We start from the raw sequence: 111,941 nt of genomic DNA, 5'->3' as shown, positions 1-111,941 counted from the left end.
GCCGGCATTTCGGACCGGGCATGTATTCGGCCCTTGCCGGCTTCATCGAGCCGGGCGAGACGATCGAAGCGGCGGTGCGCCGCGAAACGCTGGAGGAGGCTGGGATCCGGCTCGGCCGTGTCGTCTATCACGCCAGCCAGCCCTGGCCGTTTCCCTATTCGCTGATGATCGGCTGCTTCGGCGAGCCGCTCAACGACGACATCCAGGCCGACCTCAACGAGCTTGAAGACTGCCGCTGGTTTGCCCGCGACGAGGTGCGCTTGATGCTGACCAGGGAACATCCGGGTGATCTGGTCACGCCACCGAAAGGCGCCATTGCGCATCACCTCATCCGCGCCTGGGTGGACAGCGAATAATGGCAGCCAAATACCGAAAGACATTGCAGGAGCAGAAAATGATCCGTCACACCGTCGTCTTCACGCTGAAGCACCCGCCGCATTCGCTGGAGGAGAAGAGGTTCCTGGTCGACGCCAAGAAAGCCCTCTCGGCGATCAGGGGCGTTGCGCATTTCGAGCAATTGCGGCAGGTCAGCCCGAAGAACGATTACCGCTTCGGCTTCTCGATGGAGTTCGCCGACCAGGCCGCCTACAACAGATACAACGACCACCCCGACCACGTCGCCTTCGTGCGCGACCGCTGGATCCCGGAAGTCGAGACCTTCATGGAGATCGACTACGTGCCGCTGGGTGCGGTGATTTAGTCAGCCACCTTCCACTGCTCGCGTGACTCACTGGCCGGATAGACGCCCAGGATCCGCACTTCGCGGGAGAAGAAACGAAGCTCGTCCAGCGCCAGCTTGACCAGCGGATCGTCGGGATGGCCCTCAATGTCGGCGTAAAACAGCGTCGCGGTGAACGCCCCCAACTGGTAGCTCTCCAGCTTGGTCATGTTGATGCCGTTGGTGGCGAAACCGCCCATTGCCTTGTAGAGCGCGGCCGGCACGTTGCGGACGCGGAAGATGAATGTCGTCATCATCTTGGTGTCGGCTGACGGGCGTTCGGCCCATTGCTTGTTCTTGGTCAGAACGACAAAGCGGGTGACGTTGGAATCGGTGTCCTCGACATTCTCCTCAATGATGTCGAGCCCGTAGAGCTCTGCCGCGAGCGCCGGGGCGAGCGACGCCATGGTGCGGTCCTTGACCTCCGAAACCAGCTTCGCCGAACCCGCCGTATCGCCGGCGACCACCGGCTTCCAGCCATTCTTGCGGATGTATTTGCGGCACTGGCCAAGCGCGTGGATGTGGCTGTGCACGGTCTTGATCTCGTTGCGTTTGACGCCGGGCAGCACCATCAGCTGGAAATGGATTGGCAGGAAATATTCGCCGACGATGTGCAGCCTTGATTCCGGCAACAGATGGTGGATGTCGGCGACGCGCCCGGCGATGGTGTTCTCGATCGGGATCATGGCGAGGTCGGCCTTGCCCGTCTCGACCGCGTTGAACGCATCCTCGAAGGTTGGGCACGGCAACGGATCCATCGAGGGATAGACGTTGCGGCTGGCGGTGTCGGAATTGGCGCCCGGCTCGCCCTGGAAGGATATTCTGTTGGTCTTTTCAGGCATGCCCAAGTACTCGGTTCAAAGTGTCTCTGTTCGAAGGGATGGTTCAGTGTGAAAGGATGGTTCTGGCGCGTTCGAGGTCTTGCGGCGTGTCGACGCCAAGCGGCAATGAACGCACGATCTCGGCATCGATGCGCATACCGGCTTCCAGTGCCCGCAGCTGTTCCAGCCGTTCGCGCCGTTCGAGCGGCGACGGCTTCAGCGCCACGAAGCGCTCGAGTGCTGCGCGCCGATAGGCGTAGAGGCCGACATGGTGGTACAGCGCGCCCTCGCCCCATGGTGCGGTGGCGCGGGTGAAATAGAGCGCCCTCAGCCTGGTGCCGGAGAGCGGCGAGCCGACGATCTTGACGACGTTGGGATTGGTCTTTTCCTCGTCGCGGACGATCTCGACGCCGAGCGTGGCGATATCCACCGCCCTGTCCTCGAACGGCCTGAGCGACGCGGCGATGATTTCCGGATCGATTGTCGGCAAATCGCCTTGCACATTGACGATCGTTTCGACCTTGCGTTCGGGATCAAGCGCAACCAAGGCCTCGTGGATGCGATCGGAGCCGGATTCGTGATCCATGCGCGTCATCACGGCCTCGAAACCATGCGCGCGCACCGCTTCCGCCACGCTTTGCGTGTCGGTCGCCACCACGACCCGGCCGAGGCCGGCCTCGGCCGCGCGGCGGGCAACATGGACGATCATCGGCGCGCCGGCGATGTCGGCCAGCGGCTTGCCCGGCAGGCGGGTCGAGGCCATGCGGGCCGGGATCAGGATCAGCGTGGACATGCGCGTTGCACGGCGTCTCAAAAGGGGAAGGGAAAAGTGGCAAAAGGTCTCACTGGAAGCGCCCTTATAGGTGTTGCAACGCCGGAGCAAAAGACCTAGTTTCCGCCCGATTTGACCGCCTTAGCAGGGTGGGTCACGATACCGACGGACGGAGTGGACGGATCGGTCCGCCGGAAAAGGGAGCAAGGGGCGTATGGATTCCAACGAAGTCAACAAGCTGCTCGCCGGATTGCTCGGAACTGTTTTCGTGGTCTTCTCGGTTGGCCTTGTGTCCGATGCGCTGTTTGCCTCGCCGGCGCCGGAAAAGCCCGGCTTCGCCATCGAAGCCACCGAGCCCGCCGAAGGCGGCCCGGCCGCTCCGGCTGCCGAAGCCAAGCCGATTGCCGACCTTCTGGCGACCGCCAATGTCGAAGCGGGCGCTGCCGTGTTCAAGAAGTGCCAGGCCTGCCATTCCGGTGAAAAGGGCGGCCCCAACAAGGTCGGCCCCGATCTGTGGGATCTCATCGACCGTCCAGTTGGCGAGCATGAAGGCTTTGCCTATTCGGCCGGCATGAAGGAATTCTCCAAGGGCGGCACCGAGAAGTGGACCTATGACAACATCAACCACTTCATCACCTCGCCGAAGAAATTCGTGAAGGGCACGGCCATGGGCTTTGCCGGCCTGCCCAAGGACGAGGACCGCGCCAACGTCATCGCCTATCTGCGCACGCTGTCCGACAATCCCAAGCCGCTGCCGGCGCCAGGGGCCGCAGCCGACGCAACGGCACCCGCCAAGCCTGCCGAAGCAGCCGCCCCGGCCAAGCCGGCCGAGGGTGCTGCTCCCGCCAAGCCGGCGGCTCCGGCCGCGCCAGCCCCCGCCGCCCCGGCTCCAGCCGCTCCGGCACCGGCGCCTGCCCAATAAACAAATTGTAACCTCAACGATCTTGAAAAAGCCGGGTTCAGCCCGGCTTTTTTGTTAGCAAGATCGCATATGCAGCGACAAAGCCGCGCATTGCGGTTTTCACGAGCGGCAAATCAACTAGATTGCCTTTCTGGGATGGACACGCAGCGCGAAGAGGACAGTGCATGACGGTGGGCCGAACGCTTCTCAAATCGTTGCTGGCGGCAGCCCTGCTGGCGGCAGGATTGCAAGCGACACAAGCCGACGAATGGCGCACCACCTCCTCGCTGATCGGCGAGTCCAAATACGGCGACAATTTCCAGCACTACGACTACGTCAACCCGAACGCGCCCAAGGGAGGCACGCTGAATTCGGTGGTGCCCGGCACCTATGACAGCTTCAACCCCTATATCGTCCAGGGATCGCCGGCCGCCGGACTGGTCGGATTCGGCGGGGGCCTGCTCTATGACACTCTGATGGAGCAGGCGACCGACGAAGGCAGCACCAGCCATCCGCTGATCGCCGAAGCCTACAAATATCCGGCCGACTATTCCTCCGCGACCTACCGGCTCGACCCGCGCGCCAAATGGCATGACGGCCATCCGATCACCGTCGACGACGTGATCTGGTCGTTCCAGGTGCTGAAGGCGAACAGCCCGCAATACAGCCGCTATTTCGAAAACGTCACCGATGCGGTCGCCGTCTCCGACCGCGAGGTCGAGTTCCATTTCAACCAGAAGGGCAACCGGGAATTGCCGAAGATCATCGGCGATCTTGCCGTGCTGCCGAAACACTGGTGGGAAGGCACCGATGCCAACGGCAAGAAGCGCGACGTGACCAAGCCGACGCTGGAAATTCCGCTCGGTTCGGCCGCCTACAAGATCGCCAGTTTCAAGCCCGGCTCGGAAATCATCTGGCAGCGCGTGCCCGACTACTGGGCAGCCAAACTGCCGGTGAAGATCGGCCGCGAGAATTTCGACACGCGACGCTACACCTATATACTCGACGACAACGCCGCCTGGCTGGCCTTCACCAAGGGCGGGCTGGAAGACATCAACCGCGAATACAGCTCGCGCAAATGGGCAACGGCTTACAATTTTCCTGCATTCAAAGCCGGTGATGTCGTCAAGAAGGACTTCCAGACCCAGGCGCCACAGGCGATGCAGGGTTTCGTCCTCAACCAGCGGCGGCCGCTGTTCCAGGACCGGCTGGTGCGTGAAGCGCTGACAATCCCGTTCGATTTCGAGAGCATGAACCGCACGCTGTTCTTCGGCTTCAACACCCGCACATCGAGCTATTTCCAGGGTACCGAACTGGCATCGAGCGGATTGCCGCAAGGCAAGGAGCTGGAAATCCTGGAAAAATATCGCGACAAGCTGCCGCCCGAACTCTTCACCCAGGAATTCAAGCTGCCGGTCTACGATTCCCCGCAATCGGAACGAAAGTACCTGAAACAGGCGGTTGATCTGTTCGCCAAGGCCGGCTGGGTGATCAAGGGCGGCAAGATGGTCAATGCCAAGACCGGAGCGCCGTTCAAGTTCGAAATTCTCGGCTGGAACGACACCGACCAGGTGATCGCCAGCCCCTATATCGACAATCTGCGCAAGATCGGTGTCGACGCCACGCTGCGCATCATCGACCAGACGCAGTACATCAACCGCGTCAACAATTTCGATTTCGATGTCGTCACGGGGCTTCTCCAGCAGTCGGATTCGCCGGGCAACGAGCAACGCGACTTCTGGAGTTCGAAAGCCGCCGATGCGCCGGGGTCGCGCAATCTGATGGGCATCAAGGATCCGATCATCGACGCGCTGGTCGACCGCATCATCTTCGCCACCGATCGCGACGACCTTGTCGCCGCCACCCACGCGCTCGACCGTATCCTGTTGTGGAACTTCTACGTCGTACCGCAATATCACCGGTCCGCCGTCTGGCTGGCCTATTGGGACAAGTTCGGCTTTCCATACAAGCAGCCCGCCTATGTCGGCGCCGACATCGATTCGTGGTGGATCGACCTCGATAAGGAAAAGGCGCTGGCGGCCAAGTACAAGGGCGGCAATTGATGGCGGTCCTTGCCCGCCGCGATTTCCTGGCATTGGGCGGTGCCGCCACCGCCGCCGCCCTGCTGCCCGGCCGAGCCTTCGCCACCGTCCCGACTGGCGTAAAACTGCACGGCCTGTCGGCTTTCGGCGATCTCAAATACAAGCCGGACTTCCCGCATTTCGACTATGTCAATCCGGACGCGCCCAAGGGCGGCCAGATGAATTTCGCGCCACCGAACGCCACCTTGAATCAGAGCTTCCTGACTTTCAACACATTGAATTCCCTGGTGTTGAAAGGAGATTCACCGCCGCGAACGGAGCTTTGTTTCGATTCTCTGATGGCAAGCGCGCTCGATGAGCCGGATGCGGTCTATGGCCTGCTTGCCGAGTCCGTCACCTTGTCGCAAGACCGCAATGGCTTCCGTTTCAGCCTACGACCGCAAGCCCGCTTCAACGACGGTTCGCCGCTGACCGCTGAAGACGTTGCCTTCGCGTTGAAGCTTTACAAAGACCAAGGCCATCCAAACCTTTCCAAGGCGCTGCGGTACATGACGGAAGCGGTCGCGGTCGATCCCACCACTCTCGACCTGACCTTCAACGGCGAACAGTCGCCGCAGAACATCCTTGCGATCGTGGCAATGCCGATCGTGTCCAAGGCCTTTTATACGGCCAATCATTTCGATGCCTCGACGATGACACCGCCGCTAGGCTCGGGGCCTTACAAGATAGGGCGCGTAGTAGCCGGACAGACTGTCGAATATGACCGCGTCGCCGACTATTGGGGTCGCGATCTAGCCGTGAACCGTGGCCTCTACAATTTCGACCGCATCCGCATCGACTTCTATCTTGATCGGCAGGCGGCTTTTGAAGCCTTCAAGAAAGGCGACACGCATTTTCGCGAGGAATTCACCGCGCGGGTATGGGCGACCGGATACGACTTTCCGGCGCTGAAGGATGGCAAGATCGTCAAACGGGAATTTCCCGGTGAGAAGACGCCAGACATGCAGGGCGTGGCGTTGAATCAACGTCGTCCCCAATTTCGCGACGAGCGGGTACGGCGGGCGATCGCCAGATGCTTCGATTTCGAATGGATGAAGCGGGCCCTGTTTTACGGCTCCTACGAGCGCTCTCAATCGAACTTCGAACGGTCGGATTATAAGGCCGAAGGTCTGCCATCGCCTGGCGAATTGGCCCTGCTCGAGCCGTTCCGGGCCGAGTTGCCACCAGAGGTCTTTGGCGAAGCCGTGACGCAGCCTCTGTCCGACGGCTCGGGCCATGACCGCAAGCTCCTGGGCGAGGCTTCGAGATTGCTTGCGCAAGCCGGCTGGAAACGTGCGGGCAGTTTCGTCGTCAACGACAAGGGTGAGCGCCTGCAGGTTGAAATGCTGGCGGAGGATGACGGCATCGTTCGCATCTTCACCCCATGGTCCGAGAATATGAAGGCGATCGGGATCGACGCCTCGATCCGGCAAGTCGATTCGGCACAGTATGAACAGCGGCACAGTGATTTCGACTTCGATCTTACCGTGCTGCATTGGTCGATCGGAGCGACGCCGACTAACGACGGCCTGGAGATGCTCTATGATTCCCGAATGGCGAAAACGCCGGGGCAACGCAACTATCCGGGCACGGAAAGCAAGGCCATCGACGCGCTGATCGTCGCTGCCGGCAAGGCGCGAAGCCGAAACGAACTCGTCACCGCACTCAGGGCGCTCGACCGGGTCTTGCGTGCACGGCTAGACTGGATTCCAACATACTATCTGGCGAATCACCGCGTCGCCTATTGGGACATGTTCGACTTCGTCGAGCAAAAGCCCGATTTCGGCTTTCCGGTCGAGACGCTGTGGTGGTTCGATAAGGGCAAGGCGGCAAAAATTGGCAAAGGCTGAGATGTTCGCTCAAGCAGGGCAAAAGACCTGATGGGCGCTTATATCCTGCGCCGCATCCTGTTGATGATCCCGACCCTGTTCGGCATCATGGCGATATCCTTCGCCGTCATCCAGTTCGCGCCGGGCGGCCCGGTCGAGCAGGTCATCGCCCGGCTGACCAACCAGGGCGGCAGCGATCGCCTCGGCGGCGGCGGCGGTGACGCGGTCGGTGGTGCCAATGTCGATGTCGCCGGTGATGTCAGCTCGAAGTATCGCGGCGCCCAAGGCCTCGATCCGGAATTCATCAAAAAGCTGGAGAAGCAGTTCGGCTTCGACAAGCCGCCGCTCGAGCGCTTCGGCATGATGTTGTGGAATTATGCGCGCTTCGATTTCGGCGACAGCTATTTCCGCGATATTTCGGTGCTCAACCTGATCCTGGAAAAAATGCCGGTGTCGATCTCGATCGGGCTGTGGATCACGCTTCTGTCCTACCTGATCTCGATTCCGCTCGGCATCCGCAAGGCGGTCAAGGACGGCACGCCCTTCGACGTCTGGACCAGCGGCGTCGTCATCGTCGGCTATGCCATTCCAGGCTTCCTGTTCGGCATCATGCTGATGGTGCTGTTTGCCGGCGGGTCGTTCTGGGACTGGTTTCCGCTGCGCGGCCTCACCTCCGACAATTGGGACCAGCTATCCTGGTCCGGCAAGATCATCGACTATTTCTGGCACATGACCTTGCCGCTGACGGCGCTGGTGCTGTCGGCCTTCGCCACCACGACGCTGTTGACCAAGAATTCGTTCCTGGAAGAGATCCGCAAGCAGTATGTGGTGACGGCGCGCGCCAAGGGCCTGTCGGAGCGGCAGGTGCTCTACGGCCATGTCTTCCGCAACGCCATGCTGATCGTGATCGCCGGTTTTCCGGGCGCCTTCATCTCGGCCTTCTTCACCGGCTCACTGCTGATCGAGAACATCTTTTCCCTCGACGGTCTCGGCTTGCTCGGCTTCAGGTCGGTGGTCGAGCGCGACTATCCGGTGGTGTTCGCCAATCTCTACATCTTCTCGCTGCTCGGGCTGTTCGTCGGATTGCTGTCCGACCTGCTCTACACCTGGGTCGATCCGCGCATCGATTTCGAGCGGAGAGACGTCTGATGTCGGACACCACCGCGACCACGGAGGCCGCACCGGAGCGGATCGCGCGGCCGTTCCTGTCGCCGCTTAACAAGCGCCGCCTGCAGAACTTCAGAGCAAACCGGCGCGGCTACTGGTCGCTGTGGATATTCCTCGTTCTGTTCGTGCTGTCGCTGTTTGCCGAATTCATCGCCAACGACAAGCCGATCATCGCCTCCTACAAGGGCGAAATCCTGTTTCCGGTGCTGGTCGCCTACCCCGAGGAAAAGTTCGGCGGCTTCTACGCGGTCACCGACTATCGCGACCCGGTCATCCAGGACGAGATCAACGCCAATGGCTGGATGATCTGGCCTCCGGTGCGCTACTCCTACCAGACCGTCAACAACGCCATTCCGGAGGCAGCACCGGCCAAGCCGTCCTGGCAGTATGACGCCAAGGCGCGCTGCAGCCAGTATCCGCAAGGGGCGGCCGATCCGGCTTGCATCGTCGGCAACTGGAACTGGCTCGGTACCGACGACCAGGCGCGTGACGTGCTGGCGCGCGTCATCTACGGCTTCCGCATTTCGGTGCTGTTCGGCCTGATCCTGACCGCCGGCTCGGCCCTGATCGGCGTCGCGGCCGGCGCCGTGCAAGGTTATTTCGGCGGCTGGACCGATCTCCTGTTCCAGCGTTTCATCGAAATCTGGTCGGCGATCCCGGTGCTCTATCTCCTGCTCATCGTCGCCGCCATCCTGCCGCCGGGCTTCTTCATCCTGCTCGGCCTGATGCTGTTGTTCTCCTGGGTGGCGCTGGTCGGCGTGGTGCGGGCCGAGTTCCTGCGCGCCCGCAATTTCGAATATGTCAACGCGGCGCGCGCGCTCGGCGTACCTAACCGCACCATCATGTTCCGGCATTTGCTGCCCAACGCCATGGTGGCGACATTGACCTTCATGCCCTTCCTGCTCTCGGGCTCGATCTCGACGCTGACCTCGCTCGACTACCTCGGCTTCGGCCTGCCGCCGGGGTCCGCCTCGCTCGGTGAGTTGCTGAAGCAGGCGCAGCGCAACCTCAATGCGCCGTGGCTCGGCATTTCCGGCTTCGTCGTCATCTCGCTGATGCTGTCGCTGCTGGTGTTCGTCGGCGAGGCGACGCGCGACGCCTTCGATCCGCGCAAGACATTCCGATGAGCGAAGCGCCCCTGCTCAGCGTACAAGACCTCAGCGTCGCCTTTGCGCAAGGCGGACAGCAGTCGATGGCCGTCGACCACATCTCGTTCGACATCGCCAAGGGCGAGACAGTGGCGCTGGTCGGCGAATCCGGCTCCGGCAAATCGGTGTCGGCGCTGTCGGTGCTGAAGCTGTTGCCCTATCCCAGCGCCAGCCACCCCTCGGGAAAGATCCTGTTCCAGCGCGCCGACCTGCTTGCCATGAGCGAGAAGCAGTTGCGGCAGGTGCGCGGCAACAAGATCACCATGATCTTCCAGGAGCCGATGACTTCACTCAATCCGCTGCACACGATCGAGCAGCAGATCGTCGAAATCCTGAAGCTGCATCAGGGCATGGCCGACCGCCCGGCCAAAGCCCGCACGCTGGCCCTGCTCAACGAGGTCGGCATCCGCGATCCGCAAAAGCGCCTCGATGCCTATCCGCACCAGCTGTCCGGCGGCCAACGTCAGCGCGTGATGATCGCCATGGCGCTGGCCAACGAACCGGAACTGCTGATCGCCGACGAGCCGACGACGGCACTCGACGTCACCGTGCAGGCGCAGATCCTCGAGCTGCTGGCCGGGCTGAAAAGCCGCAAAGGCATGTCGATGCTGTTTATCACCCATGACCTCGGCATCGTGCGCAAGATTGCCGACCGGGTCTGCGTGATGACCAAGGGCAAGATCGTCGAGACCGGCCCGACCAAGGACATCTTCGCCAATCCGCAACACCCCTATACGCGCCATCTGCTGGCCGCCGAGCCGAAAGGCAAGCCGCCGGCGGCCAACGCCGCCGCCAAGCCCGTCATGACCGGCAAGGACATCAAGGTCTGGTTTCCGATCAGGCAGGGCTTCTTCCGGCGCACCGTCGACAATGTGAAGGCTGTCGACGGCATCGATGTCACCGTGCGTGCCGGGCAGACGCTCGGCGTGGTCGGCGAATCCGGCTCGGGCAAGACGACGCTTGGACTGGCGCTGGCACGGATGATCTCGTCGACCGGGAGCATCCAGTTCAACGGGCGCGACATCAACCAGCTCTCCTTCAACGCTATGAGGCCGCTGCGGCGCGAATTGCAGATCGTCTTCCAGGACCCGTTCGGCTCGCTCAGCCCGCGCATGTCGATCGCCGAGATCATCGAGGAAGGCCTGAAGATCCACGAACCGAAACTGTCGCCCGACCAGCGCGACGCACGCGTCGCCGACGTGCTGAAGGAAGTGGGGCTCGATCCCGCTACCCGCAACCGCTACCCGCACGAGTTTTCCGGCGGCCAGCGCCAGCGTGTCGCCATCGCGCGCGCCATGGTGCTCAACCCGCGCTTCGTCATGCTGGACGAGCCGACATCGGCGCTCGACATGAGCGTGCAGGCGCAGGTCGTCGACCTGTTGCGCAGCCTGCAGGCCAAGCACGACCTCGCCTATCTTTTCATCAGTCACGACCTCAAAGTCATCCGGGCGCTGGCCAACGACGTCATCGTCATGCGCAATGGCAGGATCGTCGAAGCCGGCCCTTCCGAACAGATTTTTGGAAATCCACAAACCGACTATACTCGGGCGCTGATCTCGGCCGCCTTCAAGATAGAGACGGCGCCGGTCGGCATCGTCAGCGAATAGCCTGGACAACGGGCACGCATAACAGGGAAACTCCATTGATGGAAAAAGGCCGCATCCTGCTTGCCGTCACCGGTTTTCATCCGCAGCGCTGGCGCGAGCTCTTGTCGGCCGAGCGCGAGGTGGTGCTGGAGCCGGACGGCGCCAGCGACCCGTCGATCACCTATGCGGTGGTGTGGAAGCAGAAGCCGAACATCCTGGCATCGCTGCCCAATCTGCGCGCCATCTTCTCGATCGGTGCCGGCGTCGACCATATCTTCGCCGACCCGGGCCTGCCGGATGTGCCGATCGTCAAGGTCGTCGCCGACAACCTCACCCAGTACATGACCGAATATGTCGTCTGGCGGGTGCTCGACCATCATCGCCACGGCCTGCTCTACCGGTCGCAGCAGCCAAAAAAGATCTGGCACGAGCCGCAGCAGCGGCCGGCCAACGACATTTCGGTCGGCATCATGGGCCTCGGCAATCTCGGCCGCGCCGCCGCCTCGGTGCTTTTGTCGCTCGGCTTTGCCGTCAATGGCTGGTCACGCAGCGAGCGGCCGATGGAAGGCGTAGCGACCTACTCCGGCGAGGCGGGACTGATCCCCTTCCTCAAGGCGACCGATATTCTGGTGGTGCTTTTGCCGCTGACCCCGGACACGCATGGCATCATCAATTACGGCGTGCTGAAGGAACTGAGGAAGCGCAACGGCCTCGGCGGCTCGGTGCTGATCAATGCCGGTCGCGGCCGCCTGCAGAAGGACGCCGACATCGTGCGGGCACTGGATGACGGCACGCTGAAGGAGGCGAGCCTCGATGTGTTCGAAGTCGAACCGCTGCCGAAGACCAGTCCGCTGTGGGGACATCCGAAAGTGTTCGTGACGCCGCACTCGGCGGCGACCTCCGACCCCGTCCACCTGGTGCCGATCATGCTGCGCCAGATGGACGCTTTCGAGCGCGGCGAAAAGCTCGACAATCTGGTGGACCGCAAAGCTGGGTATTAAGCAATTCCAGGAAATGCGTGAAACGGCTTTCCCGGGAAAAGCGGGTAGCGTTTTCCCTCAGGGAATTGCGTCAAAGCATAGAGAGCGGCGCCTGCCCGATCCTAGCCAGGCAGCAGTTTCTTCCGCTGGTCTGGCTTGCCGCAATCGCGACGATCGATCGACCGGTTCATGGCATCCATCTGGCCGGTCGCCTTGTCGGCGTCCTGCTTGGCCTTGGAGCGCACATCCGGCATGAACGGGCCGAAGCCCATCGCCGGATTGGAGAAGGTGGGCTTCGCCTTCGTCGACAAATTGTGTTGCTGTGCCAGCGCGTTGCGCTGCGCCAGCAGCTGGCCGCAGGGCACGCTGTCATATTGCAGGGAGGACTGGATGTCGGCGTCCTGCCTCTCAGCCATCGAACTGCCCGCACAGCCGGCGGTCACCAGGCAAGATGCCAAGACAATCATGTTCCAGCGCATCGACTCTGCTCCTCCTGATATCCCGCCTTGATCCGACCAGATCGCAAATATCAGACGCGCATGCAAATCAGACTTTTTCGCAGCACGGATTATCTGCGGCCGCGACCGCAGGGGATCGCAGCCTTGTCCCCCGGTAGCTTGCCTGCCACAACGACCAACCCGTTGACGGGTTCCCGGCGGTCCTGCCGGATCACGGTCGTCTCCAGCGACAGGATCGAAAACCCGTTGGCAGCCAGGATTTCACGCACATAATGTTCCGAATGCGCGTAGCGGCGCGATGGCAGCAACACAAAATCGCCATTGCCAATCAGGCTCTCGACGGAAAAGGCGAACAGGCCATCGCCGGCAAGCAAGCCGGCAACCGTCTTCACCACGCCGTCGAGCGCGCCGACATAGATGAAGACATCGGCCACCGCCACCAGATCGGCTTTCGGGCCGGCATAGGAAAAATCCAGCAGATCGGCCTTGGCGAGGAAATCGTAGATGCCCTTGGCCCGCGCCTGCTGCAGCATCCTGGCCGAAATGTCATACCCCTCCAGCCGATCGGCGATCGGCCGTAGCCTCTGCCCCATCAGCCCGGTGCCGCAGCCGAGATCGAGCGCCAGCGGGAAGCGGCCCGGCCTTGTCGACCGGATGGCCTGATCGAGCAATTCGGGCAGCCGGTACCCCAGCCTGTCGACCAGTGATTCCTCGAAGCTGTCGGCATAGTGGTCGAACAGCGTCTCGACGAAGGCGCTGGGCAGCGAGCCGGTCTCCGGCGCCTTGCCGATCAATTGCAGGTTCAGTGCGGCACCTTGACGATCCGTCGGATCGAGTTGCAGCGACATCGCCCAAGCCTGCGCGGCGAGGTCCGGCGCACCCGCAGCCTGCTGCATTTCGCCGAGGCGAAACCAGCCCATCGCCCATTGCGGCTTCAGTTCCAGGGCACCGAGAAGCAATTCCGCCGCCGCGGCATGATCGCCGTCCGCATGCAGCATCTCGGCATAATCGGCACGGCGATCGGCGTTCAAGTCGCCGGACGAGGCCTGAAGCGGTTTCATGGCAATGGGTCCTGGGCGATGGATCCTGTCGGCGGATGGAAGCCGGCGGTGCTGTATGCGGGAGTCAGCAGTCACATACAACAGGCTTCCCGCAGCGGAATTATATCCTATCTTGGGGATCATGCGCGCCTCAGACCTGCTCCATCCCCGGCCCGAGGGCCTGTATTGCCCACCAGGTGATTTCTTCATCGACCCGGTGCGGCCGGTGAACCGGGCGCTGATCACGCATGGCCATTCCGATCATGCGCGTTCCGGCCACCGCTCGGTGATGGCGACACAGCAGACGCTCGACATCATGGGCCTGCGCTATGGCGAGGATTTTGCCGACACAACGCAAGCAGCTCAGCTCGGCGAGACGATTGTCCTCGATGGTGTCAGCATCAGCTTCCATCCCGCCGGCCATGTGCTTGGCTCGGCGCAGATCGCCGTCGAGCACCAGGGCACGCGCATCGTCGCTTCCGGCGACTACAAGCGGCAGAAAGACGCGACCTGCGCGCCGTTCGAGCCGATCGCGTGCGATGTGTTCATCACCGAGGCGACTTTCGGCCTGCCGGTGTTTCGCCATCCACCCGACACGGAAGAGATCGCCCGCCTGCTGAAATCGGCGACGCAGTTTCCCGAACGCTCGCATCTGGTCGGTGCCTATGCGCTGGGAAAGGCGCAGCGGGTGATGCGGCTGTTGCGCGACGCCGGCTACGACAGGCCGATCTACATCCACGGCGCGCTGGCCAGGCTAAGCGAATATTATCAGAGCCAGGGCATCGAGCTCGGAACGCTAGAACCGGCTACCGTGGAGGGCGGCAAGCAAGATTTCGCGGGCGCCATCGTGGTCGGTCCGCCTTCGGCTTTCGCCGACCGCTGGGCGCGGCGCTTTCCCGATCCGATCTCGTGCTTCGCCTCGGGCTGGATGCGCATCCGCCAACGCGCCAAGCAAGGCGGCGTCGAACTGCCGCTGATCATATCGGACCACGCCGACTGGGACGAACTGACCGCCACCATCAAGGAGACCGGAGCCCAGGAAATCTGGGTGACGCATGGCCGCGAGGAAGCTCTGGTGCGCTGGTGCGAACTCGAGGGGATCGCCGCGCGACCGCTGCATCTGGTCGGCTACGAGGACGAGGGCGATTGAGGGCATGAACCGCTTCGCCGAACTTCTCGATCGCCTGGTGCTGACGCCGTCGCGCAACGGCAAGCTGACCTTGCTGACCGACTATTTCCGCAGTGTCGAGGATCCCGACCGTGGCCTGGCGCTGGCGGCCATCACCGGCGATCTCAACATCGCCGCGGTCAAGCCGGCGATGCTGCGCACCCTGGTCACCGAGCGCATGGACCCGGTGCTGTTCGGCTATTCCTACGACTATGTCGGCGACCTTGCCGAAACGGTGTCGCTGGTCTGGCCGCAAACGCCCGGAAACATCCCGAACCGCGAGCCGACGCTCGGCGAAGTCGTCGCCAGGCTGCAGGCGGCAAGCCGCTCCGACGGACCGAAGGTGCTGTCCGGACTGCTCGACAGCGCCGGCATCTCGGCGCGCTTTGCCATCATCAAGCTGGTCACTGGCGGCCTGCGCATCGGCGTGTCGGCGCGGCTGGCCAAACAGGCGCTGGCGGATTTCGGCAAGGTCGATGTCACCGAGATCGAGGAGCTTTGGCATGGGCTGTCGCCGCCTTACACGGCGCTGTTCGCCTGGCTGGAAGGCAAGGCCGAAAAGCCCAGGAATACGGCGATGGCCCTGTTTCGCCCGGTCATGCTGTCGAACCCGGTCGGCGACGGCGATCTCGAAAAGCTCGACCCCGCGGACTATGCGGCCGAATGGAAATGGGACGGCATCCGCGTCCAGGCGGTGGCCGAAGGCGGTATCCGCCGGCTCTATTCGCGCACCGGCGACGATGTCTCCGGCGCCTTTCCGGATCTCGCCGACGCCATGCATTTTTCGGCAACGCTGGACGGTGAACTGCTGGTCGGCGATCCCCGGCTGGCGACTGGCACCTTCTCGGACCTGCAGCAAAGGCTAAACCGCAAGACGGTGACGCCGAAGATGCAGCAGCAATATCCAGCCTTCATGCGCTGCTACGACGTGCTGCAGATCGGCGACGAGGATTTGCGCGCGCTGCCGTTTCGTGAGCGGCGCGGCCGACTGGAAACCTTTGTCGGCACGCTCGACCCGAGCCGTTTCGATCTTTCGCCATTTGTCGACTTCGCCGACTGGCAGGCGCTGGAGGAGCTGCGCCGGGCACCGCCGCATCCGATCATCGAGGGCGTCATGCTGAAGCGCTGGGACTCGCCCTATGTCGCCGGGCGGCCGAAAGGCCCGTGGTTCAAATGGAAGCGCGATCCGCACACGGTGGATGCCGTGCTGATGTATGCCCAACGCGGCCATGGCAAGCGCTCGAGCTTCTATTCGGACTACACGTTCGGCGTCTGGTCCGGCGGCGAAGGCGAAGAGGAACTGGTGCCTGTCGGCAAGGCCTACTTCGGCTTCACCGACGAAGAGTTGAAGCAGATCGACAAATATGTCCGCGACAACACGGTCGAGCGTTTCGGGCCTGTGCGCTCGGTGCGGGCCGACCGCGACAACGGCCTGGTGCTGGAAGTCGCCTTCGAGGGCCTCAACCGCTCGACCCGGCACAAATCCGGCGTCGCCATGCGCTTTCCCCGCATCTCGCGGCTGCGCTGGGACAAGCCGGCCAACGAGGCCGACCGCATCGAGACGCTGCAGGCGCTGCTCGATCGCTAAGTCGCTTGTCCTGCATGGATGCGCTTACGGCTCGACCGAGACCCGGATTTCGTAGATGTCCGCCGCCTTGCCCTGTTTGTCGAAGTCGGAATTGACGGCGATCGTGCCGGCCGAGCCTGGGTGCTTCTTGGGAAACTGCACGTCGAACAGGTATTCGTTCTGCTGCTGGCCGACCGCGTAGCGCTTGCGGCCGCAGTCGCCCAGTTCGCCGAAGTTGCAGTCGACGGAAATCTGCGTCTCCTTGCCTTCTTCGGAGCGTGCAATGATGTCGAACACGGCATGCTTGCCGGCGAGCTGTTCCAGCACGCCTTGCCCGACATCGAAGCTGATCGCCGAACCGGAGGCGCCGGAACGGATGCGCAGGAACGACCCGGTGTCGTCCTTCATCACTTCGGCCTTGGCATCCGACGGGGCGCTGACATGCGACGCGTCGGTTGGCGAAAACACGTTGATCCAGTCGCGCGACTGGTCCGCGGCACCGGGCTTTGCCGGGCCGGTGTCGCCATCGGCCGGTGTGAAGTCGTCGTCGTTGACGGTCGGCGGCGCTTCGGGCGGAGCGGTGTCGAGCTGCGCCTGCGTCTTGAACACGCCGGTCTGCATTGCAAAGAACAGGCCGATGCCGACAGCGGCAAGCAGCGTCACGGTCAGGAAGATGGCGGTCAGCGGCAGTCGACGCCCCCTTATGCGCCGTTCATCGCGATCGGGCGCCACTTCCGTCGCGGCCTCGGCCGAGGCGGGAGCAGACATGTCGATGGCTGGCGCGCCGGGAAGGCCGGCGTCCGGCATGATGTCGGGAACGACTGGCAGCACACGCGAGCGAGGCGCATCGGAGGCGGATTGCACGGGCTCGTCAACGACAACGACGGGTGATGCCGGTTGCCCGGTCTCAACCGCAGGAGCGGGGTCCGCAGCCACCTCGACCGCAGGAGCCGGGTCCCCACCAAGCTCGACCGCCGGCGCATCACCCTGTGGGCCGACATCCGGCACCGCCGGCAGATACTCGGATTCGATTTCGGTGATTTTCGCCTGTATCGCCTTGCGGCGCTTGATGGCGACTTCCACCGTCACGTCGGGATTGGCCTGGAGCGCACGGTCGAGCGCGGCAAAAGCCGATCTATAGACCCTTTCGCGGAACGCGCGGTCCTCGGCGTTGCCTTTCTCGAAGGCATTCCGGATCGCCTTTTCGATTGCGTCCAAGCGGATCCCTCTGCACGTTTGCCCAACCTTGCCATGATCGTTAGCCGCAGGCGACCAATCAATCAACGGGCGAGCGGCGCATTCTGCCTTGTCAGGGTGTGCAAAGTCCATTCCGACGCTGTTCCGGCAACGAAATCAGCGTGTTTCATCAATTTTCACCAGCAGGAGGGTGCGAACCGCGCGAGCCTGACTCGGCGACCGATTGGCGAGCAAACGCGACAGACGGCTTTCGACGGCCACATAGACCCTTGCATGAATTGCCAAGTCGCATCTTGAATTCGCCGCCGGTTGAGTCTATCACCCCCGCATCTTGGAGGCTCTGGCCTCCCGGGCCGCTTTAGCTCAGTTGGTAGAGCACATCATTCGTAATGATGGGGTCAGGTGTTCGAGTCACCTAAGCGGCACCATTCCTTCAAGCAGCAATCAATGGCGCCGTCACTGGGCCGAGCCTCGGCTCCGGCCGTTCGCTGCTTTTGTCGGACAGGTAAGTGAGGATGGAGGCCTCGCCTCGGGATCGAACCGAGGCTTCAGAGATTTGCAGTCTCCAGCGTAGCCGCTCCGCCACGAGGCCATCGCTGTCCAAGTAGCAGCCTAATATTTACGGAAAGGTTAAGGCCGAACCGCCGCTGGAGCAACGGCTTGCGGCGCCGGCGAGGCATATCGGCCATTGTCGAGGCCCCGGTTTGGTGTGAAACTCTAAGCCTCTGAATGGAGGTCGAAAATGCCCAACAATTTCAAGACCGGAGACGTCGTCAGGCTGAAGTCCGGAGGCCCGAAGATGACCATAAGCGACGGCGCGGCCTCGGGCATATTCATGTGCCATTGGTTCAACCGCGAGGGTGACGTGTGGACCCCGCAACATGCCGGCTTCAAGCCCGACCAGTTGGTCGCGGCCGACCAATCGGACTAGGTCCCTGCCGACACGGTTTTGCTTGAACCGGCGCCAAACCTGGCTCCGTTCACGTCCAGCGCTGGGGCGCCGGGTTTGGCACGTCACTGCGGCCGCCGACGGAGCCCTTGCATCCAAGAAATGCGTCAGAAACCGAGCCGCGCGACCGACGGATTTCCGTCGTCGCGGCGTTTAACGGTCGAAGCGTGACCCCGGCTCAAGCCGTGGCCACGCGCCAACCGGAGACGCCAACGCATGATACGCCGTTCGATACTTGCCGCTGCCTTGAGCCTGCTGACCGTAGCGGCTCTCGCCCAGACAGCGACGCAGCCGCCGGCCGCGACGCCGCCGGTTGCCGCACCGGCCACGCCAAAGGCCAGGTCCGACATCACGCTGGCCAAATTCCAGAAGCGGCGCGAAAAGGCGATCATGGCTGCCGACACGGATGGCGACGGCAAGATCAGCCTGCTGGAATGGGAAGCCTTTCAAGCCAAGCGTAACATCAAGGGCGACCCCGTCAAATCCTTCGCGCGTATCGATTCCAACCATGACGGCTTCATCGACCGCGCCGAACTCGATGCCTTCTTCGCCAAGCGCTTTGCCAGGCTGGACAAGAATGCCGACGGCGTCCTGACGGCCGACGAACTGCCGGGCCACAAAACCGCTCCCAAGCAGGAGCAATGACCAAGAGGCAATGACGTGCGATGAACATCGGGAGTGCGCCGGCTGATGAGCGCCGATCCGGACGAGGAGCTGGTTCGCCGCGTCGGCGCCGGCGATCCGGCAGCCGTGCAGACGCTCGTCGCGCGCAAACTGCCCCGCATCCTGGCGCTTGCCGTGCGCATGCTCGGCGATGCTGCGGAGGCCGAGGATGTCGCGCAGGAGACCTTCGTGCGGATCTGGCGCTATGCCTCGGGCTGGCGACGCGGCAATGCGCGCTTCGACAGCTGGATCCACCGGGTGACGCTGAACCTCTGTTACGACCGGCTGCGCCGCAAGCGCGAATGGGTGACCGACGACCTGCCGGAAATGGTCGACCCGGCCGCACTTCCCGATGCCCATCCGCAGGAAGACGCGCAGCGGGTCGAACGAGCGCTGCAAGGCATAGCGCCGCGCCAGCGCGAAGCGATCGTCCTGGTCTATTACCAGGAGATGTCCAACGTCGAGGCGGCAGCGACCCTGGAGATCAGCGTCGACGCCCTGGAGAGCCTGCTTTCGCGCGGCCGGCGGTCGCTGCAGACGATCCTGGCCAGGGATGGCGCCGATGAGTGAGAACCGGGCAAGCGGCACCGATGGGCAAGGGGAAGACCATGGCTGAAGGGTCCAGGAACGAACCGGCAATGGATGCCACGCGCTTTGCGGCCCTGGCAGAGGCCTATGGCAGTGACTTTCGGCGATGGCCGGAGGCTGAACGGGTGGCCGCCGCGATCTTTGCGCCGAGCGAGACTGGCCAGGCCATTTTGGAGCATGCCAGGAGACTTGACGCCCTGCTGGACGGCTACCGCGTCGGCGCGCCCGACAAGGCCCTGCACGGCAGCATCGTGCAGGCCGCCGGCCGGTACCTCGCCCAACGCCGGCGCCAGCGGTTCTGGTGGCTCGGACTGGGGCTTGCCGGCATTGGCCTGGCCGGCGCTGTCGCCGGATTGGCCCTGGTGAGCATCGTCACGCCCGAGGTCCAGCCGGACCACTATGTGCTGGACGCCAATGCGACGGCGTTCGGCGACGCCAGCCCGGACCGCGACGCGATCGAGGAAGACCTATGAGCATGAGCCGAAACCTTGTCACCCTGTCGGTGGTGCTCAACGTCTTCCTGGCCGGGGCGCTTGCCGGCGGGGCCGTCTGGATAAGAAGCGGCAAGTCAGGTCAGGGCTACTCATTGGAGACGGCCGGTGGCCGGCTTCCCGAGCAGGATCGCTCGGTGTTCCGCGAGGCGTTGCGCGACGTTCGCCGCGAATCCCGTCAGGTCATCCTCGACGGCCAGCAAGCCAGGCGCGAGGCGGCAGACCTGCTGCGACAGCCGGTTCTGGACGCGACGGCCCTGTCGGCGGCGCTGGAGCGGGCGCGCAATGCCGACGTCACCGTGCGCATGCGGCTTGAGCAGCGCATCGTCGAGTTCGCGGCGGCAAGTTCCGCCGAGGGCCGCCGCGTGCTGGCGGAAGGGCTCACCAGACGCGCTGGGTCGCAACTGTCGGCGGTGCCAAAAAAATCGCCGTGACGACCGACGGAAAACGCCGACGACGCCGTTTAACAGGAGAAGGGCAGGACCTGCCGGACCATGTGCGTGCAGGTTTTCAACCTCGGACACTTCGGAGTATGGCCATGAATTATTTGACAAAATACGTGCTCACCGCGGCTCTCGCCGTGACCGGAACGGTTGCGACGGCTGCGGCATCCTCGGCGATGCCAATGGCGCCGCTTGCCGCGCCGGCGCTGGTCGAGCATGCCGCCTGGGGCTGCGGCCCGGGCTGGCATCCCAATCCCTGGGGACGCTGCGTGCCCAATCGTGTGGTGGTCTACCCTCGTTACATCTATCGGCATGGTCCGGCCTTCTACGCCTGGCATCGGCACCATGTCTGGCACCGCCGGCATCACTGGTAGGATGCGCGTCGGGGGTCGGCCACTCCGTGCCGGCCTCCTCCCCCTGTTGACTATGCACGAAACGGCTCGAACGAGCCTCATGCGCCAGGCGCTTGAGGCTCAGGCGATGGAGAGCTGACTTGACTGTCCCGGCCTCCAATTCCCTGCCGCCAGATCCGGTACTCGTCGCATTCAACCGCTTCGGCCTTGGTGCAAGGCCCGGCGACCGCGAGACGCTGGCCGGCGATCCGCGCGGCTATCTCAGGGCGGAACTGCGGCAAGCCGACATCGCCATGATCTCGCTTGACGATCCGGCCTATACCGGCTTGCTGGGCAGCACGCCGGCCATCCAGGCCAGCATGGCGGCAAATTTCCAGCTCCAGCGCGAGCGCACGGCCGCCGCGGCAGCGCAGCCAGCGACGGCGAGCGCCCAAGCTGTGCCCGCACAGGCCCTGCCCGCCCAGATCACGCCAGCCCACCCCGCGCTTGCGCCTGCCCCCACCGACAAACCCGTCGTGCCGCAGGTCGAGGCGACGTTGTTCCGGGCGGAAGCACAGGCGCGCTTCGACAAGGCCGTTCGGGCGAAGGCCGGCTTCGTCGAACGGCTCGTCTGTTTCTGGTCGAACCATTTCTGTGTTTCGGTGGCGAAGGACATCCTCATTGAAGCCAGCGCCGGTGCCTTCGAGCGGGAGGCCATCCGCCCTTTCGTGCTCGGCCGCTTTGCCGACATGCTGCTGGCGGTGGAGCATCATCCGGCGATGCTGCTCAATCTCGACAACCAGCAGTCGATCGGGCCAGACTCTCGTGCGGGCAGCAACCGCAAACGCGGGCTCAATGAAAACCTCGCCCGTGAAATCCTGGAACTGCACACGCTCGGCGTCGGCAGCGGCTACAGCCAGGCCGACGTCACCAGTTTCGCACGCATCCTCACAGGCTGGACGATGGCCGGGCGCGACGGGCGGCTGGGCGAGCCCGGCAATTTTGTCTTCAACGCAAACGCACATGAGCCGGGGGATGCAGTGCTGCTCGGCAAGACCTATCCTGCCGGCGGCATGGGACAGGCGGAGGCCGCGCTCAACGATATCGCCCGCCACCCGGCAACGGCCCTGCATATCGCCACCAAGCTGGCCCGCCATTTCATCGCCGACACGCCGCCGCCGTCTGCAATCGCCCGCCTCGCCAAGGTCTTCGCCAAGACCGACGGCAATCTGCGGGCGCTGGCCGCCGCCCTCATCGCCATGCCGGAGGCGTGGTCGACGCCGTTGGCGAAGATGCGTTCGCCCTTCGACTATGTCGTCGCCATCCGAAGGGCGACCGGCCCCGGTCCGGCCAACGATCCCGGCCAGTCGCTCGGCTGGCTCAACGCGCTGGGCGAGCCGCTGTGGCAACCGCCGGGACCGAACGGCTTTCCCGACGGGGCCGACGGCTGGGCATCGGCGGAGGGCATGAAGATCCGCCTCGACATCGCCTGGCAGGCAGCGCGGCAGGCTAGGGATATCGGTAATCCCAACGACATGCTCGATGCGCTGATCGGCCCTGCCGCCTCACCGGAGACGAGGCAAGCGATCGCAAGGGCCGAATCCAAGCAGCAAGGGCTGGCGCTGTTGCTGATGGCTCCCGAATTCCAACGACGATAATTCCAGCGCAGATAGTTCCAGCGAAGATCGCTGCCGTGGAGACGAAATCATGAGCCTGCTGTGCGAAACACCGGATCCCTCCCGCCGCGCGATATTGATGACCGGCGGCGCATTGTTTGCCTGGGCCTACATGCCCAGCTTTGCCCGCGCCGCCGACAATCGCGATCCGCGCCTGATCGTCATCGTGCTGCGCGGCGCGCTGGACGGGCTCTCGGCGGTCGGTCCGGTCGGCGATCCCGACTATGCCGGCCTGCATGGCGACATCGCCCTGTCGCTAAGCGGTCCGCATGCGGCGCTGCCGCTCGACGGCTTCTTCGCGCTCAACCCGGCGATGCCGGTTTTTGCGCGGCTGTATGGGAATAACCAGGCGGCGGTCGTGCATGCGGCCGCGACCGGCTATCGCGAGCGCTCGCATTTCGATGGCCAGGATGTGCTGGAAAGCGGCTTTGCCGGTCCCGGACATGTCACGACCGGCTGGCTCAATCGGGCGCTGGAAAGCCTGCCAGCGGGCGACCGCGTGGCAACGCTTGGCGGTCTGGCCGTCGGGCCGTCGACACCACTGGTGATCCGTGGGGCGGCGCCGGTGCTTGGCTGGGCGCCGCTATCGCTGCCGACGCCCGGCGACGGGCTCGCGTCGCGCGTTCTCGATCTCTACCAGCACCGCGACCCGGTTCTCGCAGTGGCGCTGCAAAAGGGGCTCGACGCCGACCGGATGGCCGGGGACGACAAGATGGGCAAGACAATGAAGCCGAAGGGCGGCCTCGACAGCGCGGCGGGGATGCGGCAGGCGGCACAAGGCGCCGCCAGGCTGATCGTGGCCGATGACGGGCCGCGCGTTGCAGCCCTGGCTTTCGATGGCTGGGACACGCATGTCAATGAAGGCGGTGCGACCGGCCGGCTCGCCACCTTGCTCGGTGGCCTCGACGGCGTCTTCGAGGAATTCGAGAAAGGCTTGGGTGAGCGCTGGAAGGATACGGCGATCGTCACCATCACCGAATTTGGGCGCACGGCGCAGGTCAACGGCACCGTCGGCACCGATCACGGCACCGGCACCGTGGTGCTGCTGGCCGGCGGCGCGATCAAGGGCGGCCGCGTCATCGCCGACTGGCCGGGGTTGAGGCCGGCTCAGCTTTACGAACAACGCGATCTCGCGCCGACCAGTGATGTCAGGGGAGTGCTGAAAGGGTTGCTTGCCGATCAGTTCGGCCTTTCCGCCGCGGTCCTCGGCGACAAGGTGTTTCCCGATTCCGCCGCGGTGAAGCCGATGCGAGGGCTCGTCGCCTGAAGTAGCCTTGCTTCAGAGCGACGCCACGGTCTTCAGCGCGCCGTCGAGCATGTCGCCCTTCTCGTCCTTCAACGCTGCCTCGCGCAGGCGGCGGATCCAGTCGGCGGCGTCCGGGCGACCCTTGACCAGATCGAGCGCCGACAGCACCCGGTCGAATTTCGACTGGGCGCGGACGTGGGTATCGCTGTAGCCCTTGATCAGCCGGCGGCAGTTGAGGATTTCGACGGCCAGCGCGTAGTCCACCGGCACGTAGCCGAGTGCCAGCGCGTACCAGAGTTCGAGATGCCTGATCTCCACCTGGTGACGCAGCAGGCGGCGGCGCCAGCGGCGCAGGCCACCGATGAACCACAGCGCGGCAAAGCCGGCGAAACTGTCGGTGCGGATGCGGCGGCCATGGTTGATGCGGCGGTCGAGAAAGGCGGCGAGCTTAGGCCGGTTCTCGATGTAGCTGCCTAAGTTTGCCGGCAAAGTACCGCAGAACTCCTCGATGCGCGGATGGAAATATTCGGTCACCTGCAGGATCGAACCGTCCTTGACGCCGACCTCGCGGCGCACCCGCCGGTCGCGCGTCGAGCGCGTCTTGAGATCGGCGACACGGATCATGTCGTCGTAGCACATGGCGTTGGCCAGATGCTTCGCGGCAGCGACCGACAAGTCATATCCGCGATCCGGCCCGTCCAGCGCGATGGCCCTGTCCAGCCGGTCGAGATATTCGCGCCCGTAAGCGATGTCCTGATAGTCGACGACCTTTCTCAGGCCCCTGAGCGCCATGTCGCGCACCGCCACGGGCATCACATCGATGCGGGCGGCCAAGGCCTGCCAGCCTTGCAGCAGGCCTTGCGGCCCACTCACCTGCCCTGCGCTCAGGGCAGATCCGACAATCGCTGGCTCTGCCATCTTTGGCGCCGGGGCCGCCGTGCCGCGCGCGCGATCAAACGCGACACCGAAGGCGGCAAGGCTGGCCTTCGCACCGCGGCCGCCGGCACCGATCGCCTGCTCGTAGCTTTCGCGCGTGAATGGCAGCGCGTCGGACCCGGCCAGCGCGCCAAGCAGGCTGGCGGAGATCATCGAGCCTTTGTCGGCGGCGATCTTCTCCATGTCGAAAGCGATGAAGCGCTTCGAAGCGGCTTCCGCCGTCGCATGCACTTTCGAGGAGGACGCCCGGCCGTCGCCAGGCTCGATCTTTTCCGACACGGCGGCGATGCGGTGCGACGAGGCGATCAGCGTCGTGCGCTCGGGCGTGACGAAGCCGCGGATGATGGCGCGGCCGGCCTCCATCAGCTCCGCCGCGATCAGGATGTCGACGTCGCCTTGCGAGGGCGACAGCGCGAAGACCGGCAGCCGGCCGGTGTCGCGGGCCATCTCGACATAGTAGATGGTGGCGCCGGTGCGCTGGGCGACGCCGGCGACCGAGGTCGATTGCGCGATGTAGCCATTGCGCTCGGCAACGTCGGTGATCCAGTCGGCCAGCACGCCGCCACCCTGGCCGCCGACCGCCAGCACGGCGAGCTTGATGACGCGCTCGTCGTCGTGAGCGCCGGCTCGGGGGCGAAATGGCGGGACAGCGTCAAGCATCGGCGAAGGTCAGGCGCCGGCTTTCGCGGCGGCGCTGCAACAGGCTGATGGTGGCGCGGCGGGCGGCTTCGAGGAAGCGGTCCCAGCGGCCCGGATTGTGCACGACGTCGGCGCGGTAGAAGGAGGGGCACAGCACCGCCGCATCGGCGACCTCGCCACAATTGCCGCAGCCGACGCAGCTCTGGTCGATATGCGCCACCGGGTCGTCGCGCAGCGGATCGTCGAGCGACTTGACCGACAGCGAGGGGCAACCGGACAGCCGCATGCAGGCATGGTCGCCGGTGCAGATGTCCTCGTCGACGCCGAACTTCGGCTTCACCACGCGCTCGCCACCCTTGATCGCCTTGTCGACAAGGGGCTTTTCGCGGCGCTGCCGGTTGAGCATGCATTCGGATGAGGCGACGATGACCTTCGGTCCCTTCTCGTCGGTGGTCAGCGCCTCGCGCAGCGTGTCCTGCATTTTGGTGACGTCATAGGTGCGGTCGATGTGGCGCAACCATTTGACACCCATGCCTTTCACCGCCTCGGTGATCGGATGCTTGGTCGACTTGGTCTTGTTGCCCGCGCGTGACGACAGAATATCCTGCCCTCCAGTGGCGGCCGAGTAGAAATTGTCGACGATGACGATGACACCGTCATTCTTGTTGAACACCGCATTGCCGATCGAGGAGGTCAGGCCGTTGTGCCAGAAGCCGCCGTCGCCGACGAAGGAGATCGAGCGGCGCTTGGCGTCGGGCGAATTGAAGGCCGAGGCCGAGGCCGGCCCCAGCCCATAGCCCATGGTGGTGGCGCCGAGCTCGAATGGCGGCATGATTGAGAACAGGTGGCAGCCGATGTCGGAAGCGATGTGGTGCTTGCCGAGTTCCTGCTCGACCAGCTTGGTGGCGGCAAAGATCGGTCGTTCCGGGCAGCCGATGCAGAAGCCCGGCGGACGACCCGGTACGACGTTGATCAGGTCGGCGGTATCGACGCCGTCGCCGACCTTGTTGGGCGCGCGCACCTCGCCCGGCAACAGATGCGGCGCCTCGGCACGCAGGAAGGCGCCGATGCCGTCAAGCATGACCTGGCCGGTGTATTCTCCGGCCATCGGCAGATGCTCCTTGCCGACCAGCCTGGTACCGCGCCCGGCCTTGTGCAACATCGCCGCAAAGGCCTGCTCGATGTAGTTGGGCTGGCCTTCCTCGACGACCAGCACGGACTGCTTGCCCTCGCAGAAGGACAGGAACTCGTCGTCGATCAGCGGATAGACGGCATTGAGCACGTAGAGCGGCACATCGGTATCGCCATAGGTGTCGGCGAGGCCGAGACGCTGCAGCGCGCGGATGACCGAATTGTACATGCCGCCCTGCATGACGATGCCGACCGAGCCGTGGTCCGAGCCGAACATCTCGTTGATCTTGTTCTTGCGGATGAAATCCACCGCCGCCGGCCAGCGCTTCTGCACCTTCTCCTTCTCGTGCAGGAAGGAGGCGGGCGGCAGCACGATGCGGCCGGTGTCGCGGCGTGGCGCGTCGAGCGCATCGGCCACCGTCATCGGCGGTCGCTTGTTGTCCTTGGCGATGAAATGGCCGTGCACGTGGCAGCAGCGGATGCGGACCTGCAGCATGACCGGCGTGTTGGAAATCTCCGACAACTCGAAACCGTCCTCCACCGCCTTGACGATCGACGGCAAATTGGGGCGCGGGTCGAGCAGCCAGACCTGGCTCTTCATGGCGAAGGCATGGCTGCGCTCCTGCATGATCGAGGAGCCCTCGCCGTAGTCCTCGCCGACAATGATCAGCGCACCGCCGGTGACGCCGCCGGACGCCAGATTGGCGAGCGCATCGGAGGCGACATTGGTGCCGACGGTCGACTTGAAGGTCGCCGCCCCGCGGATCGGGTAATGCACCGATGCGGCCAGCATGGCGGTGGCGGTGGCTTCCGAAGCGCTAGCTTCGAAATGCACGCCGAGCTCGCCCAGAATGTCCTGCGCGTCGGCCAGCACGTCCATAAGATGGCTGATCGGCGCGCCCTGATAGCCGCCGACATAGCCGACGCCGCATTGCAGCAGCGCCTTGGTGATGGCGAGAATGCCTTCGCCGGCAAATTCCTCGCCGGCGCCGAGCCGCAGCTTTTCGACTTCCTTGGCAAAAGACCGTTCGGCCATTTCTTTCTCCCTTCCGTTACCGCCGGCGTCGGCGGCGCGTAGGTCTAGATGTCGTGCTTGCGAATGTTTTTGAGCATCTTCAAAAGTGTGGTGATGAGCGCTGAATATTCGGCGTCGTCGATATCGTCGAACATCGCCTCGAACGCGTCATGCATGGCCGGCCAGGCGCGGGTGAACTCGGCGCGGCCATCGTCGGTCAGGAAGACATGGCGGATGCGGCTGTCGGTGACCCCTTGCTCGCGCCGCACCAGGCCCTGGCCCTCCAGAGTGTCGAGCGTCCGGCTCAAGGTCGACTGCTCGATCACCGTATAGACCGAGAGGTCGTTGACGGTGATGCCGTCGGTGACCGACAGCACGGCCAGCGTGCGGACCTGCGGAATGGTCAGCCCCTGTTTGCGGAAATCGTCGCGCAAAGTGGCGTTGTAACGGCCCATGATGCGGTTCATCAAATAGGGCGCGAATTGCTGCAGGCCGATCTGCCCCAAGGTGGAAATGCGCTGGCGCTTTTCCGCGACCTTCTGTTCCATCATAGCCTCCCCGCCAGGAGAAAGCCGGAGCCGCCGCCGAGGCCGGCACCCGGATGGGTCGAGGCGCCGATATGGTGGAGGCCCTTGATGCCGGTCTGATGGTTGCGGCTGGTCTTGAACGGCCGCCACAGGAACGACTGGTCGATGGTCGACGAGCCGCCATAGGGATCGCCGCCAACCAGATTAATGTTCATTGTTTCGAGATCGGCTGGCGAATAGGCGCGGCGCGCGATGACGCTGTCCTTGAAGCCCTCGATATGGCTGGCGAGGATGGCCTCGACGCGGTCGGCATAGGCTTCGCGCAGCGTCTCGGTCCATTGGCCATCGGCCGGTGTACCCAGCTTGCCGGCGGCGTCGCCCTTGATGTGCCGCGGTGCCTCGGGCAGTTGCAGCCACAGGATCGCCTTCCCCGGTGGGCAGCGTGAGGGATCGAGCGCATGCGGCTGGCCGACGCAGATGGTCGGAACCTCCGGCAGCATGCCGCGCGCCGCCTCGTTGCAGGCTTTCGACACGCCATCCAGTCCCGGCGTCAGGTGCAGCAATGCGACCTTGTCCAGGCCTTCGCCGCGCCATGCCGGCGGCTTGTCCAGGGCGTAGTGGATCTGGAAATTGCCTTTGCCGTAGCGGTACTTCCGCGTCGCCTCGGCATCGTCCTTTGGGGCATCGGTGCCGAGCAGCCGGCCATAGAGTTGCGTCGGCGTGACCGAGCAGATGACGCTCTTCTTCGCATTGACCGTTTCGCCCGAGGCCAGCCGCACGCCGGTGGCGCGACCTCCAGTCAGGATGATGGAGGTAACGTCCGCTTCGGTGGAGATGACACCACCGCGCTCGGTGATGAGCGCCTCGAAGGCTGACAGCAGGTTCTTCGCGCCGCCCTTGACGATCGGCGCGCCGGCCGCCTCCAGCGCAAAGGCGATGACCTTGGCGATCTGGCCGGAGAAAGCATCTTCCGGTCCGAGCCCGGCATGCAGCACCCAGGGTGCCCACAGCGCGCGGATGGTTTCCGACTGGTAGGTGCTTTCGAGCCAGTTGCGCGCCGGCACCAGCGCTTCGCCGAGAAAGGCGGCAAGGCCACGCGGCCCGCGCCGCCAGCCGTCGCCAGCCAAAAGCTTCGCCGTTGGGTAGGACCACAGGCTGCCGCCGAGCAGGCCGAACAGCAGGCCGGCATTGCGTTCGATGCCACCGACATCGTCTGCATGCCGGTCGCCATCGCCCGCGGCGATGGCATTGAGCGCCGCGATGTTGGCGGCGCGGTCGGTGCTGAGCACGGCACGGCTGCCGTCCGGTCGCAGCACGCCGGTCGGCGTGCCGGTGTGGCAGAACTCCAGCCCGTGCCGGGCGAGGTCGGCGCCCAGCGCCGCAAAGGCCGGTGAGGTGATGAACAGCACGAAGGTCGTCGCCATCACATCATGGATGAAGCCGGGCGCGGTGATCTCCTCGGTGCGCATGCAGCCGCCAATGCGGTCGTTGCGCTCGAGGACGAGCACCTTCGCGCCCTTGCCGCCAAGCATCGCCGCGCAGACCAGCGCGTTGATGCCGCTGCCTACGATGATGTGATCCGGCTGGCTCACGTCAAAACGCTTTCGCTTAGCCCTTCGGAACAAGCGCCAGCGCGCGGATCGGGCTGCCGGTGCCATGTTCGATCTTGAGCGGCGCCGCGATCAGGATCGCACCCTTCGGCGGCAACTGGTCGAGGTTGCAGAGGCTGGCAAGCCCATAACGGTTGGCCTTGTGTATCAGCGTATGCGCCGGGAATGGTGGCTCCATGCCACCGGCCTTGCCGGCGTCGGTGCCGATCGTCTCGCTGCCCCAGCCCTTGATGTCCTTGCTGATCAGGAACTGGATGGTTTCCGCCGTCGGACCCGGCGTATGCGGGCCGGTCTCGTTGGCGTTGAGGAACTCGGCTTCGGAGCCATTGCGCTTGTACCAGTCGGTGCGCATCACCACCCATTCGCCGGCATTGATCGCGCCATGCTTGGCTTCCCATGCCTTGACGTGGTCGACAGTGAGCAGGAAATCGTGGTCGGCGGCGGCTTCCTTCGAGCAGTCGATGACATTGACCGGGCCGACGAAGTTCTGTGCCGGAATGGTGTCGGTGGCGCCGTCTGGATAATCCTTGCCGGTGATCCAATGCTGCGGCGCATCGAAATGCGTGCCCGAATGTTCGCCGAGCTTCAGCCAGTTCCACGCCCACCACGGGCCGTTCTTGTCATAGCGGGAGATGTTATGGATTTCGACCTTCGGTGTGTCGACGGCGAGTTCCGGCGGCAGCTTGATCAACGGCGTATCGGGCCCGAGCGGCGCCGACAGGTCGACCACCTTGATGGCGCCTGAAAGAAGCTGGCCGGCGACTTCGCCGAGGAGTTTTTGGGTGTCCATGGTCTCTGTTCCCTCTTTCGTGATGATGATCAAGGCTCGTCTCGGCCCTTAATATCCTACTAGACGAAAACATATGCATCTGCAATTATCTTTAAGCATAAAGGAAATGGGAACGGGGCGTGAGCGAGTTCGACGCCATCTTTGTCGGAGCCGGCCACAACAGTCTGGCATGCGCCGCGCATTTGGCGGTCAAAGGCTGGAAAACCGGGATTTTCGAGCGCAGTGCAACAATCGGCGGCGCCGTCCAGACCCGCGAATTCACCTTTCCCGGCTTCCGCCACGATTTCGGCGCGATGAATTTGAGCTTGTTTGCCGGCTCGGCCTTCCATCGAAAATATGCAAATGAATTGAACCGCCAAGGACTGGAGTTCGCGCCGGTCGCCGACTGTTTCGCCAGCGCCTTCCCTGACGGACGCTGGTTCGGCGTCAGTAACGACCTGGAAAAGACCGCGTCGTGCATGGCCGCCTTTTCAGCCGCGGATGCTGCAACATGGCGCAGGCTGGTCGCCGCCTTCCCGGCGGAGGCCGAGCATCTGTTCCGGCTGCTGGGATCGCCGATGAGCGCCCGCGCGCTTGCCGGCACGGCATGGAACCTGTGGCGCAAGAAGGGCATGTCCGGTGCGCTCGATACCGGCCGGCTGTTGCTGTCTTCACCTCGCGCGTGGCTGGAGGAAAATTTCGAGTCGCCTTATGTGCGGGCGACGCTCGCCACCTGGGGCATGCATCTCGACTTCGCGCCCGACATCGCCGGCGGTGCGGTGTTCCCCTATCTGGAATCGATGGCCAACCAGAGTTTCGGCATGGTGCTGGGCAAGGGCGGGGCAGATACCATCATCCGGGCATTGTCCGGCATGGTCACGTCTACCGGCGGCACAATCGTCACCGGTGCCGAGGTGGCGGAGATCACGGTTTCCGCGGGCAAGGCGACCGGCGTGCGGCTCGCGTCCGGCGAGACGCATACCGCGACCAAGGCAGTCATCGCCGGCGTGGCGCCAAGCGCGCTGACCGGCAAGCTGCTGCCCAACGGTTCGGGTGACGCCGGCTTCGACACGGCGATGAAAGAGTTTCGCCACGCACCCGGCACGATGATGATCCATCTGGCGCTCGACGACCTGCCGGACTGGCGCGCCGGCGCCGAGTTGCGGCAGTTTGCCTATGTGCATCTGTCTCCCTCGCTCGACGCCATGTCGCGCACCTATCAGCAGGCGATGGCAGGCATGCTGCCGGACGAACCTGTGCTGGTCGTCGGCCAGCCGACGGCGATCGACCCGACACGAGCGCCCGCGGGCAAACACGTGCTGTGGGTGCAGGTGCGCATGCTGCCCGCCGAAATCCTGGGAGATGCGGCCGGCAAGATCGCACCCGCGCATTGGGACAAGGTCAAGGACAACTACGCCGAGCGCGTTCTCGACATCATCGAGAGCTACGCGCCCGGCCTGCGCAACAAGATCCTTGGCCGGGCGGTGTTTTCACCCATCGACCTGGAGCGCGAGAACCCGAACCTCGTCGGCGGCGACCAGGTCTGCGGCAGCCACCATCTGGCGCAGAATTTCCTGTTCCGTCCGGCGCGCGGTTTTGCGGGCTGGAACACGCCAGTGGCGCATCTGCATCTCACGGGGGCCGCGACATGGCCAGGCGCAGGTACCGGTGCCGCCTCAGGCTACATGCTCGCGCAACAACTTGGCGGGAGGTAGGAGCCTAGGATTTTCTGGGTGAAGAAGGGCAAGGCGCTGCTGCCCAAGGAGCCTGAAACGATGAACTGAGATCGCCGCGCAAAGACAATAAACCAACAAGGGGAACGACCATGACAATCAACAGACGCGAATTGCTCGGATACAGTACCGCGGCACTCGGGGCGGCCGCTATCGGCCTGCCGCAGATCGCTAAGGCCGCTGCCGGCGACCTGACCATCGCCTATAACGTCAACCTGCCGTCCTGGGATCCGACGACCGGACCTTCGGCCGTCAACCCGACGATCCAGGGCCTCTACCAGTCGGTGTTCGACCAGTACATCCCGCAAAAGCCGGACCTTTCCTTTGCGCCGGGCCTGCTCACCGAATGGGGCTGGAACGACGACCGCACGAAGATCATGATGACGGTGCGCGAAGGCGTGACCTGGCATGACGGCTCGCCGTTCACGGCCGAGGACGTGGTCTGGTCGCTGCAGCGGGCGGGTGACGAAAAGACCGGCAACCCGATCCAGTTCGTCTGGAAGAACGTCAACAATTTCAAGATCGACGGCAACAAGATCACCGGCGATGTCGTGCAGTTCGACCCGGTGTATTTCAAATGGATGTCGTTCCTGACCGGCTACATCATGCCCAAGGCCTATTACGAGAAAGTGGGTGCGGAAGGTTTCGAGAAGGCGCCGATCGGCACCGGCCCCTACATGGTGGAAAAATTCGAGCGCAACGCCTTCCTGCGGCTGAAAGCCAATCCGAACTACTGGGGCGGCAAGCCGGCCTTCGAGAATGTGACGATCAAGTTCGTTGCCGATGCGGCAAGCCGGGTCGCCGAAGTCGAGTCCGGCTCCTCGCAGGTGACGCTCGAAATCCCTTATGAGGAATACGACCGGCTGATCGCCAAGGACGGGCTTGCCGGCTCGTGCAAGAACGTCTCCGACATCGGCATGATCTTCTTCAACGACATCGAAGCGATGCTGGACAAGAACGTCCGCCAGGCAGCTGTGATGTCGATCGACAAGAAGCTGCTGGTCGACCGCCTGCTGCGCGGCTACGGCCAGCCGATCGACACGCTGGAGACGCCGGAATACACGGCTTACGATGCGTCGATCAAGGTCGAGCACAATCCGGAAAAGGCCAAGGAACTGCTCGCTGCTTCCGGCTATTCGCCGGAAAAGCCGGTCAAGTTCACGATACAGACAACCAAGGGCTTCAAGCCCAAGGACTATGAGATGATCCAGGCGATCGTCGGCATGTGGCGCAAGGTCGGCATCGAGGCGACGATCGAGGTCTACGAGATCGCCAAGCACTACGAGCTGCGCGCCGCCGACAAGCTGGCGCCGGCCGCCTTCTACAATTGGGGCAATGCCATCGGCGATCCGACCACCTCGACCGGTTTTGCCATGTATGGCCCGAGCCCGCATTCGGTGTGGGACAGCCAGGACCTGATCGACATGATCAACCCGCTATGGGGCGAGAAGGACGAGGCCAAGCGTATTGCTGGCTGGAAGGCGGTCGACAAATACATCGCCGAGCAGGCCTATGTGCTGCCGCTGATGCAGTATGCGCAGCCGATCGTGCATGCCAAGGGCGTCAATGTCGTGCAGCACGTGTCCGGCGCGTTGCTGCCTGCCCTGATGACCCCAGCCTGATATCGGCCTGGGATTGCCGCGCGCCGTCCATCGAGACGGCGCGCATTTCCTATCCGGCATACGAGCCAGCGGGCTCCTGCAAAGATCTACATGCTTCTGCAAAGATTCCTGATCCGTGGTCTGACGATGCTGGTGACGCTGTTCGGCGTTGCCGTCGTCGTCTTTGTCGTGATCCGCGTTGCTCCGGGCGATCCGATCGCGATGATGCTGCCGCCCGGCGCCACGGACGCCGACATCGCCCGGCTGCGCGCACTCTACGGGCTCGACAAGACCATCGTGCAGCAGTTCTTCATCTGGCTGTCCGGCGTTGTCAGGGGCGATTTCGGCACCTCGATCTCGCTGCGGCAGGATGTTCTCAGTCTTGTCTTCAATCGGCTGCCGGCGACGCTGGAACTCGCCATCATTGCCCTTCTGATGGCGGTGACGATCGGAGGCACGACCGCGATCCTCGGTGCGCGCGAACGCGGCACGGCGGTCGAGGCCGGCATCGATATCGCCAGCGGTGCAGCGCTTTCCATTCCCGACTTCCTGTGGGGCTTGGTGCTGATCTTACTGTTCGGCGTGCTGGTGCCGATCTTCGACATTTCCGGCCGGGTGTCACCGCAGCTCGACCTGCCCTTCGTCACACAGTTTTATCTGGCCGAGAGCATCCTGAGACTCCGCTTCGATCTCACCTGGGACCTCCTCAAACACATGCTGATGCCGGCGGTTGCGCTGGCACTGCCGCTGGCGGCGATCATTTCGCAGCTGTTGAAACAGTCGCTGAAGGAAGTGCTCGACCTCGACTATGTCGTGCTGGCGCGGGTGAAAGGGTTTTCGGAAACGCAGGTCATCCTGCGCGAAGCGCTGAAGAACGCCGCGCTGCCGACACTGACGCTTGTCGGCGTGCAGTTCACCTTCCTGATCGGCGGCACGGTCATCGTCGAACGGCTGTTTTCCTATGAAGGCCTCGGCAACATGGCTATCGATGCTGTCATCAACCGCGACCTGCCGCTGATCCAAGGCATCGTGCTGGTGTTCGCGCTGCTGTTCGTATTGATCAACCTCACCGTCGACATGATGTATGCATTGCTCAATCCGAGGCTGCGCCATGGATGAGGGCCGCACTCCGAGGCGCGGCGTGTCACCCCGCTTGTGGCTGGCCGGCGGCTGGCTGCTGCTGGCGCTGCTGGCCGCGATCTTCGCGCCGCTGGTCGCGCCGCAGGATCCGCTGGCGCAGGATTTGATGCTGGAACGGCTGCCGCCGTTCTGGATGAGCGGCGCAGAGCCCGGCTATTGGCTCGGTACCGACAGCCTCGGCCGCGATCTGTTGTCCCGGCTGATCTTCGGCGGCCGTATCGCCTTCATCGTCGCCTTCGCCGCCGCCATCGCCACGTGCCTGGTCGGCTCGACGCTCGGGCTGATATCGGGCTATTTCGGCGGCTGGGCCGACCGCATCATCTCGCGCATCGTCGACGTCTGGATGGCCTTCCCGCCGGTGCTGTTCGCCATCCTGCTGGTCGCCGTGCTCGGCACCGGGCTCAGCTCCGTCATCATCGCCATCGCCGTCATCGACTGGACGCGTTTCTGCCGGGTGATCCGGGCCGAGACGATGGGCCAGTCGCGCATGGACTATGTCGAGAATGCCCGCATCGCCGGCTATGGCCGCATCGGCATCATGCTGCGCGAAGTGCTGCCAAATGTAGTGCCGTCGATCGTGGCGCTGCTCTCGCTGGAAATGGGTATCGCCGTCATCGTCGAGGCGATCCTCTCCTTCGTCAATCTGTCGATCTCGACCGACGATCCGACCTGGGGCGGTATCATCGCCGAGGGCCGGATTTCCATCCATCAGGCCTGGTGGGTGCTGGTGTTTCCGCTGATCACGCTGATCCTGACGGTGCTGTCGTTCAGCCAGTTCGGCGAGGCGTTGAAGACGCGTTTCGACCCGGTGTTGCGATGAGCGCTTGCCTCGACATCAGGGACTTGAGCGCCGTGCTGGCGAACGGCCAGCGCGTGCTGCGCTCGGTGTCGCTCTCCGTGCAACCGGGAGAGGTCCGCGCGCTGGTTGGCGAGAGCGGCGCCGGCAAGACGATGATCGGCAAGGCGGTGCTTGGCGTCTTGCCGTCGAGCGTGCGCATTGTCGAGGGCGACATGCTGCTTGAAGGCGAAGATCTCGGCAGGTTGGAGCCAAAGGCAAGGCGCACGCTGATCGGTGCACGCACGGCGCTGATCCCGCAGGACCCGCTGACCGCGCTCAACCCGTCACGCCGCATCGGTTCTCAGATGACCGACCGGCTGGTGCGCATCCTGGGCTGGAGCGGCGAGAGGGCCGATACCCGAATTCGCAAATTGCTCGACGAGGTGCAGATCCGCGACCCCGATCGCGTGCTGAAGAGCTACCCGCACGAGCTTTCCGGCGGGATGCGCCAGCGCGTGCTGATCGCCGCCGCCTTCGCTGCCGAACCACGGCTGATCGTCGCCGACGAGCCGACCACTGCACTCGACGTCACCGTGCAGAAGCAGATCCTGCGGCTGATCGCGCAGTTGCAGCGCGACCACGGCACGGCGATCCTGTTCGTCACCCATGATCTCGGCGTCGTCGCCAAGATCAGCCAGAAAGTGTCGGTGCTCTATGCCGGCAAGGTGGTCGAAGAGGCCGACACTGCTGCCCTCTTCGCCAGCCCGCAACACTCCTACACGCGGGCGCTGATGGCCGCGACACCGCGCTACACCGATCCGTTCGCCTCGCTGAAGCCGGTGGACGAGGCGGTCCTGGCCGGGCTTGCCGCCGAGATCACCGCCGCCGACCAGGCCTGGAGGCGGCCCCATGGCTGAGCCGCTGTTCAAGGTGCGCGGGCTGAAGGTCGCGCTGCCCGACATGACACGCAAGCCGCTGATCGGCCGTGCGCCGCTGGCCGAGATCTTGAAAGGCCTGGACTTCGACCTGCCCAGGGGCTCGGTGACCGGCATTGTCGGCGAATCCGGATCGGGCAAGTCGACCCTCGGCCGCGCCCTGGTGCGCCTGCTGGAACCCAGCGCCGGCAGCATCAACTTCGACGGCCGCGACATCACCCATCTACCGGAAGCGGAGCTCAGGCCATTGCGCCGCAACCTGCAGATGATCTTCCAGGATCCGATGTCGTCGCTCAACCCGCGCCGCACCATCGCCAGCATCATCGCCGCACCACTGAAGCAGAATGGGCTTGGCGACAATCTGAAGGCGCGCGTCGCCGAAGCCTTGCTGCGCGTCGGCCTGCCGCAAAGCTTCGCCAGCCGCTACCGCCACGAACTGTCGGGCGGCCAGCGCCAGCGCGTCGGCATTGCGCGCGCGCTGGCGCTGTCGCCGAAATTCGTGCTCGCCGACGAGATCGTCTCCGGCCTCGACGTCTCGACCCAGGCGCAGATCCTCACCCTTCTGGAAAAGCTTGCGGCCGAGATGGGCCTGACCGTCGCCTTCATCAGCCACGATCTGTCTGTCATTCGGCGGCTGTGCCGGCAAGTGATCGTCATGCGCGAAGGTGTCATCGTGGAAGCCAGCGCCACCGATGCCCTGTTCGAAAACCCCCGGCAAAGCTACACGCGCGACCTGATAGCAGCCATTCCGCTGCCCGAAATCGATGCCGGCTGGCTGGATATTTCTTCCGCCGCCAAGGCGACATGAACGCATACGCACGCCGAAAAGCGGGCCTCGGATGTGCGACGGGCAAATGACCAGGCCCCGCCAGGAGGAGGACTGACATGAAGACGATACTTCGAAACGCCGCGCTCACCGCCGCTATCCTTGGCAGCGCCGGCATTGCCACCGCCAGCTCGATCCCCGGCATGCGCGGCCATGATCACACCGGCATCACCGTTCCCGACATGAAGCAGGCGGTCGACTTCTTCACCGAAGTCGTCGGCTGCAAGAAGGCGATGTCGTTCGGTCCGTTCGCCGACGACAAGGGCACCTTCATGCAGGATGTGCTGGGCGTCGACAAGAAGGCGGTGATCGAGCAGATCACCATGGTTCGCTGCGGCAGCGGATCGAACATCGAACTGTTCAAATACACCGCGCCCGACCAGAAGGATCTGACACCGAAGAACAGCGACATAGGCGGCTTCCACATCGCCTTCTATGTCGATGACGTCGCCGCCGCCAAAGCCTATCTCGACGCCAAGGGCGTCAAGACGCGCATGGGGCCGATACCGGTTTCCGAAGGGCCGGCCGCCGGCCAGACCATTCTCTATTTCCAGGCGCCGTGGGGTCTGCAACTGGAAGCGATCAGCTACCCCTCGGGGATGGCTTACGAGAAAGGCGCCGAGACCGTGCTGTGGAGCCCGAAGAACCCGGAAAAATGATTGGAAGGCGCGCTTGCGCCACGTCACGCAAGCGCGCCTCCGTGATATCCAGATAATCATTTCGATATGAAACTTTAAGCTTGAAATAATTTGTCGCCGGCGCGATACTGGGGCCAGCAAGCGAAGAGGAGATCGCACAGATGAAGGTTGCGGCTCTCGGCGGCGGACCAGCCGGCCTCTACTTTGCCATCTCGATGAAGCTCAGGGACGCCACGCACGAGGTGACGGTGTTCGAGCGCAACCGCGCCGACGACACATTCGGGTGGGGCGTCGTGCTGTCGGCCGAGACGCTCGACAATTTGTCGAAGAACGATCCGGTCAGCGCCGTCTGGATCAAGAAGCATTTTGCCTACTGGGACGATATCGCCGTCATCCATGACGGTGTGCGCACGGTTTCGACCGGCCATGGATTCTGCGGCATCGGCCGCAAGCGGCTGCTGGTCCTGCTGCAGCGGCGTGCGCGCGAACTCGGCGTCAAGCTGATGTTCGAGACCGACATCGCCGATCCGCGGCCCTATATGGAGACGCACGATCTTGTCGTCGCCGCCGACGGCCTGAATTCCAAAGCGCGCAACACCTTCGTCGACGTCTTCAAGCCCGACATCGACACCCGCAAGTGCAAGTTCGTCTGGCTCGGCACCAACCAGAAATTCGACGACGCTTTCACCTTCATCTTCGAGAAAACCGAGCATGGCTGGGTGTGGGCGCACGCCTACCAGTTCGACAGCGACACCGCGACCTTCATCGTCGAGTGCAGCGAACAGACTTGGGCTGCTTTCGGCTTCGGCACGATGTCGCAGCAGGAATCGATCGCCGTCTGCGAGCGCATTTTTGCCAAGCATCTTGGCGGCCATGCACTAATGACCAATGCCAACCATATTCGTGGTTCGGCCTGGATCAATTTCCCGCGCGTGCTGTGCGAGCGCTGGTCCTACAAGAACCTGGCGCTGATGGGCGATGCTGCCGCATCGGCGCATTTCTCGATCGGCTCCGGCACCAAGCTGGCGCTGGAAAGTGCCGTTGCGCTGGCAGAGTATGTCGAGTCCGAGCCGGACCTCGACGCCGCGTTCCGCAAATATGAAGATGCCCGCCGCACCGAGGTGCTGAAGCTGCAATCGGCGGCACGCAATTCGCTCGAATGGTTCGAGGAGGTCGAGCGCTATCTCGGCCTCGACCCAGTGCAGTTCAACTATTCGCTTTTGACCCGCTCGCAACGCATCAGCCACGAGAATTTGCGGCTGCGCGATGCCGCATGGCTGGGCGGCGCGGAGGAATGGTTCCAGCGCCAGGCGGGTGCCGGCGGCAACAGCCTGCGCCGCGCGCCGATGTTCGCGCCGTTCAAGCTGCGCGACATGACACTGCAGAACCGCATCGTCGTCTCGCCAATGGCACAGTACAAGGCTGTCGACGGCTGTCCGACCGACTGGCATTTCACCCACTATGCCGAGCGCGCCAAGGGTGGCGCTGGCCTCATCTATATCGAGATGACCTGCGTCAGTCCCGAGGGCCGCATCACACCAGGCTGTCCCGGCTTCTATGCGCCCGAACATGAGGTGGCATGGAGGCGGCTGGTCGATTTCGTCCATACAGAGACAGAGGCGAAGATCTGTGCCCAGATCGGTCACTCAGGCGCCAAGGGTTCGACCCGGCTCGGCTGGGAAGGCACCGATGTGCCGCTGCCCTCAGGCAACTGGCCTGTGATGGCCGCATCGGCCGTTGCATGGTCGCCGCAGAACCAGGTGCCGAAGGCCATGGACCGCGCCGACATGGACAAAGTGCGCGACGAATTCGTGGCCTCGGCGGAGATGGCCGATCGATGCGGCTTCGACATGCTCGAGATCCATGCCGCGCACGGTTATCTGCTGTCGTCCTTCATCACGCCGGTCACCAACCGGCGCACGGACGCCTATGGCGGCTCACTCGAAAACCGCATGCGCTATCCCCTGGAGATCTTCCGCGCGGTGCGCGCCGCCTGGCCGGCACAGAAGCCGATCTCGATGCGCATTTCGGCCAATGACTGGGTCGGCATCGAGGGCGTGACCCCGGCCGACGCGGTCGAGATCGCGCGGCTGCTGCATGAGGCCGGTGTCGACATCTGCGACGTCTCGGCCGGCCAGACCTCGGCATTGGCAAAGCCGATTTATGGCCGCATGTTCCAGACGCCGTTTTCCGACCGCATCCGCAACGAGGTCGGCATGGCGACGATGGCGGTCGGCAACATCTACGAGCCGGACCATGTCAATTCGATCCTGATGGCCGGCCGCGCCGATCTGGTGGCACTGGCTCGGCCGCATCTCGCCGATCCCTACTGGACACTGCACGCGGCGGTGACGCTCGGCGACCGTGGCGTCAAATGGCCGGATCCGTATCTGCCCGGGCGCGACCAGCTCTACCGGCTGGCCGAGCGCGACGCCGCGGCGGGGCTGAAAGTATGAGCGCCGCTGCAACGATTGCCGGCAAGCATGCGCTGGTCACCGGCGGCGGCTCCGGCGTCGGCCGGGCCATCGCGCTGGCGCTGGCGGATGCAGGCATCGACGTGACCATTTGCGGCCGCCGCGACGCGGAGCTCGCCAAGGTCGCCAAGGAGAGCGACCGCATCTTCGGCATTGCCGCCGACGTCACCAATGAGGCGACAATGGCGTCGCTTTACGAGACTGCCGAAGCCGCGCGCGGCCCCTTCGACATCGTCGTCGCCAATGCCGGCATGGCCGGCAGCACACCGGCGCACAAGACCACCCTTGCCGACTGGCAGCGGACGCTGGATGTGAACCTGACCGGAGCCTTCCTGACAGTGAAGCCGGCGCTGGCCGGTATGGCGGTGCGAAAGACCGGCCGGATCGTGTTCGTTGCTTCGACGGCAGGCCTGAAAGGCTACGCCTACGTCGCGCCCTATGTCGCCGCCAAGCATGGCGTCGTCGGCCTGATGCGGGCGCTGGCGGCCGAGACCGCCAAATCCGGCGTCACCGTCAACGCGGTGTGTCCGGGTTTCGTCGAGACCGAGATGCTGGAGGAGTCCATCCAGCGTATCATCGAAAAGACCGGCCGTTCAGCCGAGCAGGCACGGTCGAGCCTTGCCTCGACCAACCCGCAAGGCCGCTTCATCCAGCCGCAAGAAGTTGCCGCCACCGTGCTGTGGCTGTGTGGCGATGCCGCGGCGTCGATCACCGGACAGGCGATTTCCATCTCAGGAGGCGAAACATGGTAGCCGGCCCCCTGCCCGCGCCGACCGGACCCGGCAAGGACCGGCTGCGTCTGTGGATACGGCTGCTGCGCGCCTCGCGTACGATCGAGGCCGAGCTGCGCGAGCGCCTGAAGAAGGACTTCAACACGACGCTGCCGCGCTTCGACGTGATGGCCGCCCTCCATCGCGCGCCGGAAGGCATGCTGATGAGCGACCTGTCGCGCTTTCTTTTGGTATCGAACGGCAATGTCACTGGCATCGTCGATCGGCTGGTGTCGGAAGGGCTGGTTGCCCGTGCCCGCCGCAATGGCGACCGTCGCACCTCGATGGTGCGGCTGACCGAGGAAGGCTCGAAGGCTTTCGGCATGATCGCCGCGGCGCATGAAGGCTGGATCGGGGAATTGCTGGGCAAGGTCAGCGAGGACGACGCGCGCCGGCTGACCGGCATGCTGACCTCGTTCCGCAGCAACTGGGAGGGACGCGAATGACCGGGATGGCCGGCCTCAAGCCGAAGCATTTCCTCTGGCAGGTCGAGGGCAGGATCGCGAAGGTCCGGCTCGACCGGCCTGACCGCAAAAACCCGCTGACCTTCGACAGCTATGCCGAGTTGCGCGACACATTCCGCGACCTCGTCTATGCGGACGACGTCGACGCCGTGGTGTTCCTGTCCAATGGCGGCAATTTCTGCTCCGGTGGCGATGTCCACGACATCATCGGGCCGCTGGTCAAGATGGACATGAAGCAGCTCTTGGCCTTCACCCGCATGACCGGCGATTTCGTCAAGGCGATGCTGAATTGCGGCAAGCCGATCATTGCGGCAGTCGACGGTGTCGCGGTCGGCGCCGGCGCCATCATCGCCATGAGTTCCGATATCCGCATTGCTACGCCAGAAGCCAAAACGGCGTTCCTGTTCACCCGCGTCGGCCTCGCCGGCTGCGACATGGGCGCTTGCGCGATCCTCCCGCGCATCATCGGCCAGGGCCGCGCCGCCGAATTGCTCTACACCGGCCGTACCATGACGGCAGCGGAAGGCGAGCGCTGGGGTTTCTACAACCGGCTGGTCGATGCCGCTTCACTGGAGGCCGACGCGCTCGACATGGCGGCGCGCATCGTCTCCGGCCCGACCTTCGCCCACGGCATCACCAAGACGCAACTCAACCAGGAATGGTCGATGGGTCTCGACCAGGCGATCGAGGCCGAAGCTCAGGCACAAGCGATCTGCATGCAGACACGCGATTTCGAGCGCGCCTACAAGGCGTTCGTGGCCAAAGAAAAGCCGGCGTTCGAGGGCAATTGATGGCTGACAAGAGTTTCCTCTCCTGGCCGTTCTTCGAAGACCGCCATCGCCAACTGGCCGAGCGGCTGGAGGCGTGGTGTTCGAAGAATCTGCCTGTGGATCATCACGACGTCGATGCCGCCTGCCGCGAGCTGGTGGGCAAGCTTGGCAGGGACGGCTGGCTGAAGCCGACGGCTGTAGACACGGACAATCCCGGCCCCCTCGACGTGCGCACGCTGTGCATCACGCGCGAGACGCTCGCCCGCCATGACGGGTTGGCCGATTTCGCCTTCGCCATGCAAGGGCTGGGCACCGGCGCACTCAGCCTGTTCGGCACGCCCGAGCAGCAACAATGGCTGGCAAAGACACGTGCCGGCAAGGCGATTTCCGCCTTCGCCCTGTCGGAACCGCGCTCCGGCTCAGACGTCGCCAACACCGAAATGACGGCGACCCGCGACGGCGACAGCTATGTTCTGGCCGGTGAAAAGACCTGGATCTCCAATGGCGGCATCGCCGATCTCTATGTCGTCTTTGCCCGCACCGGCGAAGCGCCGGGCGCCAAGGGGCTTTCCGCCTTTCTGGTGCCGGGCGACGCAAAAGGCCTTGGCATCGCCGAGCGCCTCGAAGTGATCGCGCCGCATCCGCTGGCCCGACTGTCGTTTGACCAGGTCCACCTGCCCGCCTCGGCGCTGATCGGCAGACCGGGCGACGGCTTCCGCATCGCCATGTCGGTGCTCGACGTGTTCCGTTCGACAGTGGGTGCGGCAGCGCTCGGCTTTGCCCGCCGCGCGCTGGATGAAAGCATCAAAAGGGTGGCCGAGCGCAAACTGTTCGGCGCGCCGATGGCCGAGTTGCAGATGGTGCAGGGCCATGTCGCCGACATGGCGCTCGACGTCGATGCGGCGGCGCTGCTGGTCTACCGCGCCGCCTGGACCAAGGACATGGGTGCCGCGCGCGTCACCCGCGAGGCGGCGATGGCCAAGCTGTTCGCCACCGACAAGGCGCAAGAGGTCATCGACAAGGCCGTACAGCTGCATGGCGGCGACGGTGTTCGCAAAGGCCATATCGTCGAAAGCCTGTATCGCGAGATCCGCGCGCTGCGCATCTACGAGGGTGCCTCGGACGTGCAGAAGGTGGTGATCGCGCGGCAGGTGATGGGCGCGGCCTGATAGCAGGAAATTTGACGGGCATTCGATTTTGAGACTTGGTTTTTGGACTACCGGGAGGTTTTGAATGCACGAGATTCTGCAGCCGGAAGGCTGGGCAAAACCTGTCGGCTACGCCAATGGCGTCGCGGCGCGCGGCAAGCTGGTCTTCGTCGGCGGACAGGTCGGCTGGAACGGGCAGTGCCAGTTCGAAACCGACGATTTCGTCGGCCAGGTGCGGCAGACGCTTGCGAACATCGTGGCGGTGCTGGCGGAAGCCGGTGCAGAGCCGCGGCACATCACATCGATGACCTGGTATTTCACCGACAAGGCCGAATACCGCGCCAACCTCCGGGGCATCGGCGAGGCCTATCGCGAGGTGATCGGCCGGCATTTTCCGGCGATGGCCGCCATGCAGGTGATGGCGCTGGTCGAGGACCGCGCCAAGGTCGAGATCCAGGCGACTGCCGTCATTCCGGAATGACCTTTGCTTATCCGCGAAGGCCAGCCTGCCTCAAAATCGGCAGCACGTGGTCGCAGAAATAGGGCAGTTCCTGCGTGTAGTTGACGAAGGACAGCGCGATCCCCTGGTAACCCTGCTCAGCAATGGCGACCATGTTGGCGGCGATCGTTTCCGGCGTTCCAATCAGGGGATAGGTGCCGGCGCCGCCGGCGAAACGCTGCCGGTAGCGGTCATAGGCATGCGGGTCGTGCGATTGCGAGAATTCCTTCTTGCCGGCCATGTGGGCATCGACCGCGTCGTGGTCGGCCATATCAACAGCATAGCGCGCGTAGTAGGCCTGCGCCTCTTCCATCGTCGGACGGCAAACCACATGCGCCACCGTGTAGACGCCGACATCACGGCCCACCTTGTCGGCACGTTCGCGTATGTCGGCGACGTGCTTGCCGGCGTCGCCCATCTCGGAAAAGGTCGTGAACAGATAGTCGCATCTGGCGGCGGCGAAATCGCGGCCCGGCCCGCCGAAAGCGGCGTTCATCGTCACCGGGCGCGGAACTTGCAGGCTGGCCGGACGGCTGACCGCTTCCTTGAGGCGATAGTAGGTGCCTTCATAGTCTAGAGGCTCGCTCGAGGCATAAAGCCGTTCGAGGATCTCGATCCATTCGGCCGCCTGGTCGTAGCCCTTTTCGACCAGCGGCGTGCCGAACATGCCGAATTCCTTCGGGTTCCAGCCGCAGACAATGTTGAGGCCGGCGCGGCCCTGGCTGATGTGGTCGACGGTCGCCAGCGCCTTGGCGGCGTAGAGCGGATGCACGAGCGGCACGTGCACGGTCATGAACAGGCCGATCTGTTCGGTGGCCATGGCGAGTGCCGCCGCCCAGGTGAAGGTCTCGAACGACCATTCGCGCACCTTGTTGCGGCCGCCGAAGCCGCGCCAGCGCGCGATCGGCAGCATGAATTCCAGCCCGGCGCGGTCGGCGATCTGAGCCGCCGTCAGATTGTCCTGCCAGCTTGCCGCCCAACGTTCCGGAACGTCGGTGATGGCAAGGCCGCCATCGGCATTGGTCGAAAAGACGCCGAGGTTGAGTTTGTTCGGGCCGTGCAGGGGATGCGCTTTGATCATGTCTGGAACTCGTGGCAGGAGAGCCCACGCTAGGCCCGCGCGAAAATATTTCAAGCCTGAAATAGCTTCGCCTGACGGTCGTTTGCCGATATGGATTCTGGCAGAACGAGAAAGGTGACGTGCATGAGCGAGTTCCGCCAGAAGTGTAGCGGCAAGACGAACCTCGTTGGTTCCTTTGCCGCCATTCCCCATCCCGTGGCGGTCGAAGTGATGGCGCAGTCCGGCCTTGATTTTCTCTGCATCGACTGGGAGCATGCCCAGATCTCGCGCGACATGATCGAGACCATGGTGCGAGCGGCCGACGTGCATCGCGTGCCGGCGATGGTGCGCGTTCCCGGCCATGCGCCGGAAGCCATCCAGGCGGCGCTGGACGGCGGCGCGCAAGGCGTGCTGATCCCACGCGTCTCGACCGCCGCCCAGGCGGCGATGGCCGTCAAAGCCTCGCGCTATCCGCCACAGGGCGAGCGTGGCGTCGGGCCCGGCCGGGCGGCAGGCTACGGCTATCGCATTCCCGAATATCTCGCCGGCGCCAATAACAGGATCGTCGTCGCGGTCCAGGTCGAGACATCGGAAGGGCTGGCCAACATCGAAGCGATCGCCGCCATTGACGGCGTCGACGTGATCTTCGTCGGCCCCGGCGATCTTTCGGTGTCGATCGATGCGATCGGACCGAAAGGCGCCGACAAGCTCACCGAGGCGATCCGGAGGATCATCGGCGTCACGGTTGCGCATGGCAGGACATCAGGAATCTTCTGCGCAAAGCCGCAGGACGTCGCCCAATGGGCCGCCATCGGCGCCAGCTTCTTCGTGCTGGCCAGCGACACGATGTTTCTCGGTGCGGGCGCTGCCGCCGGCGCCGCCGCCGCGCGTGCCGAGCTGGCTCGAGACGGCCGTAGCTAGCGCAAAAAGGCGTATTGGTCGGGCAACAGGCCGGTCAAACTTTTTAAGCTTAAAACTTTCGCCTTGAAAAGCGCCGCGCTTTGGATAAGCATTCCAAGATCGATGGCGACTGCGGTGCCGGACGGGCTTGCCGGGCAGTCCATCGTGGTGTTCCGGGTGGGAGGGGTTTCAGTCCTTGTCGTTCATGCTGCCCCAGTCGTCGTCCAGCGCGCGCTATGCCTTCGATGGCATTCGGGCGCAAATCCGTGACCTGCATACCGAGAACATCGCCAACCTTGCCGTTCGGGCGCGCGAACTCGGCGACGTCATCGCGCTCTGGTACGGCGAAGGCGACATGGTGACGCCCGCTTTCATCCGCGATGCGGCCAAGGCTGCCTTCGATGAAGGCCTAACCTTCTACGTTCCCAACATGCGCGGCCATGGCCCCCTGAATGAGGCGCTGTCGGAGTACCAGACGCGCATCCATGGCCGGTCGATCCCGGTCGCGCGCACCACTGTCACGCCGGGCGGCATGCAGGCGCTGTACCTTGCGCTGGAACTGCTGGTCGATACCGGCACCAACGTCGTCTATGTCGCGCCGCAATGGCCCAACATCCACAACGCCATCCACTTGATCGGCGGCGAGCCACGGCCGTTTTCGCTCGACTATAGGGGGGACTGGCATCTCGACCTCGACCGGCTGTTTGCGACCTGCGATGCCCGCACGCGCGCGATCTTCCTGTCGACGCCCTCCAACCCGACCGGCTGGACCGCCTCAGCCGAGGAAATGCACGCGCTGCTCGATTTCAGCCGGCGCACCGGCATCTGGATCATCTCCGACGAGGTCTACGGCCGGCTCTATTTCGATGGCGATGTTGCGCCCTCCATCCTGCAGATCGCCGAGGATGGCGACCGGGTGCTGTCGGTCAACAGCTTCTCGAAGGCCTGGGCGATGACCGGCTGGCGCATCGGCTGGCTGACGCATCCGTCCGGGGTGGCCGACCAACTCGGCGCGATGACGCAATATGTAAACAGCGGCACCGCCGCGCCGATCCAAGCCGGTGCGGTTGCAGCGATCCGCCAGGGCGAGCCGCTGGTCGAGGAGATCAGGCAGCGGATCAGGACTGGCCTTGACCTCGCCTATGACCGGCTGGCGCAGATTCCGGGCGTCATTCTGCCAACGAAACCGCGCGGCGGCATGTATGCCTTCTTTGCCATGGAAGGCGAGAGCGATGCACGGCGCGCCTGCACCAGGATTCTCGAGACGGCGCGCGTTGGGCTGGCACCCGGTCATCTGTTCGGAAGTTCGGCAACGGCCTTCCTGCGAATGTGCGTGTGCCGTGAACGCAAAGAGATAGCGACCGCGCTCGACCGCATGGTCGCGGCTATGAATTGACGCCCTGCCGACGGTGGGACGGCAAGAAACCGTGCGGGGCCAACCCCGCCCGATCAACAACCAGAGGGAACACCCCAGAGGGAACACCATGAATCTGAACCGTCGCAATATCATGCTTCTCGCCGCCGCCATCGGCATCGCCGCCGGCCCCGCCACCGCCTATGCCGCCGATGTCCTCAATGTCGGTGCCTACCCGACCAACCCGCCCTTCGAGTACAAGAACGAGAGCGGGACGTTCGAGGGCTTTGAAGTCGACATCGTCAACGAAGCAGCCAAGCGCATCGGCATGACCACGGATATCGCCGACCTCGGCTTCCAGGCGCTGTTCGCCGCCACGACATCGAAGCGCATCGATGTCGCCATCTCGTCGATCACCATCACGCCGGAGCGGCTGAAGTCGCAGTCGTTCACGCAGCCCTATTATGATTCCGACATGGGCATCGCCACCAAGACCGACAGCCCGATCAAGGCCGAAGCCGACCTCAAGGGCAAGATCGTTGGCGTGCTGTCCGGCTCGACGGGCGAAACCTGGGTCAAGGGGCATCAGGAAGCCGACGGCTTCGCCGACGTGAAGGGCTATGACACGCAGCAGAACCTGCTGCTCGATCTCAGCGCCGGACGTGTCGATGCGGCCGTCAGCGACATCCCTGGCATGCAGTACTCCTTCACCAAAATGAAGGACCTGACAGTCAAGGAGCGCATCAAGACCGGCGAGCAATACGGCCTGATGATGACCAAAGACCACCCGCTGCTCGGCAAGCTGAACGACGCGCTTACCGCGATGAAGAAGGACGGCACGCTGGCCGCGATCCACAAGAAGTGGTTCGGCAGCGACGCGCCCGCCGATTCTTCGACCGTCAAGGAAATGCCGCTGCCGAAGGCTTGAGCGGCGACTGACAGAACGCAGGCGTGCCGGCTCGAAAGGCCGGCACGTCCTGTTTTATTCATGCCCTTCCCGGAGCCGTGATTTGGTACGGCGCAGCCGATTTCGGTGTTCGGGTCTTGCTCTGGCGTCACTGGACGCAAAACGCTTCGGGAACGCTCCCATGTCGCTGATCGACACTTTCTTCAATCCCGATGTCATCATGTCCAGCTTGCCGGCGCTGCTGCGCGGCTTCCTGAACACACTGCTGCTCGGGCTGCTCAGCATCGGCATCGGCATCCCCATCGGCCTGGTGATCAGCCTGGTGCGACTTTATTCGCCGAAGCCGCTGCGGTGGCTTGCGGTCGGCTACACCGACATCTTCCGCGCCCTGCCGGTGCTGGTCGTGCTGATCCTGATCTACTACGCGCTGCCCTTCCTCGGCATCCGCCTGTCATCCTGGGCGTCCGCTGTGACGGCCTTCGCCATCATCATGTCGGCCTACTCGGCCGAAGTGTTCCGCTCCGGTATCGAAAGCATACCGCGCGGCCAGTTCGAGGCGTCGCAGGCGCTCGGCCTGCCGTTCCTTTTGACCTTGCGCAAGGTGGTGCTGCCGCAGGCGGTCCGCGTGGTCATCCCGCCGATGACCAGCAACTGCGTCTCGATGTTCAAGGACACTTCGCTCGCCTCGACCGTGGCGCTGCCGGAATTGTTGAAGGAAGCGACCAACGCGCAGTCGCTCTACGCCAACCCCTCGCCGCTGATCGGCGCAGCACTCGTCTATCTCATCTTCCTCTGGCCGATGGTCCGCCTCGTCAGCTTGCTTGAAGAACGCTTCAAGACCGAAAAGACGCGCTGACCTCGCAAATCAAACCACCCGCCAAGAACTTCGCAGGAGCCGACCTTGAACAAACATCAAACCGACAATGCGAGCGCCGCCGCGTTCCCCGTCGACACCATCCGCGCCATGTTTCCAGCCTTGCAGCGGGCCGGCGATTTCATCTTCATGGACAATGCCGCCGGCGCGCAGATCCCGCAAAGCGTGCTCGACGCGGTGACCAACCATCTGGTTGCGCACAACGTGCAGCGCGGTGGCCGCTATGGCCGCAGCGTCACCGTCGACCAGTCGGTCGCCGACGCCCGCGAGAGTGTCGCACTTCTTATAAACGCCGCCAGCCCGGCCGAAATCTGCTTCGGCATGAACGCCACCTCGTTCATCCGCCTGGTCAGCCTCGGCATCGGCCAGATGCTTCAAGAGCGCGACGAGATCGTCATCACCGACATGGACCACGACGCCAACATCGCCACATGGCTGGCGCTGGAGTCCGCCGGCGCCAAGTTCAAATGGTGGCGCATGCGCGAAGACGGCAATTTGCATGTCGACGATCTGCGCCCGCTGGTTTCCGATCGTACCCGGCTGGTCGCCTGCACGGTCACAGCGCATTCGATCGGCTCGATCGTCGACGTCGCTTCCGTTGCCAAGATCGCGCGCGCAGCCGGCGCCGAGGTGTTCCTGGACTGCGTGCACTATGGGCCGCATGGGCTGATTGACGTGCAGGCCTGGGATTGCGATTACCTCGTCTGTTCAGGCTACAAGAACTTCTCGCCGCATATGGGCTTCCTGTGGGGCCGCTTCGAGACGCTGAAGCGGCTGCCGACCTTCCGCGAGGATTTCATCCCCGACGAGCCGCCCTACAAGGTTGAGGCCGGCACCTTCATCTACGAGAACGTCTCGGGCATGGATGCGGCCGTGCAGTATCTCGAACTGATCGGCCGCAATCTCGCGCCATCCAACAACCGCTCGCGGCGCGAAAACATCGTCGCGGGCATGGGCGCCATCCGCGACTATGAGCTGGTGCTGGCGCGCGAGATGCTTGGCGTGCTCAAGGATTGCGGCGCGACGATCTACGGCGTCGCCGACGAAGCCCGCATAAACGAACGCGTACCGACCTTCTGCTTCAACATCGGCAGACTGTCACCGCAGCGGATCGTCGAGGAAATGGCCGAGATGCAGATCGGCATCCGCGACGGCCACATGTACGCGCCGCGGCTGATGAAGCGGCTCAACCTGTCGATGGACAGCGGCGCCATCCGCGCCTCGTTGGTCCACTACAACACGGTTGAGGAGATCAGGCGCTTTGGCGAGGCGCTGCGCACCATCATCGCCAAGCTGTCGTAAGCGGCTTGGCCTAGGGTGTGTCGAGATTCAGGTCAGGCGGCCTTCTTCTTTGCCAGCCTCGCCTTGATCGAGGCGACGTCGGCGCGCGGCGTCGCGGCGAACAGCGTCTTGGTGTAGCTGTGCTTGGGGTCGGCGAAGACCTCTTCGCGCGAGCCGTATTCGACCGCCTCGCCGAAATACATCACCATCACGTCGTCGGCGATGTAGCGCACCACCGACAGGTCGTGGCTGATGAAGACATAGGTCAGCTGGAACTCGTCCTGCAGGTCGGCGAGCAGGTTGAGCACCTGCGCCTGCACAGACAGATCGAGAGCCGAGACCGGCTCGTCCAACACCAAGAGGCTGGGGTTGAGCATCAGCGCTCGGGCAATGGCGATACGCTGCCGCTGGCCGCCGGAAAACATGTGCGGATAGCGATTGTAGTGCTCGGGTCCGAGACCGACCTTCTTCAGCATCTTCATGGCAAGGTCGCGCCGTTCCTCGGCCGGCTTGCCGGTGTTGATGAGCAGCGGTTCGCCCAACACGTCGCCGATTTTCTGGCGCGGGTTGAGAGACCCGTAAGGGTTCTGGAAAACGATCTGCACCTTGCGGCGCATCTCCTTGCTCAGCCCGTCCTTGGCGATGTCGACCTTGTTGCCGTCGATGAACAGCTCACCCGAAGTCGCAGGATCGATCAGGGTGATGATGCGGGCAAGCGTCGACTTACCGCAGCCACTTTCACCGACGATTGCGAGCGTCTTGCCCTTGTCGACGCTGAACGAGACGCCCTTGACCGCATGCACCGTACGCTGTGCGCGAAACAGGCCGCCCCCGACATGATAGTCGCGGACGATATTCTTGCCTTCGACGACCTTGATGCTCATGCGGCGGCTCCCGAAGGCGCCGGCTCGAACAGCATGTCGGAAACGGTCGGCAGCCGGTCGCCGACGGCATTCTCCGGCAGTGCCGACAAAAGCGCGCGCGTGTAGTTGCTCTTCGGCGATTCAAACAGCGACAGCACGTCGGCCTCTTCCATCTTGCGGCCCTTGTACTGGACGATGACGCGGTCGGCGGTCTCTGCCACGACGCCCATATTGTGGGTGATCATGATCAGCCCCATGCCGTATTTGGCCTGCAGCGAAACCAGGAGATCGAGGATCTGCTTCTGGATGGTGACGTCGAGCGCGGTGGTCGGCTCGTCGGCGATCAGCAGCTTCGGATTGCAGGCGATGGCGATGGCGATCATGACGCGCTGGCACTGGCCGCCCGACATCTGGTGCGGGAACAAGTTCAGCCGTTCCGCCGGCTCGGCAATACCGACCTGCGTCAGGAGTTCGATGGCGCGCTCCCGGCGCTGCGCAGCGTCCATACCCATATGGAAGCGCAGCACCTCTTCGATCTGGAAGCCGACGGTGAAGCAGGGATTGAGGCTGGCCATCGGCTCCTGGAAGATCATCGACATGTCCTTGCCGACGATCTTGCGCCGCTCGGCAGGGCTCAACTTCAGAAGATCGCGGCCATTGAAGCTCATGCGGTCGGCGGTGACCGTGGCCGTCCATGGCAAAAGGCCCATGACCGCCAGCATCGACACCGATTTGCCGGAACCGGATTCGCCGACGATCGCCAGCACTTCGCGCTCGTCGACATGAAGCGACACGCCGTCAACGGCGCGGAAAGAACCGGAAGCGGTCTGGAACTCGACGACGAGGTTCTGGATATCGAGCAGTGCCATCACGACCTCCTCAGTTTCGGATCGAGCGCGTCGCGCAGGCCGTCGCCGATCAGATTGATGGCAAGCACAGTGATGAGGATGGCAAGACCGGGGAAGGTCACGACCCACCAGGCGCGCAGGATGAATTCGCGCGCCGAAGCGAGCATCGTTCCCCATTCGGGCGTTGGCGGCTGGGCGCCGAGGCCAAGGAAGCCCAGAGCGGCCGCCTCGAGGATGGCGTTGGAAAACGACAGCGTGCCCTGGACGATCAGTGGTCCCAGGCAATTCGGCAGGATGGTGCGAAGCATCAGCCTGATATGGCCGGCGCCGGCGACCTTCGCCGCCACGACATATTCGCGGCTCTTCTCCGCCATCACGGCAGCGCGCACCAGCCGCGCGAAATGCGGCTGCAGGACAAGCGCGATGGCCAGCATCGCATTGAACAGGCCAGGGCCAAGGATGGTGACCAGAACGAGCGCCAGGAGCAGCGACGGGAACGCCAGGATAAGGTCCATCACGCGCATGATCGCCACGTCGACCCAGCCGCGGAAATAGCCGGCCAACAGACCGAGCGTAATGCCGCCAGTGAGCGCCAGCGTGACCACGACCGCGCCGATGAGCAGCGAAAAGCGCGCGCCATAGAGCAGGCGCGAAAGGATGTCGCGACCGACCGGATCGGTTCCAAGCAGAAATTGGGTGCTGCCGCCGGCCTGCCAGGCCGGCGGCCTCAGAAACGCGGTCTTGTCCTGAATGTCGGGCGCATAGGGCGCGAGCAGCGGCGCAAACAGCGCCGCCAGCACCAGCAGGATGAAGACGAACAGGCCGATCACGGCGCCGCGATTGACCGAGAAATAGTGCCAGAAGGTCCTGAAGCCGGTCAGGCGGTCAGGGTTGCCGGCGGCCATGGGGGCGATTTCGGTCGACTGGCTCATCACGACGCCCGTATGCGCGGGTTGATGACGGCATAGAGCACGTCGACGATGAGGTTCACGGCCATGACGATGAGGGCGATCAAAAGCAGACCTGACTGCACGACGACATAGTCGCGCTTGAAGATGGAATCGACCATCCACTTGCCGATGCCCGGCCAGGCGAAGATGGTTTCGGTGAGGATGGCGCCGGCAAGCAGCGTGCCGACCTGCAGGCCGATGGTGGTGACCACGGGGATGAGCGCATTGCGCAACGCATGCAGGCCGATCACCCGCGACGGCGACAAGCCCTTGGCCCGCGCCGTGCGGACATAATCCTCACCCAGAACTTCCAACATGGCCGAACGCGTCTGGCGGGCAATCACCGCCAGCGGAATGGTGCCGAGCACGATCGCCGGCAGGACCAGGTGGCTGAGCGCCGAGCGGAAGGCATCCCATTTGCCATAGAGCAGGGTGTCGATGGTCATGAAGCCGGTGATCGGCTTGAAGAAGAACTGCAGGCCGATGCGGCCCGAGACCGGCGTCCAGCCGAGGTAACCGGAGAAGAAGATGATCAGCAGCAGGCCCCACCAGAAGATCGGCATGGAATAGCCGACGAGCGCCGTGCCCATCAGCGACTGATCGAACCAGGAGCCGCGCTTGACGGCCGCGAATATGCCTGCCGGAATGCCGAGCGCCATGGCGAAAATCATGGCGAAGAACGACAGTTCCATCGTCGCCGGAAAGAGGATCTTGAACTCTTCCATCACCGGGCGCTTGGACGAGATGGAGACTCCGAAATCGCCGGTCACGACCTCGCCGACATAGCGCGCGTATTGCTGCCAGATCGGCAGATTATAGCCGAACTGTTCCTTGAGCTCCTCGTAACGCGCCGGCGCCACGCCGTGTTCGCCGGCCATGGCAAGGATGGGATCGCCAGGCAGCAGCCTGACGAAGGCGAAGGCACAGATAGTGATGCCGACAAGCGTCGGGATCAAAAGTGCAATTCTGTGAAGAATATATTTGAGCATGGCGAAGGGGGCAGCGCTTTACAGCGCCGCCCCACTCAATATCTTATTCGGCTTTGTCGACGCCGTCGAAGCGGTGAATGCCGAGCGGGTCCATCATGAAACCGCTGACATTCTTGCGCACGACTGCGTAGACTTGGCTGTGTGCCAGCAGGAAGGCCGGAGCCTGCTTCTGGAAGACGACCTGCGCCTGCTCATAGAGCTTGGTGCGCTCGGCCTGGTCGCTGGTCTTCTTGGCCTTCTGGATCAGGTCCTCGAAGTCCTTGTCGCACCAGCTCGAGTAGTTCGAGACGCCGATGGCGGAGCAGGCGAACAGGGTGGCGAAGAAGTTGTCCGGATCGCCATTGTCACCGGTCCAGCCAATCTGGAAGGCGCCTGGACGGTCCTTCTTCTTGCCCTCCGAGCGATACTTGGTCCACTCGTAGTTCACGATCTCGGCCTTGACGCCGACCTTGGCCCAGTCGGCCTGGATCAGTTCGGCGGCGCGCTGGAAGTTCGGGTTGTAAGGACGAACGCGATCGGAAGCCCAGAGCTGGATTTCCGTGAGCCCGGCAGCGGACAGAACCTTCTTGGCCGCATCCGGATCATAGGCGTCGGCCTTCACATCCTTGTCCCACGACCACATGGTCGGCGGGATCAGGTTTTCGGCCGGCGTGGCGCCGGCGTCCTGGAACAGCGACTTGATCAGCGCCTCCCGGTCGATGGCCTGGTTGAGCGCATGGCGCACCTCAGGCTTGTCGAGCGGCGGGATGGTGGTGTTGTAGCTCATGTAGCCGATGTTTAGGCCGGCCTGATCCATCAGGGTCACGTCCTGGTTGGCCTTGATCGTGCCGATGTCAGCAGGATTCGGATAGGGCGCGATGTCGCATTCGCCAGCGAGCACCTTCTGGATGCGGGCGGTCGCGTCAGGGGTGATGGCGAAGACGAGATCGTCGATCTTCTCCTTGCCCTTGAAATAATCCGGATGGGCCGCGTAGCGGATAACCGAATCCAGCTGATAGTCGACGAACTGGAACGGGCCGGTGCCGATCGGCTTGGTCGAGAAATCGGCCATCTTGCCGGACTTCTCCAGCTGCTCGGCATATTCCTTCGACACGATCGAGGCGAAGTCCATGCCGAGGTTGGCAAGCATGGGCGCGTTCGGCTCGGTCAGGGTCAGCTTGACGGTCAGATCGTCGACCTTCTCCCATTTGGCGACATATTTCGGCATGTCCATGCCGGTGTAGTAATCCCAAGTCAGGTTCGGCAGGTATTTATCGCCGTTCCACGGGTTCGCCTTGTTGAACTGACGGTCGAAGGAGAAGACGACGTCGTCGGCGTTGAGGTCGCGGGTCGGCTTGAAATAGTCGGTCGTCTGGAACTTCACACCTGGATGCAGATGGAAAGTATAGACCAGACCGTCGTCCGAGATTTCCCACTTGTCGGCAAGGCCGGGCTCGACCTCGGTGCCGCCATGCTTGAATTCGACCAGGCGCGAATAGACGGTACGCGACGAGGCATCGAAGTCGTTGCCGCCCGTCGTCGTACCCGGATCAAAATTGGCCGGCGATGCTTCCGAGCAATAGACGAGCGTCTTCGCATTGGCCATGCCGCTCAGGACGCTTGCGGCCAGCAACGCGGCCGCAAAAGCGAGTTTCTTTTTCATTGAGCACTCCCTGATGTTCTTCCAAGCCCCTCTATCAGGCTCGCGAAGCCCGCATATAAGCACCGTTTTTCCGGCTTTGGAACACCCCGTTTGCTTACCCCTCGGGAAGCAGGAAAAAAATCCGCCATTTTGCTAAATGGCAGAAAAAATTAGCAGTTTTTTCCATTCACGGGATTGTTAACGACCGCATTTTTTTATTGATCTCTGATCTGGCGATACAGGTCGTGCGCGGGCCTTGGCCCGGCCGAGGGTGCGGCAGGATAGCGGCTCGCAGTATCGGCGGCAGGGGAGATTCTTGGCGGCAAATCTTTCGCCGCCTTGCCGCAGGGGCAAGACTTGCACCGCCGCCGATAGAGGCAATACATAGAAGACATCCCAGGCCGCAGCCGGGGGACGTCTCTGTCAATTCGGGGGCGAGCGCGGCACGGACGAACAAGAATTATCCAGGGAGGAACGGGTGGCAAAAGCATCAAAGACGACGGCGTCGGTGAAAGCCAAGACGGCTGCCAAGGCAGCCGCCGGCGCAGTCAAGCCGAAAGCGCCCGTTGCCAAAGCCGCCGCGGCAAAGCCGAAGGCGGCCCCCGTGCCGGTGAAGGCAAGTGCAAAACCGACGGCCAAGGCCAAGCCTGCCGTCGGAAAGCCGGCGTTCGCGGCTAAGCCCGCCTCCGCCAAGCCCGCGACGGCCAAGCCGGCCGCGGCCTCGCGATTGCCGGAGGCACTGACGGCGCTGACTGCCGGGCTGCCGGAAAAGCCATGGCTCAAAAGCTATCCGAAAAGCGTACCAGCTGAAATCGGCGCCTTGCCCTACAGCTCGATCGGCGATTTCCTGGTCGCCGCCTGCAAGCAATTTTCCGCCCAGCCCGCCTTTACCTGCATGGACAAGTCCATCAGCTATGCCGATGTCGAACGGCTGTCGGCGGCCTTCGGCGCATACCTGCAATCGAAGGGACTGCAAAAGGGCGCACGCGTCGCCCTGATGATGCCCAACGTGCTGCAATATCCGGTGGCGATGATGGCCGTCTTGCGCGCCGGCTATGTCGTGGTGAACATCAATCCGCTCTACACGCCGCGCGAACTGGAGCACCAGCTCAAGGATTCCGGTGCACAAGCCATCGTCATCCTGGAGAACTTCGCCAGCACCTTGCAGGCGGTCATCTCCAGAACGGCGGTCAAGCATGTCGTGGTCGCCGCGATGGGAGACATGCTCGGCGGACTGAAGGGCACGATCGTCAATTTCGTCGTGCGCCGGGTGAAGAAGATGGTGCCGGCATGGTCGCTGCCCGGCCATGTCAAGTTCAACGCGGCCGTCAAGGCCGGTGGCGGCGTGGCCTTCAAGCCAGCCAAGGTGGCGGCCGACGATGTCGCCTTCCTGCAATATACGGGCGGCACCACGGGCGTCTCGAAGGGCGCAACGCTGCTCCACAGCAACGTGCTGGCCAATGTCGTGCAGAACGCGCAGTGGATGGAAGACGCCTATACGATCAAGCCGAAACCGGCGCATCCGAACTTTATCTGCGCCCTGCCGCTCTATCATATCTTCGCGCTGACGGTGAATGCGCTGATGGGCATGCAGCAAGGTGCGCGCAATGTGCTCATTCCCAACCCGCGCGACATTCCCGGCTTCGTCAAGGAACTGCAGAAATATCCGATCCACATCTTTCCGGGCTTGAACACGCTGTTCAACGCCCTGCTCAACAATGAGGACTTCCGCAAGCTCGACTTCAAGCCGCTGGTGCTGACGCTGGGCGGCGGCATGGCGGTGCAGAAGGGCGTCGCCGAACGCTGGAAGGCCCTGACCGGCTGTCCGGTGACCGAAGGCTACGGGCTGTCGGAAACCTCGCCGGTGGCCACCGCCAACAAGTTCAGCGCCAGCGACTTCACCGGCACCATCGGCCTGCCGCTGCCGTCGACGGAGATCGCCATCCGCGACGACGACGGCAACAATCTGCCACTCGGCGAGGTCGGCGAAATCTGCATCCGGGGGCCGCAAGTGATGGCGGGCTACTGGAACCGGCCGGATGAGACCGCCAAGGTGATGACCAAGGACGGCTATTTCAAATCCGGCGACATGGGCTTCATGGACGAGCGTGGCTACACCAAGATCGTCGACCGCAAGAAGGACATGATCCTGGTCTCGGGCTTCAACGTCTATCCCAACGAGCTCGAGGAAGTCGTGGCGATGCATCCGGGCGTGCTCGAAGTGGCGGCGATCGGCGTGCCGGACGAGCATTCGGGCGAAGTGCCGAAGCTGTTCGTGGTCAGGAAGGACCCGGCGCTGACCGCAGAGACGCTCACCGCCTATTGCCGCGAGAACCTGACCGGCTACAAGCGGCCAAAATACATCGAATTCAGGACCGAGCTGCCGAAGACGCCCGTCGGCAAGATCCTGCGGCGGGCGCTGCGCGAATGACGGCAGCCGACGGCCTGGGCGCCGTGGATGCACCTTGCCGTCCTGACCCGACCGAGTTCATCAGGGCGAACATGCGCATCGCCCCGGTGCCGTCGCTTCCCGAGATCCGAATTTATACCGCGCATCCGGGGAGTGGCCTGAGGCGGCTTATCGATCCGCGGCAAAGCTTCGACGATGATGACGACACGGCCGAGGCGGATGAGGATGGACCCGATCCGCAGCCGCCCTACTGGGCCTATGCCTGGGCCGGCGGCGCCGTGCTTGCACGCTATATACTCGACCATCCACAAACCGTGGCCGGTCGCCGCGTGCTCGACCTCGGCGCCGGTTCGGGCCTTGTCGGCATTGCCGCGGCCAAGGCCGGGGCGAGCGCGGTGATCGCCGCGGAGATCGATCGTAATGGCGTTGCCGCTCTCGCGCTCAACGCGGCGGCGAACGGCGTTGCGATGACGGTCATGGCGCAGGATATTACCGGCGGATCGCCGCCCACGGTCGATGTCGTGACCGCCGGTGACGTCTTTTATGGCCAGGACGTCGCCGACCGCGTCATGCCTTTCCTCGACCGCTGCCTTGATGCCGGTATCGAGGTTCTGGTCGGCGATCCGGGCCGCGCCTACCTGCCGCGATCGCGGCTGCACCTGCTTGCCGAATACCAGGTGCCGGACTTCGGCCAGACGAAAGACAGCGCGCCGAAGAGCAGTGTCTTCCGTTTGGAGGGTATATCCGGCCGCTAGATCGTTTCCTTGACCCGCGCCGACAGAAAGTCCGGTAGGTCGGCAACCGAATCCAGCACCATATCGGCGATCGACGACAGCGATTCACGCGTGCCGGTGCCGGAGAGCACGCCGATCGCCAACCCGCAGCCGCCGGCTCGCGCCATCTCCAGGTCGTGGCGATTGTCGCCAACCATGGCGATTTGCGCCGGCTTCAGCCCGGTCAGGTCGCAGAAGGCGAAGATCGTGTCCGGCGCCGGTTTCGGATTGGCCACCGCGTCATAGCCATAGGCAGCGTCGAAGAGCTGGGCGACGCCAAGCGTGACCATCGTCTTCTCCGCGCCGCCGGTTGAATCGTTGGTCGCGACGCCGAGCCGGTAGGATCGCTTGTGCAGCACTGTCAGCGTTTCGACGATGCCGGGCAGCGCCACCGCCATCGACGAGCCTTGCACGGACGTGATCTCGTTGAAGCGGGCGACGGCCAGCATCTGGTCCTCGTCGGACAGGCGCGGGAACCACAGTTCGACGACATCCATGTTGGTGCCCGAGGCAAAGATCGAATCGGGCCTGAACCGCTTGTTGACGAAATCGAAACCCGCCGCCGAAAGCAGCCTGTCGGCCTTCCAGCGATCGCCCTCGGCGGCATCCATGGCCATGAAGTCGGCAATGCCGAGCCAGGTCGCGTTGAAGTCGACAAGCGTCCCGTCCTTGTCGAACAATATGCCCTTGATGTCTGCCAAACTGCTCACTCCGAACCACGCAAATGCTGGATGTATCCCACCAGGCCAGCGGTCGATGCATCCCGCTTCGCGGCACTTTCCTTGCCCTCCACGACAGGCAAGAGGCCGGTGGCCAGTTCCTTGCCGAGCTCGACGCCCCACTGGTCGAAGGAATTGATGTTGAACAAAGTGCCTTCGACGAAGACGCGATGCTCGTAGAGCGCGATCAGCCGGCCGAAGGTGCGCGGGTCGAGCTTGCGGTAGAGGATGGTCATCGAGGGCCGGTTGCCGGAGAAGACGCGGTGCGGCGCGATTTTGTCGACCTCGGCCGGCTTCATGCCCTTGGCCAGCATCTGGGCGCGCGCCTCCTCCAGCGTGCGGCCCTTCATCAACGCTTCCGACTGCGCCAGGCAGTTGGCGAGCAGCAGATCATGTTGATGCTTGAGGTCCGGCTCGTGGCCGACGGCCGCAGCGAGGAATTCGACCGGGATGAAATCGGTGCCCTGGTGCAGCAGCTGGAAGAAGGCATGCTGGCCGTTGGTGCCAGGCTCGCCCCAGACCAGCGGTCCGGTCGGCGTCGTCACGGCAGCGCCTTCCAGGGTGACGCTCTTGCCGTTTGATTCCATGTCGAGCTGCTGCAGATAGGCCGGCAGCCTGGACAGGCGCTGGTCATAGGGAATGACGGCGCGTGCGGGATATCCGCAGATCACGCGATGCCACCAGCCGACCAGCCCCAAAAGGGCCGGCAGGTTCTGCTGCACCGGCGCGGTGCGAAAATGCTCGTCCATCTCGTGCGCGCCATCGAGGAAGGCGCGAAAATTCCGCGGCCCGACCGCTATCATCACCGGCAGGCCGATCGCCCCCCAGACCGAATAGCGGCCGCCGACCCAGTCCCAGAAGCCGAAGACGCGATCCGATTCGATGCCGAACCTGGCCACCAGCTCGAGCGCGGTCGAGACGGCGGCGAAATGCTTGCCGACGGCTTCCTTGCCGAGCGCCTTCTGCACCCATTTGCGCGCCGTCTCGGCGTTGGTCATCGTCTCGACGGTGGTGAAGGTCTTGGAGGCGATGATGAAAAGCGTGGTTTCGGCCGACAGGCCCTTCAGCGTGTCGTGGATATGGGCGCCGTCGATGTTGGAAACATAGTGCGCGCGCGGCCCGTCATGATAGGGGGCCAGCGCCAGCGTCGCCATGGCCGGGCCGAGATCGGAACCGCCGATGCCGATGTTGACGATGTCGGTGATTTTCTTGCCGGTGGCGCCGGCTGCCTTGCCGGAGCGCACGGCATCGGCAAAGGCGCCCATCGCGTCGAGCACGGCAGTGACGTCCGCCTTGACGTCCTGGCCATCGACAGTGACGCCCTTGCCGGTCAGGTTGCGCAGCGCAGTGTGCAGCACGGCACGGTTTTCGGTGACGTTGATCTTCTTGCCGGCGAACATCGCCGCCCGGCGGCCTTCGAGATCGGCTGCCCTGGCAAGTTTCTCCAGCAGGTCCATGGTGAGCGCGTCGACCGCGCATTTCGACCAGTCGAGCAACAGGTCGCCGTCGGTGGCGGAGAATGTCTTGAACCGCTGCGGATCGGCGGCGAAGGCCTGGCGCATGCTGGCTGGCGCCGCGGCGCGATGATCGCGCAAGGCTGCGAGCTGTTTCTGGAAGGCTGACTGATCCACTGGCGGGACTCCTGGCGTTTTCGACGCACCATATCAGACCGGATGTTTCCGGCGCGTGTCGTCGCGCCAAAACTAGTGAGCCGAATTCTGTACGGTCAATACGCGGCGATGACGCGAATCGTCACGCGGCGACGATGCAGGCGCGTCCCGAGGGTGGGCGGAGTGCCGGATTTTCCGCCGAAGGATCACTGGCATAAATCCCAACGATCAGAAAAATTGATTGGCGCAACCCCTTGTGCCACCGTTACATTCGACTGGTCCAGCCAAGCGAAAAAAGCTGGCCATCGAGGAACATCTTCCATGCCACAGCGAAACGACACGGCGATATGGTCCGGCCTGTTCCGGATTTCGGCCGAATCCGGCCAGACCCTGCAGGCACAGATCCGCCAAGCCATCGTGGCCGCCATTCTCGACCGCCAGATCGCCGCTTCGATGCCGCTCCCCTCTTGCCGGATCCTGGCCGAAAAGCTCGGCGTGGCGCGCGGAACCGTGGTGCTGGCCTTCCAGCAGCTCGTCGACCAAGGCTTCCTGGTGGCACGCGAACGGCGCGGCCATTTCGTCAATCCCGATGTGTTGGCGACACCAGCCAAGCCGCATCAGAAGGCGCCCGACCAGGCCAACGAGATCGACTGGAAGGCACGCCGCAAGATCGCCGCAAGCGACATGCCGCCGCCGGCCAAGCACGAGAACTGGATCAAGTCGTCCTACCCCTTCGTCTACGGCCAGTTCGACCCGGCGCTGTTCCCGACCGCCGAGTGGCGCGAGTGCAACCGCATGGCGCTTGCCGTGCTCGAAATCCGCAACTGGGCGTCCGACATGGTCGATCGCGACGATCCGTTGCTGATCGAACAGATCCAGGCGCGGCTGTTGCCGCGGCGCGGCATCTTCGCCAATCCCGACGAAATCATCGTCACGCTGGGCGCCCAGAACGCGCTCTACATGCTGGCGACGCTGTTGATGGGCAAGGGCTCCAAGGTGGCGATGGAGGACCCCGGCTATCCCGACGCACGCTCGATCTTCCGCCTTGCGGGCGCCGACATCCAGCCGGTGCCGGTCGACCAGTCCGGCATTGTAACCGCTTCTATTCCCAATGATTCCGGGTTCGTGTTCGTCACACCCAGCCATCATTGCCCGACCATGGTGCCGCTGTCGGCGGAACGGCGGCAGGATCTCCTGGCGCGGGCCAACCGCTACAACCAGATCATCATCGAGGATGGCTACGACAGCCAGCTTCTCGACGAGGCGCCGCAGCAGGCATTGAAGAGCCTCGACCGCTCCGGCCGCGTCGTCTATGTCGGCTCGATGTCGAAGACGCTGGCTCCAGGCCTGCGGCTCGGCTACATCGTCGCCTCGGCCGGACTGATCTCGGAACTCCGGGCGCTGCGCCGCTTCATGCTGCGCCATCCGCCTGCCAACAACCAGCGCGCCGTCGCGCTGTTCCTGTCGCTCGGCCATCACGAGGCACTTGTGCGGCGGCTGTCGAGCGCCTTCGACGAGCGGCGCAAGCGCCTGGTCCATGCGATTTCCGCTTTCCTGCCGGAATGGCGTTCGACCGATTCGGCGGGCGGCACATCGCTGTGGCTTGAAGGGCCGCGCGGCACCGATTCGCGCGGACTGGCCGAGGCGGCCGCCTCGCGCAGCGTCATCATCGAGCCGGGCGATCGTTTCTTCGATCGCACTGAAAAGCCTTCGCGTTTCATGCGGCTGGGCATTTCCTCGATCGCGCTCCAGCACATCGAGCCAGGCATCCGCGAACTGGCCACCGCCGCCGGACGCAGGCCGGCCGCCGCCTGATCCACCGCCCGACCCCCTTGCCTGAGCCGCACAACGTGGCTCCGGCTCCATTAGCCCTGGCATATGCAGCCGGACCGTCTGGCTCATAGGCTGGGCCAATGCCGGCGGCATAGTCGGAGCACAAAGGGGAAAGAAGCAGCCGATGGTGGACCAACCGCCGCGCCCTGCTTCTCGGAAAGGTGGAGTGTCTCCATGTCAGTTCTTGAAAAGCAGGAAGCGGCGGCGGATCAACGTTCGCGCCGCTCCGGCGGGCGCGAAGCGCGCCGCGCCATGCGGGCAGCACCGTTGGCCGACGACATCAAGCCGGTGCGCGCCGGCCTCGAAGGCGGCAGCTACGGGCCGCTGACGGAGAACGACCAGGAACGCATCCACGAGGCGGTGCTGACACTCCTGGAAACGGTTGGCTTCGCCAATGCCATTCCCTCCTGCATCGAGGCGCTGACTAAGGCCGGCGCCAACTATGGCGACGATGGCCGCATCCGCTTCCCCCGCGCGCTCGTGCTCGACACGATCAAGAAAGCGGCCCGGCATTTCACGCTGCACGGCCAGGACCCGAAGCACGACATGCTAATCAAGGGCAAGCGCGTGCATTACGGCACGGCGGGCGCTGCCGTGCATCTGGTCGATGTCGAAAAGCGCGAATACCGCGAGTCGCTGCTCCAGGACATCTATGACGCCGCCCGCCTCGTCGAGGGGCTCGACAACATCCATTTCTTCCAGCGGCCCATGGTGCCGCGCGACATTCCCGACCCGCTCGATATGGATTTCAACACGCTCTATGCCTGCGTGATGGGCACGTCGAAGCATGTCGGCACCTCGTTCACGGTGCGCGAGAACGTGCAGCCGGCGCTCGAAATGCTCTATGCCATTGCCGGCGGCGAGGAGAACTTCCGCGCCCGGCCGTTCGTCTCGAACTCCAACTGCTTCGTCGTGCCGCCGATGAAGTTCGCCGAGGACGCCTGCGGCGTGCTCGAGGCCTGCGTCGAAGGTGGCATTCCGATCCTCTTGCTGTCGGCCGGACAGGCCGGAGCTACGGCCCCGGCGGCGATTGCCGGTGCAGTGGTGCAGGCGGTGGCCGAAGTGCTGGTCGGCCTTATGTATGTCAACGCCATCAAGCCGGGGCATCCGGCGATCTTCGGCACCTGGCCATTCGTGTCGGATCTCAGGACCGGCGCCATGTCTGGCGGTTCGGCCGAACAGGCGGTGCTGACCGCGGCCTGCGCGCAGATGGCGCAATATTACGACCTGCCGGGCGGCTCGGCCGCGGGCATGACGGATTCGAAACTCCCTGACATCCAGTCCGGCTATGAAAAAGGCATCACCGATGTGATGGCCGGCCTTGCCGGGCTCAACCTGGTCTACGAATCGGCCGGCATGCACGCCTCGCTGCTCGGCTTCTGCCTGGAAAGCCTGATCATCGACAACGACATGCTCGGCCACTGCCTGCGCTGCGTGCGCGGCATCGAGGTGACCGACGAGGCGCTGTCGATCGACACCATCGCCGATGTCTGCCTGAAGGGACCAGGCCACTATCTCGGCAATGAGCAGACGCTGCGGCTGATGCAGACCGAGTATTTCTATCCGGCCGTGGGCGACCGATTTTCGCCCAAGGAATGGAACGAGAAGGGCCGGCCCGACATCCTGCAACGGGCGATCATCGAGAAGAAACGCGTGCTTGCCGAGCGCTTTCCGCGCCATGTGCCGAAGCTGATCGATGACAGGCTGCGTGCCCGCTTTGGCGAGATGATCAAGCTGCCGCGCGGCAGCATGGGCGGGTAGGCCCTCGCAAAACAATCAGTCCGCGTTGAGACCGTAGCGCTCGACGACTTCGGCATTGATCAGCTTGGCGTGCAGCGTCATCAGCACGATTTGCGCATCCAAGCCGTCGCCAGTTTCAAGGGCGGCCTCGATCCGGCGTTCTGCATCCAGCCTGTTCTGAAGACCGTTGGATCGTTCGAAGGCTTCCGGTCCGGCGATGCAGTAGCTGAACAATCGCGCCACGTCTGCATAGGCTTGGCCGGGCGGCTCGTCAGGCCAATGATCCTTCATCAGATTGACGATTGTCAGTTTTACGCCCTCCGGCACGAGGGCGGGATGAAGGTCGGCGCCACGCAATGCCGCATCGAGCTGCCTCAAGTCGCCCGAGCGGCCGAACATTCCGAGGAAGCCAAGGGAAGAGCGTCGTGTCGCCATCATGTTCCAATCCGTTTCAAACCACTTAAGTGGTTCGCAAGCGGAATACAAAGGCAGCGACCTCTAAAGCGCGTCACATTGAAACGGGTTCACGCGACGCGCTTTATGCCTTTGCCGTTGTGCATGTCAGCCACTTGCCGCCAGCAGCAAGACACCGGCCAGGGCTGATCCGGCAAGCGTCGGCAGCATGCCGATTCTAAACTTCAGGATAGCGATCATGGCGGCAAAGGAAAGCAGCGCCGCGCGCCAGTCGATCGACGAAAATACCGGCACATTCATGCCGAGGCCCAGCGCGTGTACCTCATGGAAAATGACGTGCAGGGCGAACCACAGAGCCAGATTCATGATCACCCCGACAACAGCGGCGGTGATCGCGCCAAGTGCCGCCGATAAGGCCTTGTTGCCGCGCAGGGCCTCGATATAGGGCGCACCGAGGAATATCCAGAAGAAGCAGGGCGTGAACGTAACCCACAGGGTCAGCAACGCCCCCAGCGATCCGGCAAGCAACGGGTCCAGCGAGCCGGGATGGCGGAACGCGGCGATGAAGCCAACGAACTGCAACACCAGGATGAGCGGACCCGGCGTCGTTTCGGCAAGGCCCAAACCGTCGACCATTTCACCGGGAGCGAGCCAGCCGAAGGACTGGACGGCTGCCTGGGCGACATAAGCGAGCACCGCGTAGGCACCGCCGAAGGTGACGACAGCCATGAGACTGAAGAACCGGCCGATCTCGGTCCAGACGCTTGCAGAGCCGGTAACCCACCAGATCAGCAGAACAGGCCCGAACCAGATCGGCAGCCAGATCGCAATCGTGCGCGGCGCATGCCATTTCGTCGGCCTGATGTGGGCCAGTTCGCCGCGCTCGAACATCAGGTCGACCGCTCCCTTGCTATCGGCAATACCGTCCTTGCCATGTGCCGAGCCGGAAAACAGCGCCGGAGCAATGCGGTTTCCCAGCCATCCCGTTAGGCCCGCGAGCAGGACGATGAGCGGGAACGGTACATTCAACGCATAGATGGCGATGAAAGCCGAGACGGCGATCGACACCATGACCCTGTTCTTCAGGGCACGCCGTCCGATCCGGATCACCGCCTCGATGACAATGGCAAGCACCGCCGCCTTCACCCCGAAAAACAGCGCCTCGACGAGCGGCACGTCGCCATAGAGCACGTAGAGGCTGCTCAGGACGAGCATTACGAGCGCGCCCGGCACCACGAACAGGATGCCGGCGACAAGGCCGCCGATCGTCCTGTGCAGCAGCCAACCGACATAGATGGCGAGTTGCTGGGCTTCGGGGCCAGGCAGCAGCATGCAATAGTTCAGCGCATGCAGGAAACGCTGCTCGCCGATCCAGCGCCGCTCCTCGACCAGTTCCTTATGCATCAATGCGATCTGCCCGGCCGGCCCACCGAAGCTGAGCAGTCCGATTTTTGCCCAGAGTTTTATGGCTTCGGCGAACGTCGGCGCAGCTGGGCCCTGGACCATCGTGTCATGCGACTCAAGCGCGCTCATGACGGTTTGCCCGCGCCTGTACTGGGCCAGTTGTGCGTTTCTTCAGTGGCGTCACGACACCAACGAAAGAACGCATCGTAGAGCAGCATGCCCGCTTCCAGTTGTTCCAGGTCGTCGCGAAACATACGTGATAGGCCAAGCGAAGCCGCCAGGAAGCCGGCAGCCTGAGGAACAAGATCGAGGCTTGCGGTGTCGGCCGCGCGCACGATCAGGGCAAGGCGATCGAGCGCCTCGGATTCCAGCCCGAACTCCTCAATCATCGTGTCGAAGGTGCAGCGTTCGCCGCGATGGCTCCAGAACACATTGTCGATGTCGAAAGGCACTGCCTGGAAGCGATCGGCCACGGCAAGAACTTCGGCCGGCTCGACAAACAGAAAGATCGCATGGGGATCGACGAAACGCCGGATCAGCCAGGGGCAAGCGATGCGATCCACCTTCGGGCGGGCTCGTGTCACCCACACGGTGCGGCCCTTTTCGTCGCGCGAAGGCAAGGTGTCAGTGCGAACCAGAAGTCCCCTTGCATCGCGCCAGGCTTCGAACCCACCGTCGAGGCTTTCGGCGGAAATGCCCTCATGGCGCAGCCATGCGGCGACACCTTGCGAGAGTTTCAACCCTTTCTGACAAACGACCGCCACTGGCTTGCCGGCGAATTCGGCGGCCCAGGTCGAAACAGTCTTGAAATCGCGCCGGCTTGAGGCCGGCAGAAGGCGTGGATCGGCGTCGAAGTCTTCATCGATACGGACATCGATGATGACAGGCGCCCCTGGCAGACCGATCAGACGGGATAACTGCGATACGGTGATAGCGGTTGTTGACGGCATGGCGTCCACCTCCTGGAAAAAGAAGCTTGGACGCGAACGTTGGGCTGACGCCTCACGGGGTCGTCGCGATACACCCCTTGCCATGATGGTGGATGCATCGCGCGGGCTTGTCAAGGATGGCGGCGGCCTGATCCGGATCAAGCCGCCGTTTGTCGTTTATGTAAGCATCTACGAACAGATGCTCGCTCAGTGATTATCCCTGGGGACGCCCCTGGTGTGCGCGACATCCTGGTATTTCACCGCCGGCTCCAGCACCATTCCCTCTGAAAACTGCGCGACCATGCCGCGCTGGATCTCCTGCCAAGGTGTCTGGTGCTTGGGATAGTCATAGCCGCCATTGTTCTGAAGTTCGGCGCGCCGCCGGGTGATCTCGGCGTCGGTGACGAGGATGTCGGCCGTGCCCTTGCGCAGGTCGATGCGGACACGGTCGCCCGTCTTGAGCAGCGCCAGCCCACCGCCGATGGCGGCTTCCGGCGAGGCGTTGAGGATCGACGGCGAACCCGACGTGCCGGACTGGCGGCCGTCGCCGATGCAGGCGAGCGCATGGATGCCCTTCTTGATCAGATAGGCCGGCGGCTGCATGTTGACGACCTCGGCGCCGCCGGGATAGCCGATCGGGCCGGCGCCACGCATGAACAGGATCGTGTGTTCATCGATGCCTTGCGCCGGATCGTCGATTCGGGCGTGGTAGTCCTCGGGCCCGTCGAAGACCATGGCGTTGCCTTCGAAAGCCTCGGGATCCTTCGGATTGGAGAGATAGCGCTCGCGGAATTCGGGCGAGATGCCGCTGGTCTTCATGATCGCGGAATCGAACAGATTGCCCTTGAGGTTGATGAAACCGGCATTGGCCTTCAGCGGCGCGGCAACGGAGCGGATGACGTCAGTGTTCTCGTTGGCGACACCCTCGCTATTCTCACCGATCGACTTGCCGTTGACCGTGCGAGCACCCGGATGCGGCAACAGCCCGCCCTTCATCAGTTCGGCGATGACCGCCGGCACGCCGCCGGCATGATGGTAGTCCTCGCCCAGATATTCGCCCGTCGGCTGCAAATTGACCAGCAGCGGCACATTGAGGCCGACCGTCTGCCAGTCGTCATTGTCGAGCTTGACGCCGAGATGGCGGGCGATGGCGTTGAGATGGATAGGAGCGTTGGTCGAGCCGCCAATTGCCGAATTGACGACAATGGCGTTCTCGAAAGCCTCTCTCGTCATGATGTCGGACGGCTTGAGGTCTTCATGCACCATGTCGACGATACGTTTGCCGGTCTCGTAGGCGATCTGGCCGCGCTCGCGGTAAGGTGCGGGGATGGCGGCCGAGCCCGGCAATTGCATGCCAAGCGCCTCCGCCAGCGAGTTCATCGTCGTGGCGGTGCCCATGGTGTTGCAGTAGCCGGTGGACGGCGCCGAAGAGGCGACGATGTCCATGAACTCGTCATAGTCGATCTCGCCGGCCGACAGGCGCTGGCGCGATTCCCAGACGATGGTGCCGGAGCCGGTGCGCTTGCCCTTGTGCCAGCCATTGAGCATCGGGCCGACCGACAGCGCGATCGCCGGGATGTTGACGGTGGCCGCCGCCATCAGCAGGGCCGGCGTTGTCTTGTCGCAGCCGATGGTGAGCACGACGCCATCGAGCGGATAGCCGTATAGCACTTCGACCAGGCCGAGATAGGCAAGGTTGCGGTCAAGAGCGGCGGTCGGGCGCTTGCCGGTCTCCTGGATCGGATGGCACGGGAATTCGAACGGAATGCCGCCCATCGAGACGATGCCTTCGCGCACGCGCTTGGCCAGCTCGATGTGATGCCGGTTGCAGGGCGAGAGATCCGAACCGGTCTGGGCGATGCCGATCAGCGGTTTGCCGGACATCAGTTCGGCCCGCGTCAGGCCGTAGTTGAGGTAGCGCTCCAGGTAGAGCGCCGTCATGCCCGGATTATCGGGATTGTCGAACCACTCCTGCGAGCGAAATTTTTTCTTCCTGGTGGGGGCGCCTGCCATCGTGGTCTCCGTATTTGTAAGACAAATCGATATGGCAACGCGCGGGAGCAGGCAAGAGGGCGCAGGGTCGCATCCGGACTTTGGTGCGATAGACATGCATGCAGCCGTGCGTTACGGCTTCGATCAATCGTGTCAGGGAGGTTTTCATGGCTTTGGTGATCGAAGGCGAGGAGCGCATTGCCGCGCCCTTGCAAAAAGTGTGGGAAGCGCTGAACGATCCCGAGGTCTTGAAGGCTACGATTCCTGGCTGCCAGAGCCTGGAGATGAAGTCGCCGACCGAGATGGCGGCGACCGTGGTGGTGAAGATCGGGCCGATCAAGGCGACGTTCAACGGCGAGGTGACGCTCAAGAATCTCAAGCCGCCGCATTCCTACACCATCCAGGGCGAAGGCAAGGGCGGCATCGCCGGCTTCGCCAAGGGCGGCGCCGACGTGACGCTGACCGAAGATGGACCGGATACCACGGTCTTGAAATACGCGGCCAAGGCCGATGTCGGCGGCAAGATCGCGCAGCTCGGCAGCCGGCTGATCGAATCGACCTCGAAGAAACTGGCCGGACAGTTTTTTTCCAGCTTCGGCGAGAAGGTTGGCGCGGCTTAGGTTACGTCCTCGCTCGAACGACGCCTAGCTTCTCTGAGGCCAGCGCTACCCCTCCTCCGCCTGCCGGCACCTTCTCCCCGTATAGTGACGGGGAGAAGGGAACTGGCCGCAACGTCGGCACCCTTCCTCCCACGCTGGTGATTGGAGAAATCATCAAGGACGGTGTCTTTCTCCCCGTCACGATACGGGGAGAAATGTCCGGCAGGACAATGAGGGGCGGCGCCTACCGAACGAAAAACTACTCGAACACGATGTTCGGCACCGCATCCGCGGCCGCACCACGCTCTTCATTGATCCGGTCCCAAACCTTCGAAGCGATATCCCGGTAGATCTTTGCTTCGGCGCCGTCGGGCTTCGAGACAACCACCGGCGTGCCAGCATCCGAGCTTTCGCGAATGCCCATCTCGAGCGGCACCTCGCCAAGGAAGGTGACGCCCAGACGCTCGGCTTCGCGGCGCGCGCCGCCATGGCCGAAGATGTCGTAGCGTTTGCCGGTATCGGGAGCGATGAAATAGCTCATGTTCTCGACGATGCCGAGCAGCGGCACGTCGACCTTCTTGAACATGTTGAGGCCCTTGCGTGCATCGATCAGCGCCAGATCCTGCGGCGTCGAGACGATGACGGCGCCGGCCAATGGGACTTGCTGGGCCATGGTCAGTTGTGCGTCGCCGGTGCCGGGCGGCATGTCGACGACGAGCACGTCGAGCCGGCCCCATTCGACCTCGCGCAGCATCTGCGTCAGCGCCGACATCACCATTGGACCGCGCCAGATCATCGGTGTCTCCTCATCGACGAGGAAGCCCATCGACATCACTTTAAGCCCATAATTCTCCATCGGTTTCAGGATCTTGCCGTCGACGGTCTGCGGCCGGCCGTGGATGTTGAGCAGTCGCGGCATAGACGGGCCATAGATGTCGGCGTCGAGCACGCCGACGCGCAAACCATTGGCGGCGAGGCCAAGAGCGATGTTGACGGCCGTGGTCGACTTGCCGACACCACCCTTGCCGGAAGCGACGGCGATGATCGCTTCTATGCCTGGCACGCCACGCCTGCCCTGGCTGTGCGAAGCCGGAGCGTGCGAAGCGGCACGCGGCGCGGTGGCAGCCGGCGGCGCTGGCCTGGGTGCGGGGCGCGATGGAACCGGCGCTTCCATGCCGCCGCCTTTCTTTTCCGCCGTCAGTGCAACGACGGCACCGGCAACGCCGGGAATAGCCTTGACGACGCGCTCGGCAGCAGCCCGCAGCGGTTCCATCTCCTGGGCGCGAGCGGCGGGAACGGTGATCGAGAAGAAGACCTTGGAATCGGCGATGAAAATCTCGGAAACCATGCCAAGGTCAACGATGTTGCCGGTGAAATCCGGGCCATTGACCGTCTTCAGGCGCTCGGTGACGATTTCCTTGGTGACGGACATCAGTTCTTCCTTATGCAAGCTTTGGCCTGAGATAGTGCAGTTTCCGGACAGAACCAAGCCGTGGAGCAATAGCTGCCTTGGTGTGCCCGCAAAAACGACGGGCGGTGTCGGAGCAGCCGGCATTTTGCGAACCGGCGATCGCCAAACGGCCCCTCTGATCTATTTCAAGGATCGACATGAGCAATCAATCGAGTTGAGCAATCAGGGAAGGAGACGATCATGCTCGCAAACAGCAACGCAACGGCCAATGTGGCGGTGAAAGACCTGGCCAGGGCAAAGGCCTTTTACGAAGGGACGCTGGGCCTCAAGCAGGTGGATGATATGGGTGGCGAACTGATCGTCTACAAAAGCGGCGACACGCTGATCAATGTCTATCATTCGCAATTCGCAGGTACCAACAAGGCGACGGCGGTGACCTGGACAGTCGGCGACGAGATCGGGACCATCGTCAAGTCGTTGAGGTCGAAGGGTGTCGCATTCGAGCACTATGAGATGCCCGGCCTGACGCTGGAGGGCGACGTGCATGTCGGCTACGGCATGAAGGTGGCATGGTTCAAGGATCCCGACGGCAACATCCTGAACCTTGTCGACAAATAGGCTATTGCGCATTTTCGAAGAGGCGGCGGGCGCATGATCCGGAACAGGCACTCCTGGCCGGTTTTCCTGGAGCCGGCGGTTTGTTCTAAGCTTTTGTTCTGTTGCATTTATGCGGACGCCAAAATGCTCTAGCTTCCGTCCATGATCGACAAGCTGGAATTCTTCATCGCACTGGCCAGGGAAGAGCATTTCGGCCGGGCGGCGGAAGTGTGCGGGGTTACCCAGCCGACGCTGTCGGCCGGCATCAAGCAGCTCGAGGGCCAGCTCGGCGTGATGCTGGTGCTGCGCGGCTCGCGCTTCCAGGGGCTGACGCCCGAAGGCAAGCAAGTATTGGTCTGGGCGCGTCGCATCGTCGGCGACACCCGCACCATGAGAGAAGAGATGCGGGCGGCGCGCCACGGCCTGTCTGGTCGCATCCGCATTGCCGCAATTCCGACCGCCCTGGCCATGGTGGCGCGGCTGACGACCCCCTTTCGGGCAAAACATCCCGGCGTGACCTTTTCGGTGCTGTCGCGGACCTCCATCGAAGTGTTGTCGCTGCTCGGCAATTTCGACATCGATGCCGGCATCACCTATCTCGACAACGAGCCGCTGGGGCGCGTCACCAGCGTGCCGCTCTATGACGAGCGCTATCAACTGATCACCGCGGTGGGGAATCCCTATTCCGACCGCGACAAAGTGACATGGGCAGAGCTTAGCAGCCTGCCGCTCTGCCTGCTGACGCCGGACATGCAGAACCGCCGCATCATCGACCAGCACCTGGCCGAGGCCGGGGTGCAGGTGCGGCCGACACTCGAATCCAATTCGATGATCGTGCTGTTTTCGCATATCCGCACCGGCAAATGGTCATCGATCATGCCGCTCAACCTGGCGGAAACATTCGGCTTTTCCGAACCGATCCGGGCCATTCCGATCGTCGAGCCGGACGCCAGCCACACGGTCGGCCTGGTGGCTGCGCCGCGCGAGCCGCACACGCCACTGGTCTCGGCGCTGCTGGACGAGGCGATGGCGCTGGCGGACGATTTCCACGCCCGCCGCTAGGCTAGATAATAGCGGCTGACCAAGCTCGATAGAAAATTTCTATCGAGCAACGAAACAGCTTTATTGATTCCGAGGGTTTCCTCTGATTTTGTAAAGACTTAGCGATAAAAGCTATCGACCAGGGAGGGCGCTGCATGCCAATGCAGCCTGCAAGTACCGAGATCACATCGCGCACGACCGCGATCATCCAGGAACTGAAAGGCCTCGAAGGCCCGCTGCTGCCGATCCTGCACGGCATCCAGGAAGAGTTCGGCCATGTGCCGCAGGATGCGCTGCCAGTCATCGCCGAGGCGCTGAACATCTCCAGGGCCGAGGTGCACGGCGTTGTCACCTTCTATCACGATTACCGCAGCCATCCGGCCGGCCGGCATGTGCTGAAGGTCTGCCAAGCAGAATCCTGCCAGTCGATGGGTTCCGACGCCATCGCCGCCAAACTGAAGCAGTTGCTGGGCATAGGCTTCCACGAGACGACCCGCGACGGTTCGGTGACGCTGGAGCCGGTCTATTGTCTCGGCCTGTGCGCCTGTTCGCCCGCCGCCATGCTCGATGGCGAAGTGATCGGGCGGCTCGATGACGAAAAGCTCGACGAGATCGTTGCCGAGGTGCGCTCATGATCCCGCGTATCTACATTCCCGCCGATTCCGGTGCACTGGCGCTGGGCGCCGAAAAGGTCGCCAAGGCGATCGCAAGTGAACTGGCGGAGCGCGGCATCGAAGCCAAGATCGTGCGCAACGGCTCGCGCGGCGCTTATTTCCTCGAACCGATGGTCGAAGTTGCGACCGCCAACGGCCGCGTCGCCTATGGCCCGGTCAAGCCATCCGACGTCAAAAGCCTGTTCGACAGCGGCTTCCTCACCGGCGGCCCTCACAAGCGCTGGCTGGGCGCGCCGGACAAAATCCCCTTCCTGGCCAAGCAGACGCGGCTGACCTTCGCGCGTTGCGGCGTCATCGATCCGCTGTCGCTCGAATCCTACAAGAAGCATGGCGGCTTGAATGGGCTGACGAACGCGTTGGCATTGACGCCCGCCGCCATTGTCGCCCAAGTCACCGAATCCGGACTGCGCGGGCGCGGCGGCGCGGGCTTCCCGACCGGCATCAAGTGGAAGACGGTGCTCGATACCGTGGGCGACCGTAAATACATCGTCTGCAACGCCGACGAAGGCGACTCCGGTACCTTCGCGGACCGCATGATCATGGAGGGTGACCCCTTCGTGCTGATCGAAGGCATGACGATCGCCGGAATCGCCACGGGTGCGACCAAAGGCTTTGTCTATGTCCGCTCGGAATATCCGCATGCGGTGGCGATGATGAACAAAGCCGTCGAGGTTGCCCGCAAGGCCGGCGTGCTTGGTGCCAATGTGCTGGGTTCGCCCTATGCGTTCGACATGGAGATCAGGGTCGGCGCAGGCGCCTATGTCTGCGGCGAGGAGACGGCGCTGCTTGACTCACTCGAAGGCAAGCGCGGCATGGTCCGCGCAAAGCCGCCGCTGCCGGCGCATAAGGGGCTGTTCGGCAAGCCGACGGTGATCAACAACGTTATCTCGCTGGCCTCGGTGCCCGTCATCATGGACAAGGGTGCGGCCTTCTACAAGGATTTCGGCATGGGCCGCTCTCGCGGCACGATCCCGATCCAGATCGCCGGCAACATCAGGTATGGCGGCCTGTTCGAAGCGGCCTTCGGCATGACGCTGGGCGAGATCGTCGACGACATCGGCGGCGGCACGACGACGGGACGCCCGGTCAAGGCGGTGCAGGTCGGCGGACCGCTCGGCGCCTATTTCCCGCGCGCGCTGTTCGACACGCCGTTCGATTATGAAGCCTTCGCGGCCAAGGACGGGCTGATCGGCCATGCCGGCATCGTGGTGTTCGACGACACTGCCGACATGCTGAAACAGGCACGCTTCGCCATGGAGTTCTGCGCCATCGAAAGTTGCGGCAAGTGCACTCCCTGCCGCATCGGCTCGACGCGCGGTGTCGAGACCATCGACAAGCTCGCCGCGGGCATCGAGCCGGAGAAGAACCTCGCTCTGGTCACCGACCTCTGCAACACGATGAAGTTCGGCTCGCTCTGTGCGCTGGGCGGCTTCACGCCTTACCCGGTCATGAGCTCGATCACGCATTTCCCCGACGACTTCAAGCCGGCGCCCGTGCGCGTGGCTGCTGAATAGGAGCTGGCAGATGAACATCAAGGCCGACTTCCCATCACTCGTCGAAGAGATCGACTACGGAACCCCGCAATCGAAGGCGCAGAAGCAGGTCACGCTGAGCGTCGACGGCCGCAGCATCACCGTTCCGGAAGGCACCTCGATCATGCGTGCCGCGATGGAAGGCGGGGTCGAGATCCCGAAGCTTTGCGCCACCGACATGCTGGACTCTTTCGGTTCATGTCGTGTCTGCCTCGTCGAGATCGAAGGGCGCGGCGGCACGCCAGCGTCCTGCACGACACCTGTCGGCGAAGGCATGGTGGTGCATACGCAGTCCGGGCGGCTTGACGCCATTCGCCGCGGCGTCATGGAGCTTTACGTCTCCGACCATCCGACCGGCTGGAACGAGACGGCCGGAACCGGAGCCAGCGAGTTCGACATGGTGGCGAAGTCGATCGGCTTGACCGAGAACCGCTACGGCATCGAGGGCCGCAACCACGTCAAGCAGGAAAACGGCGTGGCACCCGGCCATGGCTCGCTGACGGTCGATTACATCGCACGCGACGAATCCAACCCCTATTTCACCTATGATCCCACGCAATGCATCGTCTGCTCGCGCTGCGTGAGGGCCTGCGAAGAGGTGCAGGGCACCTTCGCGCTGACCATCGAAGGACGTGGTTTCGAATCGAGGGTTTCGGCGGGAATGCACGAGGCGTTCATCGATTCGGAATGCGTGTCCTGCGGCGCCTGCGTGCAGGCCTGTCCGACCGATGCGCTGCGCGAAAAAACAGTCCTTGCCAAAGGCCTGCCGGAGCGCTCGGCCGTCACCACCTGCGCCTATTGCGGCGTTGGCTGCTCGTTCAAGGCCGAAGTGAAGGATGACGAGGTCATCCGCATGATGCCCTACAAGGAGGGCAAGGCGAACCACGGTCATTCCTGTGTGAAGGGCCGGTTCGCTTATGGCTACGCCACCCACAAGGACCGCATCTTGTCGCCGATGATCCGCGAAAAGATCACCGACCCCTGGCGCGAGGTGACCTGGGAAGAGGCTATTTCCCACACGGCCAAAGAATTCCGCCGTATCCAGTATCAGTACGGCCGCACCGCGATTGGCGGCATCACCTCGTCGCGCTGCACCAACGAGGAAACCTACCTCGTCCAGAAGATGGTGCGGCAGGGCTTCCGCAACAACAATGTCGACACCTGCGCGCGCGTCTGCCACTCGCCGACGGGCTACGGGCTCGGCCAGACCTATGGCACCTCGGCCGGCACGCAGGATTTCGACTCCGTCGACTACACAGACGTTGCCGTCATAATCGGTGCCAATCCCGTTTCGGCCCACCCGGTGTTCGCCTCGCGGCTGAAGAAGCGGCTGCGTCAGGGCGCCAAGCTGATCGTGCTCGATCCCCGTCGCACCGAGATGGTCAAGTCGACACATGTTGAAGCGGATTATCACCTGCCGCTGAAGCCCGGCACCAATGTGGCGGTGCTGACGGCGCTGGCGCATGTGATCGTCACCGAGGGTCTTTTCAACGAGGCCTTCATTCGCGAACGTTGCGACTGGGCGGAGTTCCAGGATTGGGCATCGTTCGTCGCCTTGCCGGAAAACAGCCCTGAAACCGTTGGCAAACTGTCCGGCGTCGATCCGGAGCTAATCCGTGGCGCGGCGCGTCTCTATGCTACCGGGGGCAACGGTGCGATCTATTACGGCCTCGGGGTGACGGAACACAGCCAGGGCTCAACCACGGTGATGGCGATCGCCAACCTCGCCATGGCCACCGGCAATATCGGCCGGCCGGGCGTCGGCGTGAACCCGCTGCGTGGCCAGAACAATGTGCAGGGCTCCTGCGACATGGGCTCGTTCCCGCACGAACTGCCGGGCTACCGTCACATCTCCGGCGAAGCCGTGCGCGACATCTATGAAAGCCTGTGGGGCGTGAAGCTGGACGACGAACCCGGCCTGCGCATCCCCAACATGCTGGACGCCGCCGTCGACGGCAGCTTCAAAGGCATCTACATCCAGGGCGAAGACATTCTGCAGTCCGATCCCGACACCAAGCATGTCGCCGCCGGTCTGGCTGCCATGGAATGTGTCGTCGTGCATGACCTCTTCCTCAACGAGACGGCGAACTACGCGCATGTCTTCCTGCCGGGCTCGACCTTCCTCGAGAAGGACGGCACCTTCACCAATGCCGAGCGTCGCATCAACATGGTGCGCAAGGTTCTGGAGCCGAAGGCGCGCTACGCCGATTGGGAGGCGACGCAGGAGCTTGCCCGGGCGATCGGGCTGGATTGGAACTACCGGCATCCCTCCGAGATCATGGACGAGATCGCCCAGACGACGCCGAGCTTCGCCGGCGTCTCCTTCGAGTTGCTCGACCGTGTCGGATCCGTGCAATGGCCCTGCAACGAGAAGGCACCGCTCGGCACCCCGATCATGCATATCGATGGTTTCGTGCGCGGCAAGGGCAAGTTCATCCGCACCGAATATGTGGCAACGGACGAAAGGACCGGCCCGCGCTTCCCGCTGCTGCTGACCACCGGCCGCATCCTGTCGCAGTACAATGTCGGCGCGCAGACCAGGCGCACCGACAACATCATGTGGCACAGCGAGGACCGGCTGGAGATCCACCCGCACGATGCGGAGAATCGCGGACTGCGCGACGGCGACTGGGTCCTGCTGACAAGCCGCTCAGGCGAGACGACGTTGCGCGCGCTGATCACCGACCGGGTGTCGCCCGGCGTGGTCTACACGACCTTCCATCATCCGGACACGCAGGCCAACGTCATCACCACCGACTTCTCCGACTGGGCGACCAACTGCCCGGAATACAAGGTGACGGCGGTGCAGGTCGGCGCCTCCAACGGCCCGTCGGAATGGCAGCGCGACTATGACGAACAGGCCAAGCAGAGCCGGCGCATCGCCTCGCTGCAAGCGGCGGAGTAGTCTTGAGCGAGCGCCGCAAAGCCACGACGCAGGTCTCGCGGCTGGCGCGTCGCGCGAGCGGGACGACGGCTGCCAACCGGATGGTGCCGGAAGAGACGCCGGTGGCGTTCTCGTTTGCCGGCACCACCCATGCGGTGATGATGGCAAGCCCGGCCGATTTCGAGGATTTCGCGCTTGGCTTCTCGCTGACCGAAGGCATCATCGCCAAGCCTGACGAGATCGAAGCCATCGAGGTCGAGGATCATGGCGCCGGCATCGATATCCAGATCCGGTTGAAGGACAGCGCTAATACGCGTTTCGAAGCGCGGCGCAGACGACTGGCCGGTCCGGTTGGTTGTGGCCTGTGCGGCATCGAATCGATCGAGGAAGCGATGCGTTCGGTCGACGCGGTCGGTTCGTCGACGCTTACATTTGATGCCGACGATATCGTCCGCTCGGTCAAGCTTTTGTCGAAAGTGCAGCCGCTGCACACGGAGACCGGAGCCGTGCACGCCGCCGGCTTCTATATGCCGGACAAGGGCATCGTCATGGCGCGTGAGGATGTCGGCCGCCACAATGCGCTCGACAAACTCGCAGGTGCGTTGGCGAAAGCCGGCATCGACGGCTCAACGGGCGCTGTGGTGGTGACGTCGCGCGTTTCGGTCGAAATGGTGCAGAAGACGGCGGCTATCGGCGCCGCAATCATCATCGCCGTTTCGGCGCCGACCGCGCTGGCCATCCGCACCGCGGAGGCCGCCGGGATGACACTGGTTGCGCTGGTTCGCGGCGATGATTTCGATATTTTCACCCACCCCGACCGGGTGGTTTGCGGAGTTGCCAAGCATGTCGCATGACGAAGAACACATCATGAGCACCAGCGAGAAGCTGGTGCGCATGGCAAACCAGATCGCCGATTTTTTCCATTCCAAGCCGCGCGAGGAAGGCATTGCCGGCGTCGCCGAGCATATCAACAAGTTCTGGGAGCCGAGGATGCGGCGGCAGCTGTTCGATTTGCTGGACGGCGGCACCGAGAATTTCAACGAGTTGGTGGTCGCCGCCTCGGCCAAGATCAGGCGACCGATCACGCCGGCCGAGGCCGACCTCCGACTCGGGCTCGAGGCCTCCCCGGCCGACGTCGCCGCTTCGCAAAAATAGCGGCGAGGCACCGCGCCTATATTTTCCATCGCTAAAGTTTGAACTGCCGCGATCAGGCTGTTCTGCTATGGTTTGACGACCAGAAGTCGTCAGGCCGGGGCGCAACCTCTTGAGGCCGATCGAGACCCGATATGCCCGTAGCGGCGATGTGCGGATCGCCTATCAGGTGGTCGGGCAGGGATCGTTCGATCTCGTCTTCGTGCCCGGCTTCATTTCCAATCTCGAGCTGCACTGGGAAGACGAAGGCTACAGCCGGCTGCTGAAGCGGCTTTCGGCATTCTCGCGGCTGATCCTGTTCGACAAGCGCGGCACGGGACTGTCCGACCGCGTCGACGCGCACCACCTGCCCAGCCTCGAAACGCGCATGGACGATGTGCGTGCCGTGATGGACGCGACCGGCAGCGGCCGGGCCGCACTGCTTGGCGCCTCGGAAGGCGCGCCAATGGCGATGCTGTTCGCCGCCACCTATCCGGAAAGGACGCGGGCGCTGGCGCTCTATGGCGGCTATGCGCATTTCCACAAATGGGTGATGCCGCCGGAACGCCTCGAGGCCTTCATCGAGACGGCTGAAACGTCATGGGGCACGGGTGCCACCTTGCCCAGCTTCGCGCCGGGCCGGATCGACGACCCGCATTTCACCCAATGGTGGGCGCGCTTCGAGCGGTTGTCGGCAAGCCCGACCGCAGCGGGCGCACTGGCGCGCATGAACGCCGGGATCGACGTGCGCGGCGTGCTCGCGGCAATCCGCGCGCCAACGCTGCTGATCCATCGCCGCAACGATGTGCGGGTCGATCCCGACGCCAGCCGCTTCCTGGCCAAGACCATCCCAAATGCGCGGCTGGCGGAAATCCCCGGGCGCGACCATCCGATCTGGACCGGCGATGTCGATCGGGTGGCTGACCTGATCGAGGAATTCCTGACCGGCCAGCGCGCCGTGGCGGAAGCGGAGCGCGTGCTGGCGGCGCTTTTGGTGACACGCATCCATGACACGGCGCGGCTCGGCGACCGCATGTGGAGCGAACGCAGCCAGCGCTTCCAGGAAACATGGCGAACCCTTGTCGGACGCCATGGCGGGCGCTGCGTGGAAACGCCTGGCGAAGTGATGATTTCACGTTTCGACGGACCGGGGCGCGCCTTGCGATGCGCAGCGGCGTTGCGCGACGCAGCGCAGGACATCGGCGTAGCGAGCGCGCAGGGGGCGCATGTCGGCGAGGTCGAGTTGCGCGGATCGCCGGAAGGGCTGACAGCTCGCGTGACGATGCAACTCGCTGCTCATGCCGGGCGCGGCGACATCCTGGCATCGCGGCTGGTCGCGGAGCTGGCGGCCGGCTCAGGGCTCCATTTCGCCGATGCCGGCCGTATCAGCATCGATGAACTGGACGAGCCGCTGGCGCTCGTGCTGGCGATGTCCGAACAGCATCTGGAACCGGCCTGCCGTCCCAAGGCCAGGGCGACGGAGCCGGCTTCGCTGACGGCGCGCGAGAGCGAAGTTGTGAGCCTGATTGCCGATGGCAAGAGCAATGCCGCGATTGCCGCCGAGCTCGGGCTGAGCGAGCACACGGTCAAGCGCCACGTCGCCAATATACTGCTCAAGCTGGACCTGCCGTCGCGGGCCGCGGCAGCGGCATTTTCCGCAAGGCACACTGGCCCGGACGGGCAATAGGAGCCATGGCGCTTTCGGGCGAAGCGGCGCGTGGCCTGCAGGCGCTATCAATTCTCCATGTGGGCCAGGCGGATGTCGCCCGGAAAGGCCTGCCAAGGGAGGATCAAATGCTGAAGTCAAACCGGACACTCGGATCGCTGGTTATTGCGGCAGGTGTTGGAGCGTTGTTCGCTATAGCTCCCGCAAAGGCCGAGGACGCGTCTGCGACAGCCGCCTACAAGGACATCCAGGCGACGCTCGGCTCGGTGCCGGACATGTTCAAGACCTTGCCGGATGTGGCCGTGGCCGGCGCCTGGGCCGAGATCAAGGGCGTGCAGCTCAATCCGAAGACCGCGCTCGACGGCAAGACCAAGGAACTGTTGGGGCTCGCCGTCGCCGCGCAGATCCCATGCCAATACTGCATCTATTTCCATACCGAGGCGGCCAAGCTCAACGGCGCCAGCGACGAGGAGATCAAGGAGGCGGTGGCGATGGCCGCGATCGTGCGCCACTGGTCGACGATGCTCAACGGCAGCCAGGTCGATCTCGCGACCTTCAAGAAGCAGACCGACGACGTGTTCGCGGCCGTCAAGGCCAAGTCGCAGTGAGGAAATCCCTGCCCGGCGATAAGCGCCCGGCAGCATCATGATCATCGACCGCCCGATCGCGAAGACGGGCATATGGAGGACAAGAAAATGCTGACCAAGACACAGAGCGTAGACGGCGCGGCGATCAAGAAGGCGATCGAAGGCCGTGATGGAAAGATGCTGTCGAGCTTCTATGCGGACGACGCGCTGGTGCGGGTGATCGACCGTAACAACCCACCGAGCAAGCCGCGCGAAATCCGCGGGCGCGCAGCGATCAGCACGTTCTGGGACGACATCTGCAGCCGGGCGATGACCCACAAGGTCGATACCACGATCGCCGATGGCGACAGCCTTGCCTTCACCCAGGCCTGCACCTATCCGGACGGCACGAAAGTGTTCGCGGCAGCCATGCTGGAGATGAAGAACGGGCGGATCGCACGGCAGACCGTCGTGCAGGCCTGGGACGAGTGAGCCGTCCATGTTCAGCGCCAGATGGCAGATCGACGCCAAGTTCGGGCACAAGCAGACCGTGCTCGAACTGATGAAGAAATGGGAACGCGAGATCGGCTCGCAGGTCGGCCTCGCCGACCTGGAATTCCAGATCATGACCGGATCGATCGGCGCGCGGGAGGCGACGATCGAATCCCACCACAAGGTCGAAAGCCTGGCCCAGTTGGAGGCGTTCTTCGCCAAGATCGGCAAGATCGACGCCCACGCCAAATGGGGCAAGGAGTTGGAGCCCTATGTCGTATCGGGCACCAGCCTGTGGAATATCTATCGCATCGTGGAGTAGTGGCCGACGCCCTTCTCCCCGGCAACAGGGAGAAGGGCAGGCGGCGACTACATCAAGCCAAGCTGCTTGTAGAAGCCAAGCGCATCGTAATAGTCGCTCTGGGTGGCGATCTTGCCGTCCTTGATCGAGAACATCGAGGCGCCGGTGAAGGAGAACTCCTTGCCTGCGGCGGCAGTGCCGTCGGCCCAGGCGCCGGTATTGGTGCCGGCAAATTCCCATTCGAACGAGACGCGGTCGCCCTCTACGACAGGCGCGCCCTTCATCGTCCACGCCGCGTCGGGGACTGCTTTCAGGAAATTGTCGATGACGCCGGTCTTGGCGGCTTCCTTGCCCTTGACCGGTTTGCCGACAGAAGCGTCGTAGTAGGTGACGTCGGCGGCGAAGTAGCCCGCCGCCTTGGCCGCGTCATGGGCGTTCCAGGCGGCGACATAGGCTTCGACCACCGATTGCGCGGTGTCGGCGGCAAAGGACGGCGCCGCGACAAAGAGCGCGGCGGCGACAGCTGCGGATGTCAGAAATTTGCGGCGATGCATGGTTCTTTCCTGCCTTGTTGATGGCTTCCTTCAGCGCGCTAGCCGTGAGCAACCATCACATGGCGCACGGCGGTGTAGTCTTCCAGCGCATAGAGCGACATGTCCTTGCCGTAGCCGGATTGCTTCAACCCGCCATGCGGCATCTCGTTGGTCAGCATGAAGTGGGTGTTGATCCAGGTACAGCCATATTGCAGGCGGGCAGCCGTCGCCATGGCGCGCGAGACATCCTTGGTCCATACCGATGACGCCAGGCCATAGTCACTGTCATTGGCCCAGTTCACCGCCTCGTCGACCTCGGAAAAACGGGTGACCGAGACGACCGGGCCGAACACTTCGCGGCGAACGATCTCGTCTTCCTGCAGCGCGCCGGCAACGACGGTCGGCTGGTAGTAGAAGCCCGATCCCTCGCCCGGCTTGCCGCCGGTGGTGATCTCGATGTGCTTCAGTTCAGAGGCGCGCTCGACGAAGCTCGAGACGCGGTCGCGCTGGCGGCGCGAGATCAGGGGCCCGATCTCGTTTTCGGTGTCGTCGGGGCGATTGTACTTGATGGTCGAGACAGCCGAGGAAAGATCGGCGACAAGCTTGTCGTAGATCTTCTTGCCGGCATAGATGCGGCAGGCGGCGGTGCAATCCTGGCCGGCATTGTAATAGCCGAAGGCGCGCAGGCCGTTGACCACCGCGCCGAGGTCGGCGTCATCGAAGACGATGACCGGCGCCTTGCCGCCGAGTTCGAGGTGCGTGCGCTTGACCGATTTGGCGGCCGCCTGCAGCACCTTCTTGCCGGTGGCCACATCGCCGGTGATCGAGATCATGTTGACCTTAGGGTGATTGATCAGCGTGTTGCCGACGCTCTCGCCGCGGCCGAGCACGACATTGACGACGCCTTCCGGCAGGATTTCGGCAAGGATTATTGCCAGCTTCAGTGCCGTCAGCGGGGTCTGCTCCGACGGCTTGAAGACCACGGTATTGCCGCCGGCGATCGCCGGCGCCAGCTTCCAGGCCATCATCATCAGCGGGTAATTCCAGGGTGCGATCGAGGCAACGATGCCGATGGCGTCGCGGCGCACCATCGAGGTGTGGCCGGGCAAATATTCGCCGGCGACCACGCCTGGCATCGAGCGAACGGCGCCGGCAAAGAAGCGGTAGCAATCGACGATCGCTGGGATTTCGTCACTCAGCACGGCGTTGATCGGCTTGCCGCAGTTGAGCGCCTCGAGCGTCGCGAACCCTTGTGCCTCGGCCTCGATACGGTCTGCGATCTTCAGGAGATAGCCGGAGCGCTGCGCCGGCGTTGTGCGCGACCACAAGACGAACGCTTGTTCGGCGGCCGTGACCGCCGCCTCGATCTGGGCGGGGCTGGCTTCGGGCAGGTTGAGAATGGTCGCCCCGGTCTTTGGATTGAGGATCGGCTCCTCGGTTTCGATGCCCTTCTCGAATTTCGAGCCGATCAGCATCTGGGTGTCCATGGACGTCTCTCCCTAACGAATTCGTGGATTTACTTGCCCGAACCGGCGATCTGGTCGCCATCGCGCGTCAGGTAATAGGCGGCGAGGATCGGCAGCAGCGTCACCAGCACGACGACCATCGCGACGACATTGGTGACCGGGCGCTGGCGCGGTCTAATCAGCTCTTCCAGCATCCAGATCGGCAGCGTCTGCTGCTGGCCGGCGGTGAAGGTGGTGACGATGACCTCATCGAAGGACAGAGCGAAGGCCAGCATGCCACCGGCGAGCAGCGCGGTGGCGATGTTGGGCAGCACGACATGCCTGAATGTCTGGAAGCCGTCGGCGCCGAGATCCATCGACGCCTCGATCATCGAACCCGAGGTGCGGCGGAAACGGGCGACGGCATTGTTGTAGACGACGACGACGCAGAAGGTGGCGTGGCCGAGCACGATCGTCCAGAACGAGAATGGAATGTCGGCCAGCGAAAAGGCCGAGCGCAGCGCGATGCCGGTGATGATGCCGGGCAGTGCGATCGGCAGGATGACCAGCAGCGAGATGGTCTCGCGGCCGAAGAATTTTGTCCGTGACACCGCCGCCGAACAGAGCGTGCCGAGGACCAGCGCGATCGCCGTCGAGATCGCGGCAACCCTGACGGACAGCGACAGCGCCTGCCAGACGTCGGGCCGGTTCCAGGTGACGGCGAACCATTGCGTGGTCAGGCCGGGCGGCGGCCAGACAAAGCTCTTTTCCTCCGTCGTGAAAGCGTAGATGAAGATCAACAGGATCGGCAGATGCAGGAACAGCAGACCGCAGGCGGCGGCGATCTTCAGGCCGAGCGGAGCCGACTGAGAACCATCAGAGCGCATCGAAGGCCCCCATGCGCTTGGCGCCCCAGAGGTAGAAGCCCATGATGACGATCGGCACGACTGTGAAGGCTGCGGCGAGCGGGATGTTGCCGGCGGTGCCTTGCTGGGAATAGACCGCCTGGCCGATGAACAGCCGCGAGGTGCCGATGATCTGCGGGATGATGTAATCGCCGAGCGTCAGCGAGAAGGTGAAGATCGAACCGGCGACGATGCCCGGCAGCGCCAGTGGGAACAGCACATTGCGAAAGGTCTGTCCCGGCGAAGCCCCCAAATCGGACGAAGCCTCGACCAGATTGCCCGGCACGCGCTCGAGCGCCGCCTGCACCGGCAGGATCATGAACGGCAGCCAGACATAGACGAAGACGATGAACGTGCCGGTGAACGACACCGACAGCGAATTGCCGCCGACGACCGGCAGCGACAGCCAGGCGTCAATCAGCCATTGCAGATGCAGCTTGCCGAACAGCCAGGTGAGGATGCCTTCCTTGGCCAGGATCAGCTTCCAGGCGTAGATCTTGACCAGATAGCTCGACCATAGCGGCAGCATGATGCCGAGATAGAACAGCGCCTTCCAGCGGCCACGGGCATAGCGCGCCGCGTAGTAGGCGATCGGAAAGGCGATGATCGCCGAGGCCAGCGTGACCAGAGCCGCCATCGTCACCGTGCGCAGGATGATGTCGAGATTGGCAGCCTGGAACAGGTCGCCATAAGTCTTCAAAGTGAACTGGCGGTTGATGAGGCCGGAAAACTCGTCGATGGAGAAAAAGCTCTGCGCCAGCAGCGCGAACAGCGAGCCTATATAGACGATGCCGAGCCACAGAACCGGCGGCAGCAGCATGAGGAGCAGCAGAACCTTGGGTCTGCGCCAGAAAAGATCCGATAGCGCGCCGCGCAAGCCACCGCTGCCCGGCAGGATGGCGGGCGCCGTGGCGCGCGGGATGGCGGCGTCGAGGCTCATACGGGCTCGTCCATCAGGTGCAGGTGCTCGCGGTTGAAGGTGAGCACGACCGCCTCGCCTTCCACGGGCAGCGGGTTGCCGGCCGGCACGATCGCATGCAGCTTCAATCCGTCGGCATCGAGCGCGAGTTTTGTCGTGGCGCCGAGATAGTTGGTCGAGACAAGGCGAGCGGAAACGCCTTCGCCACTTGCAGTGCGGCCGACGCGAATGGATTCAGGCCGCAGGCTGCCCCAGCGATGCTGGCCGCAATAGCGCTGGACGAAATCCGGCGGCAGCACGTTGGAGGAACCGACGAAATCGGCGACAAAGCGGGTCTTCGGCCGCTGGTAGATATCCTCCGGCGTGCCGATCTGCATGATCTTGCCGTCATTGAAGACGGCGACGCGGTCGGCCATCGACAGCGCCTCGCCCTGGTCGTGAGTGACGAAGACGAAGGTGATGCCGAGCACTTTCTGCAGCGACTTCAGCTCCTCCTGCATGTTCTCGCGCAGCTTGAGGTCGAGGGCGCCGAGCGGCTCGTCGAGCAGCAGCACCTTGGGCTGGTTGACCAGCGCACGGGCAAGCGCGACGCGCTGACGCTGGCCGCCGGAAAGCTGGCCGGGGCGGCGGGCGCCATAGCCTGGCAGCCGCACCAGCGACAGCGCCTCTTCCGCCGCCTTGTGCCGTTCCGCCTTGCCGATGCCCTTGACCATGAGGCCATAGGCAACATTGTCGAGCACGCTCAGATGCGGGAATAGCGCGTAGTCCTGGAACACGGTGTTGACGTTGCGGCGATAGGGCGGCACACCCTCGGCGCGTTCGCCGAAGATCGAGATCGAGCCCGAGGTCGGCTGCTCGAAGCCGGCGATGAGGCGCAGGCACGTGGTCTTGCCGGAACCGGACGGCCCGAGCATGGCGAAGAACTCGCCCGGTGCGATATCGAGATCGACCGCATCGACAGCGCGAACGCTGCCGAAATGGCGCGAGGCTTTCTGAAAGGAAACGGCGGTGGTCATGGGTTGTCCTGATCTGTCAGGCTCATCAAAATCAAGCGGCTGCGCTGCCCCTCATCCGCCTGCCGGCACCTTCTCCCCGTATAGTGACGGGGAGAAGAAAGCGCCCCTACGCTGGCGACCCCCTCTCCCCGTTCTTCACGGGGAGAGGGTAAGGGTGAGGGGCAGCGCCGAGCTCAGCAAAGAGGCGAAATCACCTCCCGCCGATGACGCCGATATAGTCCGACACCCAGCGGTAATAGGGCACGCACTGGTCGTTCTCGGTGGCGCATTTCGACACCGGCGTCTTCCAGAACTTGATCTTGTCGAAATTGTCGTAGCCGTTGGTCTTGCAGCCTTCGTCGGTCAACAGCTCGTTGCCCTTGCAGGCTGCAGGCACCACCGGCAGCGAACCGAACCAGGCCGAGACATCGCCCTGCACTTTCGGCGACAAGGAATGTTCCATCCACATATAGGCGCAGTTCGGATTGGCGGAGTCGGCCTCCATCATGGTGGTGTCGGCCCAGCCGGTGACGCCTTCTTCCGGCACGGTCGACGCGACCGGTTTCTTGGCGGCGACCAGCGCATTGACCTGATAAGGCCACGAGCCGGAAGCAACGACGCCTTCGTTCTGGAAATCGTCGACCTGGATGGCGGCGTCATGCCAGTAGCGGCCGACCAGCGTGCGCTGGACGCGCAGCAGTTCGAGCGCCGCCTTGTACTGGTCCTCGTTCAGCTCGTAGGGATCCTTGATGCCGAGTTCCGGCTTGTGGAACATCAGATAGTTGGCGGCGTCGGCGATATGGATCGGCCCGTCATAGGCCTGGACGCGGCCCTTGTTGGACTTGCCGTCCGGCAGCTTCATTTCCTCGAAGACGATGTTCCAGCTCTTGGGAGCTTCCTTGAACACCTCGGTGTTGTACATCAGGACGTTCGGACCCCACTGATAGGGAACGCCATAGTGGACGCCGCCGACGGTGAACCAAGGGGCGTCCTTCAGTCGTTCGTCGACAGTCTTCCAGCTCGGAATGAGATCGGTGTTGATCGGCTGCACGCGCTTGCCGGCAACGAGGCGCAGCGATGCATCGCCCGATGCGGTGACGAGGTCGAAGCCGCCCTCGTTCATCAGCGAGACCATCTCGTCGGAGGTGTTGGCGGTCTTGACGTTGACCTTGCAGCCGGTTTCCTTCTCGAAGGAGGTCACCCAGTCATAACCCTTGTCGGTTTCGCCGCGTTCGATGTAGCCCGGCCAGGCAACGATGTTGACCTGACCTTCGCCCTTGCCAATTTCCTTGACCTGGGCGACGGCCTGACCGGAGAAGGTCAGCGCGACCGTCAAAGCAGTGCATGACTTCAGGAATGAATTCATCATCGATCTCCCATTTTGGCGCCTGACCCCGAAAGCCGGTTTCGGTCTTCGCTAGGGGTCACGCGCGGACTGAAAAACTGTCAGTTCGTGCGTTGGACTTGATGTCGCTCTGGTGGCGACTTTGGTCCCTGGACCGAAAGTGCTTTGAAAATTCCGGTTTCGCAAATTCATTTATCAGAAAGGCGATATCGGTTTTTCCGATAGATCGATGCCCCTTCAAGCCAGCGCCTTCACCAGCCAGCAGGCGGCGTTGAAGCGAGCCTCACCATCCTCTACGAAAGGCGCGAACGCAGCAGGCAACACCGCAGTGATTTTTTCGGCCGTTGCCCGGTCAACCTCACGTAACGCGGCGCCGACCGGCCCTAGTCGGGTGACAAACGTTATCAGATCATCTTCGGCGATCTGACACGCGACATCCACCTGTTCGACTTCGATTGACGACCAGCCACCCGCTTCAAGAATCCGCTTCACCTTGGCGGCGTTGGCAAAGGCAAACTGCCCCGGCGCATCGGGGTCCGGTGCGGGTGCGGGCGGTAGGAAAGGCGCAGCCGCTCGCGCGGCGGTCGTCATAAAATCATTCTCGGCAGGACTGCGCCAAGCAACAAAGGCGAGTTTGCTACCGCGGCTTGCGGCCTGTCTTATGTTGGCGAACGCAGCCACGGGATCATCGAAGAACATGACACCAAAACGCGAGACAACAGCGTCGAAGTTCCCGACTTCGAACGCATACGTCTGGGCATCGCCCACTTCAAAACTTGCGTTTGCTGCCTCTTCTGCCCCCTTGCGTTTCGTCGCCAAGGCGACAAGCGGCTGCGAGATGTCGAGCCCAACACAATTTCCGCCGTTGCCCACGCGGCGCGCCATCGCCAGAGTCGTGGCGCCGGCGCCGCAGCCGATGTCCAGGACATTGCCCCCTTCCCCGGGATAGCCGGCATCGACTACCAGCCGCTCGAACGGCGCCATTACCTGGTCGAGGATCGGTTGCATCTCAACCCAGGCCTTTCCGTTGGCGTCGTTCCAGAGCGCTGCTTGCCGTGTGTTTGGCTGCGCGGATTGCGGCATAACGGACCTCGCTTTTCTGTTGCTCTCACTGATCGTCGCGAGCACTCTACGAGTTCAAGCCGACTTGAGGTCAAGCATGAAAGATATGGATATTGCTGAAGTGTCGCGCCGCACCGGCGTGCCCGCCTCGACGCTTCGCTACTATGAGGAGAAAGGCCTCATCGCCTCAATCGGCCGTCGCGGCCTGCGCCGCTTGTTCGACCCGGCCGTCCTGGAACGGCTCGCTTTGATCACGCTTGGACGCGCCGGTGGATTCGCACTGGACGAGATTTCCGCGATGCTGAGGCCCGACGGCCTGCCGAAAATGGATCGGGAGCGCCTGGATGCCAAGGCGAACGAACTTGACCATACCATCCAGCGCCTGACCGCGATCAGAGAGGCTTTGCGTCACGCCGCCCGATGTCCGGCCGCCCGGCCGATGGAGTGTCCGACGTTCCGCCGCGCCGTCAGGCTTGCCGGTGCTGGCCGCTTCGAGGTTGCTCCGATCGGGTCGTTCAAGGCGGAGGCGGTTTCCGTCACAAGGCGCAGACGCGAGACCGGCGACGTCAGGCTGGAGTAGGCCACTAGCGGCGGACCGTGCGCTGCGACTGAGCGAGGCCTATAAAATCGCGCGCCGCCTGCGGCAGACCGGACCCGCGGCGCCAGACCATGCCGACCTGGACCACCGGCAAGGAGCCGGAAATATCGCGCGACTCGATGCGGTCGCCTTCCAGAGACCAGGGCCGGTAGACGAGGTCGGGCAGCAGCGCCACGCCGGCGCCGGTGGCAACGAGACTGCGCACGGCTTCCACGGAACGGGTACGAAAGGCGACATGCGGCTTGGCGCCGATCGCCGTGAGCAGCTTGCCGGTGTTCTCCTCGATCTCGTCGACGGTCAGCATGATCAGCGGCTCGAAGGCGATGTCGCCAATGCTGATGATGTCGGCGCCGGCGAGCGGGTGGCCGAGCGGCAGCCAGAGGCGATAGGCCGAGACCTCGAGGATTTCCGACTGCAGTGCCGTGCGGTCGCGCAGGTTGGAGGTGACCATGACGGCGATGTCGAGTTTGCCGCCGATCAAGAGGTGTTCGAGATAGTCGCCATTGTCCTCGATGGCCGAGACCTCGACGCCGGGATAGGCGCGGCGGTAGCGGGCAAGAAGATCCGACAGCACGTAGCCGGCGACCATCGAGGTGACGCCGAGTTGCAGCCGGCCGCCCGCTGCTGCCTGTTCGCCGGAGAAAGAGCGGCGTGCGTCCGAAACGTCGGCAAGGATCTTTGTCGCATGGCGCAGGAACTGATGGCCCTTGTGGGTGATGTTCAGGCCGCGCGGATGGCGTTCGAACAGTTCGACCCCGAGATCGCTTTCGAGTTCCTTGATCGCTTCGGTGACCGAGGATTGCGAGATCGACAGGTTCTGCGCGGCACCCGACACCGTGCCTTGCTCGGCGACGGCGATGAAGAACTGCAACTGGCGAATGGTGAAGGCCATGCCGGACTAAACACCGGCGCGCAAGGGAAGGAAAGCCGACGGCAGAGCTTATCCCGTGACTGGTGACTGTGCTGCGAGCTCAGCCTGATACGCCGCCGGGAGCACCGGGCGAGCGGGAGCGCATCTTCGAGCCGTTCTACCGGCTGCAGGATTATGGCGCCGGGCTTGGCCTCAACCTGGTGCAGGAAATCATGCAATTGCATGGCGGGCGCATCGAGATCCTCGACGACAGACCGAGCGGTGCCTGCTTCAGGATGACTTTTCGCGCTCTGACGGCATAGGCATGTCCGCAGGCGACCACCGCGCGCAGCGGCGCGTTTGAGATCCGTATGCGTCCACCAATTGCTCGTGTTCGGCCAGACTCTTGCGGACTCTAGAATCCGGCTGCGTCGCCGGCGATGCTGAGTCGAGCGCCGGCTTGCGAGAGGGCGGCGGCAATGTCGCGCGACGGCGACCGGTCGGTGGCGAGTTCGGAAAACCCGTCGAGGCCGCAGACTTGGACCAGACCCAGGCGGCCGAACTTGGTGTGATCGGTGACAACGAGCGAACGCTGGCCGCGCGACAGCACCATGCGGGCGAACTCGGCCTCTTCCAGATCGTAGTCCATGACGCCCATCACCGCATCGACGGCGCCGGTGGAGATGATGGCATGGCTGACCGAGAAGCGGCTGACGAAGTCGATGGCCGAGGCCCCGAAGGCAGCGCCTGAATCGCTGCGCAATTCGCCGCCGGCCATGTAGACCTTGTTGCCGTTGACGGTGGCCAGCGTGCGGGCGATGTCCGACGAGTTGGTGACGACCGTCAGGCGCCGGTGGCCGAGCAGCTCACGGGCCAGGAACGAGGTCGTCGTGCCGGTGTCGAGCATGATCGATTCACCGTCGCGGATGGTGGCGGCGACCATGCGGGCAATGATCCGCTTGGCATCGGCATTCTCGCGCATGCGCCGTTCGAATGGCGCTTCGCCGATCATCGACGGCAGGCCGATGGCACCATGCATCTTGAGGACGGAGCCGTCACCGGTGAGTGGCTTGACGTCACGGCGCACGGTCTCGAGTGAAACGCCCAGCCGGTCGGCCAGGCTGGCGATGGTGACGGTCCCCTCTTCCTGCAGCAGCCGCAGGATCTCGCCGTGTCGTTTTGAATGGACCATTTGGGTTTCCCGGACTTAGCCCTTTGCCCGATTCTAAGCTAATTCGAGCGGTTTTAAAGGAACTGCCCGCGCTTTCGGGCAAAATACCCGAAAAAAGTCACAACTTTTTGTTGACAGGCAGGCAACCTTGGCGTGAAATTGAGTCAACAAACACGGGTTCGGAGCTGCAACGGGAGGGTGATGGCAGAGCCGCAACTCATTGGCCAGGCAGTTTTGAACGTGTCTGGCGCAAGGAATTTTCAGATCCGCGGGGGCGGATGCCGGGGTCAAAAACCTGGCCAAGGGGCTCGTCGGTGCGGTGCGGGATACCGATCCTGGCGTCTCGCACCGACGAGATTTTCTCCTCGCTGTCGTTGGGCTGTCCATGGCGCCCTTGCCGACGCTCCGCAAAGTCGACGCTCAGCAAACCAGGGATGATTCCGTGATTGCAGAAGACCGCATCCGCGCCCTGCCCTGCTGGACCGGCAACATCGAGATCGCGCCGTTGCCGGGCGGTCTCAGCAACGCCAATTATGTGGTCAAGGACGCCGCCGGAAAGCACGTCGTGCGCTTCGGCAGGGACTATCCGTTCCATCACGTCTTTCGCGAGCGTGAGGTGATGACCGCGCGTGCGGCACATGCCGCCGGTTTCGCGCCAGCCGTCCTCCATGCCGAACCGGGCATCCTGGTGACGGAATACCTTGGTGCGAAAACCTATCTTGCACAGGACGTGCGCGCCAATCTTGGTCGTGTCGCAGCCCTGATGCGCGGTTTCCACCGGGAGATGCCCAATCACGTCTCCGGCGCCGGCTTCATGTTCTGGGTGTTCCATGTCATTCGCGACTATGCGCGGACCCTTGAAGAAGGCGGCAGCCGCAAGCGCAGCGAATTGCCGCGCCTGCTCACGCTGGCTGACGAGCTGGAGCGCGCGCAGAAATTGCTGCCGATCGTCTTTGGACACAACGATCTTTTGCCGGCTAATATCCTTGACGACGGCAGCAGGCTATGGCTGATCGACTTCGAGTATGCCGGTTTCAACACGGCGATGTTTGACCTTGCCGGCGTAGCCTCGAATGCCGGCATGAGCGACGAGGAATCCTTCGCCTTCCTGACCGCCTATTTCATGAAGGAACCGGACCAGGCGATCCGCCGCTCGCACGCGGCCATGCAATGCGCTTCGCTGCTGCGCGAGGCGATGTGGAGCATGGTGTCCGAACTCTATCTCGACGCGCCCGGCATCGACTACGTCGCCTACACCGAGGAGAACCTGACGCGGCTCGAAGCCGCGCTCGATAACTACAGAACGAAGTACGGGATACAAAAATCATGACATTGCCCAGCCAGGCCGCGATCGTCGTCATTGGCGGCGGCATCATCGGCTGTTCGACGGCCTATCATCTGGCGCGTGACCACAAGGCGGACGTGGTGCTGCTCGAACAGGGCAAGCTGACCTCGGGCTCGACCTGGCATGCCGCGGGGCTGGTCGGGCAATTGCGCTCGTCGGCCTCGATCACCCGCGTGCTCAAATATTCCGTCGACCTCTACAAGGGGCTGGAGGCCGAAACCGGCCTTGCCACCGGCTGGAAGATGACCGGCTGCCTGCGGCTGGCCACCAATGCCGACCGCTGGACCGAGTACAAGAGGCTGGCGACGACGGCGAAAAGCTTCGGCATGGACATGCAATTGCTGTCGCCGGCGGAGGTCAAGGCGATGTGGCCGCTCCTGGAAACCGGCGATTTGGTGGGCGCTTCCTGGCTCCCTACCGACGGCCAGGCGAGCCCTTCGGACATCACGCAGTCGCTGGCGAAAGGCGCGCGCATGCATGGCGCCAAACTGTTCGAGGATGTGCGCGTCACCGGCTTCGAAATGAAGGACGGCCGCATCGCGATGGTGAAGACCAGCAAGGGCGACATTGCCTGCGACAAGGTGGTCAACTGCGCCGGGCAATGGGCGCGGCAGGTGGGTGCGATGGCCGGCATCAACGTGCCGCTGCAGCCGGTGAAGCACCAGTACATCATCACCGAGAAGATCGATGGACTGGCGACCGACGCGCCGACCATCCGCGACCCGGACCGGCGCACCTATTTCAAGGAGGAGGTCGGCGGGCTGGTGATGGGCGGCTACGAGCCGAACCCGCAGGCCTGGACGACCGGAGATGTGCCCGACGATTGGGAGTTCCGGCTCTTCGACGACGATTACGACCATTTCGAACAGCACATGCGCCAAGCGATGGCGCGCGTGCCGGCGCTCGAAACCGTCGGCGTCAAGCAGATGATCAACGGGCCGGAGAGTTTTACGCCGGACGGCAATTTCATTCTCGGCGCGGCGCCCGAATGCGCCAACATGTTTGTCGGCGCCGGCTTCAACGCCTTCGGCATCGCCTCGGGTGGCGGCGCCGGCTGGGTGCTGGCGCAGTGGGTGGTCGACGGCGAAGCACCGCTCGACCTGTGGGTTGTCGACATCAGGCGCTTTTCCAACCTGCACCGGGACCGGCAGTGGGTCTGCGACCGCACGCTGGAAGCCTATGGCAAGCACTATACGCTCGGCTTCCCGCATGAGGAGTACGCCAGCGGGCGGCCGCGCATCGTCTCACCCCTTTACAGCAGGCTGAAACAGCAGCGCGCCGTGTTCGGCTCGAAGCTTGGCTGGGAACGGCCGAACTGGTTCGCGCCCGAAGGCGTCGAGCCGCAGGATGTCTATTCGATGGGTCGCCAGAACTGGTTTGCGGCAGTCGGCGAGGAACACCGGCACGTGCGCGAGAAGGTCGGCATCTTCGATCAATCCTCCTTCGCCAAATACGAACTGAGCGGGCCCGACGCGCTGAAGGTGCTGGACTGGATTTGCGCCAACGACGTCAGCAAGCCTGTCGGCCGGCTGACCTACACGCAGCTTCTCAACACGCGCGGCGGCATCGAGGCGGACCTGACCGTGGCGCGACTGGCCGAGGAGAAATTCTACATCGTCACCGGCACCGGGTTCCGCACCCATGATCTGTCATGGATCGGCGACCATATCGGCGAAGGGCTCGATGCCACGCTTGTCGATGTCACCGAGGAATTCGGCACGCTGTCGCTGATGGGGCCTCGGGCGCGCGACGTGCTTTCTGCCGTGACCGAAGCCGACGTGTCGAACACCAGTTTCCCGTTCGGCCATGTGCGTGAGATTGCCATTGCCGGCCACACAGTTCGGGCGCTGCGCGTCACCTATGTCGGCGAACTCGGCTGGGAACTGCATGTGCCGATCGAGGCGACAGGCGAAGTCTTCGATGCACTGATGGCGGCCGGCAACAAGCACGGCATCCGCCCGGTCGGCTATCGCGCCCTGGAATCGCTGCGGCTGGAAAAGGGCTATCGCGCCTGGGGCTCCGACATCACGCCCAACGACACGCCGCAGGAAGCCGGCTTGGGTTGGGCGGTCAAGCTGCGCAAGAACACCGATTTCGTCGGACGACGCGCGCTCGAGAAGACCAGCGGCGCGGCCTTGAAGAAACGCTTTGCCGGCTTCACGGTCGTTGACCCGGAGATCGTGCTGCTTGGCCGCGAGACCATCCTGCGCAATGGCGAGCCGGTCGGCTATCTCACCAGCGGCGGCTATGGCTACACGGTGAGCCGGAACATCGGCTACGGCTACGTGCGCAACGGCGACGGGGTGAGCGACGATTTTCTCGCCTCGGGCGACTATGAACTGGTCGTGGCGATGGAGCGGACGCCGGCCCAAATCCATCTCGAGCCGATGTACGACCCGACGGCCGCCAGGGTCAAAGCGTAGATCGGGGTCAAAGCGTAGATCAGGTGACGCGCAGGGCGAGACCGCGGCTTGGCACGGTGTCGGCCTCGCCCGGCATGGAGACGTAGGGACGCGTTTCCTCGACGCGGGTGACAAGGCCTTGCGCTTCGAGTTCGGCGATGCGCGCGCCAAAGCCGGCTTCCCACAGCGTGTTCTTGACTGTCAGCACGATGATGCCACCCGGCCGGCAGATGCGGATCAGCTCGTCCAGCCCCTCGGCGCCGACATGGCCGGAGGTGAAGACGCCGGCCGAAATGATGCCGGCATAGGCATCGTCGGCAAACGGCAGCTTGCCGCCGAGCGCCAGGCAATGCAGCGCCGAATAGACCCCCTTGCGGGCGGCCTGGGCCAGCATGCCTTCAGATATGTCGAGCGCCTCGACCAAGGGATAGCCTGTTATACCAAGCCATTCGCCAATAAGCCCGGTGCCGGCTCCCGCATCGAGCAGCGGCGCGGCACCGCGCGGCAGATGGCGGGCCAGCAAGGCAAGGCAGATCGTCGGATGGCGATAGCCGGCGGCCGACATGTCGGCGTCATAGGTCTGCGACCAGCGGTCATAGAGTGCCGCGACGTCCTCTGGCCGCTTCGCCGCGTAGGCTGCTGCAAGCGGGCCTCGATGTTTGCTGTGCGCCACTTTTGTCCTGTCCACCAATCGGTCTTGCATCGCATGATAGCCAAACCACGAAAATTGTGGAACCGTCGCTGCGACAAATAACAGCGTTGGGGCGCAGGCATGGTGACAGACGAGGCGCGTGCGGCACTTGCCGACATTTCCTTGGCCACCATTCCCATGCTGGCCGGCTACACCGGGCCGCTCGAACGGCTCGGCGGCCTCACCAATCTGGTCTTCAAGGCTGGCGAGTTCTGCCTGCGCATTCCCGGCAAGGGCACCGAGGAATACATCAACCGCGCCAACGAGGCGGTGGCGGCGCGCGAAGCGGCAAAGGCGGAGGTCAGTCCAGAGGTGCTGCATGTCGATCCCGCCACCGGGGTCATGGTGACGCGCTTCATCGCCGGCGCGGAGACGATGTCGCCGGAGAAATTCAAGGTTCGGCCCGGCAGTCCGGCGCGGGCCGGCGAGGCCTTCCGCAAACTGCACAATTCCAGCGCGGTGTTTCCCTTCCGCTTCGAACTGTTTGCGATGATCGACGACTATCTCAAGGTGCTGTCGACCAAGGACGTCGCCCTGCCCACCGGCTATCACGACGTGGTGCGCGAGGCCGGGAGCGTGCGCTCGGCGCTGGCCGCCCATCCCTTGCCCCTCGCTGCCTGCCACTGCGATCCGCTGTGCGAGAACTTTCTCGATACAGGCGAGCGGATGTGGATCGTCGACTGGGAATATTCGGGCATGAACGATCCGCTCTGGGATCTCGGCGACCTCAGCGTGGAAGGAAAATTCGATACGGCGCAGGACGAAGAGATGATGCACGCCTATTTCGGCGGCGAGGCCAGAGCGGCCGAGCGCGGCCGCATCGTCATCTACAAGGCGATGTGCGATCTGTTGTGGACATTGTGGGGGCTGATCCAGCTCGCCAACAACAACCCAGTCGATGATTTCCGCGCCTATGCCGACGGACGGTTCGTGCGCTGCAAGGCGTTGATGGAGACGCCGGAGTTTTCACGGCACCTGGCGGCGATACGCCTGGGTTAGGCACAGGAAATCTGGACCCTAATTGACGCCTTTTGGCACGTTTTCGGGCGGCACAGTGGTGTCGACCACTTTCTGGCGGTGGAAGATGAACAGGCCGGCGAGAACGACGATGCCTGAGCCGATCAGGATGCGCGGACCGGGAACGTCACCAAAGAACACCAGCCCGAACACCACCGCCCACAGGAGCAGCGTGTAATGCAGCGGCGCCAGCGTCGAGGCCGGGGCCAGCTTGAGCGCCCTGGTGATCATCAGATGCGCGCCGCATGAAACGATACCCAGCAGCAGCATGGCGCCGAAATCGAGCGCTGACGGTGTCTGCCAGGCGCCGATGGTCAACACGCCGCCGACCACCATCGTGCCGATGGTCTGCCATGTCACCAGGTTGGTGTCGCTGGTGCCGCGCAGGCGCCGGTTGAGGATGATGGCGAAGGCGAAGGCAATGCTGCCGGCGAGCGCGAAGCTCGATGACAACGAGAACGCCGCCGAGGACGGTTTCAGCATGATCAGCACGCCGCAGAAGCCGAGCAGGATCGCCATCCAGCGGCGCCAGCCGACCTTTTCGCCGAGCAACAAATGCGAGAGTGCCGCGACATAGATCGGTCCGGCCATGTAGAAGCTCATCACGTCGGCAAGCGGCAGGTAGACGACGGCGGCATAGAACAGTGCCGTGTCGAGCGTTGTCATCACCACGCGCAGCAGCTGCAGCTCCAGGCGCTCCATGTGAAACAGCTTGGCCGTGCCCTGGTGGGCGATCATCGGGCCAAGCACGAAGAACGCGCCGATAGAACGGATCAGCACCACCTGGCCGACGGAGAAGCTGGCGACCAGCCACTTGCCCATGGCATCGTTCAGCGCAAACAGGAAATCGCCGGCCAGCATCAAAAGGATGCCGGCCAGGAGCACGTTCCTGATTGTGGAATTCTGCGCCACGGGCTGCGTCATGCCGATCCCGATTCCTCCTAGAGCATGATGCCGAAAAGTGTGAAGCGGTTTTCGGACGACATCATGCTCTATCTCTTTGATTTAGAGCCGCGTCGTAGACGGAAGCGGCTGCTTTGACGAGGAGAAATCCGGAAATCCGCAAGGCCAGAACCGGGAATCGGCTGGGTCTGGCCTATGCTATTGGGCCTGATGCGACGTCCGATGCCTGCGGTTCACCAGGCTGGGCCTGCCCGGGATGGACAGCCTGGTGTCCTGCTTCGTCCGCTGCGCCACCACCTTGCCCCTGGCGATGACGCACAGGCGTTCGGCGCGCAGGCGCAGGGCTTCGATCGGATTGCCGGCATCCAGGATGACAAGGCTGGCGCGCTTGCCTACCGCCAGGCCGAGATGGTCGAGCCCCATGATCGACGCGTTGACATTGGTGACCATGTCGAAGCAGCGGGCCATGTCGGCCGGGCTCGACATCTGGGCGACGTGCAGGCCCATGAAGGCGACGTCGAGCATGTCGGCGGTGCCGAGCGAATACCAGGGATCGAGCACGCAATCCTGGCCCCAGCCAACACGGATGCCCAGCGCCTGCATTTCCTTGACCCGGGTCATACCGCGGCGCTTGGGGAAGGTGTCGTGGCGGCCCTGCAGCATGATGTTGATCAGCGGATTGGGGATCGCCGAAACACCCGCCTCGGCGATCAGCGGCAGCAATTTCGAGACATAGTAATTGTCCATCGAATGCATCGAGGTGAGGTGTGAGCCGGCGACCTTGCCCTGCAGGCCGAGGCGCTGCGTCTCATAGGCAAGCTGTTCGATATGGCGCGACAGCGGGTCGTCGGTCTCGTCGCAATGCAGGTCGACCATCAGGCCGCGCTCTGCCGCGATCTCGCACAGCTCCGTCACCGAGCGCGTGCCATCTGCCATGGTGCGCTCGAAATGCGGGATGCCGCCGACGATGTCGACGCCCATGTCTAGTGCGCGGATAGTGTTTTCCCGTGCTTTCGGCGAGCGATAAAACCCGTCCTGCGGAAAGGCGACCAATTGCAGGTCGATGTACGGGGCGATCGTCTTCTTGACCTCGAGCAGGGCCTCGACCGCCAGCAGCCTGTCGTCGCAGACATCGACATGGGTGCGGATGGCAAGCAGACCCATCGACACCGCCCAGTCGCAATAGGCAAGGGCGCGGTCGCGCACGGCTTCATGCGTCAACAGCGGCTTCAGCTCGCCCCACAACGAGATGCCTTCGAGCAGCGTGCCCGACGCGTTGATGCGCGGTATGCCGTAGGAGAGCGTTGCATCCATGTGGAAATGCGGGTCGACGAAAGGCGGCGAGACCAGATTGCCACTGGCGTCGATCGCCGTGCCGGCGGTGACATCGAGCTTCGGCTCGATCGCCGCAATCGTCTCGCCGACGATGCCGATATCGGCGACCCTGCCATCAGGCAGCGTACCGCCGCGAACGATAAGGTCGAAATCCATTCGTCGTCATCCCGCTTGAAGAATCAGCATCCTATCGTGGCGGCAAAGAATCTGCAGCGCTTGTGCCGCCCGCCTGCCGGCACCTTCTCCCCGTATAGTGACGGGGAGAAGGGAGATGCTGCGACCTCGCCGCTCTTTGTCAACGCCTACAATTGGCGAAATCGTTGATGACGGCGCCTTTCTCCCCGTCACTATACGGGGAGAAATGTCCGGCAGGACAATGAGGGGCAGCGCCACGCTGATGGAATCCAGCCTTACTCCGGCACGAACCTGACCGCGCCCTTGGCCGCGCTGGTCGCCATCGCGGCGTAGGCGCGCAAGGCTGTAGTGACCTTGCGCTTGCGCTTCTCCTCGGGCTTCCAGGCAGCAATCCCCTTGGCCTCCATCGCCGCCCGGCGGCTGGCAAGTTCAGCGTCGCTGACGGCTAGGCGGATGGTCCGGTTCGGGATGTCGATCTCGACCGTATCGCCCTCGTGCACCAGGCCGATCAAACCGCCCTCGGCGGCTTCCGGCGAGACATGGCCGATCGACAGGCCGGAGGTGCCACCGGAGAAGCGGCCGTCGGTGACCAGCGCGCAAGCCTTGCCCAGGCCCTTCGACTTCAGATAGCTGGTCGGATAGAGCATTTCCTGCATGCCGGGACCGCCTCGCGGCCCTTCATAGCGGATGACGACGACATCACCGGCCTTGATCTCGTTGGCCAGGATCGCCTTGACGCTGGCGTCCTGGCTTTCGAACACGCGGGCCGGGCCGGTGAACTTCAGGATCGATTCGTCGACGCCGGCGGTCTTCACGATGCAGCCGTCGAGCGCCAGATTGCCCTTCAACACGGCAAGGCCGCCATCCTTGGAGAAGGGGTGCTCGACTGAACGGATGACGCCTTTCTCGCGGTCGAGGTCGAGGTCGTCCCAGCGGCGGTCCTGGCTGAAGGCAACCTGCGTCGGCACGCCGCCAGGCGCAGCGAGGAAGAAATCGCGCACGCTTTGGCTGGTCGAGCGCGAAATGTCCCAATGGTCGAGCGCTTCACCCAGCGTGCGTGTGTGCACGGTCGGCAGGTCGCGGTTGATCAAGCCGGCATTGTCGAGCTGGCCGAGGATCGCCATGATGCCGCCGGCGCGGTGGACGTCTTCCATGTGCACATCCGCCTTGGCGGGAGCCACCTTGCACAGCACGGGCACCTTGCGTGACAGCGCGTCGATATCGTCCTGATCGAAGTTGATCTCGCCTTCATGCGCGGCGGCCAGGATGTGCAGCACGGTGTTGGTCGAGCCGCCCATAGCGATATCGAGCGTCATGGCGTTTTCGAAGGCACCCTTCGAGGCGATGTTGCGCGGCAACGCGGTTTCGTCGTCCTGCTCGTAATAGCGCTGGGCGAGATCGACGATCAGGTGGCCGGCTTCGACGAACAGGCGCTTGCGGTCGGCATGCGTGGCCAGCGTCGAGCCGTTGCCCGGCAGTGACAGGCCAAGCGCCTCGGTCAAACAATTCATCGAATTGGCGGTGAACATGCCCGAGCAGGAACCGCAGGTCGGGCAGGCCGAACGTTCGATGACCTTGACGTCCTCGTCGGAGATCTTGTCGTCGGCGGCCGCCACCATGGCGTCGACCAGGTCGAGCGCCTGCGTCTTGCCGGCCAGCACCACCTTGCCGGCTTCCATCGGCCCGCCGGAGACGAAGACGGTCGGGATGTTGAGGCGTAAACTGGCCATCAGCATGCCGGGCGTGATCTTGTCGCAATTGGAGATGCAGACCATGGCGTCGGCGCAGTGCGCGTTGACCATGTATTCGACAGAATCGGCGATGAGCTCGCGCGACGGCAACGAATAGAGCATGCCGTCATGGCCCATGGCGATGCCATCATCGACGGCGATGGTGTTGAATTCCTTGGCGACGCCACCGGCCTTCTCGATCTCGCGCGCGACCAGCTGGCCGAGGTCCTTCAGGTGGACATGGCCCGGCACGAACTGGGTGAAGGAGTTGACCACCGCGATGATCGGTTTGCCGAAATCGGAATCCTTCATGCCGGTGGCGCGCCAGAGGCCGCGAGCGCCGGCCATGTTGCGGCCATGGGTGGTGGTGCGGGAGCGATAGGCAGGCATGAATTTTCCTTGGCTGGCTTGCTGCGCTCCATGCGGAGCGTGGCGGCGCTGAATTCGGACCGCAGGCCTTATAGACGCGCAAGCCTGGTCTGGCCACAATTTTGCAATGCGCCACGAAATCCGGATGTGCGGTTGACGAGCGGCGTTCACCTGTATATAGCCAATCAGGTATATACCCATTTGGCTATGGATACCCGATGAACCAGTTGGACGCCACTTTTGCCGCACTCGCCGATCCGACGCGCCGCGCCATTCTTGCCCGGCTCATCCAGGGCGAAGCATCCGTGATGGAACTCGCCGAGCCTTTCACGATGAGCCAGCCCTCGATTTCCAAGCACCTCAAGGTGCTGGAAAACGCCGGATTGATTTCACGCGGCCGCGACGCACAGCGCCGGCCGTGCCGGCTCGAAGCAAAACCGCTGGCAGAGGCCAATGACTGGCTGGAGCGTTATCGAAAGATCTGGGAAGGCAACTTCCAGCGCCTCGACGCGTTGCTCGGCGCGATGAAGGCCGAGAAAGCCCCCGACAGTACCGACCAATAGCGCAAAAACATCGCGGCCTGTGTCGGATCACCGGCCTGCCGCACGTCCTTTGGCAAACATGAGGAGGATCATCATGAGCACCACAACCTTGCCCGGTTCGACTGTCGCCACACTGACGGTGACCACGCCCAGCGACCGCGAGGTCCAGATCACCCGCATCTTCGATGCGTCGCGGCCGATGGTCTTTGACTGCTGGACGATACCGGAGCTGCTGAAGGGCTGGCTGCACGGCCCCGATGGCTGGCGGCTGGCGGTCTGCGAAATCGACCTCAGGGTTGGCGGCGCCACACGCTACGTCTGGCAGCACCGCGATGGCCGCAGCATGGGCATGAGCGGCGCCTATCGCGAAATCGTGCGTCCAGCCAGGATCGTCGCCACCGAATTGTTCGACGAGGACTGGACCGGCGGCGAAACCGTCGGGACGGTGGTCTTCACCGAACAGAGCGGGAAGACGCTTCTGACGCAGACGGTGCTCTATGCTTCGCAAGCGGCCCGCGACGGCGCGCTCGGCACCGGCATGACCCGCGGCATGGGCGAGAGCTATGCCCAGCTCGACGCTTATCTCGCTTCACTTCAGGACGCTGCCAAAGGCGCCGCCTGACGCTTCCTTCATCCCCCAAGAGAAACGAGGAGAAAGACCATGCAAAAGATCACCACCTTCCTGTGGTTCGACGGACAGGCCGAGGAGGCCATGAACCATTACATGTCCGTCTTCAAGAATTCGAAGGAGCTGAGCGTGACGCGTTGGCCCAAGGGTCACGCTGATGAGGGCAAGGTGCTGGTGGCCTCGTTCGAACTCGACGGCGTCCCGTTCCTGGCGCTCAACGGCGGACCACAATACAAGTTCACCGAGGCGATCTCACTATCGATCGACTGCAAGACGCAGGAAGAAGTCGATCATTTCTGGACCAGGCTCACAGAGGGTGGCGGCGAACCAGGACCCTGTGGCTGGCTGAAGGACAAGTTCGGTGTTTCCTGGCAGGTCGTGCCGGAACAACTGCCGCGCCTGCTGCAGGATCCGGACAGGGCCAAGGCCGGCCGGGCGATGAATCCGATGATGCAGATGGGCAAGATCGACATCGCCAAGATCGAAGAAGCAGCCAGAGGGTGAGCGGACTTCCCCTTCTCCCCCTTGTGGGAGAAGGTTGGATGAGACGGATGAGGGGTGTTCCAGCGGAGTGAGACCTTGGCGTTCCCTGGAACACCCCGTCGCCTTCGGCGACACCTCCTCCCACAAGGGGAGAAGGCAAGATGGCGCTTCAAGCCGCCTTGTCGCGAACCTGATAGTCCTTGATCGTGGCGAAGCGGATCGCCTTCCAGCGTTCCGCTTCGTAGTTCAGCGAGAAGGCGTGCTGGGCGAGGAACACCGGATCATTGTCGAGGTCGCGGGCGATGTCGCCGCGATGTGCCTCGATGAAGCGGTGAACCTCGGCCTTGTCCTCGGCCGATATCCAGCGGCAGACCGAAAAGCGTGACATCTCGAACTCGACCGGGAGCGTGTATTCGAAGTTCAACCGCTCCTTCAGGACGTCGAGCTGCAGCGCGCCGACGACGCCGACGATGGCCGGCGAGCCATCCTCGGGCGAGAACAATTGCACGACGCCCTCCTCGGCCATCTGGTGCAGCGCTTCCTTGAGCTTCTTGGCCTTCATCGCGTCACCCAAGCGGACGCGGCGCAGGATTTCCGGGGCGAAGTTGGGCACGCCTCGGAACAGAATTTCCTCGCCCTCGGTCAGCGTATCGCCGATGCGCAGCGTGCCATGGTTGGGGATGCCGACGACGTCGCCGGCAAACGCCTCGTCGGCGGTGACGCGGGTGCGGGCAAAGAAGAACTGCGGCGCCGACAGGCTCATCGGCTTTCCCGTGCGCACCAGTTTGGCTTTCATGCCGCGCTCGAGCTTGCCCGAGCAGACGCGGACGAAGGCGATGCGGTCGCGGTGGTTGGGATCCATGTTGGCCTGGATCTTGAAGACGAAGGACGTCATCTTGTCCTCGGTCGCCTCAACTTTGCGGGCATCGGCCTCCTGCGCGCGCGGCGGCGGCCCAAAGGCGCCAAGCGCCTCGATCAGGTCGCGGACGCCATAATTGCGCAGCGCCGAGCCGAAATAGACCGGCGTCAGATGGCCCTCGCGAAAGGCGTCGATGTCGAGCGGACGGCAGGCTTCGCGCGCCAGTTCCAGTTCCTCGATGAAGGCCTCGCGCTCGTTCTCCGGCAACAGGCCGGCGACCCGGTTGGAATCGGGACCGTTGACCGGCGTGCGTTCCTTCTCGTCGTCACCCTTGCGCACTGCATTCAGCGCCAGGTGATAGGTGCCGGAAAACGTCTTGCCGCGACCGATCGGCCAGGTGATCGGTGCGGTATCCAGCGCCAGCTTCTGTTCGATCTCGTCCAGAATCTCGAACGGGTCGCGGCTTTCGCGGTCCATCTTGTTGACGAAGGTGATGATCGGAATGTCGCGCAGCCGGCAAACCTCGAACAGTTTCAGCGTGCGCGGCTCGATGCCCTTGGCGGCGTCGATGACCATGACCGCGCTGTCGACGGCCGACAGCGTACGGTAGGTGTCGTCGGCGAAGTCCTCGTGGCCGGGCGTGTCGAGCAGGTTGAAGACATTGTCCTCATATTCGAACGTCATCACCGAAGTGACGACCGAAATGCCGCGCTCGCGCTCGATCTTCATCCAGTCGGAGCGGGTCTGGATCCTGTCCTTCTTGGCCTTGACCTCGCCGGCAAGCTGAATGGCGCCGCCGAACAGCAGCAGCTTTTCGGTGAGCGTTGTCTTGCCGGCGTCCGGGTGAGCGATGATCGCGAAGGTGCGGCGGCGCGCCACTTCTTCTTCTATTGCTTCAGGCATTCTTCAGGATTTCCGTGTGACAGGCCGGGCTTCTAGCAGCGCAGTGTCGGGCTGTCGACCGGTCCGGCGGCGCTGACGCCGCCGGTTGGCGTGGCGCGCTCAGGCCAACTCGGCCATGTGGCTCGCCGGAACGATCTCCGGAAGCCAGCCGGCAATGGCCTCGCCTATCGCGTCGGCATGGTCTTCCTGCAGATAGTGCGCGCCGGGTCCGAGATTGATGAACCGGCAGTTCTTCAGCCCGGCGGCGAATTCCCTTGCGGCTTGCGGCGCGATCAGCGCGCCGGGATCGCCGGCGAACAGTAGTTTCGGGTAGGTGGAAAGCCGCAGCGCGCGATGGTCGTGCTCGCTGATGGCGGCGACGTCGGCAGGCTGACCCTCGATCGGCAATTCCCTGGGCAGGCGCAGCACCGGCTTGCGCGATCGCGGTGTCGGGAACGGCGCCCGGTAAGCCGTCATCTCCTCGTCGCTCATCGTGCGCAACACCGAGGCCGGCAGCACTTTCTCGACAAAGACATTGTCTTCCAGAACCAGCTTTTCGCCGACACCCGGCGTGCGCAGCGCCTTGAACAGCTCGCGGGCCTGTGGACGCTGATGAAAATCCTCCCAACGCTCGAAGGGCCGGATGAATTCCATGAAGGCGAGGCCGAGAACGTTGCGTGGCCGCCGCGCCGCGAGATGGAAGGCAAGTGCCGTACCCCAGTCCTGCGCGACCACCACCATTTCCCTGATGTCGAGCGCATCGAGAAAGGCGTCGAGATAACGCACATGATCGAAGAAGCGATAATCGATATCGGGCTTGCCGGACTGGCCGTAACCGATCAGGTCCGGTGCGATGCAGCGCCCTAGCGGCGCGACGTGCGGGATGATGTTGCGCCAGATGTGGGATGAGGTCGGATTGCCATGCAGGAACAGCACGGTCGGACCGGCCGCGCCGGCCTCGACATAGGACATGGTCGAATCGAGCACGGCGATTTCCTCGCGCCGCAGCGCGGTGGAGCCGGATTGCGGCTTGTCGGCATTCAAACTCATTGGGTCGGCTCCTTTGCAAAGACTGTGCTGAAGATGATTTTCTTGAAGCGCTCGAGCGGCGCCGGGCTGCGCTCGACCTTCATGCGCAGCATGGCGCCTTGCCAGGACGACAGCAGGAAGTCGGCGAGATCGTCGGCATCGAAAGTCCGGGGGATGTCACCGGCCGCCTGGCCCTCGGCGATGCAGGCCGCGAATGGCTGGCGCCAGCGCTCGAAGATGGCGACAAGCTGCAGGCGCAGCGGTTCGCTGTGCACCGCGGTTTCGAGGCTGAGATTGCCGATCATGCAACCACGCGCCCAGTCATGCGCTTCGAGCTTCGAGGTGATAACATCGAGGTAGCGGCGTAGCCTGCCGACGGGCGGCATCCCGTCCTGCGCAAGGGCTGCTTCGACCAGGCCGCTGACATAGGTGAAATAGCGGTCGAGCACCTCGCCGGCGAATTCCTCCTTGGAGGCGAAATGGTTGGTGAACGAACCTGGCCGGGCATCGGCCGCGGCAACGATGTCGCGCACGCCAGCGGCGGCATAGCCTGAATTCCAGATGGTCCGGAAACCAGCGTCGAGGAGTTTTTCGCGGAGTGATTGTCTAGCCATGGTGAAATAATACGTACGTACGTATTGATGTCAAGTGACGTATTTGGTGTTGGCAAGCGACCATGGGGATGGCACTGGAATCAGTGCCCTAAGGGGTCACGAGGCAGAGGAGCAAGCATGACCGTGGCGAAACAGGTGATTGTCATCGGCGCCGGCATCATCGGTGCCTCCATCGCCTGGCATCTGACCAAGGCAGGGGCGCAGGTGACGGTTATTGCCGACAGCGCCGCCGGCGGCGTCGCAACGCCAAACTCCTTCGCCTGGATCAATGCCAGTTGGGGCAATCCGCAGCCATATTTCCGGCTGCGCACCCGCGCCATGGCCGAATGGACGCGGCTTGAGCGGGACCTGCCCGAAATTCCGCTCAGCTGGTGCGGCGGCCTGTGCTGGGATTTGTCGGCGGCCGCAATGGAAACCTACGCCGCCGAGCACTCCGCCTGGGGCTACGGCATCAAGCGCGTCGACCGCGCTGGCGCAGCCCGCATCGAGCCCAATCTCGCCGAGCTGCCGGATGTCGCCTTGCATGTCGCCGAAGAGGGTGTCGCCGAACCGGTGGCCGCCACCAGGGCGCTGCTGGAGGATGCTGAACGGCACGGCGCGCGGATCATCTCCAGCACGGTGACGGCGCTGGTCCAGACCGGCGGCCAGATTACCGGCGTCGACACATCGCATGGCCTGATAGCTGCCGACGAGGTGGTGATCGCGGCGGGCGTCGGGTCACCGCCTATCGCCGCGGCGGCCGGGATCAAACTGCCGATCGAGACACCGCCCGGGCTGATCGTCCATTCGCGGCCTTATGCAAAACTGCTCAACGGGCTGGTGCTGGCCGAGCGGCTACACATGCGCCAGACGGCGGAGGGCCGCATCATCGCCGGCTCGGATTTTGGCGGCGCCGCCCCTGGCGTGGATGCGGAAGTCACCGCCCGCGACCTGTTTGCGGCCCTGAAAGCCATGCTGCGCGGCGGTGACGAACTGGAGCTGGATTTCCACACCGTCGGCTACCGGCCGACGCCGATCGACGGTTTTCCGATCATCGGCCGCGCCGAGGGCATGGACGGTCTCTACGTCGCGGTCATGCATTCGGGCATCACGCTGGCGCCGGCTGTCGGCCTGTTCGCCGCCCGCGAAATCCTCGACGGCGAGCGCGACCCGCTGCTGGCGCCCTACGGGCTGTCGCGCTTCGCTCAGTAACCCGGCGGACGACGAAAGCCACCCGCCAGCGGTTCGATTGCCTTGGCGACGCCGAGCAGCCGCGACTCCGACCAGCGTTTACCGACCAGTTGCAGGCCGATCGGCAAACCGTCGCTGTCCTGTCCGCACGGCAGCGAAAGTGCCGGATGGCCGCTGTAGTTGAACAGGGCGCCATAGGCCGGCAGCATCCAGTAGCTCTGCTCTTTGCCGTCGACCTGGATCGGTGCGCCCGGTTCGCAATGCGGGAAGGCCGTCGTCATGGCGACCGGGCAAAGCAGCGCATCCCAGGTTTCGAAGAACTGGTCCCAGGCGAGAATGGATTTGTCGCGGCGGGCGAGCGCCTCGAACCAGCGCGAGACCGGTGTCGGCTCCTCCGGCGGCTCCGGCTGCGCGGCCTCCATCATCATGCCGATCAGCGCGCCGCCTTGCTTGAGATCGTCGTGCAGGTCGAGCTTGGGCAGTTTCGCTTCCTCGACGGTCGCACCTGCCGATTGCAGCCGCCTTGCGAGACTTTCGACCGCGGCGTTGATCTCGCTGGCCACTGGCAACCCTGGAAAGGTCGGTGCGACGGCGATGCGCAATGCCTTGGGGTCGAGCTTCAGCATGCCTTCAACCGGCACCGGCGCAAGATCGGTGTCGTTTCCGTCGGGGCCGGCAATGATTTGATAGATGAAGGCCAGATCTTCCACGCTGCGCGCCAGCGGGCCAAGACATGACATCAGCCGCACGCTGCGCGCGACACCTCCCGGATCGGGAAAGGCGCCGGCCAGCGAGACGCGATGCTCGGTCGGTTTGAGGCCATAGACACCGCAAAAGGCGGCGGGCAGCCGGATCGAATCCTGCATGTCGGAGCCGACATCGAACGGCGTCATCCCTGAGCAAAGCGCCGCCGCCGCGCCGCCGCTGGAGCCGCCCGCCGTGCGCTGGAGGTTCCACGGATTGCCGGTGCGGCCGAACAGCGGATTGCTCGACTGCCAGTCTCCCAGCATGGTCGCGACATTGGTCTTGGCCATCAGCACCGCGCCGGCTGCCTTCAGCCTGGCAACGACCGGGCTGTCCCGGTTGGCGACATAATCGGCGAAGGGCGGAAAGCCGACGGTGGTCTTCATGCCTGCAGTCTCGTGCATGTCCTTCAGCGTGAACGGCACGCCATGCAGCGGCCCAAGCGCTTCGCCGCGCGCTTGAGCTGCGTCCGCGTTTTTGGCGCGCTCGCGGGCGCCTTCCCGGTCGAGCGAGATGACGGCGTTGACCGCCCCATTGTGGTTGTCGATCTGCGCCAGATGAGCGTCGAGCGCCTCGACAGCGGAGACTTTTCGAGTGGCGATCGCGGCGGCCAGTGCGATGGTTGAGGAAAAGGCGATGTCCATGATCAATGCTCCGGCTTGGCCGCGCGTGTCCGGATCAAGTGGGCGGCAGCAGCGCGACTTCAAGTGGAGTTGAGCATTTGAGTTCGGACTGCACTTGATCGGAATTGCACCGATAGGTTTTGCTGGGTCGGCGCTCTACGGCGCCCCCCTCTGTCCCGCGACGCTGCCGCAATTTGTAACTAGACGGCCAGTGCCAGCCGGGCCGATGCGGGTGCAAAGGGACGGATGGCGACACCATCCGTGGTCATGGTGACGAAGCTCGATGGCGGGATCGCCTGCCAGTCGCCGCCCTCGCGATCGAACGGCTCGGAAACAACGCAGCGGCCGCCGCCTCTGCGGAAAACGGAGGTGTAAAGTGTCGGGGCGTGAGCGTCGGTGGCATAGCGAACCGCGTGCAGCGCCTGGCCGTCGGAGAAGGCGGCGGTGAGTTTCAGCGCGGGCTCGAGGCCGGCCCGGCGCGAGGCTTCAAGCACGCGGCTGGTGGCGCGCGAGACGGCGCCTTGCGGATCGGTGGCCAATCCTTCGTCGATCATCAGCAGGAAAAACAATTCGGAATCGGTGGTGCCTTCGCGCTGGTCGAAGACGGCGTCGGACAGCGAGTTTTCCAGAGTCCGGCGGATCTTTTCAAAACCGCCGATCTGGCCGTTGTGCATGAACGACCAGCGCTCCGAAATGAAGGGATGGCAGTTCATGCGGCTGGTGGCGCCGCCGGTCGAGGCCCGCACATGGGCAAGGAACAGGCCCGACTTGATCTGCCGGCACAGGCTCTTCAGATTGGGGTCGGACCAGGCCGGCAGGATGTCGCGGTAGAGACCGGGCTCCGGCCGGTCGCCATACCAGGCAAGGCCAAAGCCATCGCCATTGGTCGGCGATTTCGCTTCCTGGGCACAATGGCTCTGGGCAATCAGCGAGTGACAGGGCGCCGTGAGGATGTCTTCGAGAAAAACCGCTTCACCGAGATAGGCCGCCCACCGGCACATCGCTTCTGTCGTCCTCTAGGCACGATCCATGAGAGCGGCTGGCTCCTTGGTCCCGTGCGAGCCTCTGTTGTGCGTCCGCTCGTAAAGCTCGCGGACGATTCGGCTGGCGGTAGTCTCGAACAGAAATGGCAAGAAAGCGTGAACGAGCGCGGCACCCGCCGCCATCAGCAACCGCGACGAGAACCAGGCGGCAAAGGCCATATGGCCGAAATAGGTTTCACCGACCTTGGCCGGATGAGAGGTGAAGATCGTTGCGAGCGACATGCTGTTCCCCTTTCAGCGCTTGGTGTTCCTGATATGAGTATCTTGACACGCTTCGCCGGTTCATTGGTCTCAAAATGTCCTTGTATTTGGCCGCTCCGTGGGACAAACATCCCACATGGCACCGGAAATCGACGAAATCGACCGTAAATTGCTGACCGAACTGCAACGCGACGGCACGCTGTCGGTCGACCAGCTGTCGGAACGGGTGGCCTTGTCGCGCAATGCCTGCTGGCGCCGGGTGAAGCGACTTGAGGAGGATGGCATCATCACCGGCCGCGTGGCGCTGGTCGATGCCGAAAAGCTCGGGCTTGGCCTCTCGGTGTTCGTCCTGATCCGCACGTCCAACCACGACCCGGACTGGCTGCAGAAGTTCCGGGCGGCGGTGACCGGCTTTCCCGAGATCACCGGCGTCTATCGCATGTCGGGCGACCTCGACTACGTGTTGCGCGCCCGGGTCGCCGACGTGAAGGCCTATGACCGGCTTTACCAGCGGCTTATCGCCAAGGTGGCGCTGTCGGACGTTTCGGCCTCCTTCGTGATGGAGGAGATCAAGGAGACCACCGTGGTTCCAATGGAACTGCGCTAGCTCTTGTCACAGTGATGCCCGAAAGAAAGCCGTTGATAGCGCTAGACCTGAGTTGACTGAATCGCCGTTCGCGCCGATAGGATCGATTTTATGCGCGCAGCCCTTCAAAATCCCTCCGTCATCGGTCCGACCGTCGGCTTCGTCAGGTTGCCGCATGGTGAAGGACTTCCCCTCCCC

The 111,941-nt window shown here is 63.6% G+C and carries 107 protein-coding genes, 2 tRNA genes and 1 pseudogene (2 of these 110 cut by a window edge); 66 read left to right on the top strand and 44 right to left on the bottom strand.

Translation table 11 applies throughout. The features are described 5' to 3' along the window. Together nudC and AC1DYW_RS05085 are read left to right on the top strand one after the other, a co-directional pair. Positions 1–356 carry the 3' portion of an NAD(+) diphosphatase gene (nudC, locus tag AC1DYW_RS05090; RefSeq protein ID WP_477225314.1) on the top strand. The gene continues 589 nt to the left of window position 1, outside the view, so 356 of the gene's 945 nt are visible here — the last part of the coding sequence; the start codon falls outside the window, past its left edge; it ends in the stop codon at positions 354–356. Positions 357–394: 38 nt separating this feature from the next. Continuing rightward, the gene (locus AC1DYW_RS05085; RefSeq protein ID WP_477225313.1) at positions 395–700 is read left to right on the top strand and encodes a Dabb family protein; all 306 of its coding nucleotides are present in this window, start codon (positions 395–397) and stop codon (positions 698–700) included. Here AC1DYW_RS05085 and AC1DYW_RS05080 read toward each other — a convergent pair. Next, positions 697–1,560 carry a prephenate dehydratase gene (locus AC1DYW_RS05080; protein WP_457153609.1) on the bottom strand — a complete coding sequence of 288 codons (864 nt, stop codon included), beginning with the start codon at positions 1,558–1,560 and terminating at the stop codon, positions 697–699. The two genes, AC1DYW_RS05085 and AC1DYW_RS05080, sit on opposite strands and share 4 nt — an antisense overlap. A gap of 43 nt (positions 1,561–1,603) precedes the next feature. Further along, positions 1,604–2,332 (bottom strand): 3-deoxy-manno-octulosonate cytidylyltransferase, encoded by a 729-nt coding sequence (locus tag AC1DYW_RS05075; protein WP_095082492.1) that lies wholly within the window; start codon positions 2,330–2,332, stop codon positions 1,604–1,606. A 193-nt stretch (positions 2,333–2,525) separates the two neighbouring features. On the opposite strand from AC1DYW_RS05075, the gene AC1DYW_RS05070 reads away from it, so the two are divergent. The 7 genes from AC1DYW_RS05070 to AC1DYW_RS05040 all read left to right on the top strand — a co-directional run bounded on the left by AC1DYW_RS05070 (position 2,526) and on the right by AC1DYW_RS05040 (position 12,024). After that, positions 2,526–3,233 (top strand): c-type cytochrome, encoded by a 708-nt coding sequence (locus AC1DYW_RS05070; protein WP_095082494.1) that lies wholly within the window; start codon positions 2,526–2,528, stop codon positions 3,231–3,233. 164 nt (positions 3,234–3,397) lie between these two features. Then, positions 3,398–5,275 (top strand): extracellular solute-binding protein, encoded by a 1,878-nt coding sequence (locus AC1DYW_RS05065; protein ID WP_477225312.1) that lies wholly within the window; start codon positions 3,398–3,400, stop codon positions 5,273–5,275. Beyond that, positions 5,275–7,143, top strand: a complete 1,869-nt coding sequence (locus AC1DYW_RS05060; protein ID WP_477225311.1) for an extracellular solute-binding protein — start codon at positions 5,275–5,277, stop codon at positions 7,141–7,143. Before AC1DYW_RS05065 ends, AC1DYW_RS05060 begins: the two co-directional genes overlap by 1 nt. A 30-nt stretch (positions 7,144–7,173) precedes the next feature. Continuing rightward, positions 7,174–8,271 carry a microcin C ABC transporter permease YejB gene (locus AC1DYW_RS05055; protein ID WP_095082500.1) on the top strand — a complete coding sequence of 366 codons (1,098 nt, stop codon included), beginning with the start codon at positions 7,174–7,176 and terminating at the stop codon, positions 8,269–8,271. Further along, complete coding sequence (locus tag AC1DYW_RS05050; RefSeq protein WP_477225310.1) at positions 8,271–9,416, top strand: ABC transporter permease; 1,146 nt, start codon at positions 8,271–8,273, stop codon at positions 9,414–9,416. Before AC1DYW_RS05055 ends, AC1DYW_RS05050 begins: the two co-directional genes overlap by 1 nt. Beyond that, positions 9,413–11,044 (top strand): ABC transporter ATP-binding protein, encoded by a 1,632-nt coding sequence (locus tag AC1DYW_RS05045; protein ID WP_477225309.1) that lies wholly within the window; start codon positions 9,413–9,415, stop codon positions 11,042–11,044. The genes AC1DYW_RS05050 and AC1DYW_RS05045 overlap by 4 nt, the downstream gene beginning before the upstream one ends. Before the next feature lie 38 nt (positions 11,045–11,082). Further along, entirely contained in the window at positions 11,083–12,024 is a 942-nt protein-coding gene (locus AC1DYW_RS05040; protein ID WP_477225308.1) for a 2-hydroxyacid dehydrogenase, read from the top strand. Positions 12,025–12,125: 101 nt separating this feature from the next. Here the strand turns inward: AC1DYW_RS05040 and AC1DYW_RS05035 are convergent, their stop codons facing one another. Continuing rightward, on the bottom strand, positions 12,126–12,419 hold the full coding sequence (locus tag AC1DYW_RS05035) for a hypothetical protein (RefSeq protein WP_477225307.1): 294 nt from the start codon (positions 12,417–12,419) through the stop codon (positions 12,126–12,128). A 152-nt stretch (positions 12,420–12,571) separates the two neighbouring features. After that, entirely contained in the window at positions 12,572–13,522 is a 951-nt protein-coding gene (locus tag AC1DYW_RS05030; RefSeq protein ID WP_477225306.1) for a class I SAM-dependent DNA methyltransferase, read from the bottom strand. 121 nt (positions 13,523–13,643) lie between these two features. On the opposite strand from AC1DYW_RS05030, the gene AC1DYW_RS05025 reads away from it, so the two are divergent. Further along, entirely contained in the window at positions 13,644–14,651 is a 1,008-nt protein-coding gene (locus tag AC1DYW_RS05025) for a ligase-associated DNA damage response exonuclease (protein ID WP_477225305.1), read from the top strand. A gap of 4 nt (positions 14,652–14,655) precedes the next feature. Next, the gene (locus AC1DYW_RS05020; RefSeq protein ID WP_477225304.1) at positions 14,656–16,257 is read left to right on the top strand and encodes a cisplatin damage response ATP-dependent DNA ligase; all 1,602 of its coding nucleotides are present in this window, start codon (positions 14,656–14,658) and stop codon (positions 16,255–16,257) included. Between the two features lie 24 nt (positions 16,258–16,281). Here the strand turns inward: AC1DYW_RS05020 and AC1DYW_RS05015 are convergent, their stop codons facing one another. After that, on the bottom strand, positions 16,282–17,454 hold the full coding sequence (locus AC1DYW_RS05015) for a hypothetical protein (protein WP_477225303.1): 1,173 nt from the start codon (positions 17,452–17,454) through the stop codon (positions 16,282–16,284). Positions 17,455–17,785: 331 nt separating this feature from the next. Here AC1DYW_RS05015 and AC1DYW_RS05010 point away from each other — a divergent pair. Further along, a tRNA-Thr gene (locus AC1DYW_RS05010) sits at positions 17,786–17,861 on the top strand. An 88-nt stretch (positions 17,862–17,949) separates the two neighbouring features. Here the strand turns inward: AC1DYW_RS05010 and AC1DYW_RS05005 are convergent. Further along, a tRNA-Cys gene (locus AC1DYW_RS05005) sits at positions 17,950–18,025 on the bottom strand. A 150-nt stretch (positions 18,026–18,175) separates the two neighbouring features. On the opposite strand from AC1DYW_RS05005, the gene AC1DYW_RS05000 reads away from it, so the two are divergent. The 8 genes from AC1DYW_RS05000 to AC1DYW_RS04965 all read left to right on the top strand — a co-directional run bounded on the left by AC1DYW_RS05000 (position 18,176) and on the right by AC1DYW_RS04965 (position 23,842). Next, entirely contained in the window at positions 18,176–18,364 is a 189-nt protein-coding gene (locus AC1DYW_RS05000) for a YodC family protein (protein ID WP_095082538.1), read from the top strand. Positions 18,365–18,598: 234 nt separating this feature from the next. Further along, positions 18,599–19,027, top strand: coding sequence for an EF-hand domain-containing protein (locus tag AC1DYW_RS04995; RefSeq protein ID WP_477225302.1), 429 nt, complete (start codon positions 18,599–18,601; stop codon positions 19,025–19,027). 45 nt (positions 19,028–19,072) lie between these two features. Beyond that, positions 19,073–19,615: an RNA polymerase sigma factor gene (locus AC1DYW_RS04990; protein WP_477225301.1), complete on the top strand. Its 543-nt coding sequence runs from the start codon at positions 19,073–19,075 to the stop codon at positions 19,613–19,615. 68 nt (positions 19,616–19,683) lie between these two features. Beyond that, positions 19,684–20,106: a hypothetical protein gene (locus AC1DYW_RS04985; protein ID WP_477225300.1), complete on the top strand. Its 423-nt coding sequence runs from the start codon at positions 19,684–19,686 to the stop codon at positions 20,104–20,106. Beyond that, positions 20,103–20,558 carry a periplasmic heavy metal sensor gene (locus AC1DYW_RS04980; protein WP_095082544.1) on the top strand — a complete coding sequence of 152 codons (456 nt, stop codon included), beginning with the start codon at positions 20,103–20,105 and terminating at the stop codon, positions 20,556–20,558. Before AC1DYW_RS04985 ends, AC1DYW_RS04980 begins: the two co-directional genes overlap by 4 nt. Before the next feature lie 104 nt (positions 20,559–20,662). Beyond that, positions 20,663–20,941, top strand: a complete 279-nt coding sequence (locus AC1DYW_RS04975) for a GCG_CRPN prefix-to-repeats domain-containing protein (protein ID WP_095084283.1) — start codon at positions 20,663–20,665, stop codon at positions 20,939–20,941. Between the two features lie 119 nt (positions 20,942–21,060). After that, entirely contained in the window at positions 21,061–22,557 is a 1,497-nt protein-coding gene (locus AC1DYW_RS04970) for a DUF1800 domain-containing protein (protein WP_477225299.1), read from the top strand. Between the two features lie 49 nt (positions 22,558–22,606). Beyond that, positions 22,607–23,842 carry a DUF1501 domain-containing protein gene (locus AC1DYW_RS04965; protein ID WP_477225298.1) on the top strand — a complete coding sequence of 412 codons (1,236 nt, stop codon included), beginning with the start codon at positions 22,607–22,609 and terminating at the stop codon, positions 23,840–23,842. Positions 23,843–23,854: 12 nt separating this feature from the next. On the opposite strand, the gene AC1DYW_RS04960 is transcribed toward AC1DYW_RS04965, so the two are convergent. From AC1DYW_RS04960 to AC1DYW_RS04940, 5 genes are read right to left on the bottom strand one after another with little or no spacing between them, the layout of a single operon-like run. After that, on the bottom strand, positions 23,855–25,417 hold the full coding sequence (locus AC1DYW_RS04960; protein WP_477225297.1) for an indolepyruvate oxidoreductase subunit beta family protein: 1,563 nt from the start codon (positions 25,415–25,417) through the stop codon (positions 23,855–23,857). After that, complete coding sequence (locus tag AC1DYW_RS04955) at positions 25,410–27,563, bottom strand: thiamine pyrophosphate-dependent enzyme (protein ID WP_477225296.1); 2,154 nt, start codon at positions 27,561–27,563, stop codon at positions 25,410–25,412. The genes AC1DYW_RS04960 and AC1DYW_RS04955 overlap by 8 nt, the downstream gene beginning before the upstream one ends. A gap of 44 nt (positions 27,564–27,607) precedes the next feature. Beyond that, positions 27,608–28,090 (bottom strand): MarR family winged helix-turn-helix transcriptional regulator, encoded by a 483-nt coding sequence (locus tag AC1DYW_RS04950; protein ID WP_457150597.1) that lies wholly within the window; start codon positions 28,088–28,090, stop codon positions 27,608–27,610. Beyond that, positions 28,090–29,661, bottom strand: coding sequence for a phytoene desaturase family protein (locus AC1DYW_RS04945; RefSeq protein ID WP_457150598.1), 1,572 nt, complete (start codon positions 29,659–29,661; stop codon positions 28,090–28,092). The genes AC1DYW_RS04950 and AC1DYW_RS04945 overlap by 1 nt, the downstream gene beginning before the upstream one ends. A 16-nt stretch (positions 29,662–29,677) precedes the next feature. Beyond that, entirely contained in the window at positions 29,678–30,469 is a 792-nt protein-coding gene (locus AC1DYW_RS04940) for a cyclase family protein (protein WP_457150599.1), read from the bottom strand. Positions 30,470–30,588: 119 nt separating this feature from the next. On the opposite strand from AC1DYW_RS04940, the gene AC1DYW_RS04935 reads away from it, so the two are divergent. The 13 genes from AC1DYW_RS04935 (at position 30,589) to AC1DYW_RS04875 (ending at position 44,206) form a co-directional block, all read left to right on the top strand. After that, positions 30,589–32,163 carry a phytoene desaturase family protein gene (locus AC1DYW_RS04935; protein WP_477225295.1) on the top strand — a complete coding sequence of 525 codons (1,575 nt, stop codon included), beginning with the start codon at positions 30,589–30,591 and terminating at the stop codon, positions 32,161–32,163. 110 nt (positions 32,164–32,273) lie between these two features. Continuing rightward, positions 32,274–33,803 (top strand): ABC transporter substrate-binding protein, encoded by a 1,530-nt coding sequence (locus AC1DYW_RS04930; protein WP_477225294.1) that lies wholly within the window; start codon positions 32,274–32,276, stop codon positions 33,801–33,803. A gap of 90 nt (positions 33,804–33,893) precedes the next feature. Continuing rightward, positions 33,894–34,901, top strand: coding sequence for an ABC transporter permease (locus AC1DYW_RS04925; protein WP_477225293.1), 1,008 nt, complete (start codon positions 33,894–33,896; stop codon positions 34,899–34,901). Next, positions 34,894–35,742: an ABC transporter permease gene (locus AC1DYW_RS04920; RefSeq protein WP_477225292.1), complete on the top strand. Its 849-nt coding sequence runs from the start codon at positions 34,894–34,896 to the stop codon at positions 35,740–35,742. The genes AC1DYW_RS04925 and AC1DYW_RS04920 overlap by 8 nt, the downstream gene beginning before the upstream one ends. Continuing rightward, entirely contained in the window at positions 35,739–36,617 is an 879-nt protein-coding gene (locus AC1DYW_RS04915) for an ABC transporter ATP-binding protein (protein WP_477225291.1), read from the top strand. The genes AC1DYW_RS04920 and AC1DYW_RS04915 overlap by 4 nt, the downstream gene beginning before the upstream one ends. Beyond that, positions 36,610–37,443, top strand: a complete 834-nt coding sequence (locus tag AC1DYW_RS04910; RefSeq protein WP_457150605.1) for an ATP-binding cassette domain-containing protein — start codon at positions 36,610–36,612, stop codon at positions 37,441–37,443. The genes AC1DYW_RS04915 and AC1DYW_RS04910 overlap by 8 nt, the downstream gene beginning before the upstream one ends. A gap of 77 nt (positions 37,444–37,520) precedes the next feature. Continuing rightward, positions 37,521–38,120: a VOC family protein gene (locus AC1DYW_RS04905; protein WP_095082569.1), complete on the top strand. Its 600-nt coding sequence runs from the start codon at positions 37,521–37,523 to the stop codon at positions 38,118–38,120. 140 nt (positions 38,121–38,260) lie between these two features. Then, complete coding sequence (locus AC1DYW_RS04900; RefSeq protein ID WP_477225290.1) at positions 38,261–40,555, top strand: bifunctional salicylyl-CoA 5-hydroxylase/oxidoreductase; 2,295 nt, start codon at positions 38,261–38,263, stop codon at positions 40,553–40,555. Further along, positions 40,552–41,325, top strand: a complete 774-nt coding sequence (locus tag AC1DYW_RS04895) for an SDR family NAD(P)-dependent oxidoreductase (RefSeq protein ID WP_477225289.1) — start codon at positions 40,552–40,554, stop codon at positions 41,323–41,325. Before AC1DYW_RS04900 ends, AC1DYW_RS04895 begins: the two co-directional genes overlap by 4 nt. After that, positions 41,319–41,789, top strand: coding sequence for a MarR family winged helix-turn-helix transcriptional regulator (locus AC1DYW_RS04890; RefSeq protein WP_477225288.1), 471 nt, complete (start codon positions 41,319–41,321; stop codon positions 41,787–41,789). Before AC1DYW_RS04895 ends, AC1DYW_RS04890 begins: the two co-directional genes overlap by 7 nt. Further along, a complete protein-coding gene (locus tag AC1DYW_RS04885) occupies positions 41,786–42,598 on the top strand; it encodes an enoyl-CoA hydratase family protein (RefSeq protein WP_477225287.1) in 813 nt (270 codons plus the stop codon). Before AC1DYW_RS04890 ends, AC1DYW_RS04885 begins: the two co-directional genes overlap by 4 nt. Continuing rightward, the gene (locus AC1DYW_RS04880; protein WP_477225286.1) at positions 42,598–43,746 is read left to right on the top strand and encodes an acyl-CoA dehydrogenase family protein; all 1,149 of its coding nucleotides are present in this window, start codon (positions 42,598–42,600) and stop codon (positions 43,744–43,746) included. Before AC1DYW_RS04885 ends, AC1DYW_RS04880 begins: the two co-directional genes overlap by 1 nt. Positions 43,747–43,810: 64 nt before the next feature. Then, entirely contained in the window at positions 43,811–44,206 is a 396-nt protein-coding gene (locus AC1DYW_RS04875; protein ID WP_477225285.1) for a RidA family protein, read from the top strand. A gap of 7 nt (positions 44,207–44,213) precedes the next feature. Here AC1DYW_RS04875 and AC1DYW_RS04870 read toward each other — a convergent pair whose 3' ends face one another. Further along, positions 44,214–45,305, bottom strand: coding sequence for an LLM class flavin-dependent oxidoreductase (locus tag AC1DYW_RS04870; RefSeq protein WP_477225284.1), 1,092 nt, complete (start codon positions 45,303–45,305; stop codon positions 44,214–44,216). Positions 45,306–45,428: 123 nt separating this feature from the next. On the opposite strand from AC1DYW_RS04870, the gene AC1DYW_RS04865 reads away from it, so the two are divergent. Then, a complete protein-coding gene (locus AC1DYW_RS04865) occupies positions 45,429–46,205 on the top strand; it encodes an HpcH/HpaI aldolase family protein (protein ID WP_477225283.1) in 777 nt (258 codons plus the stop codon). Here the strand turns inward: AC1DYW_RS04865 and AC1DYW_RS04860 are convergent. Further along, a complete protein-coding gene (locus tag AC1DYW_RS04860; protein WP_477225282.1) occupies positions 46,202–46,348 on the bottom strand; it encodes a hypothetical protein in 147 nt (48 codons plus the stop codon). The genes AC1DYW_RS04865 and AC1DYW_RS04860 overlap by 4 nt on opposite strands. A gap of 41 nt (positions 46,349–46,389) precedes the next feature. Between AC1DYW_RS04860 and AC1DYW_RS04855 the strand changes: the two genes are divergently transcribed. The 4 genes from AC1DYW_RS04855 (at position 46,390) to AC1DYW_RS04840 (ending at position 50,621) form a co-directional block, all read left to right on the top strand. Continuing rightward, positions 46,390–47,580, top strand: a complete 1,191-nt coding sequence (locus AC1DYW_RS04855; protein ID WP_477225579.1) for a pyridoxal phosphate-dependent aminotransferase — start codon at positions 46,390–46,392, stop codon at positions 47,578–47,580. An 88-nt stretch (positions 47,581–47,668) separates the two neighbouring features. After that, the gene (locus AC1DYW_RS04850; RefSeq protein WP_477225281.1) at positions 47,669–48,466 is read left to right on the top strand and encodes an ABC transporter substrate-binding protein; all 798 of its coding nucleotides are present in this window, start codon (positions 47,669–47,671) and stop codon (positions 48,464–48,466) included. A 160-nt stretch (positions 48,467–48,626) separates the two neighbouring features. Continuing rightward, positions 48,627–49,301, top strand: a complete 675-nt coding sequence (locus AC1DYW_RS04845; RefSeq protein ID WP_477225280.1) for an amino acid ABC transporter permease — start codon at positions 48,627–48,629, stop codon at positions 49,299–49,301. A 45-nt stretch (positions 49,302–49,346) separates the two neighbouring features. After that, entirely contained in the window at positions 49,347–50,621 is a 1,275-nt protein-coding gene (locus tag AC1DYW_RS04840; RefSeq protein ID WP_477225279.1) for a cysteine desulfurase-like protein, read from the top strand. Between the two features lie 32 nt (positions 50,622–50,653). On the opposite strand, the gene AC1DYW_RS04835 is transcribed toward AC1DYW_RS04840, so the two are convergent. Genes AC1DYW_RS04835 through AC1DYW_RS04815 form a run of 5 tightly spaced genes read right to left on the bottom strand, consistent with a single transcriptional unit; the run spans position 50,654 to position 55,892 of the window. Continuing rightward, a complete protein-coding gene (locus AC1DYW_RS04835; RefSeq protein ID WP_095082593.1) occupies positions 50,654–51,484 on the bottom strand; it encodes a dipeptide ABC transporter ATP-binding protein in 831 nt (276 codons plus the stop codon). Then, the gene (locus AC1DYW_RS04830; protein ID WP_477225278.1) at positions 51,481–52,332 is read right to left on the bottom strand and encodes an ABC transporter ATP-binding protein; all 852 of its coding nucleotides are present in this window, start codon (positions 52,330–52,332) and stop codon (positions 51,481–51,483) included. The genes AC1DYW_RS04835 and AC1DYW_RS04830 overlap by 4 nt, the downstream gene beginning before the upstream one ends. Continuing rightward, on the bottom strand, positions 52,332–53,216 hold the full coding sequence (locus tag AC1DYW_RS04825; RefSeq protein ID WP_457152483.1) for an ABC transporter permease subunit: 885 nt from the start codon (positions 53,214–53,216) through the stop codon (positions 52,332–52,334). The genes AC1DYW_RS04830 and AC1DYW_RS04825 overlap by 1 nt, the downstream gene beginning before the upstream one ends. A 26-nt stretch (positions 53,217–53,242) precedes the next feature. Next, a complete protein-coding gene (locus AC1DYW_RS04820) occupies positions 53,243–54,250 on the bottom strand; it encodes an ABC transporter permease subunit (protein WP_457152480.1) in 1,008 nt (335 codons plus the stop codon). A gap of 43 nt (positions 54,251–54,293) precedes the next feature. Further along, positions 54,294–55,892 carry an ABC transporter substrate-binding protein gene (locus tag AC1DYW_RS04815; RefSeq protein WP_477225277.1) on the bottom strand — a complete coding sequence of 533 codons (1,599 nt, stop codon included), beginning with the start codon at positions 55,890–55,892 and terminating at the stop codon, positions 54,294–54,296. Positions 55,893–56,349: 457 nt separating this feature from the next. On the opposite strand from AC1DYW_RS04815, the gene AC1DYW_RS04810 reads away from it, so the two are divergent. Then, positions 56,350–58,302 (top strand): long-chain-fatty-acid--CoA ligase, encoded by a 1,953-nt coding sequence (locus AC1DYW_RS04810; RefSeq protein WP_477225276.1) that lies wholly within the window; start codon positions 56,350–56,352, stop codon positions 58,300–58,302. Then, positions 58,299–59,036, top strand: coding sequence for a class I SAM-dependent methyltransferase (locus AC1DYW_RS04805; RefSeq protein ID WP_477225275.1), 738 nt, complete (start codon positions 58,299–58,301; stop codon positions 59,034–59,036). The genes AC1DYW_RS04810 and AC1DYW_RS04805 overlap by 4 nt, the downstream gene beginning before the upstream one ends. Here AC1DYW_RS04805 and AC1DYW_RS04800 read toward each other — a convergent pair. Together AC1DYW_RS04800 and pgi are read right to left on the bottom strand one after the other, a co-directional pair. After that, positions 59,033–59,755 (bottom strand): HAD family hydrolase, encoded by a 723-nt coding sequence (locus AC1DYW_RS04800; RefSeq protein ID WP_477225274.1) that lies wholly within the window; start codon positions 59,753–59,755, stop codon positions 59,033–59,035. The two genes, AC1DYW_RS04805 and AC1DYW_RS04800, sit on opposite strands and share 4 nt — an antisense overlap. Before the next feature lie 5 nt (positions 59,756–59,760). Continuing rightward, positions 59,761–61,404 (bottom strand): glucose-6-phosphate isomerase, encoded by a 1,644-nt coding sequence (gene pgi, locus AC1DYW_RS04795; RefSeq protein WP_477225273.1) that lies wholly within the window; start codon positions 61,402–61,404, stop codon positions 59,761–59,763. Positions 61,405–61,704: 300 nt separating this feature from the next. On the opposite strand from pgi, the gene pdxR reads away from it, so the two are divergent. Beyond that, positions 61,705–63,198 (top strand): MocR-like pyridoxine biosynthesis transcription factor PdxR, encoded by a 1,494-nt coding sequence (gene pdxR / locus AC1DYW_RS04790; protein ID WP_457152471.1) that lies wholly within the window; start codon positions 61,705–61,707, stop codon positions 63,196–63,198. A 192-nt stretch (positions 63,199–63,390) separates the two neighbouring features. Further along, on the top strand, positions 63,391–64,977 hold the full coding sequence (locus AC1DYW_RS04785; RefSeq protein ID WP_477225272.1) for a trimethylamine methyltransferase family protein: 1,587 nt from the start codon (positions 63,391–63,393) through the stop codon (positions 64,975–64,977). Positions 64,978–64,992: 15 nt separating this feature from the next. Here AC1DYW_RS04785 and AC1DYW_RS04780 read toward each other — a convergent pair whose 3' ends face one another. From AC1DYW_RS04780 to AC1DYW_RS04770, 3 genes are all read right to left on the bottom strand, one after another. Then, the gene (locus AC1DYW_RS04780; protein ID WP_477225578.1) at positions 64,993–65,391 is read right to left on the bottom strand and encodes a hypothetical protein; all 399 of its coding nucleotides are present in this window, start codon (positions 65,389–65,391) and stop codon (positions 64,993–64,995) included. A 126-nt stretch (positions 65,392–65,517) separates the two neighbouring features. Next, the gene (chrA, locus tag AC1DYW_RS04775; protein WP_477225271.1) at positions 65,518–66,903 is read right to left on the bottom strand and encodes a chromate efflux transporter; all 1,386 of its coding nucleotides are present in this window, start codon (positions 66,901–66,903) and stop codon (positions 65,518–65,520) included. Beyond that, positions 66,900–67,724 carry a chromate resistance protein ChrB domain-containing protein gene (locus AC1DYW_RS04770; RefSeq protein ID WP_457151691.1) on the bottom strand — a complete coding sequence of 275 codons (825 nt, stop codon included), beginning with the start codon at positions 67,722–67,724 and terminating at the stop codon, positions 66,900–66,902. Before AC1DYW_RS04770 ends, chrA begins: the two co-directional genes overlap by 4 nt. Here AC1DYW_RS04770 and AC1DYW_RS04765 point away from each other — a divergent pair. Continuing rightward, positions 67,723–67,917 (top strand): hypothetical protein, encoded by a 195-nt coding sequence (locus AC1DYW_RS04765; protein ID WP_457151688.1) that lies wholly within the window; start codon positions 67,723–67,725, stop codon positions 67,915–67,917. The two genes, AC1DYW_RS04770 and AC1DYW_RS04765, sit on opposite strands and share 2 nt — an antisense overlap. On the opposite strand, the gene AC1DYW_RS04760 is transcribed toward AC1DYW_RS04765, so the two are convergent. Then, positions 67,911–69,716, bottom strand: a complete 1,806-nt coding sequence (locus AC1DYW_RS04760) for an IlvD/Edd family dehydratase (RefSeq protein ID WP_477225270.1) — start codon at positions 69,714–69,716, stop codon at positions 67,911–67,913. The two genes, AC1DYW_RS04765 and AC1DYW_RS04760, sit on opposite strands and share 7 nt — an antisense overlap. A 146-nt stretch (positions 69,717–69,862) precedes the next feature. Between AC1DYW_RS04760 and AC1DYW_RS04755 the strand changes: the two genes are divergently transcribed. After that, a complete protein-coding gene (locus AC1DYW_RS04755; RefSeq protein ID WP_184877311.1) occupies positions 69,863–70,315 on the top strand; it encodes an SRPBCC family protein in 453 nt (150 codons plus the stop codon). Positions 70,316–70,553: 238 nt separating this feature from the next. On the opposite strand, the gene AC1DYW_RS04750 is transcribed toward AC1DYW_RS04755, so the two are convergent. After that, positions 70,554–71,729 carry an Mrp/NBP35 family ATP-binding protein gene (locus tag AC1DYW_RS04750; RefSeq protein WP_457151690.1) on the bottom strand — a complete coding sequence of 392 codons (1,176 nt, stop codon included), beginning with the start codon at positions 71,727–71,729 and terminating at the stop codon, positions 70,554–70,556. Between the two features lie 216 nt (positions 71,730–71,945). On the opposite strand from AC1DYW_RS04750, the gene AC1DYW_RS04745 reads away from it, so the two are divergent. The 11 genes from AC1DYW_RS04745 to AC1DYW_RS04695 all read left to right on the top strand — a co-directional run bounded on the left by AC1DYW_RS04745 (position 71,946) and on the right by AC1DYW_RS04695 (position 82,610). Continuing rightward, positions 71,946–72,323 (top strand): VOC family protein, encoded by a 378-nt coding sequence (locus AC1DYW_RS04745; protein ID WP_095084288.1) that lies wholly within the window; start codon positions 71,946–71,948, stop codon positions 72,321–72,323. A 141-nt stretch (positions 72,324–72,464) separates the two neighbouring features. Further along, on the top strand, positions 72,465–73,364 hold the full coding sequence (locus AC1DYW_RS04740; protein WP_095082623.1) for a LysR family transcriptional regulator: 900 nt from the start codon (positions 72,465–72,467) through the stop codon (positions 73,362–73,364). Between the two features lie 134 nt (positions 73,365–73,498). Further along, positions 73,499–73,978: a formate dehydrogenase subunit gamma gene (locus AC1DYW_RS04735; RefSeq protein WP_095082625.1), complete on the top strand. Its 480-nt coding sequence runs from the start codon at positions 73,499–73,501 to the stop codon at positions 73,976–73,978. Beyond that, positions 73,975–75,531, top strand: a complete 1,557-nt coding sequence (locus AC1DYW_RS04730) for a formate dehydrogenase beta subunit (protein WP_457151686.1) — start codon at positions 73,975–73,977, stop codon at positions 75,529–75,531. Before AC1DYW_RS04735 ends, AC1DYW_RS04730 begins: the two co-directional genes overlap by 4 nt. A 10-nt stretch (positions 75,532–75,541) precedes the next feature. Beyond that, the gene (gene fdhF, locus AC1DYW_RS04725; protein ID WP_477225269.1) at positions 75,542–78,454 is read left to right on the top strand and encodes a formate dehydrogenase subunit alpha; all 2,913 of its coding nucleotides are present in this window, start codon (positions 75,542–75,544) and stop codon (positions 78,452–78,454) included. A 2-nt stretch (positions 78,455–78,456) separates the two neighbouring features. Continuing rightward, positions 78,457–79,287 (top strand): formate dehydrogenase accessory sulfurtransferase FdhD, encoded by an 831-nt coding sequence (gene fdhD / locus AC1DYW_RS04720; protein WP_457151684.1) that lies wholly within the window; start codon positions 78,457–78,459, stop codon positions 79,285–79,287. Beyond that, positions 79,277–79,588: a formate dehydrogenase subunit delta gene (locus AC1DYW_RS04715; protein ID WP_457151683.1), complete on the top strand. Its 312-nt coding sequence runs from the start codon at positions 79,277–79,279 to the stop codon at positions 79,586–79,588. The genes fdhD and AC1DYW_RS04715 overlap by 11 nt, the downstream gene beginning before the upstream one ends. Before the next feature lie 109 nt (positions 79,589–79,697). Beyond that, positions 79,698–81,251: an alpha/beta fold hydrolase gene (locus AC1DYW_RS04710; protein WP_477225268.1), complete on the top strand. Its 1,554-nt coding sequence runs from the start codon at positions 79,698–79,700 to the stop codon at positions 81,249–81,251. A gap of 107 nt (positions 81,252–81,358) precedes the next feature. Further along, positions 81,359–81,838, top strand: coding sequence for a carboxymuconolactone decarboxylase family protein (locus tag AC1DYW_RS04705; RefSeq protein ID WP_095082637.1), 480 nt, complete (start codon positions 81,359–81,361; stop codon positions 81,836–81,838). An 87-nt stretch (positions 81,839–81,925) separates the two neighbouring features. After that, a complete protein-coding gene (locus AC1DYW_RS04700) occupies positions 81,926–82,288 on the top strand; it encodes a nuclear transport factor 2 family protein (RefSeq protein WP_457151681.1) in 363 nt (120 codons plus the stop codon). 7 nt (positions 82,289–82,295) lie between these two features. Beyond that, the gene (locus tag AC1DYW_RS04695) at positions 82,296–82,610 is read left to right on the top strand and encodes a hypothetical protein (RefSeq protein WP_095082641.1); all 315 of its coding nucleotides are present in this window, start codon (positions 82,296–82,298) and stop codon (positions 82,608–82,610) included. A 47-nt stretch (positions 82,611–82,657) separates the two neighbouring features. On the opposite strand, the gene AC1DYW_RS04690 is transcribed toward AC1DYW_RS04695, so the two are convergent. From AC1DYW_RS04690 to AC1DYW_RS04660, 7 genes are all read right to left on the bottom strand, one after another. Further along, on the bottom strand, positions 82,658–83,143 hold the full coding sequence (locus AC1DYW_RS04690; RefSeq protein WP_477225267.1) for an ester cyclase: 486 nt from the start codon (positions 83,141–83,143) through the stop codon (positions 82,658–82,660). 38 nt (positions 83,144–83,181) lie between these two features. Continuing rightward, entirely contained in the window at positions 83,182–84,609 is a 1,428-nt protein-coding gene (locus AC1DYW_RS04685) for a gamma-aminobutyraldehyde dehydrogenase (protein ID WP_477225266.1), read from the bottom strand. 29 nt (positions 84,610–84,638) lie between these two features. After that, positions 84,639–85,454: an ABC transporter permease gene (locus AC1DYW_RS04680; protein ID WP_477225265.1), complete on the bottom strand. Its 816-nt coding sequence runs from the start codon at positions 85,452–85,454 to the stop codon at positions 84,639–84,641. Next, positions 85,444–86,412, bottom strand: coding sequence for an ABC transporter permease (locus tag AC1DYW_RS04675; RefSeq protein ID WP_457154419.1), 969 nt, complete (start codon positions 86,410–86,412; stop codon positions 85,444–85,446). The genes AC1DYW_RS04680 and AC1DYW_RS04675 overlap by 11 nt, the downstream gene beginning before the upstream one ends. After that, complete coding sequence (locus AC1DYW_RS04670; protein ID WP_095082651.1) at positions 86,409–87,407, bottom strand: ABC transporter ATP-binding protein; 999 nt, start codon at positions 87,405–87,407, stop codon at positions 86,409–86,411. Before AC1DYW_RS04670 ends, AC1DYW_RS04675 begins: the two co-directional genes overlap by 4 nt. 190 nt (positions 87,408–87,597) lie before the next feature. Next, on the bottom strand, positions 87,598–88,752 hold the full coding sequence (locus AC1DYW_RS04665; RefSeq protein WP_477225264.1) for an ABC transporter substrate-binding protein: 1,155 nt from the start codon (positions 88,750–88,752) through the stop codon (positions 87,598–87,600). 216 nt (positions 88,753–88,968) lie between these two features. Next, positions 88,969–89,814: a class I SAM-dependent methyltransferase gene (locus AC1DYW_RS04660; RefSeq protein ID WP_477225263.1), complete on the bottom strand. Its 846-nt coding sequence runs from the start codon at positions 89,812–89,814 to the stop codon at positions 88,969–88,971. 76 nt (positions 89,815–89,890) lie between these two features. Between AC1DYW_RS04660 and AC1DYW_RS04655 the strand changes: the two genes are divergently transcribed. Then, positions 89,891–90,373, top strand: coding sequence for a helix-turn-helix domain-containing protein (locus tag AC1DYW_RS04655; RefSeq protein WP_457154614.1), 483 nt, complete (start codon positions 89,891–89,893; stop codon positions 90,371–90,373). A gap of 4 nt (positions 90,374–90,377) precedes the next feature. Here the strand turns inward: AC1DYW_RS04655 and AC1DYW_RS04650 are convergent, their stop codons facing one another. Next, positions 90,378–91,283: a LysR family transcriptional regulator gene (locus tag AC1DYW_RS04650; protein ID WP_457154613.1), complete on the bottom strand. Its 906-nt coding sequence runs from the start codon at positions 91,281–91,283 to the stop codon at positions 90,378–90,380. Between the two features lie 104 nt (positions 91,284–91,387). On the opposite strand from AC1DYW_RS04650, the pseudogene AC1DYW_RS04645 reads away from it, so the two are divergent. After that, positions 91,388–91,564, top strand: a pseudogene (locus AC1DYW_RS04645) (ATP-binding protein); the annotation flags it as partial. Between the two features lie 92 nt (positions 91,565–91,656). Here the strand turns inward: AC1DYW_RS04645 and AC1DYW_RS04640 are convergent. Next, positions 91,657–92,433, bottom strand: coding sequence for a DeoR/GlpR family DNA-binding transcription regulator (locus tag AC1DYW_RS04640; protein WP_095082659.1), 777 nt, complete (start codon positions 92,431–92,433; stop codon positions 91,657–91,659). 421 nt (positions 92,434–92,854) lie between these two features. Here AC1DYW_RS04640 and AC1DYW_RS04635 point away from each other — a divergent pair, with 421 nt between their 5' ends. Together AC1DYW_RS04635 and AC1DYW_RS04630 are read left to right on the top strand one after the other, a co-directional pair. Continuing rightward, positions 92,855–93,742: a phosphotransferase gene (locus tag AC1DYW_RS04635; RefSeq protein ID WP_457152734.1), complete on the top strand. Its 888-nt coding sequence runs from the start codon at positions 92,855–92,857 to the stop codon at positions 93,740–93,742. Further along, positions 93,739–96,180: a GcvT family protein gene (locus AC1DYW_RS04630; RefSeq protein ID WP_477225262.1), complete on the top strand. Its 2,442-nt coding sequence runs from the start codon at positions 93,739–93,741 to the stop codon at positions 96,178–96,180. The genes AC1DYW_RS04635 and AC1DYW_RS04630 overlap by 4 nt, the downstream gene beginning before the upstream one ends. A gap of 19 nt (positions 96,181–96,199) precedes the next feature. Here AC1DYW_RS04630 and AC1DYW_RS04625 read toward each other — a convergent pair whose 3' ends face one another. After that, entirely contained in the window at positions 96,200–96,862 is a 663-nt protein-coding gene (locus AC1DYW_RS04625; RefSeq protein WP_477225261.1) for a class I SAM-dependent DNA methyltransferase, read from the bottom strand. 69 nt (positions 96,863–96,931) lie between these two features. Here AC1DYW_RS04625 and AC1DYW_RS04620 point away from each other — a divergent pair, with 69 nt between their 5' ends. Next, on the top strand, positions 96,932–97,849 hold the full coding sequence (locus AC1DYW_RS04620; protein WP_457152731.1) for a phosphotransferase: 918 nt from the start codon (positions 96,932–96,934) through the stop codon (positions 97,847–97,849). A gap of 18 nt (positions 97,850–97,867) precedes the next feature. On the opposite strand, the gene AC1DYW_RS04615 is transcribed toward AC1DYW_RS04620, so the two are convergent. From AC1DYW_RS04615 to ilvD, 3 genes are all read right to left on the bottom strand, one after another. After that, the gene (locus AC1DYW_RS04615) at positions 97,868–98,791 is read right to left on the bottom strand and encodes a DMT family transporter (RefSeq protein ID WP_457152730.1); all 924 of its coding nucleotides are present in this window, start codon (positions 98,789–98,791) and stop codon (positions 97,868–97,870) included. 177 nt (positions 98,792–98,968) lie between these two features. Beyond that, positions 98,969–100,261 carry an amidohydrolase family protein gene (locus AC1DYW_RS04610; protein WP_457152729.1) on the bottom strand — a complete coding sequence of 431 codons (1,293 nt, stop codon included), beginning with the start codon at positions 100,259–100,261 and terminating at the stop codon, positions 98,969–98,971. A gap of 254 nt (positions 100,262–100,515) precedes the next feature. Continuing rightward, positions 100,516–102,360 (bottom strand): dihydroxy-acid dehydratase, encoded by a 1,845-nt coding sequence (gene ilvD / locus AC1DYW_RS04605; RefSeq protein ID WP_457152728.1) that lies wholly within the window; start codon positions 102,358–102,360, stop codon positions 100,516–100,518. A gap of 197 nt (positions 102,361–102,557) precedes the next feature. On the opposite strand from ilvD, the gene AC1DYW_RS04600 reads away from it, so the two are divergent. From AC1DYW_RS04600 to AC1DYW_RS04590, 3 genes are all read left to right on the top strand, one after another. Beyond that, complete coding sequence (locus AC1DYW_RS04600) at positions 102,558–102,902, top strand: ArsR/SmtB family transcription factor (protein WP_477225260.1); 345 nt, start codon at positions 102,558–102,560, stop codon at positions 102,900–102,902. A gap of 73 nt (positions 102,903–102,975) precedes the next feature. Further along, positions 102,976–103,503 (top strand): SRPBCC family protein, encoded by a 528-nt coding sequence (locus AC1DYW_RS04595; RefSeq protein WP_477225259.1) that lies wholly within the window; start codon positions 102,976–102,978, stop codon positions 103,501–103,503. 39 nt (positions 103,504–103,542) lie between these two features. Beyond that, on the top strand, positions 103,543–104,013 hold the full coding sequence (locus AC1DYW_RS04590) for a VOC family protein (protein WP_477225258.1): 471 nt from the start codon (positions 103,543–103,545) through the stop codon (positions 104,011–104,013). 148 nt (positions 104,014–104,161) lie between these two features. Here the strand turns inward: AC1DYW_RS04590 and AC1DYW_RS04585 are convergent, their stop codons facing one another. From AC1DYW_RS04585 to AC1DYW_RS04575, 3 genes are all read right to left on the bottom strand, one after another. Further along, complete coding sequence (locus tag AC1DYW_RS04585) at positions 104,162–105,754, bottom strand: peptide chain release factor 3 (RefSeq protein ID WP_379024063.1); 1,593 nt, start codon at positions 105,752–105,754, stop codon at positions 104,162–104,164. Between the two features lie 99 nt (positions 105,755–105,853). Next, entirely contained in the window at positions 105,854–106,783 is a 930-nt protein-coding gene (locus AC1DYW_RS04580; RefSeq protein WP_477225257.1) for a haloalkane dehalogenase, read from the bottom strand. After that, positions 106,780–107,376: a TetR/AcrR family transcriptional regulator gene (locus tag AC1DYW_RS04575; RefSeq protein ID WP_477225256.1), complete on the bottom strand. Its 597-nt coding sequence runs from the start codon at positions 107,374–107,376 to the stop codon at positions 106,780–106,782. Before AC1DYW_RS04575 ends, AC1DYW_RS04580 begins: the two co-directional genes overlap by 4 nt. Positions 107,377–107,493: 117 nt before the next feature. On the opposite strand from AC1DYW_RS04575, the gene AC1DYW_RS04570 reads away from it, so the two are divergent. Next, on the top strand, positions 107,494–108,567 hold the full coding sequence (locus AC1DYW_RS04570; RefSeq protein WP_477225255.1) for an NAD(P)/FAD-dependent oxidoreductase: 1,074 nt from the start codon (positions 107,494–107,496) through the stop codon (positions 108,565–108,567). Here AC1DYW_RS04570 and AC1DYW_RS04565 read toward each other — a convergent pair. From AC1DYW_RS04565 to AC1DYW_RS04555, 3 genes are all read right to left on the bottom strand, one after another. Further along, positions 108,561–109,934: an amidase gene (locus tag AC1DYW_RS04565; protein WP_477225254.1), complete on the bottom strand. Its 1,374-nt coding sequence runs from the start codon at positions 109,932–109,934 to the stop codon at positions 108,561–108,563. The two genes, AC1DYW_RS04570 and AC1DYW_RS04565, sit on opposite strands and share 7 nt — an antisense overlap. 179 nt (positions 109,935–110,113) lie before the next feature. Then, a complete protein-coding gene (locus AC1DYW_RS04560; protein ID WP_477225253.1) occupies positions 110,114–110,914 on the bottom strand; it encodes a class II glutamine amidotransferase in 801 nt (266 codons plus the stop codon). A gap of 15 nt (positions 110,915–110,929) precedes the next feature. Then, positions 110,930–111,178, bottom strand: a complete 249-nt coding sequence (locus tag AC1DYW_RS04555; RefSeq protein ID WP_457152761.1) for a DUF6356 family protein — start codon at positions 111,176–111,178, stop codon at positions 110,930–110,932. A gap of 115 nt (positions 111,179–111,293) precedes the next feature. On the opposite strand from AC1DYW_RS04555, the gene AC1DYW_RS04550 reads away from it, so the two are divergent. Both AC1DYW_RS04550 and dut read left to right on the top strand, forming a co-directional pair. Continuing rightward, entirely contained in the window at positions 111,294–111,764 is a 471-nt protein-coding gene (locus tag AC1DYW_RS04550; protein ID WP_095082702.1) for an Lrp/AsnC family transcriptional regulator, read from the top strand. Between the two features lie 90 nt (positions 111,765–111,854). After that, positions 111,855–111,941: the beginning of a dUTP diphosphatase gene (dut, locus tag AC1DYW_RS04545; protein ID WP_477225252.1), read on the top strand. The gene runs 399 nt beyond the window's last position; the window shows 87 of its 486 coding nt (coding positions 1–87); the start codon lies at positions 111,855–111,857; its stop codon lies off the right edge, out of view.

This window comes from Mesorhizobium sp. P2_D5, from assembly GCF_056404355.1.
The sequence above is the reverse complement of the archived record's forward strand: the minus strand, read 5'-3'. Positions and strand labels throughout refer to the sequence as shown.

Coding starts and splice junctions, on each gene's coding strand:
- AC1DYW_RS05085 (WP_477225313.1), top strand. CDS start 395: ATGATCCGTCACACCGTCGTCTTCACGCTGAAGCACCCGCCGCATTCG.
- AC1DYW_RS05080 (WP_457153609.1), bottom strand. CDS start 1,560: ATGCCTGAAAAGACCAACAGAATATCCTTCCAGGGCGAGCCGGGCGCC.
- AC1DYW_RS05075 (WP_095082492.1), bottom strand. CDS start 2,332: ATGTCCACGCTGATCCTGATCCCGGCCCGCATGGCCTCGACCCGCCTG.
- AC1DYW_RS05070 (WP_095082494.1), top strand. CDS start 2,526: ATGGATTCCAACGAAGTCAACAAGCTGCTCGCCGGATTGCTCGGAACT.
- AC1DYW_RS05065 (WP_477225312.1), top strand. CDS start 3,398: ATGACGGTGGGCCGAACGCTTCTCAAATCGTTGCTGGCGGCAGCCCTG.
- AC1DYW_RS05060 (WP_477225311.1), top strand. CDS start 5,275: ATGGCGGTCCTTGCCCGCCGCGATTTCCTGGCATTGGGCGGTGCCGCC.
- AC1DYW_RS05055 (WP_095082500.1), top strand. CDS start 7,174: ATGGGCGCTTATATCCTGCGCCGCATCCTGTTGATGATCCCGACCCTG.
- AC1DYW_RS05050 (WP_477225310.1), top strand. CDS start 8,271: ATGTCGGACACCACCGCGACCACGGAGGCCGCACCGGAGCGGATCGCG.
- AC1DYW_RS05045 (WP_477225309.1), top strand. CDS start 9,413: ATGAGCGAAGCGCCCCTGCTCAGCGTACAAGACCTCAGCGTCGCCTTT.
- AC1DYW_RS05040 (WP_477225308.1), top strand. CDS start 11,083: ATGGAAAAAGGCCGCATCCTGCTTGCCGTCACCGGTTTTCATCCGCAG.
- AC1DYW_RS05035 (WP_477225307.1), bottom strand. CDS start 12,419: ATGGCTGAGAGGCAGGACGCCGACATCCAGTCCTCCCTGCAATATGAC.
- AC1DYW_RS05030 (WP_477225306.1), bottom strand. CDS start 13,522: ATGAAACCGCTTCAGGCCTCGTCCGGCGACTTGAACGCCGATCGCCGT.
- AC1DYW_RS05025 (WP_477225305.1), top strand. CDS start 13,644: ATGCGCGCCTCAGACCTGCTCCATCCCCGGCCCGAGGGCCTGTATTGC.
- AC1DYW_RS05020 (WP_477225304.1), top strand. CDS start 14,656: ATGAACCGCTTCGCCGAACTTCTCGATCGCCTGGTGCTGACGCCGTCG.
- AC1DYW_RS05000 (WP_095082538.1), top strand. CDS start 18,176: ATGCCCAACAATTTCAAGACCGGAGACGTCGTCAGGCTGAAGTCCGGA.
- AC1DYW_RS04995 (WP_477225302.1), top strand. CDS start 18,599: ATGATACGCCGTTCGATACTTGCCGCTGCCTTGAGCCTGCTGACCGTA.
- AC1DYW_RS04990 (WP_477225301.1), top strand. CDS start 19,073: ATGAGCGCCGATCCGGACGAGGAGCTGGTTCGCCGCGTCGGCGCCGGC.
- AC1DYW_RS04985 (WP_477225300.1), top strand. CDS start 19,684: ATGGATGCCACGCGCTTTGCGGCCCTGGCAGAGGCCTATGGCAGTGAC.
- AC1DYW_RS04980 (WP_095082544.1), top strand. CDS start 20,103: ATGAGCATGAGCCGAAACCTTGTCACCCTGTCGGTGGTGCTCAACGTC.
- AC1DYW_RS04975 (WP_095084283.1), top strand. CDS start 20,663: ATGAATTATTTGACAAAATACGTGCTCACCGCGGCTCTCGCCGTGACC.
- AC1DYW_RS04965 (WP_477225298.1), top strand. CDS start 22,607: ATGAGCCTGCTGTGCGAAACACCGGATCCCTCCCGCCGCGCGATATTG.
- AC1DYW_RS04960 (WP_477225297.1), bottom strand. CDS start 25,417: ATGCTTGACGCTGTCCCGCCATTTCGCCCCCGAGCCGGCGCTCACGAC.
- AC1DYW_RS04955 (WP_477225296.1), bottom strand. CDS start 27,563: ATGGCCGAACGGTCTTTTGCCAAGGAAGTCGAAAAGCTGCGGCTCGGC.
- AC1DYW_RS04950 (WP_457150597.1), bottom strand. CDS start 28,090: ATGGAACAGAAGGTCGCGGAAAAGCGCCAGCGCATTTCCACCTTGGGG.
- AC1DYW_RS04940 (WP_457150599.1), bottom strand. CDS start 30,469: ATGGACACCCAAAAACTCCTCGGCGAAGTCGCCGGCCAGCTTCTTTCA.
- AC1DYW_RS04930 (WP_477225294.1), top strand. CDS start 32,274: ATGACAATCAACAGACGCGAATTGCTCGGATACAGTACCGCGGCACTC.
- AC1DYW_RS04925 (WP_477225293.1), top strand. CDS start 33,894: ATGCTTCTGCAAAGATTCCTGATCCGTGGTCTGACGATGCTGGTGACG.
- AC1DYW_RS04920 (WP_477225292.1), top strand. CDS start 34,894: ATGGATGAGGGCCGCACTCCGAGGCGCGGCGTGTCACCCCGCTTGTGG.
- AC1DYW_RS04915 (WP_477225291.1), top strand. CDS start 35,739: ATGAGCGCTTGCCTCGACATCAGGGACTTGAGCGCCGTGCTGGCGAAC.
- AC1DYW_RS04910 (WP_457150605.1), top strand. CDS start 36,610: ATGGCTGAGCCGCTGTTCAAGGTGCGCGGGCTGAAGGTCGCGCTGCCC.
- AC1DYW_RS04905 (WP_095082569.1), top strand. CDS start 37,521: ATGAAGACGATACTTCGAAACGCCGCGCTCACCGCCGCTATCCTTGGC.
- AC1DYW_RS04900 (WP_477225290.1), top strand. CDS start 38,261: ATGAAGGTTGCGGCTCTCGGCGGCGGACCAGCCGGCCTCTACTTTGCC.
- AC1DYW_RS04895 (WP_477225289.1), top strand. CDS start 40,552: ATGAGCGCCGCTGCAACGATTGCCGGCAAGCATGCGCTGGTCACCGGC.
- AC1DYW_RS04890 (WP_477225288.1), top strand. CDS start 41,319: ATGGTAGCCGGCCCCCTGCCCGCGCCGACCGGACCCGGCAAGGACCGG.
- AC1DYW_RS04885 (WP_477225287.1), top strand. CDS start 41,786: ATGACCGGGATGGCCGGCCTCAAGCCGAAGCATTTCCTCTGGCAGGTC.
- AC1DYW_RS04880 (WP_477225286.1), top strand. CDS start 42,598: ATGGCTGACAAGAGTTTCCTCTCCTGGCCGTTCTTCGAAGACCGCCAT.
- AC1DYW_RS04875 (WP_477225285.1), top strand. CDS start 43,811: ATGCACGAGATTCTGCAGCCGGAAGGCTGGGCAAAACCTGTCGGCTAC.
- AC1DYW_RS04870 (WP_477225284.1), bottom strand. CDS start 45,305: ATGATCAAAGCGCATCCCCTGCACGGCCCGAACAAACTCAACCTCGGC.
- AC1DYW_RS04865 (WP_477225283.1), top strand. CDS start 45,429: ATGAGCGAGTTCCGCCAGAAGTGTAGCGGCAAGACGAACCTCGTTGGT.
- AC1DYW_RS04860 (WP_477225282.1), bottom strand. CDS start 46,348: ATGGACTGCCCGGCAAGCCCGTCCGGCACCGCAGTCGCCATCGATCTT.
- AC1DYW_RS04855 (WP_477225579.1), top strand. CDS start 46,390: ATGCTGCCCCAGTCGTCGTCCAGCGCGCGCTATGCCTTCGATGGCATT.
- AC1DYW_RS04850 (WP_477225281.1), top strand. CDS start 47,669: ATGAATCTGAACCGTCGCAATATCATGCTTCTCGCCGCCGCCATCGGC.
- AC1DYW_RS04845 (WP_477225280.1), top strand. CDS start 48,627: ATGTCGCTGATCGACACTTTCTTCAATCCCGATGTCATCATGTCCAGC.
- AC1DYW_RS04835 (WP_095082593.1), bottom strand. CDS start 51,484: ATGAGCATCAAGGTCGTCGAAGGCAAGAATATCGTCCGCGACTATCAT.
- AC1DYW_RS04830 (WP_477225278.1), bottom strand. CDS start 52,332: ATGGCACTGCTCGATATCCAGAACCTCGTCGTCGAGTTCCAGACCGCT.
- AC1DYW_RS04825 (WP_457152483.1), bottom strand. CDS start 53,216: ATGGCCGCCGGCAACCCTGACCGCCTGACCGGCTTCAGGACCTTCTGG.
- AC1DYW_RS04820 (WP_457152480.1), bottom strand. CDS start 54,250: ATGCTCAAATATATTCTTCACAGAATTGCACTTTTGATCCCGACGCTT.
- AC1DYW_RS04815 (WP_477225277.1), bottom strand. CDS start 55,892: ATGAAAAAGAAACTCGCTTTTGCGGCCGCGTTGCTGGCCGCAAGCGTC.
- AC1DYW_RS04805 (WP_477225275.1), top strand. CDS start 58,299: ATGACGGCAGCCGACGGCCTGGGCGCCGTGGATGCACCTTGCCGTCCT.
- pdxR (WP_457152471.1), top strand. CDS start 61,705: ATGCCACAGCGAAACGACACGGCGATATGGTCCGGCCTGTTCCGGATT.
- AC1DYW_RS04785 (WP_477225272.1), top strand. CDS start 63,391: ATGTCAGTTCTTGAAAAGCAGGAAGCGGCGGCGGATCAACGTTCGCGC.
- AC1DYW_RS04780 (WP_477225578.1), bottom strand. CDS start 65,391: ATGGCGACACGACGCTCTTCCCTTGGCTTCCTCGGAATGTTCGGCCGC.
- chrA (WP_477225271.1), bottom strand. CDS start 66,903: ATGAGCGCGCTTGAGTCGCATGACACGATGGTCCAGGGCCCAGCTGCG.
- AC1DYW_RS04765 (WP_457151688.1), top strand. CDS start 67,723: ATGGCGTCCACCTCCTGGAAAAAGAAGCTTGGACGCGAACGTTGGGCT.
- AC1DYW_RS04770 (WP_457151691.1), bottom strand. CDS start 67,724: ATGCCGTCAACAACCGCTATCACCGTATCGCAGTTATCCCGTCTGATC.
- AC1DYW_RS04760 (WP_477225270.1), bottom strand. CDS start 69,716: ATGGCAGGCGCCCCCACCAGGAAGAAAAAATTTCGCTCGCAGGAGTGG.
- AC1DYW_RS04755 (WP_184877311.1), top strand. CDS start 69,863: ATGGCTTTGGTGATCGAAGGCGAGGAGCGCATTGCCGCGCCCTTGCAA.
- AC1DYW_RS04745 (WP_095084288.1), top strand. CDS start 71,946: ATGCTCGCAAACAGCAACGCAACGGCCAATGTGGCGGTGAAAGACCTG.
- AC1DYW_RS04740 (WP_095082623.1), top strand. CDS start 72,465: ATGATCGACAAGCTGGAATTCTTCATCGCACTGGCCAGGGAAGAGCAT.
- AC1DYW_RS04735 (WP_095082625.1), top strand. CDS start 73,499: ATGCCAATGCAGCCTGCAAGTACCGAGATCACATCGCGCACGACCGCG.
- AC1DYW_RS04730 (WP_457151686.1), top strand. CDS start 73,975: ATGATCCCGCGTATCTACATTCCCGCCGATTCCGGTGCACTGGCGCTG.
- fdhF (WP_477225269.1), top strand. CDS start 75,542: ATGAACATCAAGGCCGACTTCCCATCACTCGTCGAAGAGATCGACTAC.
- AC1DYW_RS04715 (WP_457151683.1), top strand. CDS start 79,277: ATGTCGCATGACGAAGAACACATCATGAGCACCAGCGAGAAGCTGGTG.
- AC1DYW_RS04705 (WP_095082637.1), top strand. CDS start 81,359: ATGCTGAAGTCAAACCGGACACTCGGATCGCTGGTTATTGCGGCAGGT.
- AC1DYW_RS04700 (WP_457151681.1), top strand. CDS start 81,926: ATGCTGACCAAGACACAGAGCGTAGACGGCGCGGCGATCAAGAAGGCG.
- AC1DYW_RS04695 (WP_095082641.1), top strand. CDS start 82,296: ATGTTCAGCGCCAGATGGCAGATCGACGCCAAGTTCGGGCACAAGCAG.
- AC1DYW_RS04690 (WP_477225267.1), bottom strand. CDS start 83,143: ATGCATCGCCGCAAATTTCTGACATCCGCAGCTGTCGCCGCCGCGCTC.
- AC1DYW_RS04685 (WP_477225266.1), bottom strand. CDS start 84,609: ATGGACACCCAGATGCTGATCGGCTCGAAATTCGAGAAGGGCATCGAA.
- AC1DYW_RS04680 (WP_477225265.1), bottom strand. CDS start 85,454: ATGCGCTCTGATGGTTCTCAGTCGGCTCCGCTCGGCCTGAAGATCGCC.
- AC1DYW_RS04675 (WP_457154419.1), bottom strand. CDS start 86,412: ATGAGCCTCGACGCCGCCATCCCGCGCGCCACGGCGCCCGCCATCCTG.
- AC1DYW_RS04670 (WP_095082651.1), bottom strand. CDS start 87,407: ATGACCACCGCCGTTTCCTTTCAGAAAGCCTCGCGCCATTTCGGCAGC.
- AC1DYW_RS04665 (WP_477225264.1), bottom strand. CDS start 88,752: ATGAATTCATTCCTGAAGTCATGCACTGCTTTGACGGTCGCGCTGACC.
- AC1DYW_RS04660 (WP_477225263.1), bottom strand. CDS start 89,814: ATGCCGCAATCCGCGCAGCCAAACACACGGCAAGCAGCGCTCTGGAAC.
- AC1DYW_RS04655 (WP_457154614.1), top strand. CDS start 89,891: ATGAAAGATATGGATATTGCTGAAGTGTCGCGCCGCACCGGCGTGCCC.
- AC1DYW_RS04650 (WP_457154613.1), bottom strand. CDS start 91,283: ATGGCCTTCACCATTCGCCAGTTGCAGTTCTTCATCGCCGTCGCCGAG.
- AC1DYW_RS04640 (WP_095082659.1), bottom strand. CDS start 92,433: ATGGTCCATTCAAAACGACACGGCGAGATCCTGCGGCTGCTGCAGGAA.
- AC1DYW_RS04630 (WP_477225262.1), top strand. CDS start 93,739: ATGACATTGCCCAGCCAGGCCGCGATCGTCGTCATTGGCGGCGGCATC.
- AC1DYW_RS04625 (WP_477225261.1), bottom strand. CDS start 96,862: ATGCAAGACCGATTGGTGGACAGGACAAAAGTGGCGCACAGCAAACAT.
- AC1DYW_RS04620 (WP_457152731.1), top strand. CDS start 96,932: ATGGTGACAGACGAGGCGCGTGCGGCACTTGCCGACATTTCCTTGGCC.
- AC1DYW_RS04615 (WP_457152730.1), bottom strand. CDS start 98,791: ATGACGCAGCCCGTGGCGCAGAATTCCACAATCAGGAACGTGCTCCTG.
- AC1DYW_RS04610 (WP_457152729.1), bottom strand. CDS start 100,261: ATGGATTTCGACCTTATCGTTCGCGGCGGTACGCTGCCTGATGGCAGG.
- ilvD (WP_457152728.1), bottom strand. CDS start 102,360: ATGCCTGCCTATCGCTCCCGCACCACCACCCATGGCCGCAACATGGCC.
- AC1DYW_RS04600 (WP_477225260.1), top strand. CDS start 102,558: ATGAACCAGTTGGACGCCACTTTTGCCGCACTCGCCGATCCGACGCGC.
- AC1DYW_RS04595 (WP_477225259.1), top strand. CDS start 102,976: ATGAGCACCACAACCTTGCCCGGTTCGACTGTCGCCACACTGACGGTG.
- AC1DYW_RS04590 (WP_477225258.1), top strand. CDS start 103,543: ATGCAAAAGATCACCACCTTCCTGTGGTTCGACGGACAGGCCGAGGAG.
- AC1DYW_RS04585 (WP_379024063.1), bottom strand. CDS start 105,754: ATGCCTGAAGCAATAGAAGAAGAAGTGGCGCGCCGCCGCACCTTCGCG.
- AC1DYW_RS04580 (WP_477225257.1), bottom strand. CDS start 106,783: ATGAGTTTGAATGCCGACAAGCCGCAATCCGGCTCCACCGCGCTGCGG.
- AC1DYW_RS04575 (WP_477225256.1), bottom strand. CDS start 107,376: ATGGCTAGACAATCACTCCGCGAAAAACTCCTCGACGCTGGTTTCCGG.
- AC1DYW_RS04570 (WP_477225255.1), top strand. CDS start 107,494: ATGACCGTGGCGAAACAGGTGATTGTCATCGGCGCCGGCATCATCGGT.
- AC1DYW_RS04565 (WP_477225254.1), bottom strand. CDS start 109,934: ATGGACATCGCCTTTTCCTCAACCATCGCACTGGCCGCCGCGATCGCC.
- AC1DYW_RS04560 (WP_477225253.1), bottom strand. CDS start 110,914: ATGTGCCGGTGGGCGGCCTATCTCGGTGAAGCGGTTTTTCTCGAAGAC.
- AC1DYW_RS04555 (WP_457152761.1), bottom strand. CDS start 111,178: ATGTCGCTCGCAACGATCTTCACCTCTCATCCGGCCAAGGTCGGTGAA.
- AC1DYW_RS04550 (WP_095082702.1), top strand. CDS start 111,294: ATGGCACCGGAAATCGACGAAATCGACCGTAAATTGCTGACCGAACTG.